107 protein-coding genes and 1 pseudogene (1 of these 108 cut by a window edge) are annotated in these 112,312 nt (G+C 73.0%); 54 read left to right on the top strand and 54 right to left on the bottom strand.

What is annotated here, in order from left to right; translation table 11 throughout:
• Nucleotides 1-102 carry the start of a helix-turn-helix transcriptional regulator gene (locus tag IEZ10_RS24610; protein ID WP_189248889.1) on the bottom strand. It extends 852 nt beyond the left edge of the window, so only the first 102 of its 954 coding nucleotides appear in the window; the start codon lies at nt 100-102; its stop codon lies off the left edge, out of view.
• 174 nt (nt 103-276) lie between these two features.
• Between IEZ10_RS24610 and IEZ10_RS24605 the strand changes: the two genes are divergently transcribed.
• The 4 genes from IEZ10_RS24605 to IEZ10_RS24590 all read left to right on the top strand — a co-directional run bounded on the left by IEZ10_RS24605 (nt 277) and on the right by IEZ10_RS24590 (nt 3,722).
• Entirely contained in the window at nt 277-1,365 is a 1,089-nt protein-coding gene (locus tag IEZ10_RS24605; protein ID WP_189248888.1) for a winged helix DNA-binding domain-containing protein, read from the top strand.
• 204 nt (nt 1,366-1,569) lie between these two features.
• Nucleotides 1,570-2,115: an anthrone oxygenase family protein gene (locus tag IEZ10_RS24600; protein ID WP_189248887.1), complete on the top strand. Its 546-nt coding sequence runs from the start codon at nt 1,570-1,572 to the stop codon at nt 2,113-2,115.
• 112 nt (nt 2,116-2,227) lie between these two features.
• On the top strand, nt 2,228-2,836 hold the full coding sequence (locus IEZ10_RS24595) for an NAD(P)-dependent oxidoreductase (protein WP_189248886.1): 609 nt from the start codon (nt 2,228-2,230) through the stop codon (nt 2,834-2,836).
• A gap of 346 nt (nt 2,837-3,182) precedes the next feature.
• Complete coding sequence (locus IEZ10_RS24590; RefSeq protein WP_229811604.1) at nt 3,183-3,722, top strand: DUF1062 domain-containing protein; 540 nt, start codon at nt 3,183-3,185, stop codon at nt 3,720-3,722.
• Between the two features lie 123 nt (nt 3,723-3,845).
• Here IEZ10_RS24590 and IEZ10_RS24585 read toward each other — a convergent pair whose 3' ends face one another.
• The 4 genes from IEZ10_RS24585 to IEZ10_RS24570 form a co-directional block, all read right to left on the bottom strand.
• The gene (locus IEZ10_RS24585; protein ID WP_189248884.1) at nt 3,846-4,829 is read right to left on the bottom strand and encodes a helix-turn-helix transcriptional regulator; all 984 of its coding nucleotides are present in this window, start codon (nt 4,827-4,829) and stop codon (nt 3,846-3,848) included.
• Between the two features lie 198 nt (nt 4,830-5,027).
• Complete coding sequence (locus IEZ10_RS24580; RefSeq protein WP_189248883.1) at nt 5,028-5,369, bottom strand: TraR/DksA family transcriptional regulator; 342 nt, start codon at nt 5,367-5,369, stop codon at nt 5,028-5,030.
• Between the two features lie 117 nt (nt 5,370-5,486).
• Nucleotides 5,487-6,431 (bottom strand): rod shape-determining protein, encoded by a 945-nt coding sequence (locus tag IEZ10_RS24575; RefSeq protein ID WP_189248882.1) that lies wholly within the window; start codon nt 6,429-6,431, stop codon nt 5,487-5,489.
• Between the two features lie 378 nt (nt 6,432-6,809).
• A complete protein-coding gene (locus tag IEZ10_RS24570; protein WP_189248881.1) occupies nt 6,810-7,199 on the bottom strand; it encodes a hypothetical protein in 390 nt (129 codons plus the stop codon).
• Between the two features lie 223 nt (nt 7,200-7,422).
• Between IEZ10_RS24570 and IEZ10_RS24565 the strand changes: the two genes are divergently transcribed.
• The 3 genes from IEZ10_RS24565 to IEZ10_RS24555 all read left to right on the top strand — a co-directional run bounded on the left by IEZ10_RS24565 (nt 7,423) and on the right by IEZ10_RS24555 (nt 10,970).
• The gene (locus IEZ10_RS24565) at nt 7,423-7,779 is read left to right on the top strand and encodes a hypothetical protein (RefSeq protein ID WP_189248880.1); all 357 of its coding nucleotides are present in this window, start codon (nt 7,423-7,425) and stop codon (nt 7,777-7,779) included.
• A gap of 34 nt (nt 7,780-7,813) precedes the next feature.
• Nucleotides 7,814-10,123 (top strand): protein translocase subunit SecD, encoded by a 2,310-nt coding sequence (gene secD / locus IEZ10_RS24560; protein WP_189248879.1) that lies wholly within the window; start codon nt 7,814-7,816, stop codon nt 10,121-10,123.
• 139 nt (nt 10,124-10,262) lie between these two features.
• Complete coding sequence (locus IEZ10_RS24555; RefSeq protein ID WP_189248878.1) at nt 10,263-10,970, top strand: RraA family protein; 708 nt, start codon at nt 10,263-10,265, stop codon at nt 10,968-10,970.
• 73 nt (nt 10,971-11,043) lie between these two features.
• Here the strand turns inward: IEZ10_RS24555 and IEZ10_RS24550 are convergent, their stop codons facing one another.
• Both IEZ10_RS24550 and IEZ10_RS24545 read right to left on the bottom strand, forming a co-directional pair.
• Entirely contained in the window at nt 11,044-11,397 is a 354-nt protein-coding gene (locus IEZ10_RS24550) for a hypothetical protein (protein WP_229811603.1), read from the bottom strand.
• A 163-nt stretch (nt 11,398-11,560) separates the two neighbouring features.
• Nucleotides 11,561-11,956 (bottom strand): cupin domain-containing protein, encoded by a 396-nt coding sequence (locus IEZ10_RS24545; protein ID WP_189248876.1) that lies wholly within the window; start codon nt 11,954-11,956, stop codon nt 11,561-11,563.
• A 52-nt stretch (nt 11,957-12,008) separates the two neighbouring features.
• Between IEZ10_RS24545 and IEZ10_RS24540 the strand changes: the two genes are divergently transcribed.
• Nucleotides 12,009-13,013 (top strand): GlxA family transcriptional regulator, encoded by a 1,005-nt coding sequence (locus IEZ10_RS24540; protein WP_189248875.1) that lies wholly within the window; start codon nt 12,009-12,011, stop codon nt 13,011-13,013.
• Between the two features lie 97 nt (nt 13,014-13,110).
• Here IEZ10_RS24540 and IEZ10_RS24535 read toward each other — a convergent pair whose 3' ends face one another.
• Genes IEZ10_RS24535 through IEZ10_RS24520 form a run of 4 tightly spaced genes read right to left on the bottom strand, consistent with a single transcriptional unit; the run spans nt 13,111 to nt 19,023 of the window.
• Nucleotides 13,111-15,483 carry a penicillin acylase family protein gene (locus tag IEZ10_RS24535; protein WP_229811602.1) on the bottom strand — a complete coding sequence of 791 codons (2,373 nt, stop codon included), beginning with the start codon at nt 15,481-15,483 and terminating at the stop codon, nt 13,111-13,113.
• 8 nt (nt 15,484-15,491) lie between these two features.
• Nucleotides 15,492-17,792, bottom strand: a complete 2,301-nt coding sequence (locus IEZ10_RS24530) for an FtsX-like permease family protein (protein ID WP_189248874.1) — start codon at nt 17,790-17,792, stop codon at nt 15,492-15,494.
• The gene (locus tag IEZ10_RS24525; protein WP_229811601.1) at nt 17,789-18,499 is read right to left on the bottom strand and encodes an ABC transporter ATP-binding protein; all 711 of its coding nucleotides are present in this window, start codon (nt 18,497-18,499) and stop codon (nt 17,789-17,791) included. The genes IEZ10_RS24530 and IEZ10_RS24525 overlap by 4 nt, the downstream gene beginning before the upstream one ends.
• The gene (locus IEZ10_RS24520; protein ID WP_189248873.1) at nt 18,496-19,023 is read right to left on the bottom strand and encodes a PadR family transcriptional regulator; all 528 of its coding nucleotides are present in this window, start codon (nt 19,021-19,023) and stop codon (nt 18,496-18,498) included. Before IEZ10_RS24520 ends, IEZ10_RS24525 begins: the two co-directional genes overlap by 4 nt.
• Nucleotides 19,024-19,160: 137 nt before the next feature.
• Here IEZ10_RS24520 and IEZ10_RS24515 point away from each other — a divergent pair, with 137 nt between their 5' ends.
• The 8 genes from IEZ10_RS24515 (at nt 19,161) to IEZ10_RS24480 (ending at nt 26,878) form a co-directional block, all read left to right on the top strand.
• Complete coding sequence (locus tag IEZ10_RS24515) at nt 19,161-19,694, top strand: PadR family transcriptional regulator (protein ID WP_189248872.1); 534 nt, start codon at nt 19,161-19,163, stop codon at nt 19,692-19,694.
• Nucleotides 19,691-20,431, top strand: coding sequence for an ABC transporter ATP-binding protein (locus tag IEZ10_RS24510; RefSeq protein WP_189248871.1), 741 nt, complete (start codon nt 19,691-19,693; stop codon nt 20,429-20,431). Before IEZ10_RS24515 ends, IEZ10_RS24510 begins: the two co-directional genes overlap by 4 nt.
• 5 nt (nt 20,432-20,436) lie before the next feature.
• Complete coding sequence (locus IEZ10_RS24505; RefSeq protein WP_189248870.1) at nt 20,437-22,224, top strand: ABC transporter permease; 1,788 nt, start codon at nt 20,437-20,439, stop codon at nt 22,222-22,224.
• 224 nt (nt 22,225-22,448) lie between these two features.
• Entirely contained in the window at nt 22,449-23,207 is a 759-nt protein-coding gene (locus tag IEZ10_RS24500) for a DeoR/GlpR family DNA-binding transcription regulator (protein ID WP_229811600.1), read from the top strand.
• A gap of 11 nt (nt 23,208-23,218) precedes the next feature.
• Entirely contained in the window at nt 23,219-24,529 is a 1,311-nt protein-coding gene (locus tag IEZ10_RS24495; RefSeq protein WP_189248869.1) for an MFS transporter, read from the top strand.
• Between the two features lie 266 nt (nt 24,530-24,795).
• On the top strand, nt 24,796-25,011 hold the full coding sequence (locus IEZ10_RS24490) for a hypothetical protein (RefSeq protein ID WP_189248868.1): 216 nt from the start codon (nt 24,796-24,798) through the stop codon (nt 25,009-25,011).
• The gene (locus IEZ10_RS24485) at nt 25,008-25,583 is read left to right on the top strand and encodes a TetR/AcrR family transcriptional regulator (RefSeq protein WP_189248867.1); all 576 of its coding nucleotides are present in this window, start codon (nt 25,008-25,010) and stop codon (nt 25,581-25,583) included. Before IEZ10_RS24490 ends, IEZ10_RS24485 begins: the two co-directional genes overlap by 4 nt.
• 50 nt (nt 25,584-25,633) lie before the next feature.
• Entirely contained in the window at nt 25,634-26,878 is a 1,245-nt protein-coding gene (locus IEZ10_RS24480) for an MFS transporter (protein ID WP_189248866.1), read from the top strand.
• A 69-nt stretch (nt 26,879-26,947) separates the two neighbouring features.
• On the opposite strand, the gene IEZ10_RS24475 is transcribed toward IEZ10_RS24480, so the two are convergent.
• The gene (locus IEZ10_RS24475; RefSeq protein WP_189248865.1) at nt 26,948-27,946 is read right to left on the bottom strand and encodes a LacI family DNA-binding transcriptional regulator; all 999 of its coding nucleotides are present in this window, start codon (nt 27,944-27,946) and stop codon (nt 26,948-26,950) included.
• A 137-nt stretch (nt 27,947-28,083) separates the two neighbouring features.
• Between IEZ10_RS24475 and IEZ10_RS24470 the strand changes: the two genes are divergently transcribed.
• The gene (locus IEZ10_RS24470) at nt 28,084-28,866 is read left to right on the top strand and encodes an SDR family NAD(P)-dependent oxidoreductase (protein ID WP_189248864.1); all 783 of its coding nucleotides are present in this window, start codon (nt 28,084-28,086) and stop codon (nt 28,864-28,866) included.
• Nucleotides 28,867-28,963: 97 nt separating this feature from the next.
• Here IEZ10_RS24470 and IEZ10_RS24465 read toward each other — a convergent pair whose 3' ends face one another.
• Nucleotides 28,964-29,941, bottom strand: coding sequence for a DUF418 domain-containing protein (locus IEZ10_RS24465; RefSeq protein ID WP_229811599.1), 978 nt, complete (start codon nt 29,939-29,941; stop codon nt 28,964-28,966).
• A gap of 643 nt (nt 29,942-30,584) precedes the next feature.
• Between IEZ10_RS24465 and IEZ10_RS24460 the strand changes: the two genes are divergently transcribed.
• Nucleotides 30,585-31,835, top strand: coding sequence for a methyltransferase (locus tag IEZ10_RS24460; protein ID WP_189248863.1), 1,251 nt, complete (start codon nt 30,585-30,587; stop codon nt 31,833-31,835).
• Between the two features lie 100 nt (nt 31,836-31,935).
• Here IEZ10_RS24460 and IEZ10_RS24455 read toward each other — a convergent pair whose 3' ends face one another.
• Nucleotides 31,936-32,700 (bottom strand): TSUP family transporter, encoded by a 765-nt coding sequence (locus IEZ10_RS24455; RefSeq protein WP_189248862.1) that lies wholly within the window; start codon nt 32,698-32,700, stop codon nt 31,936-31,938.
• Nucleotides 32,701-32,941: 241 nt separating this feature from the next.
• Here IEZ10_RS24455 and IEZ10_RS24450 point away from each other — a divergent pair, with 241 nt between their 5' ends.
• Nucleotides 32,942-34,330 (top strand): FAD-dependent oxidoreductase, encoded by a 1,389-nt coding sequence (locus IEZ10_RS24450; protein ID WP_189248861.1) that lies wholly within the window; start codon nt 32,942-32,944, stop codon nt 34,328-34,330.
• 78 nt (nt 34,331-34,408) lie between these two features.
• Here the strand turns inward: IEZ10_RS24450 and IEZ10_RS24445 are convergent, their stop codons facing one another.
• A complete protein-coding gene (locus tag IEZ10_RS24445; protein ID WP_189248860.1) occupies nt 34,409-35,236 on the bottom strand; it encodes an alpha/beta fold hydrolase in 828 nt (275 codons plus the stop codon).
• A gap of 489 nt (nt 35,237-35,725) precedes the next feature.
• Here IEZ10_RS24445 and IEZ10_RS24440 point away from each other — a divergent pair, with 489 nt between their 5' ends.
• The gene (locus IEZ10_RS24440) at nt 35,726-36,013 is read left to right on the top strand and encodes a Fe-S cluster assembly protein HesB (protein ID WP_229811598.1); all 288 of its coding nucleotides are present in this window, start codon (nt 35,726-35,728) and stop codon (nt 36,011-36,013) included.
• A gap of 129 nt (nt 36,014-36,142) precedes the next feature.
• On the opposite strand, the gene IEZ10_RS24435 is transcribed toward IEZ10_RS24440, so the two are convergent.
• Together IEZ10_RS24435 and IEZ10_RS24430 are read right to left on the bottom strand one after the other, a co-directional pair.
• Nucleotides 36,143-36,616 (bottom strand): hemerythrin domain-containing protein, encoded by a 474-nt coding sequence (locus tag IEZ10_RS24435; protein WP_189248858.1) that lies wholly within the window; start codon nt 36,614-36,616, stop codon nt 36,143-36,145.
• 71 nt (nt 36,617-36,687) lie between these two features.
• Nucleotides 36,688-37,869 carry a zinc-dependent alcohol dehydrogenase gene (locus IEZ10_RS24430; RefSeq protein ID WP_189248857.1) on the bottom strand — a complete coding sequence of 394 codons (1,182 nt, stop codon included), beginning with the start codon at nt 37,867-37,869 and terminating at the stop codon, nt 36,688-36,690.
• Nucleotides 37,870-38,331: 462 nt separating this feature from the next.
• Here IEZ10_RS24430 and IEZ10_RS24425 point away from each other — a divergent pair, with 462 nt between their 5' ends.
• On the top strand, nt 38,332-38,907 hold the full coding sequence (locus tag IEZ10_RS24425) for a hypothetical protein (RefSeq protein WP_189248856.1): 576 nt from the start codon (nt 38,332-38,334) through the stop codon (nt 38,905-38,907).
• 331 nt (nt 38,908-39,238) lie between these two features.
• Here the strand turns inward: IEZ10_RS24425 and IEZ10_RS24420 are convergent, their stop codons facing one another.
• The 22 genes from IEZ10_RS24420 to IEZ10_RS24315 form a co-directional block, all read right to left on the bottom strand.
• Nucleotides 39,239-39,952 (bottom strand): aspartate/glutamate racemase family protein, encoded by a 714-nt coding sequence (locus IEZ10_RS24420; protein WP_189248855.1) that lies wholly within the window; start codon nt 39,950-39,952, stop codon nt 39,239-39,241.
• On the bottom strand, nt 39,949-41,394 hold the full coding sequence (locus IEZ10_RS24415; protein WP_189248854.1) for an NAD(P)/FAD-dependent oxidoreductase: 1,446 nt from the start codon (nt 41,392-41,394) through the stop codon (nt 39,949-39,951). Before IEZ10_RS24415 ends, IEZ10_RS24420 begins: the two co-directional genes overlap by 4 nt.
• A 109-nt stretch (nt 41,395-41,503) precedes the next feature.
• Nucleotides 41,504-42,382, bottom strand: a complete 879-nt coding sequence (locus IEZ10_RS24410; RefSeq protein WP_189248853.1) for a family 3 encapsulin nanocompartment shell protein — start codon at nt 42,380-42,382, stop codon at nt 41,504-41,506.
• A gap of 188 nt (nt 42,383-42,570) precedes the next feature.
• A complete protein-coding gene (locus tag IEZ10_RS24405) occupies nt 42,571-43,401 on the bottom strand; it encodes a class I SAM-dependent methyltransferase (RefSeq protein ID WP_189248852.1) in 831 nt (276 codons plus the stop codon).
• Between the two features lie 233 nt (nt 43,402-43,634).
• Complete coding sequence (locus IEZ10_RS24400; protein ID WP_189248851.1) at nt 43,635-44,462, bottom strand: SDR family NAD(P)-dependent oxidoreductase; 828 nt, start codon at nt 44,460-44,462, stop codon at nt 43,635-43,637.
• Nucleotides 44,463-44,907: 445 nt separating this feature from the next.
• Nucleotides 44,908-45,897, bottom strand: coding sequence for a sulfotransferase (locus IEZ10_RS24395; protein ID WP_189248850.1), 990 nt, complete (start codon nt 45,895-45,897; stop codon nt 44,908-44,910).
• Nucleotides 45,898-45,912: 15 nt separating this feature from the next.
• Nucleotides 45,913-47,193 (bottom strand): MFS transporter, encoded by a 1,281-nt coding sequence (locus IEZ10_RS24390; protein WP_189248849.1) that lies wholly within the window; start codon nt 47,191-47,193, stop codon nt 45,913-45,915.
• The gene (locus tag IEZ10_RS24385; RefSeq protein ID WP_189248848.1) at nt 47,193-48,644 is read right to left on the bottom strand and encodes a DegT/DnrJ/EryC1/StrS family aminotransferase; all 1,452 of its coding nucleotides are present in this window, start codon (nt 48,642-48,644) and stop codon (nt 47,193-47,195) included. Before IEZ10_RS24385 ends, IEZ10_RS24390 begins: the two co-directional genes overlap by 1 nt.
• A gap of 397 nt (nt 48,645-49,041) precedes the next feature.
• A complete protein-coding gene (locus IEZ10_RS24380; RefSeq protein ID WP_189248847.1) occupies nt 49,042-50,073 on the bottom strand; it encodes a flavin-containing monooxygenase in 1,032 nt (343 codons plus the stop codon).
• A 49-nt stretch (nt 50,074-50,122) separates the two neighbouring features.
• The gene (locus tag IEZ10_RS24375) at nt 50,123-50,851 is read right to left on the bottom strand and encodes a helix-turn-helix transcriptional regulator (protein WP_189248846.1); all 729 of its coding nucleotides are present in this window, start codon (nt 50,849-50,851) and stop codon (nt 50,123-50,125) included.
• Complete coding sequence (locus IEZ10_RS24370) at nt 50,848-51,114, bottom strand: hypothetical protein (protein WP_189248845.1); 267 nt, start codon at nt 51,112-51,114, stop codon at nt 50,848-50,850. The genes IEZ10_RS24375 and IEZ10_RS24370 overlap by 4 nt, the downstream gene beginning before the upstream one ends.
• Nucleotides 51,111-51,587 carry an ArsR/SmtB family transcription factor gene (locus IEZ10_RS24365; protein WP_189248844.1) on the bottom strand — a complete coding sequence of 159 codons (477 nt, stop codon included), beginning with the start codon at nt 51,585-51,587 and terminating at the stop codon, nt 51,111-51,113. The genes IEZ10_RS24370 and IEZ10_RS24365 overlap by 4 nt, the downstream gene beginning before the upstream one ends.
• Nucleotides 51,588-51,850: 263 nt before the next feature.
• Nucleotides 51,851-52,588 carry an SDR family oxidoreductase gene (locus IEZ10_RS24360; protein ID WP_189248843.1) on the bottom strand — a complete coding sequence of 246 codons (738 nt, stop codon included), beginning with the start codon at nt 52,586-52,588 and terminating at the stop codon, nt 51,851-51,853.
• Nucleotides 52,589-52,725: 137 nt separating this feature from the next.
• Nucleotides 52,726-54,000 (bottom strand): C39 family peptidase, encoded by a 1,275-nt coding sequence (locus IEZ10_RS24355; protein WP_189248842.1) that lies wholly within the window; start codon nt 53,998-54,000, stop codon nt 52,726-52,728.
• A gap of 307 nt (nt 54,001-54,307) precedes the next feature.
• Nucleotides 54,308-54,559, bottom strand: coding sequence for a zinc ribbon domain-containing protein (locus IEZ10_RS24350; RefSeq protein ID WP_189248841.1), 252 nt, complete (start codon nt 54,557-54,559; stop codon nt 54,308-54,310).
• Between the two features lie 340 nt (nt 54,560-54,899).
• A complete protein-coding gene (locus IEZ10_RS24345) occupies nt 54,900-56,372 on the bottom strand; it encodes a PucR family transcriptional regulator (RefSeq protein ID WP_189248840.1) in 1,473 nt (490 codons plus the stop codon).
• Between the two features lie 43 nt (nt 56,373-56,415).
• A complete protein-coding gene (locus IEZ10_RS24340; protein WP_189248839.1) occupies nt 56,416-58,260 on the bottom strand; it encodes a nitrilase-related carbon-nitrogen hydrolase in 1,845 nt (614 codons plus the stop codon).
• 465 nt (nt 58,261-58,725) lie between these two features.
• Complete coding sequence (locus tag IEZ10_RS24335) at nt 58,726-59,826, bottom strand: alcohol dehydrogenase catalytic domain-containing protein (RefSeq protein WP_189248838.1); 1,101 nt, start codon at nt 59,824-59,826, stop codon at nt 58,726-58,728.
• Complete coding sequence (locus IEZ10_RS24330) at nt 59,826-61,286, bottom strand: purine-cytosine permease family protein (RefSeq protein ID WP_229811597.1); 1,461 nt, start codon at nt 61,284-61,286, stop codon at nt 59,826-59,828. The genes IEZ10_RS24335 and IEZ10_RS24330 overlap by 1 nt, the downstream gene beginning before the upstream one ends.
• Complete coding sequence (locus tag IEZ10_RS24325) at nt 61,271-61,438, bottom strand: hypothetical protein (RefSeq protein ID WP_189248837.1); 168 nt, start codon at nt 61,436-61,438, stop codon at nt 61,271-61,273. Before IEZ10_RS24325 ends, IEZ10_RS24330 begins: the two co-directional genes overlap by 16 nt.
• A 222-nt stretch (nt 61,439-61,660) precedes the next feature.
• Nucleotides 61,661-63,976, bottom strand: a complete 2,316-nt coding sequence (locus tag IEZ10_RS24320; RefSeq protein WP_189248836.1) for a phosphoketolase family protein — start codon at nt 63,974-63,976, stop codon at nt 61,661-61,663.
• A 313-nt stretch (nt 63,977-64,289) separates the two neighbouring features.
• Entirely contained in the window at nt 64,290-64,574 is a 285-nt protein-coding gene (locus IEZ10_RS24315; protein ID WP_189248835.1) for a DUF427 domain-containing protein, read from the bottom strand.
• 201 nt (nt 64,575-64,775) lie between these two features.
• On the opposite strand from IEZ10_RS24315, the gene IEZ10_RS24310 reads away from it, so the two are divergent.
• Nucleotides 64,776-65,825: an NAD-dependent epimerase/dehydratase family protein gene (locus tag IEZ10_RS24310; protein WP_189248834.1), complete on the top strand. Its 1,050-nt coding sequence runs from the start codon at nt 64,776-64,778 to the stop codon at nt 65,823-65,825.
• A gap of 141 nt (nt 65,826-65,966) precedes the next feature.
• Nucleotides 65,967-66,932 (top strand): DUF72 domain-containing protein, encoded by a 966-nt coding sequence (locus tag IEZ10_RS24305; protein ID WP_189248833.1) that lies wholly within the window; start codon nt 65,967-65,969, stop codon nt 66,930-66,932.
• Nucleotides 66,933-67,028: 96 nt separating this feature from the next.
• On the opposite strand, the gene IEZ10_RS24300 is transcribed toward IEZ10_RS24305, so the two are convergent.
• From IEZ10_RS24300 to IEZ10_RS24275, 6 genes are all read right to left on the bottom strand, one after another.
• Nucleotides 67,029-67,328, bottom strand: coding sequence for a WhiB family transcriptional regulator (locus IEZ10_RS24300; protein WP_189248832.1), 300 nt, complete (start codon nt 67,326-67,328; stop codon nt 67,029-67,031).
• Between the two features lie 149 nt (nt 67,329-67,477).
• Nucleotides 67,478-68,923 (bottom strand): DUF2254 family protein, encoded by a 1,446-nt coding sequence (locus IEZ10_RS24295; RefSeq protein WP_189248831.1) that lies wholly within the window; start codon nt 68,921-68,923, stop codon nt 67,478-67,480.
• A gap of 114 nt (nt 68,924-69,037) precedes the next feature.
• Nucleotides 69,038-70,702, bottom strand: a complete 1,665-nt coding sequence (locus IEZ10_RS24290) for a catalase (RefSeq protein ID WP_189248830.1) — start codon at nt 70,700-70,702, stop codon at nt 69,038-69,040.
• 167 nt (nt 70,703-70,869) lie between these two features.
• A complete protein-coding gene (locus tag IEZ10_RS24285; protein ID WP_189248829.1) occupies nt 70,870-71,262 on the bottom strand; it encodes a ChaB family protein in 393 nt (130 codons plus the stop codon).
• 87 nt (nt 71,263-71,349) lie between these two features.
• On the bottom strand, nt 71,350-72,480 hold the full coding sequence (locus IEZ10_RS24280) for a DNA topoisomerase IB (RefSeq protein WP_189248828.1): 1,131 nt from the start codon (nt 72,478-72,480) through the stop codon (nt 71,350-71,352).
• Nucleotides 72,481-72,990: 510 nt separating this feature from the next.
• Nucleotides 72,991-74,382 carry an NAD(P)-binding domain-containing protein gene (locus IEZ10_RS24275; protein WP_229811596.1) on the bottom strand — a complete coding sequence of 464 codons (1,392 nt, stop codon included), beginning with the start codon at nt 74,380-74,382 and terminating at the stop codon, nt 72,991-72,993.
• A gap of 217 nt (nt 74,383-74,599) precedes the next feature.
• Between IEZ10_RS24275 and IEZ10_RS24270 the strand changes: the two genes are divergently transcribed.
• A complete protein-coding gene (locus IEZ10_RS24270) occupies nt 74,600-74,959 on the top strand; it encodes an ArsR/SmtB family transcription factor (protein WP_189248827.1) in 360 nt (119 codons plus the stop codon).
• A gap of 232 nt (nt 74,960-75,191) precedes the next feature.
• Nucleotides 75,192-75,917, top strand: a complete 726-nt coding sequence (locus IEZ10_RS24265) for a sulfite exporter TauE/SafE family protein (protein ID WP_189248826.1) — start codon at nt 75,192-75,194, stop codon at nt 75,915-75,917.
• On the opposite strand, the gene IEZ10_RS24260 is transcribed toward IEZ10_RS24265, so the two are convergent.
• Entirely contained in the window at nt 75,895-76,044 is a 150-nt protein-coding gene (locus IEZ10_RS24260; protein ID WP_189248825.1) for a hypothetical protein, read from the bottom strand. The genes IEZ10_RS24265 and IEZ10_RS24260 overlap by 23 nt on opposite strands.
• Nucleotides 76,045-76,078: 34 nt before the next feature.
• Nucleotides 76,079-76,849, bottom strand: coding sequence for a hypothetical protein (locus IEZ10_RS24255; protein WP_189248824.1), 771 nt, complete (start codon nt 76,847-76,849; stop codon nt 76,079-76,081).
• Nucleotides 76,850-76,956: 107 nt separating this feature from the next.
• Here IEZ10_RS24255 and IEZ10_RS39170 point away from each other — a divergent pair.
• The 9 genes and pseudogenes from IEZ10_RS39170 to IEZ10_RS24215 form a co-directional block, all read left to right on the top strand.
• Nucleotides 76,957-77,049: pseudogene (locus IEZ10_RS39170) on the top strand (IS607 family transposase); the annotation flags it as partial.
• 309 nt (nt 77,050-77,358) lie between these two features.
• On the top strand, nt 77,359-78,363 hold the full coding sequence (locus IEZ10_RS24250) for an AAA family ATPase (protein WP_189248823.1): 1,005 nt from the start codon (nt 77,359-77,361) through the stop codon (nt 78,361-78,363).
• 290 nt (nt 78,364-78,653) lie between these two features.
• On the top strand, nt 78,654-79,673 hold the full coding sequence (locus tag IEZ10_RS24245; RefSeq protein WP_189248822.1) for a DUF58 domain-containing protein: 1,020 nt from the start codon (nt 78,654-78,656) through the stop codon (nt 79,671-79,673).
• Nucleotides 79,670-80,617, top strand: coding sequence for a VWA domain-containing protein (locus tag IEZ10_RS24240; protein ID WP_189248821.1), 948 nt, complete (start codon nt 79,670-79,672; stop codon nt 80,615-80,617). Before IEZ10_RS24245 ends, IEZ10_RS24240 begins: the two co-directional genes overlap by 4 nt.
• A gap of 116 nt (nt 80,618-80,733) precedes the next feature.
• Nucleotides 80,734-81,345, top strand: a complete 612-nt coding sequence (locus IEZ10_RS24235; protein ID WP_189248820.1) for a class I SAM-dependent methyltransferase — start codon at nt 80,734-80,736, stop codon at nt 81,343-81,345.
• A 121-nt stretch (nt 81,346-81,466) separates the two neighbouring features.
• Entirely contained in the window at nt 81,467-82,027 is a 561-nt protein-coding gene (locus tag IEZ10_RS24230; RefSeq protein WP_189248819.1) for a TrmH family RNA methyltransferase, read from the top strand.
• 253 nt (nt 82,028-82,280) lie between these two features.
• Complete coding sequence (locus IEZ10_RS24225) at nt 82,281-83,078, top strand: glycerophosphodiester phosphodiesterase family protein (protein ID WP_189248818.1); 798 nt, start codon at nt 82,281-82,283, stop codon at nt 83,076-83,078.
• Nucleotides 83,079-83,208: 130 nt separating this feature from the next.
• Nucleotides 83,209-84,570, top strand: coding sequence for an MFS transporter (locus IEZ10_RS24220; RefSeq protein ID WP_189248817.1), 1,362 nt, complete (start codon nt 83,209-83,211; stop codon nt 84,568-84,570).
• A gap of 145 nt (nt 84,571-84,715) precedes the next feature.
• On the top strand, nt 84,716-85,060 hold the full coding sequence (locus tag IEZ10_RS24215) for an RNA polymerase-binding protein RbpA (RefSeq protein WP_179828419.1): 345 nt from the start codon (nt 84,716-84,718) through the stop codon (nt 85,058-85,060).
• 87 nt (nt 85,061-85,147) lie between these two features.
• Here IEZ10_RS24215 and IEZ10_RS24210 read toward each other — a convergent pair whose 3' ends face one another.
• Entirely contained in the window at nt 85,148-85,624 is a 477-nt protein-coding gene (locus IEZ10_RS24210) for an NAD(P)-dependent oxidoreductase (protein ID WP_229811595.1), read from the bottom strand.
• Between IEZ10_RS24210 and IEZ10_RS24205 the strand changes: the two genes are divergently transcribed.
• From IEZ10_RS24205 to IEZ10_RS24190, 4 genes are all read left to right on the top strand, one after another.
• Complete coding sequence (locus tag IEZ10_RS24205) at nt 85,608-85,994, top strand: TetR-like C-terminal domain-containing protein (RefSeq protein WP_229811594.1); 387 nt, start codon at nt 85,608-85,610, stop codon at nt 85,992-85,994. The genes IEZ10_RS24210 and IEZ10_RS24205 overlap by 17 nt on opposite strands.
• A gap of 257 nt (nt 85,995-86,251) precedes the next feature.
• Nucleotides 86,252-87,067, top strand: coding sequence for an isocitrate lyase/PEP mutase family protein (locus IEZ10_RS24200; RefSeq protein ID WP_189248815.1), 816 nt, complete (start codon nt 86,252-86,254; stop codon nt 87,065-87,067).
• Between the two features lie 131 nt (nt 87,068-87,198).
• Entirely contained in the window at nt 87,199-87,861 is a 663-nt protein-coding gene (locus IEZ10_RS24195; RefSeq protein WP_189248814.1) for an NAD(P)H-binding protein, read from the top strand.
• 117 nt (nt 87,862-87,978) lie between these two features.
• Nucleotides 87,979-88,419 (top strand): type II toxin-antitoxin system PemK/MazF family toxin, encoded by a 441-nt coding sequence (locus IEZ10_RS24190; RefSeq protein ID WP_189248813.1) that lies wholly within the window; start codon nt 87,979-87,981, stop codon nt 88,417-88,419.
• A 137-nt stretch (nt 88,420-88,556) separates the two neighbouring features.
• Here the strand turns inward: IEZ10_RS24190 and IEZ10_RS24185 are convergent, their stop codons facing one another.
• Nucleotides 88,557-89,471 (bottom strand): NAD(P)/FAD-dependent oxidoreductase, encoded by a 915-nt coding sequence (locus IEZ10_RS24185; RefSeq protein WP_189248812.1) that lies wholly within the window; start codon nt 89,469-89,471, stop codon nt 88,557-88,559.
• A 394-nt stretch (nt 89,472-89,865) separates the two neighbouring features.
• Between IEZ10_RS24185 and IEZ10_RS24180 the strand changes: the two genes are divergently transcribed.
• The 13 genes from IEZ10_RS24180 to IEZ10_RS24120 all read left to right on the top strand — a co-directional run bounded on the left by IEZ10_RS24180 (nt 89,866) and on the right by IEZ10_RS24120 (nt 104,604).
• Nucleotides 89,866-90,621, top strand: a complete 756-nt coding sequence (locus tag IEZ10_RS24180; RefSeq protein ID WP_229811593.1) for a DUF3152 domain-containing protein — start codon at nt 89,866-89,868, stop codon at nt 90,619-90,621.
• A 135-nt stretch (nt 90,622-90,756) separates the two neighbouring features.
• Nucleotides 90,757-92,100, top strand: coding sequence for an NADP-specific glutamate dehydrogenase (gene gdhA / locus IEZ10_RS24175; RefSeq protein WP_189248810.1), 1,344 nt, complete (start codon nt 90,757-90,759; stop codon nt 92,098-92,100).
• Between the two features lie 412 nt (nt 92,101-92,512).
• A complete protein-coding gene (locus IEZ10_RS24170; protein ID WP_189248809.1) occupies nt 92,513-93,262 on the top strand; it encodes a CHAP domain-containing protein in 750 nt (249 codons plus the stop codon).
• A 9-nt stretch (nt 93,263-93,271) separates the two neighbouring features.
• Entirely contained in the window at nt 93,272-94,324 is a 1,053-nt protein-coding gene (locus tag IEZ10_RS24165; protein ID WP_189248808.1) for a YihY/virulence factor BrkB family protein, read from the top strand.
• A gap of 110 nt (nt 94,325-94,434) precedes the next feature.
• Nucleotides 94,435-95,346, top strand: a complete 912-nt coding sequence (locus IEZ10_RS24160; protein WP_179828398.1) for a LysR family transcriptional regulator — start codon at nt 94,435-94,437, stop codon at nt 95,344-95,346.
• A gap of 108 nt (nt 95,347-95,454) precedes the next feature.
• Nucleotides 95,455-96,414: a sugar-binding transcriptional regulator gene (locus IEZ10_RS24155; protein ID WP_189248807.1), complete on the top strand. Its 960-nt coding sequence runs from the start codon at nt 95,455-95,457 to the stop codon at nt 96,412-96,414.
• Between the two features lie 489 nt (nt 96,415-96,903).
• Nucleotides 96,904-97,998, top strand: a complete 1,095-nt coding sequence (locus IEZ10_RS24150) for an ABC transporter substrate-binding protein (protein ID WP_229811592.1) — start codon at nt 96,904-96,906, stop codon at nt 97,996-97,998.
• A 17-nt stretch (nt 97,999-98,015) separates the two neighbouring features.
• The gene (locus IEZ10_RS24145) at nt 98,016-98,804 is read left to right on the top strand and encodes an ATP-binding cassette domain-containing protein (RefSeq protein WP_229811591.1); all 789 of its coding nucleotides are present in this window, start codon (nt 98,016-98,018) and stop codon (nt 98,802-98,804) included.
• On the top strand, nt 98,801-100,036 hold the full coding sequence (locus tag IEZ10_RS24140) for a sugar ABC transporter permease (RefSeq protein WP_189248805.1): 1,236 nt from the start codon (nt 98,801-98,803) through the stop codon (nt 100,034-100,036). The genes IEZ10_RS24145 and IEZ10_RS24140 overlap by 4 nt, the downstream gene beginning before the upstream one ends.
• The gene (locus IEZ10_RS24135; RefSeq protein WP_189248804.1) at nt 100,036-101,523 is read left to right on the top strand and encodes an FGGY-family carbohydrate kinase; all 1,488 of its coding nucleotides are present in this window, start codon (nt 100,036-100,038) and stop codon (nt 101,521-101,523) included. Before IEZ10_RS24140 ends, IEZ10_RS24135 begins: the two co-directional genes overlap by 1 nt.
• Nucleotides 101,520-102,974 carry an FGGY-family carbohydrate kinase gene (locus IEZ10_RS24130; RefSeq protein ID WP_189248803.1) on the top strand — a complete coding sequence of 485 codons (1,455 nt, stop codon included), beginning with the start codon at nt 101,520-101,522 and terminating at the stop codon, nt 102,972-102,974. The genes IEZ10_RS24135 and IEZ10_RS24130 overlap by 4 nt, the downstream gene beginning before the upstream one ends.
• The gene (locus tag IEZ10_RS24125) at nt 102,971-103,585 is read left to right on the top strand and encodes a histidine phosphatase family protein (protein WP_189248802.1); all 615 of its coding nucleotides are present in this window, start codon (nt 102,971-102,973) and stop codon (nt 103,583-103,585) included. Before IEZ10_RS24130 ends, IEZ10_RS24125 begins: the two co-directional genes overlap by 4 nt.
• Complete coding sequence (locus tag IEZ10_RS24120) at nt 103,582-104,604, top strand: 2-hydroxyacid dehydrogenase (RefSeq protein WP_189248801.1); 1,023 nt, start codon at nt 103,582-103,584, stop codon at nt 104,602-104,604. The genes IEZ10_RS24125 and IEZ10_RS24120 overlap by 4 nt, the downstream gene beginning before the upstream one ends.
• A gap of 283 nt (nt 104,605-104,887) precedes the next feature.
• On the opposite strand, the gene IEZ10_RS24115 is transcribed toward IEZ10_RS24120, so the two are convergent.
• From IEZ10_RS24115 to IEZ10_RS24095, 5 genes are all read right to left on the bottom strand, one after another.
• On the bottom strand, nt 104,888-105,616 hold the full coding sequence (locus IEZ10_RS24115) for a serine hydrolase (protein WP_189248800.1): 729 nt from the start codon (nt 105,614-105,616) through the stop codon (nt 104,888-104,890).
• Between the two features lie 202 nt (nt 105,617-105,818).
• Entirely contained in the window at nt 105,819-107,423 is a 1,605-nt protein-coding gene (locus tag IEZ10_RS24110) for an N-acyl-D-amino-acid deacylase family protein (RefSeq protein WP_189248799.1), read from the bottom strand.
• Nucleotides 107,420-108,172, bottom strand: a complete 753-nt coding sequence (locus IEZ10_RS24105) for an amino acid ABC transporter ATP-binding protein (RefSeq protein ID WP_179828915.1) — start codon at nt 108,170-108,172, stop codon at nt 107,420-107,422. Before IEZ10_RS24105 ends, IEZ10_RS24110 begins: the two co-directional genes overlap by 4 nt.
• A 23-nt stretch (nt 108,173-108,195) precedes the next feature.
• Nucleotides 108,196-109,134 (bottom strand): ABC transporter permease subunit, encoded by a 939-nt coding sequence (locus tag IEZ10_RS24100; RefSeq protein WP_229811590.1) that lies wholly within the window; start codon nt 109,132-109,134, stop codon nt 108,196-108,198.
• A complete protein-coding gene (locus IEZ10_RS24095; RefSeq protein WP_229811589.1) occupies nt 109,125-110,006 on the bottom strand; it encodes an ABC transporter substrate-binding protein in 882 nt (293 codons plus the stop codon). The genes IEZ10_RS24100 and IEZ10_RS24095 overlap by 10 nt, the downstream gene beginning before the upstream one ends.
• Nucleotides 110,007-110,151: 145 nt before the next feature.
• On the opposite strand from IEZ10_RS24095, the gene lysA reads away from it, so the two are divergent.
• The 3 genes from lysA to IEZ10_RS24080 all read left to right on the top strand — a co-directional run.
• Entirely contained in the window at nt 110,152-111,432 is a 1,281-nt protein-coding gene (gene lysA / locus IEZ10_RS24090) for a diaminopimelate decarboxylase (RefSeq protein ID WP_229811588.1), read from the top strand.
• Nucleotides 111,433-111,720: 288 nt separating this feature from the next.
• On the top strand, nt 111,721-111,921 hold the full coding sequence (locus tag IEZ10_RS24085) for an MbtH family protein (RefSeq protein ID WP_189248796.1): 201 nt from the start codon (nt 111,721-111,723) through the stop codon (nt 111,919-111,921).
• A gap of 164 nt (nt 111,922-112,085) precedes the next feature.
• On the top strand, nt 112,086-112,312 hold a 227-nt coding region (locus tag IEZ10_RS24080; protein ID WP_229811587.1), incomplete at its 3' end, for an AMP-binding protein.

Below are 112,312 nucleotides of genomic sequence, written 5' to 3'. Positions count from 1 at the left end.
CGGACTGACCTCCAGCCGCTCGGCCAGCAACGCCCCCGGCCAGTCCCGGCGTGTCTGGAGCAGCGAGAGCAGGGCCAGCAGTCGCGCTGAGGTCTTCGGCATGGAATCCATCGTGCCGCAAGTAGCGGCCACATCCTGACCTCTACTCCTGCGACCGTTGTCCTCCACCGGGCGCCGCGCGGCGTCCCGAACCGACAGGAGCGATATGCCCGTCCCTCTCCCTCCGCGGCGAACATCGCGCGCGAACGGCCGGCGAGCGTGCGGCGGCCTGACCCGATGACCGTTCTCGGCATCCGGGCGCTCAACCGCGCGACGCTCGCCCGTCAGCTGCTGCTCGACCGCGCCGACCTGCCGGTCCTCGACGCCGTCGCGCACCTGTGCGGCCTGCAGGCGCAGGAACCGCAGGAGCCGTTCACCGGGCTCTGGTCACGGCTGCGCGGCTTCGACCCGGCGGTGCTGTCGGACCTGCTGATCCGGCGCGACGTGGTGCGCACCCACCTCATGCGCCGCACCGTCCACCTCCTCGCCGCCGGCGACGCCCTGGCCTGGCGGGCCCGCCACGACCTCATGCTGCGCCGGCGGGTGCTCGGAACCTACCGCCGCGAGCTCGCCGGGACGGACCTCGACGAGCTCGCGGCGGCGGGCCGGGCGGTGATGGCCGACGGAGAGCCGCGCTCGATGGGCGAGCTCGCGCGGGCGCTGGCCGGCCGCTGGCCGGAGCCGGGACACCGGGCGCTGGGCGAGATGCTGGTCGCCGCCCTCGTCCCGATGGCGCAACTGCCGCCGCGCGGGCTGTGGCGCACGAAGGCGGGGGTGCGCAACGTCCCGCTCTCCTCATGGCTGGGGCGGGAGATCGACCCACCGCCCGCGGACGGCACCGATCCGGTGGGTGAGACGCTGGTACGGCGTTATCTCACCGCGTTCGGCCCCGCCGCCGTGGCCGACCTGCGCGCCTGGTGCGGCCTGGCCGGACTGCCGGCCGCGGTGGCCGCGATCCGCGGGGAACTGGTCTCCTTCCGCGACGAGCGGGGACGGGAACTGCTCGACCTCCCCGACGCGCCACGCCCCGACCCGGACACGCCCGCCCCGGTACGGTTCCTGCCGGCGTTCGACAACACGATCCTCGGTTACCACGACCGCGGCCGCATCATCGACGACACCGACCGCGGCCTGTCGGTCGCCGGTGCCCGCATGGCCCTGGTCGACGGCCGCGTCGCCGCGACCTGGACCGTCGAGGACGGCACTGTGATCGTCACCCCGCTGCGTTCCCTCTCCCGCGCCGACCGCGACGCGGTGGCCGAGGAGGGCCGGGCGCTGGCGTCGTTCCTGTCCGACGGCGACAGTGACCGCGTACGGCTCACGTGATCAGCGGGGAGGGCCCGGCGTCGCCGTTCGCCGGCGGGATCCCTTCCGGTGGACCGGCACCCGATCGCCGGGAGGCGTACCGCGGACTACCCCCGGCGTCGTACGGCGTCGCGGCCCGGCCTGCCACCGGCTCCGGCGGGAGTAGGGCGGATGACTCCGCGGGCGGGACGCCGCCGGACCCCGGCCGGACGACGATTACCGGTCATGAGAACCCCAGCCAGGTACATCCACGGGGCGGCGTTGCTGGCCACCGGGCTGCTCGCGGGCGCGTTCGGATACGGCGCGGCCAACGTGATCCCCACGTTCGGGGCCGTTCCGCTGGATGTGCGCCTGACCTTCCACACCACGATGATGAAGGTCAACGAGCCGGTCATGCAGAGCGCGATGGCGCTGGCCATCCTCACCACCTTCGGCCTGGCGATCACCGGCCGCGGCCGGACCCGCCGGACGGCGCTCGGCGCCGGCGCGCTGACGCTGACCTCACTGCTGATCACCGTGTTCGGCAACATCCCGCTGCACGCGCGTTTCCGGAAATGGGCCGCCGGCCCGATCCCGGAGGACTACGCCCAGGTCTTCCAGCGATGGGAGCTGTTCCACACCCTGCGCACCCTGACCGCGCTGGCCGCTTTCATGCTGACCATCCTGATCGTCACCGTCGCCGGCCGGCCCGCAGGAACACCCGCGAGCCGGGCATCCGGCTCCACGAGACGCTCGTCGACGCCGACCGGGCCGACGCCCGCCGCACCATGACCGCCCTGACCGTAAAGGACAAGACCTTGCGAATCGAGGTCCGCCAGTTCGCCCGGCTCACCCCCGGCGGGCGGGTTCACCGCGTCGGCTCGATCACCCGGACGGTGGAGCCGTGAACCTCACCCTCATCGGCTCCACCGGCCGCACCGGCCGCCACGTCCTCACCGAGGCGTTGCGCCGCGGCCACCGGGTCACCGCCTTCACCCGCGACGCCGCCGCCCTGCAAGCACGACCGCACGCCGTCGTCGAAGGAGACGGCCGCGACCCGGAGAAAATGCGCGCGGCCGTGGCGGGCGCGGACGCGGTGATCTCCATCATCAACGGTGGCGACGGCCGCGACCCGCACCGCGCGGCCCAGGCCACCCGCACCGTCATCCAGGCCATGACCGGGACCGGGGTCCGGCGGCTGATCGCCACCACCCCCTACCCGATCGTCGCCCGCAAGCCCTACCTGCTCATGTGGCTGCTGCACCGCCTGCTGGCCACCCCCTACGCCGACGCCCGCGACCTGGAACGGGCCGTGAGCACCAGCGACCTGGACTGGACCATCGTCCGGCTGACCCGGCTCACCGACCGGTCCGCCACCGGAGCGGTCGCGATCCGCCGCGGACCACTCGCCAAGCCGCGCGCCCTGACCCGGGCCGACGTGGCGAGCACCCTGCTGGACATCGCCGAGGAGGGGCGTCTGAGCGGCATGGCCGTCAACGTCCACGGACGCTGATCGCCTCACCCCGCCGGACCACGCGACGGGGCCCGGAGCGTCCGGCTGCGGACTCGCCGGGGTGAGCTCGAACGGGCGGGGACCACCGCCGCCGGAAAACCGTTTGAGCCCTCTCTCCGCGTTCCCGTAGGGTGCCTGCGGCCCCGTCACAGTGAGGAACAGAGGACAGAACCGCGTGACCCCGCCTGCTCTTTAGACCTGACACCTTCTTCCGCTCACCTTCAAGCCGACGCTCTCGCCGGCTCCGCCGGGCTGCCCTCGTGCGCCCGGTCATACAGCGTTTGAGGCCGCGCGTAATCGGCCTCGTGTCAGGTCTAGAGAGATCATGTCTTCACAACCTCATATCGTGCTGCCCTGGGTCGTCCGCCGGACCAGGCTGCCTCTGCTGTCGTTGCGGTGCGTGGACTGCCGGTCGGAGTCGGCCACCACCGGCGAGGGCAGGTTCCGCGTCAACGCCAACGGCAAGCTGCTGGACGTGTGGCTGCTGGTCCGCTGCGTGTCCTGCGACCGGACGAGCAAGCTCACCGTGCACGATCGGGCGCCGGTCAGATCCTTCGATCCGGCCGAGCTCGACGGCTACCACGCCAACGATCCGGAGCTGGTGGCCGAAAGGCTGCTGGATCCGCTGCTCGCCCGGCACAACCGCTTCACCCTGGACTGGAAGGGGGCCTGGCGGCTGGACGCCCCGCCGGCACGGCCCGGCGAGGCGTGGCCGGTCCGGGTGGAGGTCGCCTTCGCGGATCCGGTGCCGGTGCGCCCGGAGCGGCTCATCGCGCACGGGCTCGGCCTCAGCAGGAACGAGGTCCTGCGCCGGATCAAGTGCGACGTTCCGCTGCACCGCCCGACGAGCACCGGATTCGCCTTCACCGTGATGGCCGGGGACTAGCGGGGATGTAGCCGCGACGCGCGATCCCCCGAACGTCCGCGCGGAACACATCTCGTCCGGCGGCGGCTCCGGCGGCACGGAGCCGCCGCGCCGGTCACGGCCGTGACCGGCGCGGGCGACCGGTCAACCGCCCGCCTCGCCGTACAGGGTGACGAGCGCGGCGGCCGTCTCGGCCATCAGGGCCCGCAGCTCCGGCGGCTCCAGCACCTCGATGTCGGTGCCCAGGCGCAGCAGCAGCCAGCGGGCGTGCCGGACCGACTCGATCGGCAGGCGCACCACCGCCCAGCCGCGCTCGTCCGGCTCGCCCGCGCCGGCCAGCGCGATGTCCGCGGCGTCGTCGCCGACGGTGTAGCGCAGCAGGCCCTCGACGCCCGGCGCGACCCGCACCACCGCCTCGGCGGTGTACATCCGGCGGCGGAAGTCGGCGGCGTAGCGCTCCCAGTAGGCGGCCAGGTCGAACCCGGCGGGCCGTTCGAACCGCCCGCCGAGCACCTCGGCGCTGACGATCCGCGACACCCGGTAGGTGCGCGGCTCTCCCCCGCCGACGGCGGCCACCATGTACCACGACCCGCCCTTGAGGACCAGCCCGTACGGCTCGGCCACCCGCTCGACGTCGCGCGGCCCCCAGCGGCGGTAGGTCATCCGCAGCGGCCGCTGGTCCCACACCGCCTCGGAGACCTCCGTCAGAAAGGGCGCCTCGTCGGCGCCGCGGTACCAGCCGGGCACGTCCAGGTGGAAACGCTCACGCATCCGGGTGGCGTGCGAGCGCGGCTCCGGCGGCAGCGCCGCCAGCAGCTTCAGCTCGGCGTTGGCGGCCACCTCCCCCAGCCCCAGCTGGGTGGCGGGCCCGGGCAGCGCGGCCAGGAACAGCGAGGACGCCTCCTCGGCGGTCAGGCCGTTGAGGCGGGTGCGGTAGCCGTCCAGCAGCCGGTAGCCGCCGGCCGGGCCGCGGTCGGAGTACACCGGCACCCCGGCCGACGACAGCGCCTCCACGTCCCGGTAGACGGTGCGGACCGACACCTCCAGCTCCCGGGCCAGTTCGGTGGCCGTCATCCGTCCCCGGGTCTGCAGAAGCAGCAGCAGTGACAGCAGACGGCTCGCGCGCATGGGCCCCATTGTCCCGCAGCCGCCCCGTGCGGGCCGCCCGGATCCGGCCCGGGCCGCCCCGCGCGACCCGGCCGGGCGCCCGCACGGCATGTACGGCGGGCGCGGGGCACGACCGTGCTGATCCGTCCCGGCGGCCGGGTCGGATCGCCGCGCCGCCGGGTGGGGGCCGCCCCTCACGGCCCCCACCCGGCCCGCACGCTAGGCGGCCTCGTGCAGGCGCTGGCAGGCGACGCAGTAGCGGGCCAGCGGCCGGATCTTGAGCCGCTCGAACGGGATGCCCGCCTCGCAGTGGGCGCAGCGGCCGTAGGCGCCGTCCTCCAGCCGCTCCAGGGCCCGGGTGATCTCGGCGACGGCGCGGTCGGCGGCGGTCATGGACACCACCAGCTCCTGCCAGGTGCCGTCGGCGCCGGTGCCGTCCTGCGCCTCGGCCTGCAGGCCGACCAGCTGGCGGGTGCGCCGCTCCAGCTGCTCCTGCAGGTCCTCGCGGAGCGCCTGCAGCTGGATGCCGCTGAGGTGGGGCTTCGGGCGGATGTCGGTCATGGTACGGATTCCTTCCTGGTGACAACAGGCACCGAAGCGGCCCAACTGCCGCAGACGGTGATGATCGGGGTGAAGAGGCTCAGGAGCCGTGGAGGGTGACGACGGGCACCGAGGCCGTCAGCGGCCGCGGACGGTGGTCCGGGCCGCCGGAACCGGCTGCGGACACAGGCTCACCAGGCCGCGGATCGTGGCGTGCTCGGGTTCGGGCGCCGCGCCGACCGGCACCCGCAGCGCGGCGCGCAGGCGCTCCAGCAGCCGTTCCTGCCGGGCGCCTCCGCCGGTGACGACCAGGCCGGCCGAGCGCAGGCGGCCGGGCAGCCGGCGCAGCAGACCGGCCGTCATGTCGACGACGCCGTCCAGCGCGTAGAGCGGCAGGCCGGTGCCGGTCGTGGCGCTCAGCTGGAGGACGGCGGCGTCGGTGATGACACCGCCTTCGATGACGACGGCCTCGACGAGACCCGCCCCCACGTCCAGCAGCAGGCACGGCCGGGGACCGGTGACGTCCAGCCCGGCGCCGACGGCCGCGGCCAGCGGCCCCTCCACCAGCGTGGCCTCGCATCCGGCGACCTCGGCGACCGCGGCGCTGACCGCCCGCCGGTCGTCCGGCGTCGCCGCCACCGGCACGCCGGTCAGCACCCGCTCCGGCGGCCAGGCGCCCGACCAGCGGGCCTCCAGCAGTACCAGCCGGACCAGCCGCAGGTAGGCCGCCGGGTCGGCGACCACGCCGTGCCGGACGGGCCGCACCGGGCCCGGGACGCCGGACGGCCGGCCGACGACCGCCGACGGCCGGTCGGCGATGGCGCACCCGCCCGACGACACCGACCGGGTGCGCGCGGTGCCCACGTCGAGCGCCACGAAGCCCCGGCGTGCGGGGGGCTCACCGGGGGCGTCGCCGGTGAGCACCGGGGTGCGGGCGTCCGCCGGTTCCCGGCCCGCCTCCGCGCGGGACCGCGGAACGGCGGTGGCGAGCCGGTCGTGCGGCAGCCCGCGCCCCTCCTCCGGCCGGGCCGGGGGCTGTTCGCGGTGCTGCGGATGGATGTGGGCTGATCTGACATCGGCCATGGCGGTGATCGCTCCTAGCGTGTGCCCGAAAGCAGGCTCACCCCGCTCACGGGCGGGGGCCACGGCGGCGTCTCGGCCCCGCGGCAGGCGGCGAGGGAGCCCGGCGCGCGCTGCGCCGGGTCCCCGCGGCGTGAGCGGCCGAAGACACCGGATGAACGAAAGGCGGCGGCCAGGTCCCGTCCCGTGGCTCTCCGCCGCGCCGCGCGCCGGCCGTACGGCGCCCCGCAGGGCAAGGACGGCGAAGGCGGCGTAGGCGGCGAAGGCGCAACCCCGGACGTGTCCCGCGGGCGCGGCCTCAGGGCAGAGCCCGCGGCTGACGGCGGCCTCGACCGGCGGAACCGGTCCGGGCGGCCGCGGCGGAGAGCCGCGGGACGGGACCTAGATCGAGGAAACCCGGGCCGGCGGGCTGCGCGACCCCGCGATGCGGTGCGCGAACTGCTGCGGATCACGGATCAGGTCCGCGTCCGGGCCCGGCGACGGCAGCAGCGCCAGGTGAGCGGCGTCCTGCTGCCGCTCGCCGCGCGACGGCCACAGCGACAGGACGTGGTGCTCACGGGCTCCGGCGGCCTGCGGCGGCAGACCCGGGGGCGCGTCGTCCCACGTGCCCGCGCCCCACGCCGGGCCGGACGACAGCCCCGCCCGGTGGGCGGGCTCCCCGCCGTTCCAGGCGCCGGGCGAGCCGGCCAGCAGCAGGGACAGCAGAACCAGGCCCATCACGGCGACGGCCGCGACGGACCCGCCCGCTGTGCTGCGCCGTGACCTGGTCATGAGGCCGACCATAGCCCAGACGATGCGAAAAGGCATGTCCATTCGTTTCGGCTCCGTTCCGGCGTGCGCCGCGGGGGTGCGGGCGGGCACGGTTCGCCGAATCCTCCTGCCCGAGGAGGCCGCCGAGTGGACCGCGGGTGCGGGCGGGCACGCGCCGGGGTACGGTGGCCGCGACACCCCCCTTTTTTCTTTCCGTTTTTCTTTCCGTCGGCCAGGAGGAGACGTGCGCAGCAGACTGCCCGCCGTCCTGCTCCTGTTGCTGTCGGCGTTCGTTCTCCTGCCGCCTCCCGGCGACGCCCACCGGTCCGCCGACGCGGCGCCGGTGGCCTGGTGGAGCGGCCCGGCCCTCCATGCCGCGGCGGATCCGGCCCTCCACGCCGGGGCGGACCCGGTTCTGCCGCGCCTGCACCCCGCCCGCGGCACACCCGCCCCGCCGGCGTGGCCCGCCGTCCTGCCGCCCATCTGGGAACCGGGCGGCACCCTACGGCCGGCCGGCATCGCGGCCGGCCCCGCTCCGGCGGCGCCACGGCCGCGCCCGCGCCGGGCCCCGGCCCGCGCACCGCCCTCCACGACGCGCTGACGTCTCTTTTCCCCGACAGCCCGTGGAGGCTTCCATGTCACGTGCGCCCCTGTGGCGCGCGGTGGCGGCGTTCGTCATCGTCGCCATCGCCGTATTACTCACCGTAACCAAATCGCCACGCCTGGGCCTGGACCTGCGTGGCGGCACCCAGCTGGTCTTCGAGACCCGGGACTCCCCCACCGCCAAGGCCGACGCCGAGGCCACCGACCGCGCCCTGGACGTGCTGCGCCGCCGCGCCGACGCGCTCGGCGTGGTCGATCCCACCCTGGTCCGCTCCGGCGAGCGGCGGATCATCGTCGAACTGCCCGGCGTGCTCGACCCGCGCCAGGCCGCCCAGGTCATCGGCAGGACGGCGCAGCTCACCTTCCACCCGGTGCTCGGCCAGGCCGACCCCGACCCCAGCGCCGACCCCAGCGCCAGCCCCAGCCCCAGCACCGACCCCGGCTCCGGGACGGCCGGTGCGGCCGGGGACGGGCAGGTCCTGGCCGACGAGTCCGGGCGGCGGCTGCGGCTCGGCCCCGCCACGATCACCGGGGACGGGGTGAGCGACGCCGCCGCCCGCAACGACCTCCAGCAGGGACCGGCCTGGTTCGTCACCGTCGACTTCCGCGACGCCGCCGCCTGGCAGCGGCTGACCGGTCAGGCCGCCTGCCACGACCCGGGCGACGACCGGCGCCGGGTCGCGATCGTGCTGGACAAGGAGATCATCTCCTCACCCCAGGTCGACACGTCCGTGCCCTGCCGTACCGGCATCCCGGGCGGGTCCACCCAGATCACCGGCTCCTTCACCCACCAGCAGGCGCAGGACCTGGCGGTGCTCATCAAGGGCGGTGCCCTGCCCGTCCCCCTCGCCCTGATCGAGCAGCGCACCGTCGGCCCCACCCTCGGCGCCGAGGCCATCGAGGCCAGCGCCGAAGCGGCCGTCGCCGGCGTCCTGCTCACCGCGCTGTTCATCGTCACCATCTACCGGCTGTCCGGGCTGCTGGCCGCCATCGCGCTCGTCACCTACGGCCTCATCTCCTACGCCGCGCTGCTGGCGTTCGGCGCGACGCTCACGCTGCCCGGCCTGGCCGGATTCGTGCTGGCCATCGGCATGGCGGTGGACGCCAACGTGCTGGTGTTCGAACGGGCCCGCGAGGAGTACGCCCGCGCGCCGGGACGCGGCCTGCGCGCGGCTCTGAACGCGGGGTTCAAAAACGCCTGGAGCGCCATCGCCGACTCCAACATCACCACGCTGCTGGCCGCCGGGCTGCTGTTCTGGCTGGCCTCCGGGCCGGTGCGCGGTTTCGGCGTCACCCTGGCCATCGGCGTGCTGGCCTCGCTGATCTCGGCGATGCTCATCACCCGCGTCCTGGCCCACCCGATCATCGGCAGGGTCGGCCCCCGGCTGTCAGGGCTGGCCACGCAGGGCCGGGTTCGGACCTGGATCACCCGCCGCGAACCGCGCCTCATGACCCGCGGCAGACTCTGGCTGGCCCTGGCCGCCACCGCTTTGGTCCTCGCCGTCACCGGACCGCTCCTGCACGGCCTGAACCTCGGCATCGAGTTCACCGGCGGCCGGCTCGTCGAGTTCACCTCTGCCGCACCGGTGAGCACCGAGACGGCCCGGCGGGCCGTGGCCGAGGCCGGGCATCCGGCGGCGGTCGTGCACGCCTCCGGCACCACGATCTCCGTACGCACCGGCCAGATCAGCGCCGACGACGTGGCCGGAATCGAGCAGGCGCTGGACCGCGACGCCGGCGAGGTGACCAAGCAGCGCGACGAGCTCATCGGTCCCAGCCTGGGCGAGGAACTGCGCCGCAACGCGGTCATCGCGCTCGCCGTGGCGCTGGCGGCCCAGCTGCTGTACCTGGCGGTCAGGTTCCGCTGGACGTTCGGCACCGCCGCCGTCATCGCCCTCGCCGTGGACACCGCCGCGGTCGTCGGCACCTTCGCCTGGCTGGGCAAACCCGTCGACGGGGTCTTCCTGGCCGCCATGCTCACCGTCGTCGGCTACTCCATCAACGACAAGGTGGTGGTCTTCGACCGGGTGCGGGAACTGTGGCAGGCGCGGCGAGGGGACCGCTTCGCCGACGTCGTCAACTCCGCGATCCTGCAGACCGTCCCGCGTACGGTCAACACCGGGCTCGGCGCCCTGTTCATCCTCGTCGCGCTGGCCGTCTTCGGCGGCGACACCCTGCGTGACTTCGCCATCGCGCTCATCATCGGCATCGTGGTCGGCACGGCGTCCTCGTCGTTCGTGGCCGGCCCGCTGGCGATCGAGCTCGAACGGTTCAGCAGGCAGCCGCCGCCCGAGGCGCCCCGGCCGCGCGCCCGCCGGGAGGGCACCGGAGCCGTGGTGTAGGGAGGGAGGCCCGAAACGGCCGGGGGCCGGGCTCGTTGATCCCGGCCCCCGGCCGTGCCAGTCTCGATGGTGACGGCAAGGCGAGCGGGGGACGCCGTGGCAGGCGATGGCGCGGCGGGCGGCGAAAGGGAGCACGGCCATGGACCACCACGAACTTCACAAGCGGTTCACCGCTCTGACCACCGCCCACCTGGCGGACGCCTGCATCCGCGCCCGCGTTCCGGTGCGGTGCGCGCCCGCGGCCCTGCGCGCCGTGACGCCCGGCGACCGCCTGGCCGGGCGGGTGGCCCCCGCCCGGCACGCCGGCAGCGTCGACGTCTTCCTGGAGGCGTTCGAACGGGCCGCGCCCGGCGACGTGCTGGTGGCCGACAACGGCGGCCGCCTCGACGAGGCGTGCGTCGGCGACCTGGTGGTCCTGGAGGCACAGGCCGCCGGGCTGGCCGGGATCGTGGTCTGGGGGCTGCACCGCGACACCGCCGACATCCACCGGATCGGGCTGCCCGTCTTCAGCCTGGGAGCCCTGCCCACCGGCCCGCTGCGCCTGGACGAACGCCCCCCGGGCGCCCTCGCGTCGGCGGACGTGGGCGAGTGGACGGTGGGCCCCGGCGACCTGGTGCTGGGCGACGACGACGGCGTGCTCTTCATCCCCGGCGACCGCGCCGGGGAACTCCTCACCCTCGCCGAGGCGATCCGCGACACCGAGCGGCGCCAGGCCGATCGGATCCGCGGCGGCGACACCCTGCGCGAACAGGTGCGCTTCGGCGCCTTCCTCGCCGGGCGGCGGCAGAACCCCTCGCTGACCTTCCGCGACCACCTGCGGGCCGTGGGCGGCGCCATCGAGGAGTGACCGCACCGCCCCGGCGCCGCCGCCGGCTGCCTGACGCCCCGGCCCCGCCACGTCGAACCGACGCGGCCCTCCGCTAGCGCAGCCAGCGCAGGGCCGCGTCGGCGCAGTCCTCGGGGCCGCTGTTGAAGGCGATGGCCGCGCCGGGCGCGTGCCGCCGGACCAGGTTGACCACCCTCTCGAAGAACTCGAGCAGCGGCTCGTGCTTGCGGATGCCGCCCCCGATCACCACGCAGGCGTGGTCTTCGCGGGTCAGCGCCTCCACGATCGCCCCTTCGGGGTCGTCGTCGAGTGCCACCAGGCACCAGTCGGCCTCGATGCCGTGATCGTCGAAACGGGCCCGGCCGCGTGCCATCGCCGCCTGGATCGGCTCGGGGTCCCAGCCCTGGATCCTGGCGGGGTCGAGACCGATCACCAGTACTCGTGCCACTGCCACGCCTCCTGCCTCTCGCGGAACGTTTCCGTACCGGCGCGATGATCTCAGGTGGCGCCGCCCGGGGCCGTCCACATCGCCGATCTTCTCGTCGGTCTCCTCTCCGATCTTCTCGTCGGTCTCCTCGTCGGTCTCCTCGTCGGTCTCCTCGTCGGTCTCCTCAGAGGTCGAGCGCGTGTCCCGTCGTCGCGTCGATGTGGTCGGGGATCTCGGCGTGGCGGTCGCCGACCGTCGGTGTCCCGGTGGGCTCGAACATGAGGATCGCGGCCGAGACGGGAGCGGACGGCCTGTGCTCCACACCTCTGGGGACGGTGAACACCGCCCCCCGGGGGAGCCGGACCGTGCGCTCTCCGCCGGGCTCGCGCAGGGAGATGTACAGTTCCCCGTCGAGCACCAGGAAGAACTCGTCGGTGTCGTCGTGGACGTGCCAGATGTGCTCGCCCTCGACCTTGGCGACGCGTACGTCGTAGTCGTTGACGCGCGTGACGACGCGGGGGCTCCACAGAGCGTCGAAGGAGGCCAGAGCCTTGTCGAGGGTGATGGGTTCGTTGCTCACGAGTGCATCCTGGCCCATCGGGCACGATCGGCGGGAGTGCTAGGAATAGCACATGGCGCAAGAATCCTCGCATATCGCTCATGCGGCGGTCCCGCACCGGGTCGTCGTGATCGTGGACGAGAACTCCAACCCCTTCGAGCTGGGCTGCGCGACCGAGGTCTTCGGCCTGCGCAGGCCCGAGCTCGGGCGCGATCTCTACGACTTCCGCCTGTGCTCCCCTGAGCCGCGCACGCCGATGCGGGACGGGTTCTTCACGCTCACGGGCGTCGCCGGCCTGGAGGCGGCCGAATCGGCGGATACGCTGATCGTTCCCAACCGTCCCGACGTCGAGGTGCCCCGCCGCGCCGCAGTGCTCGATGCGATCCGGCGGGCGCATGCGCGCGGCGCCCGCCTGGTCGGCTTCTGCAGCGGCGCCTTCACCCTGGCCGAGGCCGGGGTCCTCGACGGGCGCCGGGCCACCGCGCACTGGCAGTGGGCGGATTCCTTCCGGGCCCGTTTCCCTTCCGTCCGGCTCGAAACGGACGTGTTGTTCGTGGACGACGGTGACATCCTCACCGCCGCGGGGAGCGCGGCCGCGCTGGACCTGGGCCTGCACATCGTCCGCCGCGACCATGGCGCGGAGGTCGCCAACTCCGTGAGCCGGCGGCTCGTCTTCGCCGCGCACCGCGACGGCGGGCAGCGGCAGTTCGTGGAGCGGCCCGTTCCCGATGTGCCGGATGAGTCCCTGGCGCCTGTCCTCGCCTGGGCCCAGGAGCATCTGGACGCCCCGCTCACGGTGTCCGGCCTCGCAGCACGCGCCTCGGTCAGCCCGGCGACACTGCATCGCCGCTTCCGGGCACAGCTGGGCACCACGCCGCTGGCGTGGCTCACCGTGGAACGGCTCGCACTGGCGTGCCGGCTGATCGAGCGGGGCGAGTCGCACCTCGAGACGGTCGCGCGGCGCAGCGGGCTGGGCACCGGCGCCAATCTGCGCGCGCTGATGCGCCGCAAGATCGGGCTCACCCCATTGGAGTACCGGCACCGATTCGGCCCGGGGCCAGGCCGGGGACCGGCCTGACCTCGCAGCCGGCCCGGCCCGCGAGGCCCTGGTGGCCCTGTGACCGCCCGCGCCCGCCGGACGGCTCCCCGGGGAGACCGTCCGGCGGGCGCGCCGGTCACCGCAGCGACGTCGTCGTCAGGTGCGGGTACGCCCTGATCTCGGCCTCGGTGAACCGCTCCGTCACCCACCCGCCGCGGGAGAACAGCTCGGTCTGGTCGGCGTGGTGCGGCGAGGCCGCGCCGGCCGACAGCGAGTACGTCAGCACGGTGCGGGTGCGCGGCCCGGCCGGGGTCAGCTCCACAGCCATCATGAAGCTGGAACCGGTGTTGACGTCCGGATAGCGGCCCGCCTCGCTGAGCGGGCCGCCGGTGCGGATCCGGTCGAAGCAGCCCTCTCCCTCGGTGCAGCCCGGCACCGGGACGCCGCCGTAGCGCTGGGCCTGCCCCGGCGTGAGCGTCAGCGGCAGCTCATTGGCGGTGAAGAACCGCACGGCGTCGGCCAGCGAGCTCTGCACCGCCGGGTTGGCGATGTCGAGCCCGCGCGGCGTGGTGAGCGGCTGCTCGGGGTCGAACGGCACCTTCCACCAGCTCTCCGGCGGGACGACCTCGCCGTCCGGTCGTCTGTGCGGGCCGTTCAGGTTCATGAAGAACTCGCGCCACAGGATCGCGCCGCGGCTGCCGAGGCGGGCCCGTCCGTCCCAGGCCGCCAGTGTGGCGCAGGCCCGCCGCACGTCGACCTTCTCGCCGCCGCTCGCGGTCATGACCGGCTTGGCCCGGCACAGCGCGCGCAGGTCCGCACGGAGCAGTTCGGCGCTCAGGTTGCGCTTGCCGGTGGCGGTCCGCTGGAGGGTGTCGAGCGTGAAGCCGGGGGCGCCGAGCCCGTCGCCACCGGACAGCCGCCGGGCGACCATGTCGAGGCCGACCCGGGTGCGCAGGTCCCGTTCGGTGCGGGTGTCGCCGTAGACGCGGGGGTAGCCGGTGAGCGGCGCCTTCGGGTTGGTCAGCCAGGGGCCGGCGTTGGCGTTGGTCACGTAGTCGGCGCGGCTCAGCCGGGGCTGGGCGGCGGGGCCGAAGACGCCCGGCTCGATCGCGTCGGCGTCCCTGCCCCACAGGCAGGCCGACGTGGAGCCGTCCAGGATGAGCGGCTCGGGGTCGTCGCCGACATGGCAGCGTTTCGCCTGCTCGTCGGTGACGTGCGGGACGACCGAGGCGTCGGCGAAGTACGCCGTGCCGCCGGCGTCCGTGGCGAGCGTGTAGACGAAGGGCATGCCCTGGTAGGTGTCCTGGGCGCGGCGCAGCGCGGCCACGTCGCGGGCCGCGCCCATGGCCAGCCACTCGTCGGCGAAGCGCAGGTTGGCGACGTTGGCGTCGGCCAGGGCGACCGCCGTCTTCTCCGTCCAGTCCATGGCCAGCACCGGGCCGTACCGGGAGGTGTAGAGGGTGGTGGTGACGGGGTTGATCGCGCCACCGGCGTCCCGGACGGTGACCGTCACCTCCTGCCGGCCCATCGGCTCGGGCCGGCCGTCCACCAGGTACGTGGTGCGCTGGCCCGGCACCAGCTTGAGCCGGTACAGGGTGAACCGCTGGGCGTGGGAGACGGTGTGCGTCCAGGCCAGGGTGGCGTTGTGGCCGATCTGCACCACGGGCGTGCCGTACAGGCTGCCGCCCGACACGTCGAGCACACCCGGGATGGTCAGGTGGACCTGGTAGAAGCGGCGGCTGCCGTTCCACGGGAAGTGAGGGTCGGCCAGCAGCATGCCGTGGCCGTCGCGGGTGGCCTCGCGCCCGATGGCGAAGGCGTTGCTGCCGGGAGGGGCCGCCGTCTTCGCCGGGACCTTCTTCTCCGGTTTCTCCGGCTCCTTGCCGCCCCCCTCACCCGCCTGCCCGGAGGCGGCGATGGCCTCCTTGAACGATGAGCCGCTTCCCAGGCGGCCGAGGTCGAGGAGGTTCGTCCACACGTCGGTGGCGGTGATGGGGCCGACCCACTCCTTGCCCCGGCAGGCCGGGTCGGGCAGCCTGTCCACACCGGTGTCGCTCAGGTAGCGGTTGAACCCGGCGACGTAGCCGTCCACGAGCGCGCGCAGTTCGGCGCCGGGGCCGTGCGGCGCGGGGCGGGCGAGCACCCGGCGCAGCACGCCCGACGCCTGGACGCTCTTGTAGTACACGTCGCTGGCCAGGTTGGAGACCGGGTCCACGGCGTCGTCCGACATCGCCTCGGCGCCGAAATGGCGCGACCGCTCACCGCGCAGGGTCAGCACCCACGAGGCCATGACGCACAGGTTGTCCTGCGCGAAGGCGTAACCGTAGCCGTAGCCGAGGCCGCCGTGGTCTTTCGCCGAGATGTGCGGGATGCCGTACTCGGTGCGCCTGATGTCGGCGCTGTAGCGGCCCCCGGCGGCGCTCGCCGGCGCGGGCGCCGCCACGAGGAGCGAGGCGGCCAGCGCGGCGGTGAGCGGCGCGGCCACCCGCCGGACGTACTTCATGATCATCAATGGTCCTATTCGAAACGGGCGCCCTCGGGCGCGGTCACGCGCCTGAGCAGCGGCAGGCCGGCGAGGATCACCAGCAGCGCGGCCAGCAGCCCGCCGCCGACGGTCAGGAAGTAGGCGGGGCCGGGCAGCGCCGCCGGCGCACTCTTGATCCTCAGCTGGTCGATCAGCGGTTCGGCCACACCGAGGCCCGCGCCCGCCGCCACCAGGGCGGCCAGCACCACGGGAGCGGCCGTCTCCAGCAGCACCACCTTCGACAGGGTCCGGGTCGGCGTGCCGCACAACCGCAGCAGCGTGAACGGCTGCCTGCGCTCCACCACGCCTCCGACGACCGCCACCAGCAGGCCGCAGCCCGCCACCAGCAGGGTCAGCGCGACGATGGCCAGCGCCACGCGTTCCACCTGGTCCAGCAGCACCGCGCGGGCCTGGGCGACCTCGGCGAACGTCAGCGGCGTCTCGGCGCTGCCGGAGCCGGCGACGTACGGGGTGAGCAGCGTGCGGATCCGCTCGCGGACGGCCGGGTCGTCCGCGCGGACCAGCACCGCCGCCAGGGACAGGCGAGCCGGGGCGGCCTGGCCGGCGGCTTGGTCGGCGGCCGGGCTGGAGGGGTCCACGATCGGCAGGTTGCGGTCGACGGAGAGCATGTTGTCGCTGGTCAGCAGACGGTTGAAGTCGGCCGTCACCGCGCGGGCGCCCGGGGCGCAGCGGCCGAGCGCCGGGAAGGCGGTCAGGGCGTCGCACGCGACCACGTGCCCGAGCATGAAGTCGGGCCGGCAGCCGGGGCCCGGGTCGCACGGCGGGGGCCCGTCGGGCGGGGCCGGCTGCCCGACCCTGCGGTAGATCGGCAGCACGGTGACACCGGGGCGGGAGCGGAGCTCGGCGAGCAGTTCGTCCGCCGTGCCGGGCGGCAGCGGCCGGCCCGGGGCGGCGTCGGCGTACCCGAACGACGTCCGCAGGACCTCGCCCAGCGTGCCGCCGCCCGCCGCCGCCTGCCCCGAGACGACGGCGGGGACGATGCCGGCGACGGCCGTGCCGATGAAGACCGCCAGCACGATCCCGTTCACCGACCGGAAGGCCCCCTTCGGGTCGGCCGCCAGCCGCTGCGCGGCCAGCAGCGTCGCCGCGCCACGGGTCAGGCGGGCGGCCAGCCGCGCGACCAGCATCGTCAGCCACGGCCCGGCCACCATGAGACCGACCATGATCAGCACCAGGCCGACGTCGAGGAGCAGTGCGTCCGGCTCCCTGCCGCCGCCCGCGAACACCGGGCCGGCGAACAACCCCAGCCCCGCCAGCAGCGGCAGAACCCGCCACCACCCCGGGGCGGAGGCCCGCACCTTGCGCGCGGCGCCGAGCGGGGTGATCCGTACCCGGCGCAGCGACCACAGGGCGGCACCCGCCGCGGCGAGCGGCACGCCCACGACCACGGCGGCGTACTGCGGCGGGGTGGGCGCGACCACGTCGGGAAAGAAACGCGAGCCGGTGACGGAGACGCCGGCCAGCGCGGGCCGCACCGCCTGGAAGACCGCGATGCCGGCGAGCGCGCCCAGCAACGCGCCGAGCGCCGCGTCCACCGAGGCGATCACGTTGACCTGCCGCGCGGTGGCGCCCGCCAGCCTGATCGCGGCGAAGCGCGCCTCGCGGCGGGCGGCGGCCAGGCGCGTGGCGGTGCCGATGAGGACGATCAGCGGGACGATCAGGCCGATGGCGGCGATGCCGAAGCCGTGCTCGTACAGGGCCGTGGTGTCGTCCGCGGCCGGGGCGACGGCGACGGCGTCCACGGCCACCGTGCCCGCCATGCCGGCCAGCGCGTCGGGACTCTGGCCGACGACGACGACCAGGTCGTCGGGGCCGGACAGCGCCGCCCGCCCGATGAGGCCGGCGCGCGCGCCGGGGAAGCGGTCGGCGAGCTGCTCACGCGGCACGGCGTCCATCAGCTCGGCGAGCGCGGGCGAGACGTAGTGGCGCCCCGCCCCGGGCAGCGCGGAGAGACCGGGAACGCCCGGGGCGGGCGTCCGTGCGTCGAGGACGGCGACGTCGAGCCGCTTGATCGGGCGGCCGGCGTAGGAGTCGAGGCGGTGGTTCCACAGCACCGCGCCGGGGGTGGCGCCCAGCGCCCAGCCCGCCGGCGCGGAGCCGGTCGTGCACTCCCAGCACGGCCGGTCCGCGGTGGTCCGGAAGGCGTTGAACAGCGCCACCGTCGACAGCAGCACCGTCACCCCCGCCGCGACGGCGGCGGCGACGAGCACCAGCCGGACGACCGCCTCCCGGCCGCCGCGCAGCGACAGCCGCAGACCCAGCCACAGCGTCATCGGAGGACCTCGCCGGCGTAGGGGTCGGTGACCCTGCCGTCGCGCACCATGACCTCCCGGTCGGCGCAGGCGGCGACGCGGGCGTCGTGGGTCACCACGATCACCGTCGTGCCCTCCTGACGGGCCAGGCCGACGAGCAGCTCCATGACCTTCTCACCGGTGAGCGAGTCGAGCGCGCCGGTCGGCTCGTCCGCGAAGATCACCTTGGGTCCCGTCACCAGCGCCCTGGCGACGGCCACCCGCTGCGCCTGCCCGCCGGACAGCTCGCCGGTGCGCCGCCCGGCCAGGTCCTCCAGCTCCAGCCGCCGCAGCCAGTCGCCCGCCCGCCGGTAGGCCTGCCTGCGCCCGGTCCTGCCGAGCAGCAGCGGCAGGGCGACGTTGTCGGCCGCCGTGAGCTCCGGCACCAGCTGGCCGAACTGGAAGACGAAGCCGAACGCGGTACGGCGCAACTCCGACCGCCGGGCGTCGCCCAGGGTGTCCAGCCGCCGCCCGTCGAACCAGACCTCACCCGCGTCGGGGGTGAAGATGCCGGCCAGGCAGTGCAGCAGCGTGGACTTGCCGGAGCCGCTCGGACCCATGATCGCCAGGACCTCTCCCGCCGTCACCGACAGGCTCGCCTCACGCAACGCCGGCGTCCGGCCGTAGGAGCGCTCGACGGAACGGGCCTCCAGCAGCGGGCCCGCCATGGGAAGCGCGTCGATGGTCATGCGCGGCGCACCGTCTCCGCCAGCGCGCCCAGCCGGGCCGTGGTCACGTCGATCCAGCGCAGGTCGGCCTCCAGATGGAACAGGGCGTGGTCGGCCAGCAGGGCGTCCACGAGGGCGCCGTCGCGTTTGATCTCCGACAGCTCACGCATGCGCCGCATGTGCGTGGCGCGCTGGACGTCGAGGAAGCGCTGCGCGTCGCGGCCCAGCATCAGCGCCAGCACGACCTTCGTGAACAGCACCGTCTGCAGGAACGGCTCGGCCGCCGCCGGCTCGGCCAGCCACGCCTCCACCTCCTGCCTGCCCAGCGGGGTGATGGCGTAGCGCTTGCGGTCGGGCCCGTCGCCGGGCTCGCTCGGGCCGGCCGCGACCTTGCCGTCCCTGGCCAGACGGCCGAGCGTCGAATAGACCTGCCCGAAGGGAAGCGGCTTGCCCTTGCCGAAGTAGGTGTCGTAGTCGCGCTTCAGGTCGTATCCGTAGCTGGGCTCACGGTCCAGGAGGCCCAGCAGGGTCAAGGGGACTGTCATGACGATCACTATATACCGAGGGTATATACGCGAAGCATAACGTGACACGCGACCCTCACTGGAGACCGGGACCATCGCGGCGCTTTGACACCTCGTACGGCTAACCGCTATCTATTGGCTAACCGTTAGGGGGTGGAATGCAGGACGCGGTGCTGGCGATGCTCGCCAAAGAACCGGCACACGGGTACCACCTGCGCGCCCGGCTGCGGCAGAGCCTCGGCCCGCTGGGCGAGTCGATGAACCCCGGTCAGATCTACGTGACCCTGGCCCGGCTGGAAAAAGCCGGGCTCGTGCTCTGCGAACGGGCCGACGGCCTGCCCGAGAAGCCGGAACGCAAGGTCTACGCGCTGACGCCCGCCGGACAGCAACGGGTGACCGCCTGGCTGGCCGAGGTCGGCTGGCCGAAACCGGACCTGGCGGAGTTCCACCTCAAGCTCGCCGCCGCCGCCGCGGCCCGGCTCGCCGACCCGGTCGAACTCGTCGCGGCCCAGCGCCGCGAGCTGCTGCGCCGCCTGCGCGAGGCGCAGCAGGCGGCACTGGCCGAGCCTGCGGGATCGGGCGCCGCCCTGCTGCTGGAAGGGGTCATGCTGCGGCTGCAGGCGGACCTGCGCTGGCTGGACGCCTGCGAACGGGCCTGGTCCAGGCGCAACGACGAAATCGAGGACGCATGAACGTGTCAGATGCCGCGGTCCGGGTCCGCGGCCTGGTGAAGACGCACGGCCGGGGGCAGAGCCGGGTCCGCGCGGTGGACGAGGTCGACCTGGAAGTGCCCCGCGGACAGACGCTGGCCGTGATGGGGCCCAGCGGCTGCGGGAAATCCACCCTGCTGCACCTGCTCGGCGGCCTGGAACGGCCCACCGGCGGAGAGGTGTGGGTGGCCGGGCGGCGCATCGACACCCTGAGCGAGCGGGCCCTGGCACGCATGCGGCGCCGGTCGGTGGGGTTCGTCTTCCAGGCCTTCCATCTGGTGGAGGAGCTGTCGGCGGCCGAGAACGTGGAGCTGCCCGCACTGCTGGCCGGCCGTTCACGCCGCCAGGCCAGGCGGCGCGCGAACCTGCTGCTGGAACGGGTCGGGCTCGCCGCGCGCGCCCGGCACCTGCCGTCGCAACTGTCCGGCGGGCAGCGCCAGCGGGTCGCCGTCGCCCGCGCCCTCGCCAACGACCCCCTGGTCGTCCTGGCCGACGAACCCACCGGCAACCTCGACACCACGGCGAGCCTCGACATGCTGAGAATCTTCGAGGACCTGCGCGCCGCCGGGCAGACCCTCATCATCGTCACACACGACGAACGGGTCGCGGCCACCGCCGACCGACTGGTCTCGATGCGCGACGGGATGTTCGTCGACGACACCCGCCTGGCCGGCACCGGCGCCGGGCGGCTCGGCGGCCTTATCGGACTGGAAGGCTGAACGTCATGGGCCCCACCGTGCTCGTCGTGCGCCTGGCACTGGCCGACATGCGCCGGCACAAGATCCAGGCCGCGATGCTCCTGCTCGCCGTGACCGTGGCCACCGCCACGATGACCCTGGGCCTGTCCCTGCGCGGCGTGAACGACGCGCTGTACGAGCAGACCCGCGCGGCCACCGCCGGACCGGACCTGGTGGCGCTCTCCGGCGAGACGGGCCCCGCCGCGACCTCGGCCCTGGCCTCGCTGGCCGACGATCCCGAGGTGACCGCCCACCACGGCCCCTACCGCATCGTCTACGCCGACCTCACCACGCGCGACTCCACCTCCTCCCCCGTGGTGGTGCACGGCTTCGCCGAGACACCCGGCGCGCTCAACCGGCCCCTGGTGACCTCAGGCCACTGGGTACGCCCCGGCGGCACCGTCCTCGAACGCGGCTTCGCCACCGCCCTGGGCGCCGGCGTCGGCGACCACGTCACCATCGCCGGCCGTTCCTACCCCGTCGTCGGGATCGCCGTCACCGCCGCCACCTCCATCTACCCCTGGGCGGCACAGATCGGCCCGTACGGCGGCCCCAGCGACTACACCGGCCTGGCCTGGATGACCCGAGCGGACGCCCGCGCACTGGCGTCGTCCCGGGACCTCCCGGTGACCACGGCCCTGGACCTCAAGCTGCGCGACCCCGACGCCACCGGGGCCTTCATCGACGCCCACCGCGCCTCCACCCTCAGGATGAACCTCCGCTCCTGGCAGTCCACGGCCGAGCAGGACATGGTCATCCTCAGGAACACCCAGCCGATCCTGGTCATCGGCAGCTGGCTGCTCGGATTCCTGGCCGTCACCGGAGTGGCCGCGCTGGCCGCGGGACGCGCCGTCGAGCAGACACGCCGGGCCGGACTGCTCAAGGCCGTCGGCGCCACCCCGGGCCTGATCGCCACCGTCCTGCTCACCGAGTACCTGGCGCTGGCGCTGATCGGCGACGCGCTGGGACTGGTGATCGCCCGCCTGACGGTGCCCGCCGCCGCCAGCCCCACCGCCAGCCGGATCGGCGCCGCCGGGCTGACCGGCCCCACCGTCGCCGCGGCGACCGTCCTCGCCGTGGCGGTGGCGGTGCTGTCCACCCTGCGTCCCACGCTGCGGGCCATGCGCACCGCGACCGTCACGGCGCTGACCACCACCGCGCACCAGCCCCGCCACCGCCCCCGGCTCACCGCGCTGTCCGCGCTGCTGCCCACACCGCTGCTGCTCGGGCTGCGGCTCACCGCCCGCCGGCCGGGCCGCGCCGTACTGCAGGCATGCTCCACCGCCACCACGGTGACCGCGATCGTCGCCCTGCTGACCCTCCACGCCCAGCCGGAGAGAGGCTACGGACTGGACGGCTCCTCCGTCCTGCCCAACCTGCGCGGCGAACACGACCGCGGACTGATGCTCGCCGTCACCGCCCTGCTCATCGCACTCGCCGTCGTCAACACCCTCACCTTCACCTGGACCACCGCCATGGAGGCCCGGGCGAACATGGCCATCGCCCGCACGCTCGGCGCCACCCCGGGACAGATCACCGCGGGACTGTCCCTCGCCCAACTCCTGCCCGCACTGCTCGGCGCCGCCATCGGCACCCCCCTGGGCGCCGGCCTGCTCTCGCTCCTCGCCGCCCCCAACGCCGTGGAGCCCCCCTCCTCCCGGCTGCTCGCCGCCGCGCTCGCGACCGTCCTGGCGACGGCCGCGCTCACCGCCCTGCCCGCACGGCTGGCGGCCCGCGTGCCCGTCGCACAGACCCTCAGCGCCGAAACGGCCTGACCGGCCCGGTCCGGCGGCCACCGGCGTTCCCGGGGTGTACGACCGGCGGCGAGCAGCCGAGCCCGAGCCGGACGAGGATCGGGCGGTTCCCCGGGAACGGGGGCGCCAGGAGAGGGGACGCCAGGAGAGGAGCGCTTCCAGAACCCGCCCTCCCCGGCTCACCGGACGGCCGGGCCCACCCCGTCGGCTTGCCAATCGAACACACCGCATGTTCAAATGAACTCGTGGAGAGTTCAGATCGTCTGCGCGCCATCATGTCCGAGTTGCGCGCCAAGGACAGCGTCTCGGTGGCGGAACTGGCCGTCGCCCACGCGGTCTCGGAAATGACCATCCGCCGCGACCTGGACGAACTCGCCCAGCAAGGAGTCGTCAGACGCGTCCGCGGCGGCGCCATCAGCCTCCTGCTCCGCGGAGAGGAACCCCCCTTCGGCGTACGCGAACGCGAGGCGACCGACATCAAACGCCGCATCGCCGCCGAAGTCGCCACCCTGCTCGCCGACGGCGAGGCCGTCCTGCTCGACGGCGGCACCACCACCCTGGAAGTCGCCCGCGCGATCCGCGACCGCCGCCTGACCGTCCTGCCCCTCTCCCTGCAGTCCGCCGACGAACTCGCCACCGCACCCCGCATCCGCCTCGTCCTCCCCGGCGGCGAGGTACGCCCCGGCGAACTCAACTTCTCCGGCCCCCTCACCGAGACCTCCATCCGATCCCTGCGCTTCGACACCGCGATCATCGGCTGCTGCGGCCTGTCCGCCGAACACGGCCTGACCGCCCACGACCTGTCCGACGTCGCCGTCAAACGAGCCGCCATCGACTCCACCCGACGCGTCATCGTCGCCACCGACTCCGGCAAGTTCACCCGCACCGCCTTCGGCGCCGTCTGCCCGCTCGACCGCCTCGACATCGTCATCACCGACACCGCCATCCCCCCGGGCGAACACGACGCCCTCACCGCCGCCGGCGTCACCGTCCGCACCGTCTGACCGGAGCACCCATGCACGTCACCACCCCCAACAGGACGGTCCTCACCCGCGCCCGGATCGCGGTCTACCTGCTCTTCACGCTGGCGGGCATCGCCATCGGCACCTGGACGGCACGCATCCCCTCCATCAAGGAAGGACTCGACCTCAGCGACGGCCGCCTCAGCCTCGGGCTCCTCGGCATCGCGGCAGGGGCCATCACCGGCATGCAGGTGGTGGGCCGCCTGATCGACCGCCACGGCAGCGCCACCGTCATGATCCCCATGGCCTTCGCCCAGGGCGTCGTCCTCATCCTGCCCGCCCACGCCCCCGGCCTCACCGCGCTCGCCGCGACACTGTTCGCCTTCGGCCTGGTCCACGGCACCCTCGACGTGGCCATGAACGCCAACGCCGTCGAGGTCGAGCAAGCCGCGAACCGCCCCCTCATGTCGTCCTTCCACGCGGCGTTCAGCATCGGCGGCTTCCTCGGCGCCACCGCCGGCGGCCTGCTCGCCCAGGCCGGGCTCACCCCCGCCGCCACCTTCACCGCCACCGCCGCCGTCCTCACCCTCATGGCACTGTGGGCCGCCCGCTGGGCCCTCCCCCGCTCCGCCGCGCCTTCCGGACACCCCGCCGGGCCCGCACCCGCCGAGCTCCCCGGAACCGCCGGCCCCGCCGCGCGGACCACCCCGGAGACCACCGCCACCACCGCGGCCGCCGCGGAAACCACCCCGGCGACCGCCACAGAGGCCACCCCGGAAAGCGGCGAGAGCGCCACCTCCGCGAAAGGCACCGCCCACAGCGTGCTCGCCCTGGGCGTGCTCGCCATCTGCTGCATGATCGGAGAGGGCGCCGCCGCCGACTGGAGCTCCGTCTACCTCCGCGACAGCCTCGGCAGCTCGGCGGGATTCGCCGCGGCCGCCTACGCCGCCTTCTCCGTCATGATGACCGCCGGCCGCCTCGCCGGAGACCGGCTGACGGCCCGGTTCGGCGCGGTGGCGCTGGTACGCGGCTGCGGCGCGCTCGCCGCGACCGGACTCGGCGCCGGCCTGCTGGCCGGCAACCAGGTCATCGCGGTCCTCGGATTCGCCTGTTTCGGCGCGGGCCTGTCGTGCATCATCCCCCAGGTGTTCTCCGCCGCCGGCCGCCGCGACCCGGCCCGCGCCGGCCAGGCCCTCGCCCGGGTGGCCAGCCTGGGATACGCGGGCTTCCTGGCCGGCCCCATCCTGATCGGCGGGCTCGCCGAGGTCATCGGCCTTCCTCTCGCGCTGGCCGTTCCCGCGTTGCTTGCTGGCTTTGTTGCTCTCAGCGCCGTTTTTCTCCGGACACCTTCCTTTACAAAGTAGATCATTTAAGTGAATCGGAACCATCGTGCCCACGGCGCCGGCGTCTCAGCGGCCATCGCCGACGCCGGTCGCTGAGAACCGGAGCTCAGCCGCGAGAAGCCGATCCGGTTCCCCGCCGTGACGGCGGCCGCCGATCTCATCGAGTTCCACCCCGCACGGCAAACGTCCCAGGTGAGCCGAGGAGTCCTTCGGCATCGGGCGGAAGGGGGGCCGGGATCAGCCGCGACGCGCACACATGCCGGTGCACGATGTGTACACTCGTACATATGATGCCCGAGGCGGATGACCGTTCGATGCGTGACCGGATGCTCACCGGTGACCGGCGCCTCCCCGACGACCCGGGACCGGCCACGCACCTGACGCGCACGGCGGACCCCACGGGGGCGTTCAACGCGACCTCAGCCCGCGACCCGCGGGCGGACGTCGTGACCACGGGCGATCCGGCTCGGGTGGTCCGCGCCATCGGACCGGACCCGGCATGAGCGACGCCACCCCACCGCGGCCACCCGCCGCGAGGCGGTCCCGCCGGCACGACCCGGGCCGGCGGGACCGGCTGATCGACGCCGCACTGACCGTGATCGCCGAACGCGGCGTGGCCGCCACGACGCACCGGGAGATCGCCCGTGTCGCCGATGTGCCGCTGGGCTCGATGACCTACCACTTCACCTCGCTGGAAGAGGTGCTCGCCGAGGCGTTCACCCGGCACGCCGAGTCGGTGGCCCGCGTCTTCGACGAACGGCTCAGCGCCGCGCCCGACCGAGAGGCGGCGATCGAAGCCGTCATCGCGCTGGTGGCCGACGACCTGCTCGGTTCGCGGCACGATCTCGTCCTCTCCGTGGAGTTGTACGTCGCCGCGGCGCGCAACCCGACCCTGCGCGCCGTCACCCAGGCCTGGATGACGCGCAGCCGCCATGCCCTGGAGCGCCACTTCGACGCCACCACCGCCCGCGAACTGGACGCGCTCATCGAAGGTCTCGTGCTGCACAGCGCCCTGTCCACCGACCCGATGACGCCCGAACAGATCCGCCACGCCGTCCACCGCTTCCTGCGCTGACCCCTCCCCGCTCCCCCGCACGCACCTGTTTCACCGTGATCGGAAACCCGATGCCCCCTGCCGTCCCTTCCGCCGCGCCCACCCGCCGGGTGTTCCTGGCCCGCGCCGCCGTCGCGGCGCTGTTCCTCACCAACGGCGCCGTCTTCTTCAACATCGTCCCGCGCTACCCGCAGATCAAGGCCGACCTCGGCGTCAGCAACGCCGTCTTCGGCACCGCGGTGGCCGGCTACTCGATCGGCGCACTGCTGGCCGGGCTGCTCGCCGGTGCCGCGATCCGCCGCTTCGGCTCCGCCCGCGTGGCGGCCTTCGGCATCGTCATCACCGCCCTCGCGACCCTGGCCATCCCGTTCGTGCCGACCTGGGTCGCCTTCGGCGGCGCGCTGTTCGTCGTGGGCGCACTCGACGCGATCGTGGACGTCGCGCAGAACGCCCACGGCCTGCGCGTGCAACGGCTCTACCGGCGTTCCATCCTCAACTCGCTGCACGGCGTATGGAGCATCGGCGCCGTCCTGGGCGGCCTGATGGGCTCGGCCGCCGCCGGCCTCCGCCTGCCCCTGACGATCCATCTCGGCATCTCCGCGACCCTGTTCAGCCTCGTGGCCGTCGTCGCCTACCGCTTCCTGCTGCCGGGCCCGGAAGACGCCGAGCGCTCCGCCGAAGCCCGGGATCCGGCCCCGGCCGACGACCACGCGGCCGCCCCGCCCGCCCGGCGCGCGGGCCGGCGCTCGTTCACCGGCCCGGCGGTGCGGATGCTCGCCGTACTCGGCGTGCTGGCCGCGTGCGGTGCGCTGGTCGAGGACGCCGGTGCGTCCTGGGGCGCCCTCTTCCTCACCGGTCTGCACGCCGACGCCGCCACCGCCGGCCTGGCCGTCGTGGTCTTCCAGACCGCCATGACCATCGGCCGCCTGTCCGGCGACCGCGTGGTGGACCGCTTCGGGCAACGCGCGGTGGCCCGCGCGGGAGGCGTCCTGGCCGCCGCCGGCATGGGCGCGGCGCTGGCCGTACCGTCCATCCCGGCCGCGCTGGCCGGCTTCACCCTCGCCGGGCTCGGCTTCGCCACCCTCGTCCCGGCCGCCATGCACACCGCCGACGAGCTGCCCGGCCTGCCGCCGGGCACCGGCCTGACCATCGTCAGCTGGCTTCTGCGTGGCGGATTCCTGCTGTCCCCGCTGCTCGTCGGAGCCGTCGCCGACCTCCTCAGCCTGCGCGCCGGCCTGCTGTCGGTCGTCCTGGCCGGCCTCGTCACCATCGTCCTCGCCCGCGTCCTGGCCGACCGTACGCACACCTCGGCCTGAACACCGGACCGGCCACAGAGACGCCGTCCGCGGGCACCTGAGGCGGCGAGGCGGCGTTCCCCGCGAAGGTCATGTCGTCGCGCGGACGACCAACTCCAGCCCGAGAGCCGTCTCCCGGGCCGCGGTGCGGTGGCCCAGTTGCTGGATGAGACGTTCCATGGCGGCGTGGCCGGACTCCTCCAGTGGCTGGCGGACGGTGGTGAGGCCCAGGATCTCGGCCACCTCGCCGTCGTCGAAGCCGACCACGGCGACGTCCCCGGGCACATCCAGGCCGAGATCGCGGGCCGCCCGCAGGACGGCGGCGGCGAGGACGTCGTCGGAGGCGAACACCGCCGTCGGGTGATCCTCGCGGGACAGCAGCTCCCGGGCCGCGGCCACGGCCTCCCCGGCCCGATGGCGGACCAGGCGCACAGCACCGTCGCCGAGATCGCGACCGGCTTCGGCGAGCGCGGCGCGGTATCCGCCGAGCCTGAGCCACGACGGCGAGACGTAGCGGTCGGATCGCCGGGCCTCACCGAGAAAGCCGAACCGGCGGTGGCCGCGGCCGAGCAGATGCCCGGCGGCCAGGCGGCCACCGGCGTCGTCGTCGGTGAAGACCGAGTCGAAACCGGGATGGCGCACGTCGATCAGAACGGCGGGCAGCCGCAGGGCGGTGAGCCGGTCGGCCACGGTGCCGTCCAGGGGAAGGCTGACCACGATGAGGCCGTCCAGCCGACCGGTGACGGGCAGGCTCGACAGCAGCGGAGAGGTGCTTTCGACGGCTGACTCCTGGTCGAACAGGACGACTTCCAGCGGCCCGTCACCGGCGGCGCGCAGGACGCCTCTGAGACGGCGGGCCACGGACGGGTAGGAGGTGTAGGGCGCGATCACGCCGATGCGGCCGACGCCGCGGCGCGCCCTGGCGACGGCGTCCGGTTTGGGAGTGAAGCCGAGCTCGTCCACGGTGGCCAGCACCTTGCGGCGGGTCCGCTCACTCACGCTGCCGGGCGAGTTGAGGACCCGGGACACCGTCGAGATGCTGACGCCCGCCCGAGCAGCCACGTCGTAGATGGTGGCCTGGCCGCTCATGTCGTCCTCCTGACGTCCGATCCTCAGGGGATCCTATCCTGGAAGTGCTTTCATAGAAGCACTTGACATGAGAAGGAGAATCTCGTTCCCTGGGAAGGGCGGTCCGCGAGGTGGAGAAACGCCGACCAAGGAGGGACATGAACCGCTCGTATGTGGTGACGGGCGCGGGCCGGGGAATCGGCCGTGCGGTGACCGAGCGGCTGGCCACCACCGGCGGCACGGTCGTGGCGATCGAGCAGGACCCCGTGGCCCTGGCATGGACGGGGGCACATCCACTCCGCGAGCGGCTGATCGGCCTGGCGGGCGACGCCGCCGACGAGCGCGTCGCGCAACGGGCCGCCGACGCCGCGGAGGCCGCGGCGCCGCTGGCGGGCTGGGTCAACAACGCCGCCGTCTTCCGGGACGCCTCGGTGCACTCGGCCACCACCCGGCAGATCCTGGACCTGATCATGGCGAACCTGAATGCCGCCGTGACCGGCTGCGCCACCGCGATCCGCCGTTTCCTCGCCGCCGCGACGCCCGGCGCGATCGTCAACGTCTCCTCCCACCAGGCGCGCCAGGCGGTCCCGGGCTCGCTGCCGTACGCGACCGCCAAGGCGGCCATCGAGGGGATGACCCGGGCGCTGGCGGTCGAGTACGGCCCATGCGGCATCCGCGTGAACGCGGTGGCGCCCGGGTCGGTGCGCACCGAGCGCTACACCGGCTTCCTGGCGTCCCAGGGGCCGGAGGCCGCGGCCCGCGCCGAGGAACAGATGGCCGCCGTGCATCCGCTGGGCCGCGTCGCCGAGGTGGACGAGGTCGCCGCCGCCGTCGCCTACCTGCTGTCACCGGAAGCCGGCTTCATCACCGGCACCACCGTCCCGGTCGACGGTGGCCGGGCGGTCCTGGCCCACGATCCGGAGGCGAGAAGCCCCCGATGACCGGTGACGACGCTCTCCGGAACGCGGCGCGGCGCGGCGCGCGCCGCGCCGCGCCGCGAGGGCGTGAAGGCGAGGCGGACGATGAGGAGGACGGCGGTCAGGTGGCGCGGCGCAGGGGCGGGCGGCCGGCCCAGGTGACCCAGCGCCAGAGCCACTCGACCGGCCCCTGGCGGTACCGCCGCAGCCACAGCACGGACCACAGCCACTGCACGGCGAGGATGACGCCGGCGATCGTCACCACCGTCGCCTCCGACCAGCGGTCCGGCACTCCCCCGAGGACGCGGGCGGCGACCAGCACGAGGACCGTGGCGGTCAGGTAGTTCGTCAGCGCCATCCGGCCCAGCGGCGCGAAGACCGCCCCCAGCGCCGGACGGAGCGGCGTCCGCATCAGCACCAGCAGAACGCAGACGTACACCCCGGCGACCAGCAGCCCGGCGGTGGACATCGCCAGGCCGAAGCCGGGGTCGTACGGGTCCAGCCCGCTCTGCCACCACAGCGCGGGCGCCGCCCCCACCGCCAGGACCAGGCCCAGCACGGCCGGCCCCCGCGCGGACCGCTCGACCCCGTCGATCACCCCGTACCGGGTCAGCGCCGAGCCCAGCAGGAACAGGCCCGGGACCAGCGTGTTCCAGCCCCCGGTGGCCAGCAGCGACACCGCGAGGAGCACGGCCGCCAGGCACGCCACGGCCCACCGCGGCAGCCAGGTCGAGGGCAGCAGCACCAGCAGGCCGACGACGGCGTAGATGGTCAGGACGTCCCCCTTCCACAGCAGCAGGAAGTGCACCAGGCCGATCGCGAGCAGCGCCAGGAGGCGGCGCGCCAGGACCAGCCGCGGCCGGGCGGCGCGGGCCGTCGCCGACTCCAGCAGCAGCGAGAACCCCACACCGAACAGCAGGGAGAAGATGGGGAAGAAACGCTGGTCGACGAACAGCCCCGGCCACACGGCCGCGTCCCCCTCCGGGACGGGCACGGCGGGTGTGAGGGCGTCCCCGACGTGGGCTATCGGTTTGACGTTGGCCAGCAGGATCCCGCACAGCGCGAACCCGCGCACGACGTCGAGCGCGGCGATCCGCACCCGGCCGGACCCGGCCGGGCGGTCGCCGGGGTCCGGCGTTCGCGACGAGACCCGCCCGGGACGCGGGTTTCCGGGGCTGAGCGGGTTTCCGGGACCGGGCGGGCTTCCAGGACCGGGCGGGCTTCCAGGACCGGGCGGGCTTCCAGGACCGGGCGGGTTTCGGGGGCTGAGCGGGCTTCCAGGGCTGGGGGGAAGATCTTCGTACGGCATGGGCCCATCGTGCGGGTCCGGCCCGCCGCCGGCATGGGCCGAAAGCACGATCCGCACCGCGCGCGGCCGTACTTTCGGCCGGTTCCCCGCCCACCCGGGGGAGATCCCACCGCCCGGGGCTCGTGGCCGCCGCGCGACGAGGACTCCGCCGAGGAGCGACGGGCCGCGACGGGCGGGGAGCCGGACCCTCCCCGCCCCACGGACCGGTTTGCCCGCGGGGAAAGGTCTGTGCGAACCTCTTATGTCATCTCTCCGAAAGGGCTGATCGTGACACTCGGCATGGTTCTCGGCGACTTCCCCGCTCGCGCTTCGACGCGGGAGCGGTAGCCCCACCTGCCCTGACACCCGCCCGTGCGCCGGCACGGGCCGTTTCTCCCGCTCCTCGTCGAAGTGCTCTTCGTGCCCCTGCACGTTCGATCACGAGGAGTACGTGGTGTCCACGATCCGCTGGACCGAGACGAACGCCCCCCGTTCCGCCCACTGGCATTCCGAGAGCGCGACCCCGCCTCCCCGCCGGATCATCGGCGCCGACGACCGGATGAAAGCCGACACCGCCTACCGTCTGGCCTGCGAAGACACCGGTCTGCTGTGGCGGGGTGACTTCCACGAAGCACGACGGCTGCTGCAGGCGATGCGCCGCCGCATCGACCGGAAACCTCCCCGGCGAGGTGACAGCCCGGCGGAGTCCTTCCACCTGCACCGCCGTGCCCGCGGCCACCGTGCCCGCGTGCTGGGCCGCCTCCTCGTCCTGCTGGAGGACGACCACCGCCTGAACCTGCGCAGAGCCCCCGATGTGCGCCGAGCCTGCATCGAAGCGTACGGTCCGCCGTCCGGGCCGATGGCTGTCTCACTCACCGAACTGCTGGGCGTGATCGGAGCGCATCAGTGGCGCACGAAGGGCGTGGAGGTGCCGGCCCTCAGCGCTCGCATCCACCCGCACTACGGCGTGTTCTCCCCCGTCAGGGGCGAGTACGTCGACCTCGTCGCGCAGGCGCCGCTCCCCCCGCCGGCGGATCCTCGCGCGGGCCGCCGCACCGCGTTCGACCTCGGCACGGGAACGGGAGTGCTCGCGGCCGTCCTGGCCCGCCGGGGAGTCGACCACGTCGTGGCCACGGACATCAGCCCGCGTGCTCTGGCCTGCGCACGAGACAACGTCCGCCGGCTACGCCTCACCGGGCGCATCGACGTCGTGGGCCCCGGCCTCTTCCCCGAGGGGCGCGCGGACCTCGTCGTCTGCAACCCGCCCTGGATTCCGGCCCGGCCCACCTCCGCCGTGGAGCAAGGCGTCTACGACCCGGGCGGCAGCATGCTCCGCGGCTTCCTGGCCGCGCTCACCGCGCATCTCGAACCGGGAGGTGAGGGATGGCTCATCCTGTCGGACCTGGCCGAGCGCCTCGGGCTCAGGACACGCGGCGAACTGCTGGCCGGCATCGAGGCGGCGGGCCTGCACGTGGTGGACAGGATCGACACCAGGCCGCGGCACCCACGAGCGAGGGACGCCGCCGATCCCCTCCACGCCGCCCGGGCCGCGGAGGTCACCTCGCTGTGGCGTCTCGCGGGCGGACGACGTTCGGCATCGGCCGTCACCGGGAGCGAGCCGGCCCCGGCATCGCCTCCGGATGAGGACGGAAGCGCTTCCGCGCGTTCTCCGGCTTCCCGTGCCGGGACCTCGTCATCGGCGTGACCGCGCTTTTCCCGGCCTCGCCCGCCCAGGTGAGGCCGGGCTTTTCGTCGTGACCGCGGGTTTCAGCCGACCAACCGGCTTTACGATGTAGATCAGGACATCAGGCGAAGAACTGCTCGTAGCCGAGTTTCGCCACCATCGCGCACACCACGCACAGCAGTACGGCCCGCACGAACCCCGAGCCGCGGCGCAGCGCCATCCGCGCCCCGACCTGGGCCCCGGCGATGTTGCAGACGGCCATCCCCAGCCCCAGCGACCACAGCACGTGCCCCTGGGAGGCGAAGACGATCAGAGCCCCGACGTTGGTGCAGGAGTTGATGATCTTCGAGTGCGCCGAGCCGTGCACGAAGTCCATACCGAGGATCGTGGTGAAGGCGATGATCAGGAAGGTCCCGGTACCGGGCCCGAGGATGCCGTCGTAGAAGGCGATCGCCACGCCGGTGACCGCGGTCGCGGCCAGCACCCTGGCCCGGGTGCGCAGGTGCGGGTGGGGATGGGCGCCGAACGCCGGGCGGAGGGTGACGAACAGCGCCACGCACAGCAGAGCCGCCATCACCAGCGGGGTGAGCGCGTCCTTGGAGATCGACGCCGCCGACGCCGCGCCGAGACCGGCGAACACGACCGCGGCCAGCCCGGCGGGCACCACCACCCGGCGGTCGATCTTCGTGGTGCGGGCGTAGGCGACCGCCGCCGACGAGGTGCCGAAGACGGCGGCGAGCTTGTTCGTGGCCAGCGCCTGGACCGGAGAGACGCCGGCGACGAGCAGCGCGGGCAGCTGCAGCAGCCCTCCCCCGCCGACCACGGCGTCGATCCACCCCGCCCCGGCCGCGGCCGCCAGCAACAGGACGATCTCCACCGCGCCCATCCTGAAATCCCCCGAACCATCCGTTATCCACCGTCAGCTCGGCAGAGCGTACCGAACACCGTCCCCCGCGCGGAGGACGCGTTCCCCTCCAGGCGGAAGGGCGGGCGGCCACCGTACGGGACGGCCGCCCGGAGCCGGGCGTGCGCGGCCGGCTCCGGACCCCGATGCCGTTTGGGACGGGCGGGCGGAGGAACTCCTTTCCCAGCGGCACACACTGACGGCTTGCGAGACGGGCGGGATCATGGCGGAACGGCTGGTGGTGATCGGCGGCGACGCCGCGGGGATGAGCGCGGCCTCCCAGGCGCGGGACCGGCGCGGCCCTGACGACCTGCGGATCGTGGCGCTGGAGAAGGGCTTCCACGCCTCCTACTCCGCCTGCGGCATCCCCTACCTCGTGGGCGGCGAAGTGGGCGGCGTCGAGGACCTCATCGTCCGGCGGCCCGAGGCCTTCCGTGACGAGCAGGCCATCGACCTGCGCCTGCGCAGCGAGGTCACCGAGATCGACCTGGACCGCCGGGCGGTGGCCGTGCGCGACCACGAGGAGGGCCGCGACTACTGGGAGCCGTTCGACCAGCTCGTCGTCGCCACCGGCGCCCTGCCCAACCGCCCCGGCCTGCCAGGCGCCGACGCCGCCGGCGTGTACGGCGTGCAGACGCTGGACGACGGCGCCGCGCTGCTGCGGGCCGTCGAGGCTGACGGGGCGGAGCGCCCGCGCGCCGCCACGGTGGTCGGCGGCGGCTACATCGGCCTGGAGATGGCCGAGGCCCTGGTCCGCCGGGGCCTTTCGGTGACGCTCGTCGAGGCCGGTGAGCAGCCGATGGGCACGCTCGACCCCGACATGGGCGCCCTGATCGCCGACGCCCTGCGCCGGCTGGGGGTCGAGGTGCTCCTCGGCGAGGGCGTGACGGGCTTCTCCGCCTCCGGCGGCCGGGTGGACGCGGTGTGCGTCGGGGACCGGAGCGTACGGGCCGACCTGGTCGTGCTGGGCCTCGGGGCCCGCCCGAACACCGCGCTGGCCGAGGCCGCGGGCATCCCGGTGGGCGAGACCTCCGGGATCCGGACCGACCGGCGAATGCGCACCCCGGTCGAGGGCGTGTGGGCGGCCGGCGACTGCGTCGAGACCTTCCACCTGGTCTCCCGCCGGCCGGTGGCGATCGCGCTGGGCACCCACGCCAACAAGCAGGGCCGCGCGGTCGGCATCAACATCGGGGGCGGGTACGCGAGCTTCCCCGGGGTGGTGGGGACCGCGGTGTCCAAGATCTGCGAGTACGAGGTGGCCCGCACCGGCCTGAACGAGGCCGAGGCCGCCGCGGCGGGGTTCGAGTTCGTCACCGAGACCGTGGCCTCCACCACGCGCGCCCACTACTACCCCGGTGCGCGGGAGATGCGGACGAAGATGATCGCCGACCGCCGGACCGGCCGGCTGCTGGGTGCCCAGATCGTCGGGCAGGAGGGCGCGGCCAAGCGGATCGACACCCTGGCGCTGGCCGTATGGCACGGGATGACCGTGGAGGAGATGACCGGCCTGGACCTGGCCTACGCTCCCCCGTTCGCCCCGGTGTGGGACCCCGTGCTGATCACCGCGCGCAGGACGGCCGAGCACCTCGAACGCCTCCGCACCGGCGGCTGAGCGGGCCAGCACGCCCGGAGCCGGGGCCGGGGGCCGGGCGGATCGGCGGCGTGTCCGGCCCGGAACGGATCCCGCCGTTCAGGCGCGCAGGAACTCGAGCAGGTCGGCGTTGAACCGCTCCTTCTGGCCCGGCACCATCGCGATGCCGTGCGAGCCGCCCTGATACACCCTGTAAACGTTGTCCGGAATGATCCTGGATGACTTCTCCCCGGCCGCCGCGATCGGCACGACCTGGTCGTCGTCACCGTGGACGATCAGCGTGGGGATGTCGAACTTCCCGAGGTCCTCGGTGAAGTCGGTGGCCGAGAAGGCGTCCACGCAGGCCACCCCGGCTTCGATGTTCTGGGCCATGGCCATCAGCCAGAAGGCGTCCTTGTTGCCCTGCGTCACCTTGCTGCCCGGCCGGTTGGCACCGAAGAAGACCTCGGCGGTGTCCTTCCAGAACTGCGAGCGCTCGGCGAGGATGCCGCTCTTCAGACCGTCGAACACCTCCTGCGGCGTTCCCTCGGGATTGCCGTCGGTCCTGAGCATGAGCGGTGGGACCGCGGACAGGAGCACGGCCTTGCGAAGCCGGGACGTGCCGTGCCGGCCGATGTAGCGGGCCAGTTCCCCACCGCCCATGGAGTGCCCCACAAGGGTGACGTCGTGCAGGTCCAGGCTTTCGATGAGGTCTCTGAGGTCGTCGGCGAAGGTGTCGAAGTCGTAGCCGCCCGCGGGATGGCTGGAGCGGCCGTGGCCGCGCCGGTCGTGCGCGATCACCCGGAACCCGTTGTCCTTGACCAGCTTCAGCTGGTCCTGCCAGGCATCGGCGTTCAGCGGCCAGCCGTGGATGAAGACGACGGGCGGGCCGCCGCCCCAGTCGTAGAAGAAGATCTGCGTGTCGTCGCGGGTGGTCGCGTAAGGCATCGTGGAGCGCTCCGAAAGGACCGGTGGTCGTACCGAATGAGGAATGGGTGACGGCCGGTTCCGCGCATCCGGCCGGTCGGAGGTCGGCCCGCCGGTCGGATGTGTGTCTCCCGGGTCACTCACCTCGGTCGATACCGCGGCCATGATGCGCCTAAGGCCATGAGCCGGTCTGCCGTTCTTTGCCTGCGCGCTGTGTTCATGGCGACGCTGCGCGTCGCGGCTCGGGGGCTCTTGGTCCGGTGCCTTCCCTCGTCACTCCGTCGCTCCGCTCCTCCGCTCCTCAGTCCAGACACCGGCGCCCCCTCACGGGCTCCCTCGGTCCAGACGCCGGCGTCCTCTTCCGGCGTTCATCGTGGGGGCGCCGGGCGCCTGGGGGCGGGTGCGGACGGCGCCGGAGGGAAATCCCCTCGCTCAGGTGTCGGCTCCGCCGGAAGCGGGCAAGGGCGGAGAATCCAGCCTTAATTCGGACAAGGAGTAACAATGCTCACAATGACCGACACTGCCGCGCAGGTGATCCGGAATCTCAGCTCGCAGGTGGGGGGCTCGGAGGACACCGGGGTCCGCATCTCCTCGCAGAGCGACGGCACGGACTCGCTGCTGCTGTCGATCGTCGAAGGGCCGCAGTCCGAGGACAAGGTAGTCGAGACGGACGGAGCGCACATCTTCCTGGATCCCAAGGCGGCGGACCTGCTCGACGACAAATCCCTCGACGCCGACGTCGACGAGGGTGGAGGGGTGACCTTCACGATCACCGAACAGATTCCCCGGCAGGCCTGACGGCCTTTCGGGAAGCGGGCCCCGGCCTCGGGATGAGGCCGGGGCCCGCGTTGTATCGGGCGCCCTGACGGGCGCTTCGGGGGGCGTTCCCACTGTGTTCCGGCGGCGCCCCGCCGCGCCGCCGGCGCCCTACTGGCGGGCGCTGGCCAGCGCGAGCGGGTCGGACGGGGCCTCCGCCTTGGCCTTCTCCATCCGCTCGCCGAGCTCCTGGAGCCTGTTACGCCCCAGGGCCTCGCGGACCTGGGGGAACCAGTCCTCTTCCTCCTCCTTGACATGGTGGCGCACGTTCTCGATGAGGACGGTCACCTTGGCGTCGAACCGCTCGTCCTTGGGGTCCATCCCCTTCAGCTCCGACAGCAGCCAGGCCACGACGTGGTGCTCCTCCACGCTCTCCAGGACGTGGTCGGAGGTGTCGGGCACCTCGGCACGCGCCTCCGGGTAGAAGATCGCCTCCTCGATGTAGGCGTGCTCGCACAGCTCCTGGGAGATCTTCTCGACGATCTCCTGCTTCTTCTTGTAGGCGGTCTCGCCCGCCTGCTCGAACTCCTTGAACAGCTTCTCGACCGTCTTGTGGTCGTCCTTCAGCAGCACGATGGCGTCCATGGCCTCATCTCCTTCGGATACCGGGTCGCGGGGACCCGCCTGTTCGGGGGACGTCTTCTCTCGGGGGGTCGTCAGGGGGTCAGGAGGACCTTGATGGCCCCGTCCTGCTTCTTCTGGAAGATCTCGTAGCCGTGCGGGGCCTCCGCCAGCGGCAGCCGGTGTGTCGCCAGGTCCATGACGCCCAGCGGGTCGGAGTCGTCGGTCACCAGCGGCATCAGGTCGTCGATCCAGCGCTTGACGTGCGCCTGGCCCATGCGCAGGGTGATGCCCTTGTCGAACATCTTCAGCATCGGCATCGGGTCGGCCGCGCCGCCGTAGACGCCGGAGATCGAGATCGTGCCGCAACGCCGTACCGTGTCGATGGCCTGGTACAGGGCGGCCAGCCGGTCCACGCCGGCGTTGGTCATCAGGGGGGCGGCGACCGCGTCGGGCAGGAGCCCGGTGATGGTTTGGGCCACCTTGGCGACCGGGGAGCCGTGCGCCTCCATGCCGACCGCGTCGATGACGGAGTCGGTGCCCCGTCCGCCGGTCAGCTCGCGGACCGCCTCCGGCACGTTCGGGGTCGCGGAGGAGTCCAGGATCTCCACACCGTGCCGGCGGGCCATCTCCAGCCGCTCGGGCACGCCGTCGACGCCGATCACCCGGTATCCCAGGTGCTTGGCGATCCGGGCGGACATCTGCCCGATCGGGCCCAGGCCGAAGATCGTGACGCTACCGCCGTCAGGGATGCAGGCGTAGTCCACCGCCTGCCAGGAGGTGGGCAGGACGTCGGAGAGGTAGACGAACCGCTCGTCCGGCGGCCCGTCAGGCACCTTGATCGGCCCGAAGTGGGCCTGCGGGACCCGGAGGTACTCGGCCTGTCCCCCGGGGACCTGGCCGTACAGCTTGGTGTAACCGAGCAGCGCGGCCCCGGTGCCGTACTCGCGCACCTGCGTGGTCTCGCACTGGGCGTACAGCTTCATCTCGCACATCCGGCAATGGCCACAGGAGATGTTGAACGGGATGACGACCCGGTCGCCGGGCTTGATGTGCGTGACCTCCGCGCCGACCTCCTCCACGACGCCCATCGGCTCGTGCCCGAGGATGTCCCCCGGCCCGAGGAACGGCCCCAGCACCTCGTACAGGTGGAGGTCGGAGCCGCAGATCGCGGTCGTGGTGACCTTGATGATCGCGTCGGTAGGCTCCTTGATCATCGGGTCCGGGACGTCCTCGACACGTACGTCTCGCTTACCGTGCCAGGTAAGGGCCTTCATCGCTCTCCTCCTATCAGGACGCCGGACGGCGTGTCTCATCCACGCCTGAGCTGCGACGACGTCCCCCTTACCCACTGAACCGCCCTCAAACGAGAACCCGCGAGGGAGGACACCGGATCTGAGCCCCCGAGTCGTGACGCGCAGCGTCGCGATGAGCCCTCCCAGAACCGGCGCATCCCCCGCTCATTTCGGTCGTCTTTTATTCCGTTTTCCATTCGCACTAATCAGGGAGTGGGCGTGGAGGGTAATTCGTGCGGCGGATCAACGCTCCCCCGGAAGAAGGACGACCCGGCGGCCCGGCGGCGGCCACCATGAAATCGCTATCGCCTGCAGCGGTTCTTCCCTCCGCGTGCAGGTTTCGCACGGATGGGGTCGGCGGACCATCGGCCCAATAGCCGGTTCGTGTCGCCGCCGCATGCGTACCAAATACCTGGGACGACGCCCGAAAGGAAATCGAAGAACGTGAAGATGCGCAAGAAGGCCCTGCTCGCCACGACCGCCACGGCGGCCCTGGCCACCCTCGCCCTGGTGCCGGCGGCTCCCGCCACCGCCGCGAGTTACACGGTCGAGGTCCAGCTCCAGACCACCAGCACCGTGAAGGAATCCGCCGGGGTCACCTTCACCTGCCCCGCCAACCAGGTCATGACCGGCCGTTCGCACTCCGGAGATGAGAACGGCTACACGAAGTACTCCTGCAGCCGGATCCTCATCAACGGCGAGCAGGTGACGGTGGAGTCCCGGAGCTGGAGCTCCAACCAGAAGGAGAGCAGCTCGAACTACGAGACCACCGACAACCGGGTCATCACCGGCCGGTGGCACAGCGGGAACGAGAACGGCTACACGAACTACGAGTCGGGCGCGCTGTGGTGGCAGGGCAGGCAGCTGCGGCTCGTCCCCGGTCCGTGGACCTCGAACCTGCGTGAGAGCAGCCACTCCGTGTCGGCGAGCCCCTACCACGTCATGATCGGCCGGAAGCACTCCGGAGACGAGAACGGCTACACGAACTACCGGTTCGCCTCGGTCACGGTCGACGGCTGAGCCCTCCTACCTCCACTCACCCGGCACCGCCCCGGGCGAAGGCTCTTCCGCCGCTGAAGCCTTCGCCCCGGGCGGCCATCGAAAAGTCATGGGCGGCTGAGCCCGGCACCGCGCCTCGCACCGCCGGACGAGCCGGTGGTCTGCACGCCCGGGTCCTGGCGCGAGAGTCAGGGCCCGGGTTCACCACAGCTCAGAGGCTACTTCGCCGGAACTTCCCCATTGCCGCCGGAAGCTCCGGCGGTCCCTGGGGCGCGGGAGCCGGCTTTCCGGTCTCCGCACACCGCAGAGCAAGGACCCCGAGCCGCGCCGCGCAGCGTCGCAATGAACATCGTCAATACGGCCGGCGGGTCAGACTCAGGTGCACCATCTCGGTGAGCGTCACGATGTCGAAGACCGGCACGCCGGTCCGCTCCTGGATCGCGTGCGCGAACGGCACCAGGTCGGTGCACTCGATGACGACCGCCCCCATGTCGGGGTTGTCGCGTGCGAGCCGTACGGCCTGGCCCAGCACCTCGCGTTCCAGGCGGCCGGCGTCCAGTTCCACGCGCCGGCCTTCGAGCATGACCTCGCGGAACTCGGGTTCCTCCTCCATCCCGGCGACGCAGACCGGCACGTCCTCGGCTCCGACCGCCTCCAGGTGCCGCCGGGTCAGCGCCGTCTTCTTCGCCACCAGCAGCCCCACCTTCCGGCCGGGGCGGAGCATGCGGTGGACCATCGGCAGCTGGATCAGGCTGGAGGCGTAGAGGGGGACGCCGACCGCGCCGGCCAGTTCCCGCTGGAAGAGGACGAGGAAGCCGCAGGCGCCGGTGATCGCCGCCGCGCCCTCCGCCTCCAGTTCCCGCGCCGCGTCGACGAACGGGTCGAGCAGCCGGGGGTCGCCCATGCTCACCACGCGCTCCGGTGTCGCACCCCGCACCACCTTGTAGATCACCGGGAAGCCGAAGGTGACCGGGTTCCTGATGTGCCCGGGGATCTTGGTGAACGAGGTCTCCAGGCACAGCACGCCTATCGGCGCCTCGCCGCCCGTCTTCTCCTCACCGGTCATGGCCACCGCCTTCCTCCGTCTCGTCCGCGCCGCCGGGCCGTACGGCCGCCGTAGCGGCCCGGGTGGAACGGCGCGGGGTCCATGTCGGGTGGCTCGCCGGCGAGGAGCTGGGCGAGCAGCCTGCCCCCGGACGGCGCCAGGCCCATGCCGATGTGGCCGTGACCGCAGGCCAGCCAGAGGCCGCGGTACGCCCCGGCCCGTCCGATGAGGGGGAGGCTGTCGGGGGTGCAGGGTCGCAGGCCGCTCCAGGTCTCGATGATCGGGGTGGTCTCCATCCCGGGGAGGTAGGACCGGACGGTCCGCAGGATGCCCGCCACACGCCGCCGGGATACCGCGGGATCCATGCCGGCCAGCTCCAGCGTCCCGCCGAGGCGCAGCCGGTCGCCGAGCGGTGTGATCGCGACCTTGCCCTCCCCCAGCAGGACCGGGTGCCGCGGCGCGTTGCCCGGCGCCTTGACCGTGACGGTGTAGCCCTTGGCGGGCTGGAGGGGGAGCCGCAGTCCCAGGCGGCGGACGCACTCCGCCGACCAGGCGCCGGCGGCGACGACCGTCTCGGCGGGCGAGAGGTCTCCGCGCGTCGTCCGTACCCGCCGGACCGCGCCGCCCGCGGTCTCGAAGCCGACGACCTCGGTCTCCTCCAGGATCTCGACTCCCATGTCCCGCAGCGTCCGGGCGAATGCACGGAGGAACTCCGGGACGCGCAGGTAGGCGCCCTCCTCGTTGTACAGCGCGCCGCGGACGTCGAACTCGACGCCCGGTTCGAGCGCTCGCAGCTCGTCCGGGTCGAGGACGCGCAACGGCACGCCTCGGGCGACCGCCCGGGGTACGGAGCGGCGTCCCTTCTCGAACCCCTCGGCCGTGTTGAACGCCAGCAGCATGCCGCCCTCGGCGAAGGCGGAGGCGAGACCGTTCCGAGCGGCCGCTCCGCCCGGGCCGGGCGGGCCGGTCGGCGCGCACAGTTCGCGCAGCATCGCCAGGCTGCGTCTCTTCATGTCGGCCAGCACCCGGAAGGCGGCGTCGGCGGTGCGTTCGTCACAGGCGCGGCGGAAGTGCCACAGCCAGCGCGCCAGCTCGGGGTCCCAGCGCGGCCGGACGAAGAACGGGCTCTCCGGGTCGAGCAGCCAGCGCAGCCCCTGGGCCGGCACGCCGGGCTCGGCGAGGGGCGCCGCGCCCTGCGTGCCGACGAAGCCGGTGTTGCCGTGCGAGCAGGACTGCGGGCCGCCGACCGGCCCGCTTTCCACCACGGTGACCCGGGCACCGCCGAGCCGGAGGTGGTAGGCGCAGAACAGGCCGGCGATGCCGCCGCCGATGACGAGGACGTCCGGGTCGTGCCGCGCGGGAGCCCCGTCGAAGGCGTCGAGGCCGCCGGAATCGCCGTGGTCACCACGGTGACCGGAGCCGCCGTGGGCACCACGGTGACCGGAGCCGCCGAGGGCGTCCATACCGTCATGGGCGTCAGCGCCGTCGGAAGCACCGGAAGCGTCAGGGACATCGGGGGCGTCGGAGGCGTCGGGGGCGTCGGGGGAAGGCATCGCCGGCGTTCACCGTCCTTCACAGGCTCACGACGAAGAAGTTGGTCGGGAGGTTGACCACGACGCGCTCGTGGATCTGGGCCATGAGCGCGAGGCCTCCCGGCTCGGCGAAGGTCCCCGGGGGCGGCTCGGCGAAACGGATCACCGAGCGGCCGGCGTCGAACAGCAGGGCGCCGTGCCCGAAGTCCCCGACGAGGGCGGTGCCCGGCTCGACCAGGCGGGTCCGCACGATGAAGACACCGTTCCGTTCGATGTCGTCCATCAGGCTGCCCTCGCCCATGAAGGCGTAGTAGTCGGCGGGGTTGATGATGAGGCCGTCGGCCGTGCCCCCCATCTGCTCCACCTCGTTGCACGCCGCCAGGATCGTGGAGGCGAACGGCCCCCTGGAGGTCATGCGGGCGATCTGCGGCATGTTCAGCAGGCCGCCGGCGCCGCGGATGATCGTGTCGTTCTCGGCGGTGGACAGGCGGACGATGAGCCGGTAGTTGATGAAGGACTCGAAGGTCTCGATGTCCTCCCACAGATCCGGCGGGACCTGGACCCAGGCGGTGGTGGGCAGCAGCTCGGGTACGGGTGAGCGGTGGAAGCGGTTGGCCGCCTCCCGCCGGAGGTCGGCCTCGTGGACCTGCGGAGCGCCGGGGTCCGGGAGACTCTCGTGCCAGTAGTAGCGCCGGGGGTCCCTGGAGAGGTCGACGACCTTGATCATGTTGCGCGCCGGGTAGCGCGGCTTGCGCCGGGAACTCGTCAGCGAGTCGGTGATCGTCACGTCGTACTCGACGACGGCGTCGGTCCCCTTGGCCGCGCAGGCCTCGGCGAAGATCCGTCCCGGGGACATCTCGGTCCTGCGCTGGGCGACGACCTCGGCCATCGTGCGCTTCATGGTGTCTGTCGGCTGCATGGCGTCCTCACTGTCGCGGTGCTGGTCACGGTCGATGTGCCGGTCTGCGGTCGACCACGGCCCGTTCCGGCCGATCGCGGTCGATCACGGCCCGCCACGGCCGGTGATGGCCGACGCGGTCGGCGCGGTCGGCGCGGTCGGCGCGGTCGGCGCGGTCGGCGCGGTCGGCGCGGTCGATGTCGGCACGGTCAGCGTCTGCGGGCGACGAAGACCCCCCAGCCGAACTCCCCCCGGTCGATGGCCGCCTGGATCTCACCGCAGGACTCGGCGAAGGCGAGCATCCAGTCGCGCGCCGCGGCGTCCGGCGTCGTCTCGGCCCGCTCACGCGCGGTCTTCCCCAGCACCCGGTAGGTCTGCCTGATGTGATCTTCGAGGTTGCGGGCGAGGAGGATCTCGAACCCGGCGTCCTCCAGGGCCCGCTGGTAACCGACGAGCGAGTAGCCGCCGCTCCACCGCACCCGGTCGTAGACGTGCTTGCGGGCGCGTTCACCGATGTCCTCCCTGGGCTGGAGGAAGTCGGAGAAGGCGAAGGTCCCGCCGGGCTGCAGGACGCGGTTGATCTCCGCGTGGCTGCGCGGTTTGTCCGGCACCAGGAAGAGCGCGTCCTGGCTGACGACATGGGTGAAGGAACCGTCCTCGTACGGCATGCGCGTCGCCGAGCCGTGCCGGAAGGCGATGCCGGGACGGTCCCCGGCCAGCTTCCTGGCGAACGCGACGCGCTCGGCGCTCAGGTCGAGCCCCTCCCCGCGGCAGCCGTACCGATCGGCGAGGTGGATCAGGAAGTTGCCGCAGCCGCAGCCCACGTCGAGCACATGGGAGGTCTCATCGATCCCGGCCTCGGCCGCCATGATGTCGGAGGTCCGTTCGGCGGCCGCGCGGTAGTCCTCATCGGCGTCGCCGGTGAAGTACCCCGTGTGCAGGACACCCTCGCTGTCCCAGAAGGTGAGGTAGGTCTGCGTGGTCTGGTCGAAGAAGTCCCCGACGTCCTTCTCGGTGTAGACATGACTGGTCAGCGACATCATGTGCTCCTTGTCTCCGTGGTGTCTCGTGTCCCCCGTCCGGCGGCGTCCCGTACGAGGATCCCGGTCGGATGCCTCGCACGGGACGTCTCCGGGACGCCTCGCGTCGATCAGGGGTTCAATGGCGATCGAAGATCCGTGGCGGTCAGGGGAGCCCCGGCCCCAAGGGGATCCCCTCGCGACAGGAGTCCGATGGCGGCCAGGGGTCGTGGCGGTCGGTCGTCCGATGGCGGTCAGGTGTAGGTGTTCTCCCCCGCGCCCGACAGGTGCGGCAACTCCGGCCCCACGACGGCGGCGCCGCCGTCGATCAGGTGCACCGCGCCGGTGACGAAGGACGCCCGCTCCCCGGCGAGGAAGGCCACCACCGCGGCGATCTCCTCGGGGCGGGCCAGGCGGCCGACGGCGTTGTGGTGGCCCATGGCGCGCAGCCGCTCCTCCACGTCGCCGCCCGCAGCCAGCCGGGCCGCGGCCCGCTCCATCGGCGGGGTACGGGCCCCGCCGGGAGCCAGCACGTTGACGGTGATGCCATCGCGCCCGACCTCCGCGGCGAGCGCCTGGGCGAAACGCACCAGGGCCGCGCGGGTCACGCCCGAGAGCGCCAGTGGCGGGATGGGGACGCTCGCCGTCTCCGAGGCCACGAACAGCAGCCGGCCCCATCCGGCGGCCCTCAGGTACGGCAGCGCCGCGAGGGCGAGATCCACCGCGGGCAGCAGCACCTTGCCGACGGCCGCCTCGTAGTCACCCGTCGCGAAACGCGAGGCCGGGCCGATCGGGGGGCTGCCGCCGCTGACGAGGACGATGTGCAGGGCTCCGAGGTCGGCGGCCACCTCGTCCACCCAGCGGCGCGCCGCCTGCCCGTCGGTGATGTCCACGCTCCGGACATGGACGTGGCCGGACGCCACCTCCTTGACGGCGCGCTCGGCCTCCCGGAGCCGGTCGGGGTCGCGGGCACCGATCGCGACGTGCGCGCCCTCCCTGGCCAGCTCCCTGGCGGCGGCGAGGCCGAGCCCGCTGGAACCGCCGGCGACGAGCGCGACCTTGTTCGCAAGGCCCAGGTCCAATCGTGATCCTCTCTGTGTTCACTGCGACGTTGTTCTCATTACGACGCTGCGCGTCGCAGCTCGGGGCTGTGCTGATGGCGACACTTCGTGTCGCGGCTCGGGGGCTGGTGACCGCTGACTTCCCTCGTCGATCACTCGCTGCGCTCACTCTCTCCTCAGTCCAGTCAGCGGCGCCCCCTCACGGGCCCATGGCGACGCTGCGCGTCGCGGCTCGGGGGCTCAAGCCCGGCGTCTTCCCTCGTCACTCCGTCGCTCCGCTCCTGCGTTCCTCGGTCCAGACACCGGCGCCCCCTCGCTGTGTTCATGGCGACGCTGCGCGTCGCGGCTCGGGGGCTCAGACCCGGCGTCTTCCCTCGTCACTCCGTCGCTCCGCTCCTGCGTTCCTCAGTCCAGACACCGGCGCCCCCTCACGGGTCCAGACACCGGCGCCCCCTCGCGGGTCCGATCAGTGGCGCCCCCTGGCGGCGTTCTTCGGGCCGGGCGCCGGCGTGCCTCGTGGGGTGCCGGTGGCCGGGGCGTCGCCGTGCCGGTAGCCGTAATGCCGTAGGAGCGGCCACGACAGCGCCGTCGCCGCCAGCCTGGCCGTGGCAGGCAGGCCCGTCCGCCAGGCGTCGTCCCGGTCCCGGATGACGGTCACGCCGGTGCGGAAGCGGTCGGGGTTGCCGGTGACCGTGTGGTTGGGGCGCAGCTCGACGGCCCGGTCCCGCACCGGGTTGCCGGCCGGGTCGGCGCCGCAGAGCCGCAGGAGTGTCTCGACGGTCCCCGCCGGGTCGGCGGCGAAGTCCTCGTAGCGCAGGAGGAGCGACCGCTCCGGGTGGCGCCGGGTGATGGCCCGGGAGGCCAGGTTGAAGCCGTCCCAGTAGGCGGTGCTCTTCGCCGCGGACATGGCGTAGACGTACTCCTTGGGCCGGCGCCAGGAGTGGGCCACCGCCCGGGGGTCCCGTACGAGGTGGACGTAGTACGGCCGCACCCCGTCGAGGTGGGGCAGCAGGGCGGCCTCGCCGGGGATCTTCGTGGTGTCCACGATCACCCGCGCTCCGGTTCGCTCGGCGATGGCGTGGTAGGTCCGGGTCATCAGGGCGGCGTGCTCGCGGATGTCGTCGCGGTACGGCCCGCGGCCGAGCACGCGCCAGGTGTGCCGAGTCCGAACGCAGGAGAGCTGGCGGCGGACGACGGCGGCGGCGTGCTCGTGCGCCGTCATCCCGGCCGGGCGGACGGTCTCCAGGATCTCCGACCAGATCGGGCAGCGGGTCAGCGTCTCGCCGCAGCCGCACAGGTTGTTGGCGCCTTTGCCGACGCTGTTCCTCCACAGGAAGTGCAGCTCACCCACGTGGAAGAACCCCGGGATCTCGTTGAGGACGTTGCCGATGATGGTGCTGCCGTTGCGGCACCATCCGGTGATGCACAGGATCGTGAGGGGCGACGGTGTGTCCATGGGGGCTCCCTGGCTTCAGCCGATGGTCGCCGGCCGTACGGCCGGCCTGCGGACACGGAGCGCCACGGCCACGGCCGCCACGGCGCAGGCGGCGCCGGCGACGAACACGGCCGGGTAGCCGAATCCCGTCGCCACCGCTCCGATCAGCGGGCCCCAGAGGGCGAGGCCCAGGTCCCAGAAGGAGGTGTAGGCGCCGATCGCCGCCCCCTGCTCGGCGGGGTCGGCCAGGTCCATCACCATCAGGGCGAGCGAGGGGTGCAGCAGCGAGAACCCCACCCCTGTGATCACGCTGCCGATCAGGGCGACCGGCAGGTTCGGGGCCACCGCGACGACCAGCAGGCCGGCGGCCTCGCCGACGCCGCACCAGACCGCGACCCGGCGCGGCCCGAGCCGGTCCGGCAGGTGGCCGATGAACAGCCTCGTGCCGGCGTAGACGGCGCTGAAGCAGCTGAGCACGGCGACTCCGGAGTCGATGCCGCGGGCCCTCAGGTGCAGGACGACGAAGGCCGCGAGACCGGCGTACCCTGCGGCGGCCAGGGCCAGCGCCGTTCCGGGCAGCAGTGCCGGGCGCACCAGCAGGCGGTGCCCGCTCCCCCGCCGCCCGCCGCCCGCCGGGCCGGCGCCCCGTTTCCCGTCACCGGAAGTCCCGTCACCGGAGGCTCCGTCGGCGGAGACCCCACCGGAAACCGTGCCGCCGGAAACCTCGCCGGACCGCCCGGCGCGGGCGTGCACCGGGGACGCGCTGATCAGCAGGAGGCCGACGAGCGCGGCCGCGCCGCTGAAGGCCCACACCGCGCCGTAACCGAGCGGCAGCATCACCGCCCCGAGGAAGGTGCCCGCGGAGATGCCGCCCCACATGCTCACGCCGTACAGGCCGATGAGCTGGCCGCGGCGCTCGTGCGGGGCGAGCGCCACGGTCCAGACGGCGCCCGCGGTGAACAGCGCCGCCTCCCCCACGCCGAGCAGCAGGCGCAGCGGGACGAGCCCGGCCACGCCGAACGGCAGGAAGTACAGGACGCCGCCCACCGCGATGATCAGCGCGCCCGCCAGCATGACGAGGCGGTGGCCGTGGCGGTCGGCCAGGTGACCCGCGACGGGCCGAACCAGCAGCGCGGTGAACGCGGTGGCCATGACCACCAGGCCGACCGCGACGTCGGGGGCGCCGTAGCGTTCCCGGACGAAGCCCGGCAGCACCGGGATCACCGCGCTGAGGCCCACGTATCCGCAGAAGAGCCCGCCGAAGACCCCGACGAGGGCGAGGCGGGGGATCCCGCTTCCCGTGGTCTGTACGCTCATCACCGCCGCCCGGCCCGCGCGACGCCGGCCGTGTCGCCGCCCGGTACGGCACTCGCCCCCGCGGGCGGCACGGTGTCCGGCACGGGCAGCGGTCCCGCCGTTCCCGCTGTTTCTACGGCCGGTACGGCGAGCGCCTCCGGCGGGGGGCCGGCGGCCGGGCGGGCGGCCTCCGCGACCTTGCGGACCGCGCGGATGAGCTGGTCGCAGTCGTCCGGCGACAGGCTGGACGACAGCGGGACGTCGACCGCCTCCCGCAGGTGACGCGTCGTGGCCGGCAGCAGCGCCCTGACCTGCTCGGCGGTCAGGCCGCCGAACATGAACCGCCAGTTCCAGAAGACGCGGACGTTGACGTCCTCGTCGGAGCCGAGGTTGCGCGCGTCGATGCCCTCGTGGCGCAGCGCGCGGGCGAACCATTCGGCGTCCCCGCCCGGGACCCGGAAGATGAACGCCTCGCCGAGGTAGGCGCCGGGGGCGACCGGCTGCCGGATCTCGATCCCCGGGACGCCGGCCAGTGCCGCGGCCACGTAGGAGTAGTTGGCGCGGAAGCGTTCCAGGCGGACCGGCAGCCGTTCCAGCTCGGAGCGGAGCAGCGCCGCGCGGATCTCGTCCATCCGGAAGCTGAGCAGAGGCAGGTCCAGATCGGTGCCGATCGGCGGGTCGCCGTCCGGGAAGTGCCGGCGGAAGCGGCCCTCGTAGGCGCCCGAGAGGACGACGGCGCGGGCGAACAGCACGCTGTCGTCGGTGACCAGGAATCCGCCCTCGCCACAGTTGAGCGACTTGTCGGACTGGGTGCTGAAGGCCCCCGCGAGGCCGAAGGTGCCGAGCTTGCGGCCCCGCAGTTCGGCGCCCAGGGCCGGCACGGCGTCCTCGATGACCGGCACGCCCATTTCGGCGGCGAAACGCGCCAGCGCCTCCATGTCGGCGGCGAAGCCGCGCATGTGGACCACCAGGATCGCCTTGATCTCCGGCGTCCAGCGGCGGCGGAGGTCGTCGAGGTCCATGTGCAGGTTCTCGTCCACCTCCACCAGCAGGGGCGTGCATCCGGCGAGCACGATGGCGCTGGGGGTGGCGACGAAGGTGAAGCCGGGGCAGGCGACGAGCGAGCCCGGCGGGATGCCCGCCGCCATGATCGCGAGCGCGAGCGCGGCGGTGCCGCTGGACACGGCCAGCGCGTGCCTGCTGCCGAAGTAGCGGCGCAGTTCCTCCTCGAGCGCGCCGCACTCGGTTTCGTGCTGGGCGCGATGGTCGTAGCGGAAGTAGAGGTGGCTGCGGACGGCGCGCATCGCCGCCTCCTCGTCCTCGGGATGGACGAAGACGGCTCCCTTGTCGTAGGTGGGCCACGGTGCGCGCCGGACGGGGCTGCCGCCGTACAGGGCCAGCCGCGTGTCCTCGGTCTGCCCGGTCCGTGCCTGCGGCCGGACCGGTATCGAACTCTCTCCTGTGCCGTCCACCGTCGAGCTCCTCGTCGTCGGCTGTCGGTTTCCGTCGTTGACGGTGCGCGGGCACGCGGCCGCCACCCCGGGCGGGGCCGTGGTCGCGTACCGGTGACCTTTTTGTGAAGGCGGTAGAAGGCGGGGAAGTCCCGGGGGCCGCGAGACGGCCGTCCCGGTGGCACCGTCCGGCGGGGCCGGCGGGCCGGGGGTTTCCTAGGGGGCAGATGAGATTTTTTGAATGTTCTCTAAATACATTAGGGGTGTCAATGAGAACTAATGGCCGGTATTGGACAGACAAAAATAGTCATATCCACATATTTACCTTTTGGCGCTTACGTCACTTCAACACCATGGGTTTCCATACGGCACACACGTCACACCGGCGGCGCGGCGGCATCCCGACCACCCGTGCAGGTCACCCGCGTGGTGCGGAGCGGGTCGTATACGTCGCGGAGACCAGGGCGGCGTCTTCGCCCACCCAGCCAAGCAGGGCGGACCCGCGACTGCGTTGAAAGGGCAGCCCGACATAGGTCAGACCAGGTATCGGGCTGATCCCGGCCGAGTGGATGGGCAGCCCGCCGGCCAAAGCGCCGGGTATGCGGATCCAGCTGTAGTCGGCGTGGTAGCCCGTCGCCCAGATCACCGCGGTCGGGGCGATGGTTTCCCCGGAGGCGGTGCGCAGCAACGGGCCATCGGCGGCGGCGATGCGCCCGACGATGCGCACGCCCATCCGGAGCAGGCCTCGGGGGCCGAGTCCGATCAGGGGATCGCGGTTGCGGACGCGGCGGCCGAGCCAGCTGGTGACGGGCGCGCGGATCAGGCCGAGTGTCTGGAGCCAGGTGAAGAGGTCGGTGCCGAGGACACGCTGGGGCAAGACCGGTTGCCGGGCGCCGAGGGCGAGGGTGACCGGGCGGGTCGCGGCGAGCTCGGCGGCGATTTGCACGCCGGAGTTGCCGCCGCCGACGACCAGGACGTGGCCGTCGGGCAGTTGTGCGGGGTTGCGGTAGTCGGCGCTGTGCAGCGAGACGACTTCGGGTGGGAGCGGCAGGTCGGGGATGCGAGGCCGCTGGAACGGGCCGGTGGCGACCACGACACCGTCGCCGGTGTGGACGCCGTTGTCGGTCACGGCCTCGAAGCCTGCGCGGCGGCCGAGGCGCAGCAGGGACACGGTGGTGTCGAGCTGGACCGGCAGCTCGAAACGGGCCGCGTACGCCTGCAGGTAGTCGGCCACCTCGTCCTTGCCCGGGTAGCGGTCCGCGCCGGGGAAGGGCATGCCGGGCAGCGCGCTCAGGCGGGCGGAGGTGAACAGGCGCAGGGAGTCCCACCGGCGCCGCCAGGATTCGCCCAGCCGTGCGTGGGCCTCCAGCAAGAGAACGTCGTGCCCGGTCAAGCGCAGCGCGCGGCCCGCCGCGAGGCCCGCCTGACCGGCGCCAATCACGAGAATCATAAGAACCAAGCCTGGCCGCCGCGGCGGTGGCCTGGCTTGAACGAACCTGCTACGTCAGCCATCGCACGCCGGCTGCCAGGCTGGAGGGCGCCTGACCCATCATCCGGCGAACCACCCTGGTCAGATGGGCTGCGTCGGCGAATCCCGCCGTGTGTGCGGCCTCGGTGAGCGTCGCGCCTTCCGACAGGGAGGACAGCGCCGCCCGCAGCCGCATCCACAGCACGTACGGCCGGAACGGCAGGCCGAGCTCGCTGGTGAACAGGTGGGACAGCCTGCTTTCTGACAGGTGCACGGCGCGTGCGATCTCGGCGAGCCGGATGCGCGCGGGCAGCGTGGCCGCGATGACCTCAGTGGCATGAATCAGCGCGGGATGGCGGGGGCCCGGCGTGGCCGCCCCGGCCAGGTGGTCGACGAGCGCCTGCAGGGTGGGCTGGTCGCGGCCGGCGGGAACCTCCAGACGGACGCGCCAGCCGGCCGACGACGACACGTGGTCCCGGTCCAGCACGGGCCAGGCATGGGCCGGGTCGATGAGAGCCAGCAGGCCGTCGGCCGTGCCCTGCACGACGGCATGGGGAGTGTTCGCCGGGATGAGCGCGGCCGTCATGGTGTGCTCGGCGCCGTCGGCGCCCCGGAGAACGAACCCGTCGCCGATCAGGAGCTGCACGGCGTGATGGGCGTGCATGCCGACTGTGCCGATCTGCCCGCCGTAGTAGAAGCGACCAGGCGTGATCGCCGCCCAGCCGCGCCATCGAGCCGCCGGTCGGAGAGGATCCGTCACGGGCACCACCGGGAGATCACGGCAACGGCGTGCGGCACGTCACGATGGTTCTGCCGACCGGGCGAGCAGCGGTCGTCGGCACAGCCGCCGGCCTCGGAAGCCGTGCTGCCGGGCACCGGGCCACCGGACAGGGTGGTGGCAGGCGCGGCGCGGCAGGCGTCCCCGCCCCAGGCGTCGCGACCTTCCTTGGCCGCGACCGGCGGCCGGATGCGGCGCCGCAGTACGGTGCGCCGGTCCGGGGCGGGCAGGTTGAGCGTGGTCACGACGCCGTCTTCCCTTCGATCTCGCCTGCCTGCCGGTCGAGGTGTTCCAGGTCGTGATCGAGTTCGGCCCGCAGCGCGCCGCGCGCGTCGGCCGCGCCGTGAGTGGTGCCGTGCCGGGTGCCGTGGACGGGGCAGAGCACCACGGCGTGGCCGGTGGCGGCCAGCAGATGCTCGGCCGAGGCGAGCAGGTCCATCAGCTCGGGGCGGGTCAGGGAGTAGAAGGACTGGCGGCCTTCGGCGCGGTGGTCGACCAGGCCGCAGTCGCGCAGGCAGGCCAGGTGCTTGGAGACCGTGGACTGGGCCAGGCCGAGCTCGCCGACCAGGTCGACCACCCGGGCCTCGCCGCGCGCGAGCCGGGCCACGATGCGCAGCCGGTTCTCATCGGCCAGGGAGTGGAACAGGGCCGCCGCCGGGGAGATGCCGGCGGCGATGTCGGCGCTGACGCAGCGGCCGGCATCATCGTCAATCGCCATATGGCGATGATATTCCTGCCTCGGCATGCCATGGCAGGAATAGGCGACGCCCGACCAGACTACCGAGGGCGGGTACGCGGACGTCCGCGCTGAGCACGTGCCGATCTTCTCGCTGGTGTGCGGGCGAGCCGGGCGAGTTCGGGCACCGCCAGGGCGTCGGTCCGGCGAGCATCTCCATGACGAGGCCGTGTTCAGTGAGGTGGCCGGTCAGGACGGTGAGCTCGCCGGCGTCGCAGCCGAGCCGCTTCCTCCGCTGGGAGTGGTCAACGCTTGCTGAGACCGCCGTCGACGGCGTACTGGCTCGCGGTGACATAGGTGGAATCGTCGGAGAGCAGGAACAGCGCCACGGCTGCCGCCTCCTCCGGCTTGCCGACCCGGGCAAGCGGCACGCGGCCGATGACATCGGCTTCGAAGGTCTGACGAACCTCCTCGCTCATGAAGCTTCGAAAACCGGTGTCGATCGCCCCCGGGACGAGTACGTTCACGCGTATGCTGCGCGGCGCCAACGCGCTCGCCCAGCCACGGGCCACCGCTACGAGCGCGCCCTTGGTGGCGGCATAAACGCTGGCCACGGCGGCACCCTCATAGGTCGAGGTAGAGGAGGTGACCACAACCGACGCGCCCGGATTGAGGTGCTCGGACAGCCGCGCCAGTTGTAGCACCGGGCCGCGGACGTTGGTGTTCATCATCCGGTCGAAGAAATCGGCGTCGACCTCTTCCACCGGGGACGTCCTGGCGTAGCCGGCGTTCAGCCACAATCCGTCGAGGCCCCCTTCCTTCGCCACGGTGGCCGCGAGTTCTTCGGCGCCATCGGACGCGCCAGCGTCGTTGTCCAGGATCAGCGCCGTCGGCAGCATCTCTCGCGCGTCGGCGATCCGCTGCGGAGTCGTGCCGGTGAGGATGAGCCGGCCACCCTCCTCGGCGATCCGCCGGGCACCCGCAAGGCCGATACCACTGGTGCCGCCGGTGATGAGGATGCGCTTGCCAGTAAACCTCGTCATGAATTCCCCCGATGCTCCCATTGTTCTCAGCAGCCGGCACTACCCCGTACCGGCCTTGGAAATCGTTGGGAGGCCGGGTGGCGGGTGCCCGGGAATCCGCGGGGCTCACCGCGCGGATTCCCGGGTGGAGGGTCCTCTCACCAGTTGGCGGGCAGACCCGGCACGGTGGCGGGCAGGGCCTGACCCGGCGGGTGGATGACGTAGACGATGCCGCCGCTGCTGGTGCTGCGCTGCCAGACATTCTCGAAGTCGCCCCGGGGATATACGTGGCGCACCGCGTCGTCGCTCGGTGAGGCGGGGTCGTTGGCGATCACGTCGCCGGTGGCGGTGAACCCGACGATCACCATGATGTGGCCGTCGGTGCCGTAGCCGGCACCGGGCAGCTCGTTCTCCTTGAACGACTGGGAGGTGATCACCGGGATTCCCGCGGCGATGAAGCGCTCCAGTTCGGTCAGCGACCGCAGCCGGGTGACGAAGCCCTCCATCCCGTACCGCCCGGCGTAGGCGGTGTTGAACGGCCAGTTGCCCGCCCCCTCGTAGGCGTGGTCGTAGGTGTGGCGGGCGGCGTGGTCGACCTCGGGGTCGGGGTCGGACGGGTCCACCCAGGAGGTGTCCTCCTTGCTGGGCCAGGCGCCCCAGTAGCCGAGCACCATCGTGGTGGAGGTCGGGCTGCACCACGCCTGGCCGCCGCCGTCCCACTCGGGGTAGTGGCCCTTGTGGACGTTCTGGGAACGGCGCGGCACCTTCAGCTCGATGCCCCACGCCCGGCCACCGGGACTGGCCGCCACGCGCTTGCGCTCGGGGACGGCCGAGGCCATAGCGCCCAGGCTCCGTACGACAGGCGTCACGGTGGAGCCGGGCGTGCGGTGCAGCGTGACGCGCAGCTGGTAGGCGGTGATCGGCCGGCCCGACGCGGCGACGAAGGTGTCGACCGAGACGGTGCCGTCGGCGTCGCCCTGGCCGGGGACCGAGGTGCGGCGGATGTCACCCTCGCCGTAGGCCCAGCGGCCCATGACGTACCACTTGCTCAGTCCGGCGGCGTTGCGGCCGCGCATCTCGACCTGCACCCAGCTCCCGGCCGGGGTGTCGGCGGTCCAGGACGCGACCAGCTCGGTCGCGGCGAAGCCGACCTGCCGTTCAGGGCCGGTCCAGCGGGCGTACTCCCAGGTACGGGTGCCCAGGGCGTCGGTGTAGGAGGTGGTTCCGGCGGCGGAGGCGAAGGCCAGGGTGTTGCCGGCCGTCACACCCTCGGCGACACCGGCGGGAAAGGAGGCCCGTTGGTAGACGACGTCGGTCTGGGCGGGCGGCGGCTTGGTCACGGCCGCGGCGGGCTCCACCGCGGAGACGGTGAGGGCCGCGGACGACACGACGGTGGACAGGAACGCGGAGAGGAACACGGTCAGCACGCGCATGGGCTCACCTTGCCTGGGGGTTCTCGACCCCGCAGACGGTAAGTCCCCGCACCGCCCCGCGCATCGGGAACTTTACGTATCCAAGCCACCGGAAAACCCCCGAGGGGGTGCCGACGTCTGGACCGAGGAGACCGCGAGGGGCGCCGGTGTCTGGACTGAGGAGCGGAGGAGCGGAGCGACGGAGCGACGAGGGAAGACACCGGGTCTGAGCCCCGAGCCGCGACACGCAGCGTCGCCATCAGCACAGCCCCGAGCCGCGACGCGCAGCGTCGCCATCAACACAGCGTCGTCATGAACACAGCGGATATCAGCGCAGGGGCACCCCGACGCCCCGACGAAGGCGGTCCATTTCGTCCCGGGAGACGTCGTAGGCCGCCCCGCAGTAGGTGCACTGCATCATGTAGCTCTTCCGCACCGGGAAGATCGGAATGAAGAACAGGCTGAACTTCGTCACCCGCTTCACCAGCGCCTGAGCCGCGGTGTTGCCGCAGTTACGGCAGACGAGAGTGACCATGCCAAGCCGCTGGATCGCGGTACGAAGACCGAAGATGAACAACATCACCCGCTCCTACCCGCCCCAGCCCGACTTCCACGTCGAACCCGCAAGGGGGCGCCGTTGTCTGGACCGGGGAACGCCGCGAGGGGGCGCCGGTGTCTGGACTGAGGAGAGAGCGAGCGCAGCGAGCGAACGACGAGGGAAGACACCGGACCGAGAGCCCCCGAGCCGCGACGCGCAGCGTCGCCATGAACACAGCGAGGGGGCGCCGGTGTCTGGACTGAGGAGAGAGCGAGCGCAGCGAGCGAACGACGAGGGAAGACACCGGACCGAGAGCCCCCGAGCCGCGACGCGCCAGCGTCGCCATTAACACAGCGTCGCCATGAACACAGAGACACCGGACTCAAGCCCCCGAGCCGCGACGCGCCAGCGTCGCCATGAGAAGAGAGAGGGCGAGACGGTCGGTGGGCGAGTCGAGGTCCAGGCCGGTCAGTTTCGCCAGGCGGCGCAGCCGGGCGCGCAGCGTCTCGCGGTGCACGCCGGCCGCGGCCGCGGCGGGGTCCCAGTGGTGGTTGGCCTCGACCCATGCCCGGGCGGCGGCGATCAGCGTCTCGCCGTCGGCCGTCTCGGTCACGGGTGCGAGCAGCGCGGCCGTGAACCGCTCCGCCTCGGGTGAGGCCAGCAGCCGGTCCAGCTCCATCACGGGCGTGTCGGCGTAGCGCACCGCCGGCCGGTCCGGGCCGGTCAGCTCGGCGGCCAGGCCGGACTCGCGGATGCCGGCCGGGACTTCGTCGAGCGGCCTGGGCGCGGCGATCCCAGCGCGGGCGCCGCCGAGCAGGGGCTCCAGCCGTTCCTCGGTGAATCCCGGGATGACGAGCACGACCGTGCCGACCCGGCCGTCGCCGGCCGCCCAGCCGCCGGCCGCCACGATCCGCTCGGCGGCACGGCGGTGGCCGGAGCCGGCCAGCGTGACGGCTGCGAACTCCTCGGGCAGCGGCAGGTCGGCCGCGGCGGCCACCCGCGCGGCCGAGCGGGCGTCGCCCTCGGCCAGCAGCCCGGCGATCGTCCGGCGCAGTTCGCGTTCGCCGCCCCGGTCGAGCACGGTGAGCAGGGCGGCGGCGGTACCGACGATCCCGGCGGCCCACATGGGCCGTTCGCCGACCGAGAGCGCGCCGACGCAGAGTGTGCCGCGCCGCTCGCGGGCCGGGCCCAGCGGGACCGCGGTCACCGGTACGCCGTCCAGCTCGACCTGGAGGATGTGCCGTCCGGATCGGTCGCCCTGGCGGGCCAGTCCGGTGAGCGCCTCGGCGGCGGGGCCCGCACCGGCGGGCGCGCGCAGCGCCACGGCGTGTCCGGCGTCCAGTACGGCGACCCAGCCGTGCATTTCCCGCGCCAGCCGGTCGGCCACGGCCTGCCGTCCGGCGTATCCGGCCTCGGCGAGCTGCTGCTGCACCTTCCTGGCCTGTTCGGCCTCGCGCCGCGCCTCTGCGGCGTTCAGGTCGGCCACGGCCCGGTCCACCGCGACGAACGGCGTGCGGCGCGGGACCTCGATCAGCGTCAGCCGGTGGCGGCGGGTGGCGTGGACGACTTCGGCGGGGACCTCGGTGAACCAGGGGTCGAGGCCGAAGCCGACGGCGCGGGCCCCGGCTTCGGCGAGCCGGGTCGCCCACCGTTCGGCCGCCGCGGCGGGGTCGTCCTGGTCGCGCAGCCACATGCCGCTGGTCAGCAGTAGTTCGGCTCCGTCGAGCCAGGGTGTGGGGTCGGGCTGTTCGGACACCGCCACCCAGCGCACCGGCTGGTCGAGCCCTTCGTGGCCCAGGACCACCCGCAGTCCGAGGCGGGCGTTGGCCAGCAGCCGCCGGATCGTCACCGCCATGGCTTTCCACCGTCCTCCGCGCGGCCGCCGGGGCGGCCGCCGGTCAGCGGGGCCGTCGCAGCATCTCCGCACCGAACAGGTCGGTCCGGCGCCGTGCCAGCTGCGGTTTCACCGCGCACGCCTCCCCCGCGCCGTCCGTGCCCCGCACCGCGCATCGCAGCTTCGTCCAGCCTATCCCCGTGCTCAGCGCCTCCTTTCGGGGCACCGTGACGTGGTCGGGGCCGAAGACGCCGCCGGGTGTCGTGCCGGCGTTGGCCAGGGCGATCCAGACGTGGGAGTCGCCGGCGCGCAGCCGGGCGGGGTGGGCGAAGGCGGGCTCGGGACCGCGCAGCGTGGCCGGGTTAAGCGGCACCCGGGTGCCGGGGAAGGGCACCGGGTAAGGCCAGTCCACCGCGGCGGGCACCGCGAGGACGTCGGCGCCGAGCACCGCGAGCGCCCGCGAGGGTTCGAAGGGTTCCAGCTCCTCCCCCGCCAGCAGCCCGAGCGATCCCCACGGCCGGGTGACGACCGTCGGAGGCTCTTCGCCGGGTTCGGCCCAGGCGGCGTGCGCGCCCAGGTGGGTGACGTGGCGGCGGGCGGCTTCACCGCCGGGGGTGACGAGCGTGACCGCGTACCGGACCGGACCCCGCCGGCCGTCCGCACCGTCCGAGCTCTCCGCGCTCTCCGCGCTTCCGGCGCCGCTCCCGTCGTCACCGGGTACGGCCAGCGCGGTCACCGCGTCGCAGCGGTGCCGTTCGCACCAGGCGCGCAGTTCCTCCAGCACGGCCCGGGCCCGGCCCGGGTCGGGGACGCCGCCGGTCAGATGGAAGGCGGGCAGCACGGCGAGGTCGGTGCCTTCGGGCGGGGCGGGCAGGTCACCGGCGGGCCCGGCCAGTACGGCGACGCCCACGGACGCCCCGTCCCCGGGCGCGATCCCGGCCTCGGCCGCGTCCCTGTTCCCCGTCGCGCCCTCAGGAACGGTCCCAGTCTCCGCTCCGCCGCCGGGCAGGGGCAGGCCGCCGGGCGGCGTGGTCAGCGCCTCGCGCTCGGCGCGCGGCCAGGCGGTCGAGCGGGCCAGCAGGCCGTACTCCGCGGGACGCCGGGCGGCCAGCCGCCGGTGGCGCGCGGTGGCCGCGGCGGTCAGGTCGAGGGTGGCGGTGACGAACCCGGGGCCGTCGTCCAGGGCGGCGGCAACGGCGCCGGTGTGGTCGAGCACGCAGCTTCCGCCGCTGAACTGGAAGGAGTTGCCGGCGAGGGTCTCGGCTCCGGCCTGGTCGGCGGCTACCAGCGGCAGGCCGTTCTCCCAGGCGCGCAGCCGCCAGGTGGCGCTGGGGCCGGGCTCGGCCACCCAGGCGGTGGGCAGCGCGATCCAGTCGGCGCCGCGCAGGGCGGCGTACCGGGCCGGCTCGGGATAGTCGACGTCGGCGCAGATCAGCGGCGTGACACGGCCCGCGGGGGTGTCCCACACCGGCGGCGGCAGGTGGCCGTCCACCGCCCACAGGGGGTCGGCGACGAACGCCTGCGTCTTGCGGTAGGAGCCGACCGGCCCGCCCGGGCCGATGAGCACGCACGTGTTGTGCAGGGTGCCCAGCTCGGGGTCGAGTTCGGGCATGCCGAGCACGATCCAGGCGCCGGTGGTACGGCACAGCCGGGTGAGCCGGCGCACCGACGGCCCGTCCACGGGCTCGGCGAAGGGCCGTACGTGCTCCTCGGAGGACCACAGGTAGCCGGTCAGGGCCATCTCGGGGGTCACGACCACCCGCGCACCGGCCGCGGCGGCCGCCGCGGCGAGGTCCTCGATCGCCTCCAGGTTGGCGGCGACGTCGCCGTGCGCCGATTGGAGCTGGACGGCTCCGACGGTGACCGCGCCGGGCGCGCCGGACCTGGGCGGGGTGGTGATCGCGGTCATGGTCTCCGATCCTCCGGTCGGTCGAGGGATTGTGTTCATTGCGACGCTGCGCGTCGCGGCTCGGGGGCTCTCGGTCCGGCGTCTTCCCTCGTCACTCCGTCGCTCCGCTCCTGCGCTCCTCAGTCCAGACACCGGCGCCCCCTCACTGTGTTCACTGCGACGCTGCGCGTCGCGGCTCGGGGGCTCAAGCCCGGCGTCTTCCCTCGTCACTCCGTCGCTGCGCTCCTGCGTTCCTCAGTCCAGACACCGGCGCCCCCTCACTGTGTTCACTGCGACGCTGCGCGTCGCGGCTCGGGGGCTCAGACCCGGCGCCTTCCCTCGTCACTCCGTCGCTGCGCTCCTGCGTTCCTCAGTCCAGACACCGGCGCCCCTCGCGGGGGCCGGAGGAGGGACGCCCGCCGCGGGGTGGCCGGCCGGACGGGGGAGCATCCGGTCCGCGCCGCCCCGCGGCGGGCGGGAGTGGCGTCAGTCGAAGACGATGACGCTGCGGGTGCGGGTGCCGTCGCGCATCGCGTCGAACGCCTCGTTCACCTCGTCGAGCCGGACGCGGTGCGAGATGAGCGAGTCCAGCGGCAGCTTACCCGCGAGGTAGAGCTCGGCCAGCCGGGGGAAGTCCAGGCTCGGCACGGCTCCGCCGTAGTTGGAGCCGATGAGGGTCTTGCCCGCCTCGGCCAGTTCCAGCACGTCGATGCCGGCCTTGGTGCCCTCGGGCGGCAGACCGACGAGGACCCCGACGCCGCCGGGCGCCAGCAGCGACGGCAGCGTCTCGATGGTCTCGACGCGGCCGATCACCTCGAAGGCGTAGTCGGCGCCGCCGCCGGTCAGCTCGGCCACCTGGGCGGCGACGTCGTCACCGGCGCGCAGGGTGTGGGTGGCGCCGAACGAGCGGGCGGCGGCCAGCTTCTCCTCGGCGGTGTCCACCGCGATGATCGGGTGGGCCCCGGCGAGCGCCAGGCCCATGATCACCGCCAGGCCCACGCCGCCGCAGCCGACGACGACGGCCGAGGAGCCGGCGGGGACCCTGGCGTTGTTGACGACCGCGCCGACGCCGGTGGTGATCGAGCAGCCGATGAGGCTGGCGACGTCGAACGGCACGTCGGAGGGGATGCGGACCGCGGCCGACTCGGGCACGACGGTGTACTCGCTCATCGTGCCCACGGCGAGGTAGGGGTAGACGACGTCGTCGCCGTCACGCAGCCGGGTGGTGCCGTCGGGCAGCAGGCACTCGGGCGCCCGGGTGCCGGTGCACGCCCACGCCTTGCCGGCCGCGCAGGCGCGGCAACGGCGGCAGGGGTAGTACCACGACAGGATGACGCTGTCGCCGGGGGCCAGGCCGGTGACGCCCTCGCCGACCGCCTCCACGGTGCCGGCGCCCTCGTGACCCATCACCGTCGGGGAGGGCAGGTTCCACTCGCCGTCGAGGACGTGCCGGTCGGAGCCGCACACGCCGGAGGCGCCGAGCCGTACCAGGACCTCACCGGGGCCCGGGTCGGCCACCTGGATCTCCTTGATCTCCAGGCGGTTGCCGCGGCCGTCGTGCACGGCCGCCATGGCGGTTCTGGGCATCAGGACTCCTTCTGCGTGGTGACGGGGACCGCTCCGGCGACGGCCGGGGCGAGGTGCCGGCGGTTGAGCGTGCGGCTGAGGACGACGTGCGCGACCGCGGCGACGACCACGGCGGGCACCGAGGCGGTGAGCCAGTTGAAGGCGGGCAGCGTGTCGAGGGTCTGCGGGTTGTACAGCACCACGTAGGCGACGGCGCCCAGCGCGGTGGAGATCAGCCCGGACAGGTTGAACCCGCCGGTGAAGTGGTACGGGCTGGCGGCGCGGTGCGCGTACAGACCGCGCAGGTCCAGCCGCTGGCGGCGCACCACGAAGTAGTCGGCGATGACCGTGCCGCAGATCGCCGCGAGGAAGGCGCCGCTCCAGGTGACGAACACCAGGAACCGGTCGTACAGCAGGTTCGGCCAGAAGCTGATGATCGCCGGGAGGAGGAAGAAGCCTCCGGTGAGCCATTCCCAGCGGAATCTCGCCAGCAGTTCGCCGCCGGCCTGCCGCAACGCGAGGCAGGTCGAGTAGACGATGGAGGTGAGGCTGGTGAGGTTGGCGAAGGCGATGAACAGCAGCGCCAGCATGCCGAGCCATTTGCCGCCGAGGGGGACCATCCACACGGTGGGGTCGGGGTCGCCGAGGGTCAGCGCGGCCGCCATGCCCACGACCTGGGCCACGATCGTCGCGCCGAACAGGCCGATGAAGCCCGGCCACAGGGCGCTGCGCGGGCGGTCGGTGAGGCGGGCCAGGCTGCCCATGACCGGCCACCACGACAGGCCGACGCCGAGGTTGAACTCGACGGCGAGGGCGAAGTTCAGCCCCTCGCTGGGGAACGGGTTCAGCGGCTTGGCCGCCAGCAGGTCGTTCCACGAGGTCTTGGTGAGCACCAGCACGATCATGCCGACGGTCAACAGGGCCAGGCCGGGCGAGACGATGCGGTTGAGGAACCGCATCGTCAGCGGGCCCTTGGCCAGGACGATCCAGGCGATCGCCAGCGCGATGAGGGCCAGGATGGTCACCGGCAGCGCGTTGGGGCCGATGTCGGTGCCGAACACCTGGTTGGAGACCTGCGTGGTGGCCCGCCCGAACATCACGCCGAGCAGCGCCGACCAGCCCATCTCGGTGAAGAGCACGACGGTGAACACCAGGACGGCGACCCCGCCGAACCCGAACACGCTGCGCAACAGGGTGTACTGCTCCACGCCGTAGCGCTGGCTGGAGACGACGCTGCCCAGCAGCATCACGGCGACGCCGATGGCGTTGCCGATGATCATCGCCGCCAGGCCCTTCTGGAAGCCCACCAGCGCGGCCGTGGAGCCGCCGACGAGGAACGCCCACGTCGCGATGGCCAGGCCGACGTTCACCCAGGTGAAGTCGGTGAAGTTCCAGACCCGCTCGCTGCGCAGCACGGGCAGCGAGCCGAAGGTCGCCTCCTTGGCGACGTCTTCGCCGGCCGACATCACGCCATCACCCACCCGGCGACCGTGAGGGCCACGACGATGGCGGCCAGCAGCCACAGGTCGGCCGCGGCGAGGGGCGCGTGCGCCGGGTCGCCCGACTCGTCGCGTTCGAGGGTGACGAGCCGCCTGTCCAGCTCGGCCCGCAACGCGGAGTCCTTCACATCCATACGGTTAACCTCCAAGAACGGTCGCCCGACGGCGCCGGTCGTCTCCCGCGGACCGGCCGCGTGTGACGCGGAACTCATCCGGCGGTTAACTCACCGTAAAAGGAGGTTCCGGAAGGTGTTCCCGCTGTATTTCCGCTGTTCGGACGGCGTTGATGGCGGATTTACCGTACGGCGGGGCCACCGGGGGGCGGTCCGGAGCGACCGTCCCCGGCGGCCGGCGGGTCAGTAGGGCCAGACCCAGTCGCGGATGTCGGCGGGGTCCTCGCCGTACTCGCGGGTGTGGGCGCGGGCGCGCAGGCGCTCGTCGGCCATCCGCTGGCGCAGGTGGGCGGCGGTGGCGCCGAGCCCGGGCACCCGGTCGATGACGTCCATGACCAGGTGGTAGCGGTCGATGTCGTTGAGCATCGCCATGTCGAAGGGCGTGGTGGTGGTGCCCTCCTCCTTGTAGCCCCGCACGTGGATGTTGTCGTGGCCGTTGCGGCGGTAGGTGAGCCGGTGGATCGACAGCGGGTAGCCGTGGAAGTTGAAGATGATCGGCCTGTCGGTGGTGAACAGCGTGTCGAACTCGGTGTCGGACATGCCGTGCGGGTGCTCCGACTCCGGCTGCAGCCGCATCAGGTCCACGACGTTGATCACCCGTACCCGCAGCTCGGGCAGGTGCTCGCGCAGCAGCGCGGCGGCGGCCAGGGTCTCCAGCGTCGGCACGTCCCCGGCGCAGGCCAGGACCACGTCGGGCTCGGAGCCGTCGTCGGTGGAGGCCCACTCCAGGATGCCCAGCCCCCGGGTGCAGTGCGCGATCGCCTCCTCCATGGTGAACAGGTCCAGCACCGGCTGCTTGCCCGCCACGACGAGGTTGACGTAGTCGCGCGAGCGCAGGCAGTGGTCGGCGACCGACAGCAGGGTGTTGGCGTCCGGCGGCAGGTAGATCCGCACCACCGAGGGCTTCTTGTTCATCACCACGTCGAGGAAACCGGGGTCCTGGTGGCTGAAGCCGTTGTGGTCCTGGCGCCAGACGTGCGACGACAGCAGGTAGTTCAGCGAGGCGACCGGCCGCCGCCAGGGGATCTTCTGCGACGACTCCAGCCACTTGGCATGCTGGTTGAACATCGAGTCGACGATGTGGATGAACGCCTCGTAGCAGTTGAACAGCCCGTGCCGGCCGGTCAGCAGGTAGCCCTCCAGCCAGCCCTGGCACAGGTGCTCGCTGAGCACCTCCATCACCCGGCCGTCGGGACCGAGGTTCTCGTCGGTGTCGAGGATCCGGGCGTCCCAGGCCCGGTCGGTGACCTCGAAGACGGCCGACAGCCGGTTGGAGGCGGTCTCGTCCGGCCCCATCAGCCGGAAGTCGGCGGGGTTGGCGGCGATGACCTCGCGCAGCAGGCCGCCCAGCACGCGGGTCGGCTCGGTGAGCTGCGTCGCCGGGGACTTCACCATGACGGCGTGGTCGCGGAAGTCGGGCAGCATGAGCGGGCGCAACAGCTCGCCGCCGTTGGCGTGCGGGTTGGCGCTCATCCGGAGCGGTCCGGCGGGCACCGTCTCCAGCACCTCCGGCACGGGCCGCCCGTCGGCGTCGAACAGTTCCCCGGGCCGGTAGGAGCGCATCCACTCCTCCAGGGCCCGCAGGTGTTCGGGGTTGTCGCGCACCCCGGTCAGCGGCACCTGGTGGGAACGCCAGGTGCCCTCGACCGGCAGGCCGTCCACCTCGCGTGGGCCCGTCCAGCCCTTCGGGGTGCGCAGGATGATCATCGGGAGCCGGGTGGCGCGGCCCTCCTTGTACTCGGTGATCTCGTCGAAGGCCCGGTCCAGGGTCTCGGCCATCAGCGGGTGCATGGCGGCCGGGTCGTCGCCGGCGACGACGTGCGGGCGGTAGCCGTACCCCTCCATGAGCTTGACGAGCTCTTCCTCGGGGATGCGGGACAGGATCGTCGGGTTGGCGATCTTGTAGCCGTTGAGGTGGAGGATCGGCAGGACGGCGCCGTCCCGGGCGGGGTTGAGGAACTTGTTGGAGTGCCAGCTCGCGGCCAGCGGGCCGGTCTCGGCCTCGCCGTCGCCGATCACGCAGGCCACCACGAGGCCGGGGTTGTCGAAGGCCGCGCCGAAGGCGTGGGCCAGCGAGTAGCCCAGTTCGCCGCCCTCGTTGATGGAGCCGGGCACCTCGGGGGCGACGTGGCTCGGGATGCCGCCGGGAAAGGAGAACTGCCGGAACAGCCGCCGCATCCCCTCGGCGTCCTGCCGGATGTGGGGGTACTTCTCGGTGTAGGTGCCCTCCAGCCAGGCGTGCGCGACCGCCGCCGGGCCGCCGTGCCCTGGGCCGACGATGTAGATCATGTCCTGGTCGCGCTCGGTGATGATCCGGTTGAGGTGGGCGAAGCAGAAGTTCAGCCCCGGTGTGGTGCCCCAGTGGCCCAGCAGCCGGGGCTTGATGTCCTCGGGCCGGAGCGGTTCGGACAGCAGCGGGTTGCCGAGCAGGTAGATCTGCCCGACCGACAGGTAGTTGGCCGCCCGCCAGTAGGCATCGACATGAGCGAATGCATCCATACACCGACAGTTCCTCAGCGGCGGGTTTCAAACCCTCACCCGTCCCGGTTCCCCCGCGCGGGAGGACCGCCCCGGCGCGCGGCGGGGCCGGGGCGGCAGGTGCCCAGGGGCCGGTCAGGGCCCGGAAACGGACCCTGGAGAACGGATGCGCGGGGCCGTACGGCCCGCGGGCCGGTCACGGCCGGGAGAACGAACCCGGAGAACGAACACCCGGGACCGTACGGCCCACGGGCCGGTCATGGCCCGGAGAACGAACACCCGGGACCGTACGGCCCGCGAGCCGGTCACGGCCCGGGAACCGGACGCCCGGGCCTCAGTCGGTGACCTCCACGCCTCTCCAGAAGGCCACCCGGTCCTTGATCTGGGCCGCCTCGGGCTTGGGCTCGGCGTAGAACCAGGCCGCGTCGGGGTTCTGCTTTCCGTCCACCTCCAGCGTGTAGTAGTTCGCCGTGCCCTTCCAGGGGCAGACCGTGGTCGTCTCCGACGGCCTCAGGTACTGCGGGAACACCGACTCGATCGGGAAGTAGTGGTTGCCCTCCACGATCCGGGTGTCGTCGCTCCGCGCGATGATCTCGCCGTTCCACCGTGCTGTCGCCATGCTCCCAGGCTGGCACATCCCCGCCCGGAGATCCCGCGCCACCCTCCCCCAGCCGGGAAGCACCGCCCCTCCGATCGGAAAGCACCACCCGCCCGCCGCGTGCCGGGGCTCCGCGCGGCGAGGCTCTGCCGTCCTGCCGCATACGGCAAAGCCATCACCCGGTACGGGTTCGACCGCACAGGCCAGGGCATTCCCGTACATATGCGCGTAGTAGTCGTCGGCGCCACCGGGAACGTGGGCACCAGCACGGTGTCCGCCCTGGCGGCCGATCCCGAAGTCACATCCATCGTCGGCCTGGCCCGGAGGATCCCGGACTGGAGTCCCGACAAGACGACATGGCGTTCGGTGGACGTCTCCACCGGCGACCTGGACACGCACCTGGCGGGAGCGGACGCCGTGGTGCACCTGGCGTGGCTGTTCCAGCCGACCCGGGACCCGGTGACGACCTGGCGGTCCAACGTGCTGGGCAGCATCCGGGTGTTCGAGGCGGCCGCCCGGCAGAAGGTCCCCGCCCTGGTCTACTCCTCCTCGGTGGGCGCCTACTCCCCCGGCCCGAAGAACCGGCCGGTCGGCGAGGACTGGCCCACCAACGGCTGGCCCGGCGCCGCCTACGGCCGGGAGAAGGCCTACGTGGAGCGGGTGCTCGACATCTTCGAACGGGACCATCCCGGCACCCGGGTGGTGCGGATGCGGCCGGGCTTCGTCTTCAAGCGGGAGGCGGCGACCGAGCAGCGGCGGCTGTTCGGCGGGCCGTTCATCCCCCAGCGGCTCGTACGGCCCGGCCTGATCCCCTTCGTCCCGGACAACCCGGGCCTGAGGTTCCAGGCGGTGCACGGCGAGGACGCCGGTGAGGCGTTCCGGCTCGCGGTCACCCGGCCGGTTTCCGGGGCCTTCAACCTCGCCGCCGAACCGGTCGTCGAGCCGTCGACGCTGGCCGAGCTGCTGGGCGCCCGGCTGCTGCCGGTGCCCGACTGGGTGCTCAGGGGGACCGCGGCGGCCGCCTGGTACGCGCGGCTGATCCCCGCCTCACCCGCCCTGGTGGACATGGTGCTGAAGATGCCGATCATGGACGTCACCAGGGCCCGCGCCGAGCTGGGCTGGCAGCCCCGCCACACGGCGGTCGACGCGCTGCGGGAGCTGTTCGAGGGCCTGCGGGGCGTCGAGGGCATGGCGACGCCGCCGCTGTCGGCGGAGACCGGCGGCCCGGCGCGGACCGGCGAGCTGAGCACCGGGGTCGGCAAGCGGCCGTGACCGCGGCGTCCCGTCCTCGCCGGACGGCCCGGCCCGGTGTCCCGGGCGCCGGGCCGGCCGCCGCGGCCGTGGTGGGGGAAGGCGTCCGATGGGGCCGCCGCGACGGGTGACGGAGCCGCGCCGCGGGGCAGGGATGCGGGCATGACGACACCGCCCTCCTTCCCGCACGCCGCCCCGCCGCCCGCCGCCCGGCGGTCCGGGCCGGGCCGGATCCTGGTCGGCACGGCCTCCTGGACCGACCGGTCGCTGCTGGAGTCGGGCTGGTATCCCGCGGACGTCTCCACCCCGGCCGAGCGGCTGGCCTACTACGCCTCGCAGTTCCCGATCGTCGAGGTGGACGCCACCTACTACCACCCGCCCGCCCAGCGCACGGTGGAGGCCTGGCGGGACCGGACGCCGCCGGACTTCACCTTCAACATCAAGGCGTTCTCGCTGCTGACCGACCACCCCACCCCGCCCCGGTCCCTCTACGCCGACCTGCGCGACCGCGTCGGTACGGCCAAGCACAACCTCTACCTGCGCGACGTCGGCCCGGAGATCACCGAGGAGGTCTGGCAGCGGTTCCTGTCGGCGCTGGCGCCGCTGCAGGAGGCGGGCAAGCTGGGGGCGGTCCTGTTCCAGTTCCCTCCGTGGTTCGCCATCGGGGCGGCCCAGCGGCGCTACATCCTCGACTGCGTACGGCGCTGCCGTCCGATGCGCGTCTGCGTGGAGTTCCGCAACCGGACCTGGATGGAGCCGGAGCGCAACCGCGAGGAGACCCTGGAGTTCCTCGCCTCGCACGAGATCCCCTACGTCTGCGTCGACATGCCCCAGGGACATCCGTCGTCGGTCCCGCCGGTGCTGGCCGTGACCGCCGGCGACCTGGCGGTGGTCCGCCTGCACGGCCACTCCGACCGGTGGGCGGGCGGGACGAAGGAGGAGCGCTTCGCCTACCTGTACTCCGAGGAGGAGCTGGCGCGGTGGGCGGAGAACGTCCGGCTGCTGTCCGCCGAGGCCGCCGCCACTCACGTGTTCTTCAACAACTACTGGGGTGACGGCTCGCAGCGCAACGCGGCACGGCTGGCCGAACTCACCGGCCCGGACGTGTCACGCGGCGGGACGGCCTGAGGGAGCCCGGCCCGGAGTGCGGAGGGTCTCGTCCGTGAGGCGGGGACGGCGGAGGGCGATCCCGCCGGGGGCGGCGGACCGGCCCGGGGGCGCGGGTCAGCTCCGGGCGGCCGCCCCGGCCTCCGCCCTGGCCTTACGGCGCACCACCGCCATGAGCGCCCTGCGCTCGTCAGGGGTGGTGCCGCCCCAGACCCCGTACATCTGCTGGGTGTTCAGGGCGTAGTCCAGGCAGCGCCGCTTGACCGGGCAGCGGTTGCAGACGGCTTTGGCCTGCTCGCACTGTTCCCGGCCGGGGCCTTCGAAAGAGACGGGGAAGAAGAGCTCCGGGTCCTCCTCCAGGCACAGGGAACTGCGGGACCAGTGGATGATGGGCACGACGTTGCCCTGTCCAGACATAGGCGATCCAATGAAGGTGAAAGGCGTGATGATTCGCAACTTGGCTTCTGGCTCGCGTGCCCACAGGAGATACATTCATACCTTTTAAGGCGAAAAATCGCGTTACTTTGCCAGCTGTTTCCCTGCCCCGCCGCTCACGCCCCGCCTCCTCAGCGGAACCGGAAGGACAGCGGGCCGGTCGGAGTCGAGTCGTCGAGGGAGTCGAGCATGTCGTCCTCCTCCCCCAGGCCGCTCTCCCTGGCCAGGCGCGGGCCCATCTCCCGCACCTCGTCGGCCAGGTCCTCCCGGCCGATCGCGTCCAGCGTGGCCCGCAGCTTGGCCAGGCCGTGCCCCATCTCCACACTCGCCACGTGCGACAGCGTCGCGGGCAGCGCCCGTTGCAGGCTCCTGACCGCCACGTCGCGGTCCCGGCCCTCCAGCTGCGGCAGGATGTCGGCGAGGGTGGACAGCGCCGCGGCGCACGTCTGGTGCTGCCGGGAGGAGGTGCTGACCACCACCAGGTCCACCAGCGCGGTGACGATCCGCCGCTGCGCCACGTCCTCGTAGACCACCGGCAGCGGCCCGCCGTACAGCTCGGCGTCGGGCACGCCCGCCGCCGCCCACCGGGCCGACAGGTCGCGCAGGGCCCCGATCGCCGCCACCGCCACGTCGGGGTTCTGCCGGGTGGAGTTGGCGGCCCAGGCGACGTGGCCGAGCTGCTCGACGGCGTGGTCGGGGTCGACGCCGGCGTTACGGGACCGGTCGATCATGACGCAGGACAGGACGTTGTCGGCGACGTGGGCACGGCGACCGGCGTCCCCGCCCCGGATGTGGGCGACGAGGTCTCCGTAGGCGAGCAGGTCGCCGATCCGCACCCGGAACTCCACCTCGATCTCCTCCCCGGTGCCGCGCAGCAGGTCCTGCAGGCGGGCCGTGCTGATGTCGATCACGTACCCCGTCTCGCGGGTGGTCACCGGGGTCGGCTCGCCGTCCAGCGTCCGCCTGCGGCGGGAGCGCGCCACCAGCGGCATCTGGCGCAGCCTGGCCCGGATGGCGAGGTCCTGGATCGAACGCACCACGGAGGTGGGCCGCATCTGGTCGATCACGCCGTAGCCCATGAACACCAGCAGGACCAGCGCCCCGGCGGCCAGCACGACCGCCAGCATCGCCCCCACCCCGATCCACTCCGGGCGCGAGACGGCCATCACGAGATAGGTGAAGGTCGCGCAGCCCGCGAAGTAGCCGAAGTACGCCTGGTTGGCCCTGCGCCGCAGGAACTGGTCGAAGACCACCGGCGCGACCGAGGTGGACGTGTGGGAGATCGCCACCAGCAGCGCCGACAGCGTGAGCGTGGTCACCGTCACCAGACCCGAGGCGATCACGCTCAGCATCCTGAGCAGGTTGGCGTGCGGGAACAGCCGGAGGAAGAGGTCGTGCACGGCCCCATGCGACCTCGACAGGGCGATGTCGGCGAAGACGGACACCGCGGCCAGCCCGACGAATCCGAGCACCATCAGCAGCGGTGTGAACAGGAACTCCGTCGCCGACAGCCGCCAGCGGACCCGCAGGTCCTGGGCGGGCGGCACGAACCTCTGGAGGTGGGGGGCTTCGGGCACCGGAACCAACTGCCCCGGCGCGATGGCGGCAAACGCCGTGGAACCCCGCGGAACCCGCGAAACCCGGCGCCCGGACTCCGCGTCCGGGCGCCGAATCCGGCGGCCGTCAGGCCGTCAGGCCGTCTCGGCCATCCGCGCCCGCTCGTTGGGCACGCCGTGCGTCATCTTCAGGCCGCTCACGTCACGCGGCCCGTTCTTGCCCAGGTTGGACAGCCGCTCCAGCTCCTCCTCGCTCAGGTCCTGGGTGGCCAGCGGCTCCAGGTGGGCGACGTCCTCCGGCCCGATGCCCAGCCCCTCGCCGACGCGCAGACCCAGGTCGTCGTCGACCATCAGGAAGTGCCAGACCATGCGCTCCTGGATGGGACGCTCGGCCTGCGACAGCATGGTGACGAAGTTCAGCACCAGGTCGTCGCGCTCCCACTGCTCCATCAGCGCGTAGCGCTGACCGGCCTGGGCGTAGTCGTTGGTCCGCGGGATGCGCTTGCGGGTCAGCCGCCCGGAGACGACCGGCCCCTGCTCGTCGCGGGTCGGGTACTGCGCCTCACGCAGCCCGCCGGTGATGGACGGCTCGTAGTTGACGTGCGGGTTCTCCCCCTCGCCGTCGACGTAGTAGGTCATCTGGCCGTCGCGCTGGTTGGTCCGCACCTTGGCGTTCTTCGCCTGGTTCACCGGCAGCTGCAGGTAGTTCGGCCCCACCCGGTAGCGCTGGGTGTCGCTGTAGGAGAACGTCCGGCCGACCAGCATCTTGTCGTCGGAGAAGTCGAGCCCGTCGACCAGCACGCCGGTGCCGAAGGAGATCTGCTCGTTCTCGGCGAAGTTGTTCCGCACACTGCGGTTGAGGACCATCCGGCCGACCGGCAGCGCCGGGAACTCGTTCTCCGGCCAGACCTTGGTGTCGTCCAGCGGGTCGAAGTCCAGCTCGGGATGCTCGTCGTCCGACATGATCTGCACCAGCAGCTCCCACTCGGGGAACTCACCGCGGTCGATGGAGTCGCGCAGGTCCTTGGTGGCGTGGCCCAGTTCCTTGGCCTGCACGGCCGCCGCGTCCGCCGCCGTCATGCTCCGCACGCCCTGCTTGGGCATCCAGTGGTACTTCACCAGGTGCGTCACACCCTCGGCGTTGACCCACCTGTAGGTGTTGACCCCGAAGCCCTGCATGTGCCGGTAGTCGGCCGGGATGCCCCGCGGGCTGAACAGGTTCACCAGCATGTGCATGCACTCCGGCGTCTGCGACATGAAGTCGAAGATCCGGTTGGGCTCCTGCCGGAACGTCACCGGGTCCGGCTTGAGCGCGTGGATCACGTCGGGGAACTTGATGGCGTCCCGGATGAAGAAGACGGCCAGGTTGTTGCCGACGAGGTCCCAGTTGCCGTCCTCGGTGTAGAACTTCACCGCGAACCCGCGCGGGTCGCGCGCAGCCTCCGAGGAGTCGCGGCCGCCGATCACCGTGGAGAAACGCACGGCGACGTCGGTGCGCTTGCCCTCCTCCTGGAAGAGCTTCGCCCTGGTGAACCGGCTGATCGGCTCGTCACCCAGCTTGCCGTACGCCTCGAAGAAGCCGTAGGCGACCGTCCCCCGGGCGTGCACCACCCGCTCCGGGATCCGCTCCCGGTCGAAGTGGCTGATCTTCTCCAGGAACTGGTAGTTCTCCAGGGTCGCCGGGCCCCGCGCGCCGATCGTGCGCTGGTTCTGGTTGTCATAGACCGGGTGTCCCTGCCGATTCGTCAGCGTCGGACGCTCGTCACCCGGCTGCGACCCCATGCTCGACACGTCCGTCATGACGTCATTCCCTTCCGTGTCGCGATCACTTCGGCGTACCGAGCCTGTCGGCACACGGAGTCCCCATATCCGGCGGTGTGTGATTTATAGCGGGGAAGGAAAAGAATCTCCTCAACATGGAGACCCGCGTGAACGACACGCGGCCGTCACGCGGGCATCCGGTTCCCTCAGCGGGACTTCGCCGTGGCCTTCCGGTTGGCCTTCTTGATCGCGTCCACCAGCTCCTCCTTGCTCATCGAGGAGCGGCCGGGCACGTCCAGGCGCTTGGCGACCTCGTACAGGTGCTGCTTGGACGCCTTGGCGTCGACCCCCTCGGCGGTCTTGCCGCGCTTGGGAGTGCTCTTGGCCGCCTGGGAGTCGGAGGGCCCCTTGCGGGACTTCTCCTCCCAGTGGTCGCCGACCTTCTCGAAGGAGTGCTTCAGCGCCGCGAACGCCGTACGATGCGCCCGCTCCCCCTCACCGTAGGTCTCCACCGCCGAGTCATGGGCCTTGCTCCAGGTCTCCTGCGCCTTCTTGGGAGAACGCTGGATGGTGGACGGCATTTCCTTCCGTGCCGGCATCGAGATCACCTCTCTCCCTCGTTCACCGGCTCCCTGCCCGCGTCACCGCCTTTCATGCGGCCCCCGCGCTCATACGGCCCTCATATGTCATGCGGCCCTCGGCTTTGACGTGGCCTCGTCCTTCACGCGGTTCCGGGTTCTGACACGGCCCTCGGTTTTCACACGGCCCCCGCGCCGGCCGCCCCCGCGCCGCGCCTTCCTGCGGGAGCCCTCCCGGGCCGAGTCCCGCAGCAGGGAGATCACCGCCTGCTCCACGCCGCCGTGCGTGGCCAGCTGCCCGAAGGCTGCGTCCGCGCCGAGCTTTCCGAGCGCCGGCCCGACGGTCCGGCCCCTCTCGTACGCCTCGATGACACGCGGGTCGATGTAGGAGGCGCGGGCGACGGCCGGGGTGTTGCCCAGGTAACCCGCCACCTCGTTCACCACCCGGCTGATCGCCCGCCTCCGGCCGGTCCTGGACCGGGCGCGGGCGGAAACCGCCAGGCCCACGGCGGCCAGGACCGTCCCGTGCCAGGTACGGAAGTCCTTGGCCGACACCTCGGTCTCCAGCGTCTCACGCAGGTAGGCGTTGATGTCGTCGCTGCGCACATCCACCCAGCGGGAACCGTCCTGGTAGCGCAGCAGCTCCCCCTCCTCCGCGGCCCGGTGCAGGGCGGTGACCACCTTGCACACGTCCGCGTCCATGATCTCCACCTCCCGCTGCTTGCCGCCCTTGGCCGGGTAGGAGCAGACGACGCGACCCGCCGAGCAGGCGACGTGCTCCATCCGGAGCGTGGCCAGCCCGAACGACTCGTACGCCTCCCCACCGACCCGGAAGAAGCCGATGTCGAGCATCCGGGCCGCGGCCGCCAGCACCCGCTCACGCGTCAACCCCCGCTGCCCCAGGTGCTCGGCCACCCGCTCACGGAACGTGGGCAGCCGCTCGGCCATCTCCAGCACCCGGTCGAACTTCAGCCGGTCCTGCTCCCTGCGCCAGTCGTCGTGGTAGCGATACTGGCGGCGCCCGGCGGTGTCGGTGCCCACCGCCTGGATGTGCCCGTCGGGCCATCGGCAGATCCACACGTCGGTCCAGGCGGGCGGAAGCACCAGCGCCCGGATCCGGTCGAGGGCACGGCGGTCGCGCACGGGCCTGCCGTCGGAATAGTGGTAGCTGAACCCGCGACCCCTGCGCCGCCGTACGATGCCTGGTTCCGCGGGATTGCTCTGGCGAAGTTCGGTCACGGCGGTTTCCCTACCCTGCTCATGGCGACGCTAGCGCGTCGCGGCTCGGGGGTTGTGTTCATGGCGACGCTGCGCGTCGCGGCTCGGGGGCTCTTGATCCGGCGTCTTCCCTCGTCACTCCGTCGCTCCGCTCCTCCGCTCCTCAGTCCAGACACCGGCGCCCCCTCGCGGGCTCATTGCGACGCTGGCGCGTCGCGGCTCGGGGGCTGGAACCCGGCGTCTTCCCTCGTCACTCCGTCGCTGCGCTCCTGCGCTCCTCGGTCCAGACACCGGCGCCCCCTCACTGTGTTCACAGCGACGCTGCGCGTCGCGGCTCGGGGGCTGAAGCCCGGCGTCTTCCCTCGTCACTCCGTCGCTGCGCTCCTGCGCTCCTCAGTCCAGACACCGGCGCCCCCTCACTGTGTTCACAGCGACGCTGCGCGTCGCGGCTCGGGGGCTGGAACCCGGCGTCTTCCCTCGTCACTCCGTCGCTGCGCTCCTGCGCTCCTCAGTCCAGACACCGGCGCCCCCTCACGGGCTCATTGCGACGCTGCGCGTCGCGGCTCGGGGGCTGGAGCGGCCGGAGGCGGGAGCGCCGATACCGATCTGCAGCGTGGCCGGGGTCCCGCAGCAGCCGCCGGAGGCCTGTGCCGCGTCGGGCTGGTCGAACAGGCCGGAGCCGCCGCACACCCCGGTCTCGGGTAGGACGAGTTCGACGCGTTCGGCGGCCTCACGGTCACCGGCCAGGGCGGCGGCGATGGAGCGGGTCTGCTCGTATCCGGTCATGGCCAGGAATGTCGGGGCGCGGCCGTAGGACTTCATGCCGACCAGGTAGACGCCCCGCTCGGGGTGGGACAGCTCATTGACTCCGTGCGGGTAGACGGTGCCGCAGGAGTGCACGTTGGGGTCGATCAGCGGCGCCAGCGCGAGGGGGGCCTGCAGGCGCTCGTCCAGGCCGAGGCGGATCTCGCTCAGGAACGACAGGTCGGGGCGGAAGCCGGTCAGCACGATCACCTCATCGACCGGCTCGGTGGCCCGGCCGTCGTCGGCGACGAGGACCAGGCTCTCGCCGTCCCGCTGTACGGCGGCGGTGCGAAAGCCCGTGACCGCGGCGGCGTGACCGGCCTCGACGGCGGCCTTGGCGGCGAGGCCGAGGGCGCCGCGGGCGGGAAGCTGGTCGGCATCGCCCCCGCCGAAGGTGGCCGCGCCGATGCCGCGTCGCAGGATCCAGAGAGCGTGCGTGCCCGGCTCCTGCTCGGCGAGGTCCGCCAGGGCGGCCAGCGCGGTGAAGGCCGAGGCCCCGGAGCCGACCACCGCGGTGCGCCGCCCGGCATATCGGGCGCGTACGGCGGGGTCGCGCAGGTCCGGGACGCGGTAGGAGATGCGGTCGGCCGCGGCTTTCTCCCCGAGCGCGGGCAGTCCGTCGCCGCCGAGCGGGTTCGGGGTGGTCCAGGTGCCGGAGGCGTCGATGACGGCGCGGGCTCCGATGCGCTCCTCGCGGCCGTCGGCGGTGCGTACGTGCACGGTGAAGGGCTGCTCGTCGCGGCCGGAGTCGACCACGCGGTCACGCCCGGCCCTGGCCACGCCGGTGACGGTGGTGGTGTAGCGGACCTTGTCGCCGAGGGCGTCGGCGAGCGGCTGCAGGTACTGCTCGGCCCAGCCCCCGCCGGTCGGGTAGGCCGCGCCGTCGGGACGGATCCAGCCGGTCGGGGCGAGCAGCTTCTCGGCGGCGGGGTCGACGACCTCGCTCCAGGGGGAGAACAACCGCACGTGCGACCACTGGCGGACGGCTGATGCGGCGGCGGGGCCGGCCTCCAGCACCAGCGGGTCGAGGCCACGATCGACCAGGTGGGCGGCGGCGGCCAGGCCGATGGGACCGGCTCCGATCACGACAACGGGCGGCTTCGCGGCGGGCGTGGTCACGGCGTCTCCTCTGATTCGACATTCATCTATGAGTTGCGCGGCCAGCATGGCACCTGATTCGATAAGCGTCAACATAGACATTCATCGATATGGGGAAGGGTTCGGCCATGGAGCAAGGCAAGGTCGCGGTGATCGGAGGCGGCCGGTCCAGGCCGGCCACGGCGTACCGCACCGGCCGGCTCTCGCAGCCTGGTTCGATGTGTGTCAAAATAGATGCATGTCGAATGCGCGGACGCTGCCGGTGCTGGAGCTTGAGGCGGTGGTGCCGTGCTGCCCGCCACTGACCGAACGCACGCTCACCGCCCAAGAGGCCGAGCGGACGGCGGCGATGTTCAAGGCGCTCGGCGACCCGGTGCGGCTGCGCCTGTTCTCGGCGGTGGCCTCCGCTCCCGGCGGCGAGGCGTGCGTGTGCGACATCTCCGACGTCGGGGTGTCCCAGCCGACCGTCTCCCACCACCTGAAGAAGCTGAAGGAGGCCGGCCTGCTGGCCTCCGAGCGGCGGGGCACCTGGGTGTACTACCGGGTCGAGCCGAGCGTGCTGGCCGGGATGGGCCGGCTGCTGACCGGCCCCGCCTGAAAGGCCCGCACCGGCCGGGCTCGTACGGACAGGAGCCGTCCCGGACTTACCGGGGCGGCCCGTCTTCGGGTGCCGTCAGCGAACGTGCCACCGGCCCGAATATGGATGGTTCGCGAGAGCGACGCCGGATGGTGCCTGGTTGGCACAGGCTGATGTGGGGGCCCGGACAGGACGCACTCCCCCGGCACGGGCTCCCCTGGGGAAAGATCGGCCTGTGGCCTTCCACGCGTCCATGACCACCCTCACGTCATTACTGATCGCTTCGAGTGCGGCATTCGCCCTGGCCCTGCTGTCGGCGGTGGCCGGGTTCGGCGGCGGTGTGCTGCTGCTGCCGGTGTTCACCGCGCTGTTCGGGCTGCGCTTCGCCGTCCCGATGCTCACCCTCACCCAGCTGTCCAGTAACGCCGGCCGGGTCTGGCTCAACCGTCACCATCTCAACCGGCGCCTGATCGGCTGGTTCGCCCTGGGCGCGGTCCCCTCCGCCCTGGCCGGCGGGCTGTTCCTCGCGCACGCCCCGCTCGCCCCCCTCAAACGCGCCCTGGGGGTGTTCCTGATCGGCGTGGTGATCTGGCGGCGGCTGCGCCCCGCGCCGCGCAAGCCCGGAGATCACGCCTTCATCGCCGTCGGCGCCGCCTCCGGGCTCGGCTCCGCTCTGCTGGGCTCGGTCGGCCCGCTGACCGCCCCGTTCTTCCTCGCCTACGGCCTGACCCGGGCCGCCTACATCGGCACCGAGGCCACCGCCGCCCTCACCATGCACCTGACCAAGCTCGCCGCCTACGGCGCCGGAGACCTGCTCACCGGCACGGTCCTGCTCTACGGCATCGTCCTGACCCCCGTCACGCTCGCCGGAGCCTGGACCGGCAAGAAGATCGTCGACCGCATCAGCGACCGCGTCTTCGTCCACCTGGTCGAAGCCGGACTGATCATTGCAGGAGTCATGTTCCTGATCGGGCTCTGACGTACCGTGTCCTTCGCCGGGCAGCGGGGGCGAACCCGCGGCGCCAGGCGAGGAAGACGTGGACCAGCGCCACCAGGACGGCGGCGGCCTCGCGGTCGCCGCAGGCCAGGCCCTTCCAGGCGATCATCATGGCGATGCGGCTCGAACCCGGCCGGGACCGGTCAGATGGGGGCGCCGTCGTCCTCGTCGCCCTCCCGCGGGCCCGGGGTCCCCGTACCGCTCTGCGAGGGGGACGGCGACGGCGACACGGTGGGCCGGTTGGGGTCCGGGGTGCCCGGGACCGGCGGCGGGGTCGGCACGAACACCGTCGCCGGCAGCGGCCTGCGCGGCGTCTGCGCCTCGCCCTCGGCCCGCAGCAGCAGCCAAGCCATCACCGCCGTCATCACCAGCAGGACGGTCAGCACCACCCCGGCCACGACCACCGACCGGCGGGGCTCGGTGGGCGGCGGGGCGGGCTTCGGCGGGCCGGGGAGCGCGGGCACGCGGTCGCTCACCCAGTAGGGCGCGAAGTCCGGGCCGTGCCGCTCGCCGATCAGCATGCCGCGCACCAGCACCGGCTCCAGGAACCGCTCGGCGCCCGCCCGGGACGGCTCGTACGGCGTGGCCACCCACGGTGCGCTCCCGCCGTTCATCCCGAGCACCGGCGGCGCGTCGGCGGCGAGCGCGGTCCTGCCCCTGGTGGCCCTGGCCACCCACCCCCGCACGACCGAACGGCCGGACGCGGCCTCGCGGATCGCGGCGACGAACCGGTCACGGGCCGCCGGGTCCAGCGCCGCCCCCCGGGTCAGCACCGCGACCGAGACCGCCCGGCCGTCGGGGGCCTGCCCGAGGTAGACGAGCCCGGCCGGCCCCGCCCACAGGCGGGCTCGAAGGACGAAGGGCCCGAGATGGGGCGGATCACCGTACTGGAGCGGACTGGCCACGACTGCCATGAAAGCACACGCCCGCCGCCGCACGCGGCCCGCGCGGGCCACGGCGCCGAGCCGTACGCGGGCCCCGGAGACTGACAACTGTTGGGTAATTCATCAGCCACTCTCAGGACATCACCGGGGCACTGGCATCGATGTGTGCGCGTCTGCACGGGCGGCGAGCGGCGAAGAACCGGGCCGCCCGCGCGGTGGCCGCGGTAGCTGGTACCGGAGTGGCCGGAGACCAGGGCACCGCCCCGGCGGTATCGAAGCCTCGCAGAGCCGACCGTAAGACCCGTGCGACCCGCCCCCGCCGCAAGGCGGAAGCGGGGCGGGCAAGTGGCGCAATCCTGCCGCAGCAGCGGCAGACGGAAGCGAGAGACCGTACTCAAGCCCAAGCCCTCACGCTTTGGTGATGTGACGGACCTTCCGCGCAGAAACGCCCGGAATACTGAGAGCCGCCCAGGCTCTGAGCAACGGAAATACCCCCGCCCAGCCGTGCGGCGCGGGTTTTCATTTGGTGGAATGTCACCATGACCGTCGCCGAAGAACTGCCGCGCGAGATCGACACCGGACTGCTGCGCGAGGCCCTCGCCGAGGTGCGGCGGGTCATCGTGGGTCAAGATCACATGGTGGAGCGGCTGCTGGTCGCGCTCCTCGCCCGCGGGCACTGCCTGCTGGAGGGCGTGCCGGGCGTCGCCAAGACCCTGGCCGCCTCGACGCTGGCCACCGTGGTGGGCGGTGACTTCGCGCGCATCCAGTTCACCCCGGACCTGGTGCCCAGCGACATCGTCGGGACGCGCGTCTACCACCCCTCACGGGAGTCCTTCGACGTCGAGCTCGGCCCGGTGTTCGTCAACTTCCTGCTCGCCGACGAGATCAACCGCGCCCCCGCCAAGGTGCAGTCCGCGCTGCTGGAGGTCATGGCCGAGCGGCAGGTCACCCTCGCCGGCCGGACGCATCCCCTGCCGCGGCCCTTCATCGTGCTCGCCACCCAGAACCCCATCGAGTCGGAGGGCGTCTACCAGCTCCCGGAGGTCCAGCGCGACCGGTTCCTCTTCAAGATCCGCGTCTCCCATCCCAGCGCCCAGGAGGAGCTGGAGATCCTGCACCGCATGAGCGTCGCCCCGCCCGCCCCCAAGGCGGTGCTGGACCCCGGGCGGCTGACGGGGCTGCAGGCCATGGCAGACCGGGTCTCGGTGCACCAGCTCGTCGCCGACTACGTCGTCCGGCTGGTCATGGCCACCCGCTCACCCGCCGAGTACGGCCTGGCCGACCTGGCGGAGAGCGTCGAGGTCGGCGTCAGCCCCCGCGCCACCCTCGGCCTGGTCGCCGCCGGACGCGGCCTGGCCCTGCTCCGGGGCCGCGACTACCTGCTGCCCGACGACATCCGCGACGTGGCCGTGGACGTGATGTCCCACCGGCTGATGCTCACCTTCGACGCCCTCGCCGACGGCGTGGACCCCGACGACGTCGTCAGACGCATCCTCGCCGCCGTCCCCCCGCCCCTGGTCGTCTGGAACCAGCCCGCCCGATGACCCGAGAAACCAAGGTCATGACCACCGAGGTGAGGGACCCGCCATCCGGACCCAGGAACGGGAAAGCCCGCGAGGGGGCGCCGGTGTCTGGACTGAGGAACGCAGGAGCGGAGCGACGAAGTGACGAGGGAAGACACCGGGCTCCAGCCCCCGAGCCGCGACGCGCAGCGTCGCAATGAACACAGCGAGGGGGCGCCGGTGTCTGGACTGAGGAGAGAGCGAGCGCAGCGAGTGAACGACGAGGGAAGACGCCGGGCAAGAGCCCCCGAGCCGCGACGCGCAGCGTCGCAATGAACACAGAAGACACCGGGCTCCAGCCCCCGAGCCGCGACGCGCAGCGTCGCAATGAGCACAGCCCCCGAGCCGCGACGCGCAGCGTCGCCTTGAGCAGGCTGGAGTTGACGATCGTCCGCCGGTTGGACGGGCTGCTGCACGGTTCCTACGAGGGGCTCATCCCGGGTCCGGGCAGCGAGTCCGGTGACAGCCGCGTCTACGTCCCCGGCGAGGACGACATCCGTCGCATGGACTGGGCGGTGACCGCCCGCACGGGCGTCCCGCACGTGCGGGATCTGATCGCCGACCGGGAGCTGGAGACCTGGGCGCTGGCCGATCTGTCGCCCAGCATGGACTTCGGCACCGCCGCCATGGAGAAACGCGACCTCGTGGTCGCCGCGATCGGCGCGATCGGCTTCCTGGCCGGGCGGATCGGCGACCGCTTCGGCGCCTACGTCCTGCACGACGAGCACATCCACCGGATGCCCGCCAGGGGCGGCCGTCCCGCCCTCTACGGGCTGCTGCACTCCCTGGCGGAGGCCCCCCGGGGCCGCCCCGTCGCCGACGCCCCCGACCTCGCCGAGGCGGTCGAGGTGCTCGCCTCGGTACGGCGCCGCCGCGGGCTGCGGGTGATCGTCTCCGACTTCCTGGGCGCCGAGCCCGTCCTCGATCCGCGTGTGGAGCCGCCCTGGGAGCGGCCGATGCGCCGGCTGGCCGCCCGCCACCAGGTGCTGGCCGTCGAGGTGATCGACCCGCGTGAGCTGGAGCTGCCCGGGGTGGGGCTGGTGAGCCTCGTCGACCCCGAGACCGGGCGCACCCGTGAGGTCCGGCTCACCGGCAGGCTGCGGGCGGCCTACGCCGAGGCGGCCGCCGCCCAGCGCGCGGCGACCCGCGCGACGCTGCGCCGCTGCGGAGTGGCGCACCTGGTGCTGCGGACCGACCGCGACTGGATCTTCGACATCGCCCAGTTCGTCCTGCGGCAGCGGCGCACGGCGCACCTGGCGCACCGGCATCCGACGTCAGGAGTGGCACGGTGACCTTCCTCTCCCCGGCCTGGCTGTGGCTGTTCGCCGCGCTGGCGCTGGTCGTGGCGGGCTACGTCGCCGCCCAGTTCGCCCGCCGGCGTCACGCGGTGCGCTTCACCAACCTGCCGCTGCTGGCGCTGGTGGCGCCGGCCGGGCCCGGCTGGCGCCGGCACGTCGCCCCCACGCTGTTCCTGCTGATGATGTCCCTGCTGGTCCTGGGCGCGGCCCGGCCGGCCGACTCGGTGCGGGTCCCGCGCGACCGCGCCACCATCATCATCGCGCTGGACGTCTCGCTGTCGATGGAGGCGGGTGACGTCGCACCCAGCCGGATCACCGCCGCCAAGCAGGCCGCGCAGAAGTTCGTCAGGGACCTGCCCGAGCGGTTCAACGTCGGGGTGGTCGCCTTCGCCCGCTCCGCCTCGGTCGTGGTCTCCCCCACCACCGACCACCAGGCGGTCAACACCTCCATCGGCAACCTCGGCACCCGGGCCGGAACCGCGATCGGGGAGGCGGTGTTCAACTCGCTCGACGCCGTCCGCTCCTTCGACCAGCAGGCGGTCACCGACCCGCCGCCCGCCGCGATCGTGCTGCTGTCCGACGGCGACAACACCTCCGGCCGTACGGTGGCCGAGGCGGTCGAGGCGGCGGCCACCGCCCGGGTGCCGGTGTCCACGATCGCCTACGGCACGCAGGACGGCACCGTCACGATCGACGGCCGCGACGTCAACGTCCCGGTGAACAAGGCGACCCTGCAGAGCCTGGCGGAGGGCACCGGCGGCCGCGCCTACGAGGCGGAGTCGGGCAGCCAGCTCCGGGAGGTCTACGAGCAGATCGGCACCTCGCTCGGCTACCAGACGGTCGAGCAGGAGGTCACCCAGTGGTTCGTGGTGGCGGCGGCGCTGACCGGCATGGCGGTCGCCGCGGCCTCGATGCTGCTGGGCACGCGGCTGCCCTGACCCGGCCGCCTCCCGGCCGTGGCCGGTCCCCGCCCCGGGCGCCGGGCGGCCGGCCGGCGGGCCCCGGGGACGCGGCCGCCCCGGCGCGGTCCCGGGCGTTGGTAACGTTCTACGACGTGGCACATTACTTCGAGGAGCGTCCCGAGACCGCCAGCCGTCCCGGCTCGGTCACGCTCGTGCTCCCCGACCTTCACCTGAGGCTGGAGACCGACAGCGGGGTCTTCTCCCCCGAACGGGTCGACCAGGGCACCCGGATCCTGCTGGAGACCGTGCCGCCTCCCCCGGCCGAGGGCGACCTGCTGGATCTCGGCTGCGGCTACGGCCCGATCGCCCTGACCATGGCCTCCCGCGCGCCCGCCGCGACCGTCTGGGCCGTCGACGTCAACCGCAGGTCCGTCGACCTGTGCGCCAGGAACGCGCAGAGCGCGGGCCTTGACAAAGTGAGGTCAGTGCATGTCGACGAGGTCCCGCCGGAGGTGCGGTTCCGGGCCATCTGGTCCAACCCCGCCATCCGCATCGGCAAGGCCGCGATGCACGAGATGCTGACCCGCTGGCTGTCGCGGCTCACCCCCGACGGCGTCGCCCACCTCGTGGTCCAGAAGCACCTGGGGTCCGACTCTCTGCAGCGCTGGCTGAACGAGCAGGGCTGGCCCGCCACCCGCGCGGCCTCCCGCTCCTCCTACCGGGTCCTCAGGGTCGGGGCCCGCCCCGCGGACCGGAACGGCTGAGACCGCCCCGGCGGGGCCCTGCCTCCCCCGGGCGCCGGCCGTACGGCCCGGTGACGAACGACCCCGGCGAGCCGCGGCGCGCCCGGGTGAACCACGACGAACGAGGAACGGTGAACGAACGATGACCGCGAACCCGCGCAGGCAGCTGCGGCAGACGGACGTCAAGCGGCTCAACCGCACCTGGCGCAGGCACACCGAGGGGAGGCTCGCCCTGATCGTGGAGTCGGTGACCGGCCCGTTCAACATCGGCTCGATCTTCCGTACGGCCGCGGCCTTCGGGGTGGAGCACGTCTGGCTGGCGGGCAACGCCACTCCCCCGACCAACCCCAAGGCGCAGAAGACCGCGCTGGGCACCGACCGCCTGGTGGCGTGGGACGAGCCGGTCCCCGTCCTTTCGGCCGTGCGGACCGCGAAGGACGACGGCTTCACCGTGATCGCGGTCGAACTGACCGGGGACGCGGTGCCGCTGCACGAGGCGAAGCTCGACGGCGACGTGTGCCTGGTGGTGGGCAGCGAGGACCACGGCTGCTCCCCGGCGCTGCTGGAGGCCGCCGACGGCGTCTGCTACATCCCGCAGGTCGGCCGGGTGGGCTCGTTCAACGTGGGGGTGGCCACCGCGATCGCGGTGGCCGAGGCCCGCCGCCAGGAGTGGGCCGCGAAGGGCCTGCCCGCCGGGAGCTGAGGCCCGCTCCCGGCGCGGCGCGCCAGGGAACCGCGGTCCCCTGGCGGAGGAAGCCGGCTCCCGCGGCGTCCGGCTCCTGCGGCGTCCGGCTCCCGCGGCGTCCGGCGCCGCGGGCACGCGGCCGCGGGCGCCCGCCGTTCGCACCGGGGTCACCGCGAACGTTCACCGCCCGCCGTTCTTCACCGGGGTCACCGCGAACGTTCACCGCCCGCCCCGGTGACGCGCCCCGCCCTCAGGCGGCATACTCCTGCACGTGCAGCGCCGTTACGCCTTCCTCGACCATCCCGGCCCGCTCGCCTTCGCCCACCGGGGCGGGGCGGCCGAGGGCCGGGAGAACAGCCACGCCGCGTTCGCCCGCGCCGTGGAGCTCGGCTACACCTACCTGGAGACCGACGCCCACGCGACCGCCGACGGGGTGCTGCTGGCCTTCCACGACCACACCCTCGACCGGGTGACCGACCGGCGCGGCCGGATCTCCGATCTGCCCTACCGGGTGGTCCGGCAGGCGCGGATCGGCGGGGCCGAGGAGATCCCGCTGCTTGAGGACCTGCTGGGCTCCTGGCCCGGGGCGCGGTTCAACATCGACGTCAAGGAGACCTCGTCCATCGGGCCGCTGGCCCGGGTGATCAGGCGGACCAACGCCTACGACCGGGTCTGCGTCACCTCCTTCTCGGAGGAGCGGCTGGCCCGGGCCCGCGCCGCGATCGGCCGCGACGTGTGCTCCTCGCTCGGCCCGCTCGGCGTGATGTCGCTGCGCGCCGCCTCCTCCACCACCCGCTACGGCCGGCTGCTGGCCCGCCTGGCCCGCGCCGGGGTGCCGTGCGCCCAGGTCCCGCTGGGCTTCCGCGGCCTGCGGGTCACCACGCCCGCCCTGATCCGCACCGCGCACGCCCTGGGCATGCAGATCCACGTGTGGACCATCAACGACACCGGCGTGATGGACCGCCTGCTCGATCTCGGCGTGGACGGCGTGATGACCGACAACATCTCCGGCCTGCGCCGGGTGCTGGAGGAACGCGGCCAGTGGTACCCGGCGGGCCTGCCCGTCTGAACACCCCGGCCACCCGTCCGAACGGCCCGCCGCCCACCCGAAAGTCCCGGCCACCCGTCTGAACGGCCCGGCCTCCACGGCCTTCCCGATCTTCCAGTTCCAGCCTCCCCCCAGTGAACCGAGGACCGTCATGACCGCCGAAAAGGTCACCGAGGACCTTTCCCCGTCCCCGAACCGCCTGCGCGAGCAACGCGGCTGGTACTTCTATGACTGGGCGAACTCCGCCTTCCCCACCACGGTCCTGACCGTCTTCCTGGGCCCGTACCTGACGACGATCGCCGAGACCGCCGCCGCAGGCCGGCCGTACGTGGACGTGCTCTGGTTCGACGTGCGGCCCAGCGCCTACTACTCCTTCGTGGTGGGTTTCTCGGCCATTCTGCAGATCTTCCTGATGCCCGTCGCCGGGGCCCTCGCCGACCACACGGGCCGCAAGCGGGAGATCATGGGCCTGTTCGCCTATCTCGGCGCCGGGGCCACCGTCTGCTTCTGGTTCCTGTCCGGCGACCGCTACCTGCTGGGCGGCGCGCTGTTCGTGATGGCCAGCGTCTCGTTCTCGGCGGCGTTCGTCGTCTACAACTCGTTCCTGCCGGAGATCGCCGCGCCGGACGAGCGCGACCGGGTCTCGGCCATGGGCTGGGGTTTCGGCTACCTCGGCGGCGGCCTGCTGCTCGCCGTCCATCTGGGCCTGTTCCTCTACCACGACGCCTTCCACGTGGCGGAGGGCGACGCCGTACGGCTGGCGCTGGCGTCGGCGGGCCTGTGGTGGGGCGGGTTCACGGTCATCCCGATGCTGCGGCTGCGCAACCGGCGCGCGCTCGCCCGGGGCTCCGAGAGCGTGGGCCGGGCCGTCACCGGCACCTTCCGCCAGCTCGGCCGCACGATCGTGGAGCTGCGCCGCTACCCGCTGTCGCTGGCGTTCCTGGTGGCCTATCTGATCTACAACGACGGCGTGCAGACCGTCATCTCCTTCTCGGCCACCTACGCCGACAAGGAGCTCGGGCTGAGCCAGACCGTGCGGATCGGGGCGATCCTGATGGTGCAGTTCGTCGCCTTCGGCGGCGCGCTGCTGCTCGGCCGGCTGGCCGCCTCCTACGGCGCCAAGCGCGTCGTGCTGGGCGCGCTGGTCGCCTGGACCGGCGTGGTGGCCGTGGCCTACTTCCTGCCCAAGGGGGCGGCCCTGCCGTTCTTCGCGCTCGGCTTCGCCATCGCGATCGTGATGGGCGGTACGCAGGCCCTGTCGCGGTCGCTGTTCTCGCACGTGATCCCGGCGGGCAAGGAGGCGGAGTACTACAGCCTGTACGAGATCAGCGACAAGGGCTCGACGTTCCTCGGGTCGTTCACCCTGGGCCTGGCGCTGCAGCTCACCGACAGCTACCGGCTCGGCATCGTCTCGCTGGTCATTTTCTTCGTGGTGGGTTTCGTTCTGCTCGCCGCGGTGAACCTGCCCCGGGCGATCCGCGCGGCGGGCAACCAGGTGCCCGAACGCCTCTGAGACGTCTTCCCAAAAGCGCATCGCAGACCCGGCAAGGAACGCGCGATTGGATCTCCCCATGTGTGGGAATCCACACACGGTATCAAGCGTTGTACGCCGTGGGAGACAAACCCCTCACGACGGGGCCCTCAGGAGGCATTGAGACATGGGCGAGCGTGCGCTACGCGGTACCCGACTCGGGGCGACCAGCTACGAGAACGACCGCAACACCGATCTGGCTCCGCGCCAGGAGGTGTCCTACATTTGCCCGAAGGGCCATCGGTTCGACGTCCCGCTCGCCGCCGAGGCCGAGATCCCGGCGACGTGGGAGTGCCGCATGTGCGGCGCGAACGCCCTGCGGGTGGACGGTGAGCTCCCGGAGGCCAAGAAGGCCAAGCCACCGCGGACGCACTGGGACATGCTGCTGGAGCGTCGCACGATCGAGGACCTTGAGGAGGTGCTCAACGAGCGCCTGGCGATCCTGCGCGCCCAACGCCGCAAGAGCGCCTGATCCGACGACCTGACGCGAGACCCCCGGCCCACGGCGAGGGCGCCGGGGGTCTCGTGCTGTCCGGACGGGGCGGTGGGTCCGACCGGTTCAGTAGCCGATGGTGAAGCGCCGCTGGACGAAGCGGGGTAGTTCCGCCTCGTCGATGAGTGCGACGGCGGCGTCCTCGGAGGAGATGCGGCTGCGTCCGGCGGCGTCGAGGACCGGCTGGTCTCCCCCGATCCGGAACCGTCCGGTGCGTCGGCCGGGGGCGATCTCCTCGGCCGGGCTGAAGTAGGTCCAGAGCCGGTTGGAGGTGCGCAGGACGTTCAGGGCGTCCCGATGCCCGCGCACGGCGGCGGCGTACTCCCTCGGCAGTCCCACCCGGTCGAGGCTCTCGTGCAGGAGCTCGTCGGAGTCCGCCCGTACGAGGCCGGGCTCGATCTCCAGGCTGCCGGCGCCGCCGATCACGATCAGCCGGGTCCGGGGGTGGCTCTCCAGCGCCTTGAGAAGCGCTCGGGCGGCGGTGGCGTAGACCGTGGGATCGGCGACCGAACGCGACACGGTGTCGGTGAAGTTCCGCCTCATCTACGGCGACCCGGTGCCCGGCTACCAGGCACCCGAGGGCGGCGCCGCCCCGGACGCCGCGCACCGGGTCTGCACGGGCATCGCCGCCCTCGCCGACGCCGCCTGGCCGCACACCGGACGTCTTCACGCGCGCAGCGACTTCCAGTGGTCCGACTTCGACGCCGGGCTGCTCGGCAAGGTCCGTCCGGCGTTCCCCGAACTGCCTCCGGCCGGCGTGGCACTCGCGCTGCGCATCTGGGGCCACCTGCACGGCCTGGTGTCGCTGGAGATCTACGGGCACCTGCGCACCCAGACGGTCAACCCCGACAAGCTCTTCCACGAAGAACTGACCCAGCTCGTCCGGTCACTGGGCATCGAACCCGAGGAGTGACGGCCCTCAGCACCTCCGGAGTCGTTCGCGGCCCCGGGGACCCGCGACCGGGGCACCGCGTTCACCACGCGACCGTGGCCGCCTCCCCCGGCGAGCACTCGGTGGACGCCGGCCACGGACGGATGCCGGCCCCGGTTCCTCCCGGTGGGACGACCGTACGGGCGGGCGGTGGCGGGACGACGCGCGGGGAATGGCCCGGTCCGGTGACGTGGAATCGGCTCTGGGGCCCGGCCTCTCCGGTCCTCTAGGGTCGGATCATGACCATCGCCGAGGACACGACGAACGACCGGCCCTCCCCCGGCGGGGCCGCGGCGCTGCGCGCGCTGCACGTGCCGGGGGATCCCCTGGTGCTGCCCAACGTCTGGGACGCCGCCTCGGCCCGGATCGTGGAGGCGGCGGGCTTCCCGGCCGTCGCCACCGGCAGCGCCGCGGTCGCCCCGGCGCTCGGGTACGACGACGGGGAGGCGGCCCCGGCCGCGGAGATGCTGGCCGCGATCGCCCGGATCGTCCGCGCGGTGGCCGTCCCGGTCACCGCCGACCTGGAGCGCGGCTACGGCCTGGCGCCCGCGGAACTGGTGGAACGGCTCGCCGCGACCGGCGCCGCCGGCTGCAACCTGGAGGACTCCGACCCGCGCACCGGCGAGATGATCGACGCCGCCGAGCAGGCGGCCTTCCTCGCGGCCGTCCGCTCCGCCGCCTCCGCCGCGGGCGTGGACCTGGTGATCAACGCGCGGGTCGACGTCCACCACCACGGCTCCGGCTCCCCCGCCGAACGACTCGCCGAGGCCGTACGGCGGGGCCGCGAGTACCTGGCGGCCGGCGCCGACTGCGTCTACCCGATCTTCGTCTCCGAGCCCGCCGACATCGGCGCGCTGGCCGAGGGGGTCGGCGGCCCGATCAACATCCTGTTCCGCCCCGGCACGCCGTCACTGGCCGAGCTGGCCGGGCTCGGGGTCGCCCGCGTCAGCTACGGCCCCGGCCTGCACCGGGCCGCGCAGGAGCACACCGCGCGACTGGTCACGGCGATCCGGGAGGGCCGCAGCCCCTACGAGCCGGGGTCCCCGGACCGCTGACGGCCGGAGCCCTCCCGCGCGGCCACGTCGTGGTGGACGGGCGTCACCGCCTGCGCCCCGGCGGGCGGTGACAGGCGCGTCCTGCGGGGTACGACGAGCCGTATTTCCGCGACGTGTCAGAGGAGGATCATATGCGTACGGTCATCGCCGGTGGCCACGGGAAGATCGGGCTGCGGCTGGGGCGGCTGCTCGCCGGGCGGGGGGACGAGGTCGTCAGCCTGATCCGCGATCCGGCGCAGGAGGACGACGTCCGCGGGACCGGGGCCGAGCCCGTCGTGTGCGACCTGGAGAAGGCGGGGGTGGAGGAGGTGGCCGCCCTCCTCGCCGGGGCGGACGCCGCGGTGTTCGCCGCCGGGGCCGGGGCGGGCAGCGGCGTGCCGCGCAAGGACACCGTCGACCGCGCGGCCGCGGTCCTGCTGGCCGAGGCGGCCGAGCGCGCCGGGGTCCGCCGCCTCGTCCAGATCTCCTCGATGGGGGCCGGGCAGCCGCCCCAGCCGGGCAGCGACGAGGTCTGGGCGGCGTACATCGACGCGAAGACCGCCGCCGAGAACGACCTGCAGGGCCGCCGCGACCTCGACTGGACGATCCTGCGTCCCGGGACGCTGACCGACGATCCCGGAACCGGGCGCGTCACGCTGTCGCACCCGCCGGTGCCGCCCGGGCGGGTGTCCCGCGACGACGTCGCCGCGGTCATCGTGGAGCTGCTCGACACCCCTGGCCCCCACCGGCACATCGTGGAACTCGTCGGCGGCGACGTCCCCGTCGCCGACGCCGTCCGCGGCCTGGCCTCCTGACCGCCCGCCGGGACCGGCTGACGGTCACGTCCAGGCGGGTCCGGGCGGTCCGGCCGGACGCCCTGATCACTCCGCCCCCGGCGGGTCCGCCGGGGGCGGGGTCGTTAGGATGTCCGGATGCGTGATCTCGGTGAGGACCCGCGGCCGGCCCGGGGGGCGGTCCGCGAGGTCTACGGCGTGGACCGGACGGCGACCCTCGACTACTCCCCCGACCTGGACGGCCTGGCCGACCCGGGCGAGATCGTGTGGGCCTGGGTCCCCTACGAGGAGGACCCTGACCGGGGCAAGGACCGGCCGCTGCTGGTCGTCGGCCGCCACCGGCGCCGCCTGCTGGCGATGATGCTGTCCAGCCACGGCGACGACGACCCCCGCGAGTGGCTGGAGCTGGGCGCGGGTTCCTGGGACCGTGACGGCCGGGTCTCCTACCTGCGGCTGGACCGCGTCTTCGCGCTTGGGGAGGACGACATCCGCCGCGAGGGGGCGGTCCTCGACCCGGCCCGTTTCGCCCGCGTCGCCGCCGCCCTCGGCAGGATCCACGGCTGGTCCGTCGCCCGCTGACGGCCGGTCGCCCCGCCGGCCGGGACCGGGGCGTCGCGGCCGGATGACCCCGGACCGGGGCGTCGCGGCCGTGCCTCGCGGTCTTCCGGAAGTCCGGGACGCGGGCGGTGCGCGGTTCGCGTCCCGGCCGGAACCGGTCAGGGGGCCTCGGCGGGCTCCACCGCCCAGGCGCCGCAGGCGTCGGAGATCATCGTGAAGGCGGCGGCCGACCCGGCGGCGGCCGACCCGATCGCGGCCTGCGACTCGGTGATGAGGTCCCCGGCGGCGTACAGGCCGGGCACGTCGGTGCGGTGGGACTCGTCGGTCTTGACGTAGCCGTCGCCGCCGACCACCAGGCCCAGCCGCTCGGCCAGGCGCGTGACCAGCGGGACGGGCCGCTGGCCGGGCTGCCACAGCAGGGTCTGCCGCTCGACGAGCGTGCCGTCCTCCAGCTCGACCGCGTGCAGCCTGCCGCCGGTGTGGTGGAGCCGGCGGATCCTTCCCTCGACGACCCTCGTCCCAGGGACCGGTTCGGGCAGGGTGCCGTCGGCCAGGACGATCACGTCGGGGCTCCAGGCGGAGAAGCCGGCGACGGCCGTCCTGGCGAAGGCGGGGTCGGAGGTGACCACGCCCCAGGTGCGGCCCTGGTTCTCCCAGCCGACGCAGAACGGGCAGTGGATGACCGTCCTGCCCCAGCACTCGCCGAACCCCTCCACCTCGGGGTGGACGTCGATCACCCCGGCGGCGAGGAGAACCTGGTGCGCCCACAGCGGGCCGCGGCGGTCCGACAGGACGGTGAAGCCCCCATCGGGGTCGGGGATCACGTCGGTCGCGGTGGTCTCGTACATGTCGGCCATGCCGTACCGCGCCAGGTCGGCCCAGGCGCGGCGGCGGTACTCGTCGGGGCTGAGGCCGTCGAGGCCGACGATGCCGTGCACCCCCCTGGAGGGGGCGTTGCGCGGCGGCCGTCTGGTCTCCAGGACCGCCACCCGGCGCACCGAGCGGCTCAGCGTCATGGCCGCCGTCAGCCCGGCCGGCCCACCGCCGATGATCGCCGCGTCGTAGTGCTGCACGGCGTGCTCCTTTCCGCCGGATCCGCCGGCTCGGATCCGCCGTCCCCCGGTCCGCCGCCTCCGCCGCGGGCTCGTCTGCGACCCGCGGGGCGGGGACCCGCTTCCATGACCGTCTGCCTGGCAGTACCCCGGAACCCTGGCAGTACCCCGGAACCGGGCCGGGACACCGGGGACCGGCGCGCCGCCGGGAGGCGGGACGGACCGGGAGGCGGGAGCGGCTCGCCCGGCGGGCGGAAGGCGGGGACGGGCGCCCGGCGGGGAGTCCCCGGGCGCCCGCGTGGGCGGGAGTCCCCTGGCGCCCGCGTGGGCCTCCCGGCTGATCGCTGACGGCGGGAGGTAATAAGGTTTACGGCCTATGTCCAGGAAGGTACAATTTTATGACCGCAAACCTTTTGTGGGCTTTCTCGCCCTCAGTATTTCGGCGACGCTGCTGGCCGGCGGCGCCACCCTGCTGAGCGGTCGCCTCGAACCGGTCCCGGACACACCCGCCACGCCCGAGGCCCTGCCGCGGGTGCCGGTGACCCCCACCCCGCCCCCCACGCCGACGGCCTCGCCGCGGTCGTCCCCCGGAACGGACCGTCCCTTCCTCCTGGCCAACGGTCGCCGGCAGCCGCAGCGGATGAAGGTGCCGGCCTCGGCGGGCGGCCGCTACGCCGTCGTGGGCGGCGGGGCCGAGCCGCCGGCGGGTGGCAAGGGGCGAGTGGTCCGCTACATCGTCGAGGTCGAGCGCGGCCTGCCGTTCGACGGGCGGGAGTTCGCCGAGGCCGTGCACCGGACGCTGAACGACCCGCGGAGCTGGGGGTTCCGGTTCAAGCGCGTGGCGCGCGGGCCGGTGGAGATCCGGGTGTCGCTGTCCAGCCCCGCGATGACCGACCGGCAGTGCCTGCCGATGATCACCAACGGCATGCTGTCCTGCTGGAACGGCAGGCGCGCGGTGATCAACGCCATGCGGTGGAACCAGGGCGTGCGCGGTTACAAGGGCGACGTCGCCACCTACCGGGAGTACGTCATCAATCACGAGGTGGGCCACGGCCTCGGCCACGGCCACACGCCGTGCCCCGGGCGCGGCCGGCGGGCCCCGGTGATGCTCCAGCAGACCAAGTCGCTGTACGGCTGCCGCCCGAACGCCTGGCCCTCCCCGGGCCGCTGACCTGCCTTCGGCGCCTGGCCGGCCGTCCCCCGGGCACCCCCCTCGGGGCGGCCGGCCTCTGAAGATCCGCGGATCCGCGTCGCCTACTCTTGGCAGAGATCACTGTGATCGCTGTCAATAACGAGGGGGCGAGCGATGCTGCACGAAAGACTGGCGTCGATCTACGATAACGTTCTGAGCCGCAACCCGGGTGAGATCGAGTTCCACCAGGCCGTTCGCGAGGTGCTGGAGAGCATTGGACCGGTTCTCGCCAAGCATCCCGAATACGCCGAATCCAAGATCATCGAGCGCATCTGTGAGCCGGAGCGCCAGATCATCTTCCGTGTGCCGTGGGAGGACGACCGGGGCGAGGTGCAGATCAACCGGGGTTTCCGGGTGGAGTTCAACAGCGCGCTGGGCCCCTACAAGGGCGGCCTGCGTTTCCACCCCTCGGTCTACCTCGGCATCGTGAAGTTCCTCGGCTTCGAGCAGATATTCAAGAACGCGCTGACCGGCCTGCCCATCGGCGGCGGCAAGGGGGGTTCCGACTTCGACCCCAAGGGCCGCTCCGCGCGCGAGGTGATGCGTTTCTGCCAGAGCTTCATGACCGAGCTCTACCGCCACATCGGCGAGTACACCGACGTCCCGGCCGGTGACATCGGGGTCGGGCAGCGCGAGGTCGGCTACCTGTTCGGCCAGTACAAGCGGATCACCAACCGCTACGAGTCGGGGGTGATCACCGGCAAGGGGCTCAGCTACGGCGGCGCGCAGGTGCGGACCGAGGCGACCGGCTACGGCTGCGCGTTCTTCGTGGAGGAGATGCTGAAGGCGCGCGGCACGTCGTTCGACGGCCGGCGCGTCGTGGTGTCCGGGGCCGGCAACGTCGCCCTCTACACGATCGAGAAGGTCCAGCAGCTCGGCGGCGTGGTGGTCGCCTGCTCGGACTCCTCCGGGTACGTCCTCGACGAGAAGGGCATCGACCTCGGGCTGCTCAAGCAGGTCAAGGAGGTCGAGCGCCGGCGGCTGGACGTCTACGCCGAGCGCCGCGGCGACGGGGTGTCCTTCGTCTCCGGCCGTTCCGTGTGGGAGGTGCCGTGCGAGGTGGCGATGCCTTCGGCCACCCAGAACGAGATCACCGGGCGCGACGCCGAGACTCTGGTGCGGGGCGGCTGCGTCGCGGTGGGCGAGGGCGCCAACATGCCCACCGCCCCGGAGGGGATCCGGGTCTTCCAGGAGGCGGGGGTGGCGTTCGGTCCCGGCAAGGCGGCCAACGCGGGCGGCGTGGCCACCAGCGCGCTGGAGATGCAGCAGAACGCCAGCCGCGACTCCTGGACCTTCGAGTTCTCCGAGCAGCGCCTGCGGGAGATCATGTGTGACATCCACGCCCGCTGCCTGGAGACCGCCGACGAGTACGGCATGCCGGGCGACTACGTGGCCGGGGCCAACATCGGCGGGTTCAAGCAGGTCGCGGACGCGATGCTGTCGCTCGGCCTGATCTGAGGCCGCGCCCGCCCCGCGCGGTACCTCCCGGATCGGGGCCTCCCGGCTCGGGAGGATCCCGCCGGGCCGGTGTCCGGTCCGGGCGGTCCCGCCGGGCAGCGGTCTCCCGGTCCGGGCGCCGGTCTCCCGGTCCGGGTGGTCCTGCCGGGCCGGGTGGTCCTGCCGGGCCGGGCAGCGGTCTCCCGGTCCTGGCCGGCCCCGGCTGGACCGAGCCCTCCGGGCGGGCATGACAGGCCGGGAACGCCGGCCGTTCCCGTTATTCGGCGGTTCCGACAGCAAAGCGCCGGACAAATCCCCCTTTTATCGAAAAAGGCCATCTTCTTCGCGTCGCACGGAATACAGTCCGGATTGTCGGACGGCGCCCACCCTTCGCGGAAGGGCGGAGGACACGCGGACGGGGTGGCTGACGGCCTTGGATCCGATCGGTGACGCACTGCTGAAGGCCATGGCGCCGGAGCTCGGGTACCGCCAGCGGGACGGGCAGCCCACCGTGTTCGGCCTGTGGTACTCGGCCAACGTCGCCCGGGACGCCGAGTACGAGAAGGCCCCCTGGTGCGACATGTTCATCGCCTGGGCCGCGGCGAAGGCCGGCGTCGCCGACTACGTCGGCCGGTTCGCCTGGACCCCCTCCCACGCCCGCTGGTTCACCACGCACGGCGCGTGGTCGCGCACGCCCGAGCCCGGGGCGCTGGTCTTCTTCGACTGGTCCGGCGGCGGGGACATCGGCGGCATCGACCACGTGGGCGTGGTCGAGAGCGTGGACGGTGGAACGATCCACACGATCGAGGCGAACGTCGACGGCTCCCGGCTGAAGCGCAAGACCCGCGACGAGAGCAAGGTCGTCGGCTACGGCCTGCCGCGCAAGGTCAGGGAGAGCCTGGCGGGCGCGCCCCCGGCCGAAGGGGCGCCGGTCCCCTCCGGGGTCACCCGGATCGAGGTGCGCCCGGCCCCCGGCCCCGGCGCGCCCGCTCTGGCCTTCGGCACGGGGCCGTACGGCGTGCCGGCGGAGACGGTGCCGGTCGCCGGGCTGCTGGCCGTACTGCTCGTCGCGACGTTCCTGCTGACCAGGCGGCGGCCCCGCCCCGGGGCGGGCCGGCACCGCAGGAGGGGCCGCCGGCCGGACGGGGTGCCGGAGGGCGGTAGAGCGGCGGGCGCCGGGTAGTGTCCCGCCATGACGGTCACGGGATTCGCCGGGCGGATGGCGGCGTTCTGGACGCGGGCCCGCCGCCGCAACGGCTGGCTGGACCATCTGGTGCGCGCCGGGGTGCGGTACGACCAGGCCGACGGCGGGCGGCTGTCGGCCGCGCTCACCTACTACTCGTTCTTCGCGGTGTTCGCGCTCGGGCTGCTGGGGTTCTCGATCATCGGGCACGTGCTGGACGACCCGAAGGTCATCGCCACGGTGCAGGTCTTCCTGAGTGAGAACTTCCCCCGTCTGGACGTGGCGGCGCTGCGCGACGCCCGGGGCACGGCCGGGGCGATCGCCCTGGTTGGCCTGCCGCTGACCGGTCTGTTCTGGGTGGACAGCATGCGCTCGGCGATCCGGGCGATCTGGCGGCTGGAGGAGTACCCGGGCGCCTACCTCCTGCGCCAGGTGATCGACCTGGGCGTGCTGGCCGGGCTGGGGCTGCTGCTGTCGGTCTCCCTCGCGGTGTCCTTCGCCGCCGAGTCGCTGCTGAACTGGGTGTTCCTGCACACCGTGGGCGTCACCGACGACGCGACGAGATGGCTGCTGTCGGCGGTCTCGTTCGTGCTCGGCCTGGCGGTGAACACGCTGCTGGCCGCCGCCCTGCTCACCGTGACGCCCCGGCTGCGGCTGCCGCTCGGCCGGGTGCTGGGGCCCGCGCTGTTCGCCACCGCCGGGCTGGAGATCCTCAAGACCATCGGCCAGTTCTACCTGGAGACCACCGCGGCCAACCCCGCCTACCAGGTCGTGGCGGGCGCCGTCGGGATGCTGGCCTTCCTCAAGATCCTCAACCAGATCATCCTGTTCGCCGCCGCGCTGTGCGCCACCGGCACCGGCGGGCGGGTCATCGACCTGGCGGCCCGAACGGAACGGCCCCAGCAGCCCCAGCAGCCCCAGCAGCCCCAGCAGCCTGAACAAGCTGAACAGGCCGAACAGGCTGAACGGCCCGAGTACTCCGGGCATCCGGAGCGCCCCGGGAACCCCGGGCATCCGGAGCGCTCCGAGCGCCCGGCCGTGACCTCCGTCCCGGACGCCTGACCGGCCCCTCACCCGGCCGTGACCTCCGTCCCGGACGCCTGACCGGCCCCTCACCGGCCGGGGACCGTACCGACTCCCTCATATGGTGACAATTACCCCATACTGGGGCGGTGTTGAGCAGTCACCGCCTCCGGGTCCTGCTGGAGGTCTTCCGTACGGGGAGCATCGCCGGTGCCGCGCGCGTCCTGCGACTCTCGCCGTCGGCCGTCTCCCACCAGCTGTCCCGGCTGGAGGAGGAGGCCGGGGTGGGCCTGGTCGAGCGGGGCGCCCAGAGCCTGCGGCTGACCGCGGCGGGCCGGCGGCTGGCGACCCGCGCCCAGGAGGTGCTCGACATCATCGAGGCCGCCGAGAAGGACCTGCTGGCGCAGGCCAGGGCCGACGCCGGGCAGCTGCGGATCGGGTTCTTCGCCTCGGCGGGGTACCGGCTGCTGCCGCTGGCGCTGTCGGCCTTCACCGCCCGCCACCCGGCCGTGGAGCTGGACCTGGTGCTCGGCCAGCCCCACGAGCTGATGCCCGACCTGGAGCGCGGCGCGCTCGACGTGCTGGTGGTCTTCGAGCACGCGCTCGACCCGTGGAAGCCCCCGGAGGGGGTCGAGGTCACCCACCTGTTCGACGAGCCGCAGCTGCTGGTCGTGCCGCCCGGTCACCCCGCGGGCAGATCGCAGCGGGTACGGCTCGCCGACCTGGCCGGGGAGCCGTGGATCACCACCTACGGCACCGGCACCCCGGTCTCGGTGCTGGAGCGGGCCAGCGCACTGGAGGGCTTCAGCCCGATGATCCGCTGCCGCAGCGACCACTACGAGGTCACGCTCGGGCTGGTGCGGGCCGGGCTCGGAGTGGCGCTGGTGCCCAGCCTCGGCGCGCGGGGCGCCCCCGGCGTCCAGGTGTGCCGGCTGGACGGGCCCCGGCTCTACCGCAGGATCGGCGCGGCGGCCCGCCCGACCAACCCCAACCCGGCGCTGCGCTCCTTCATCGACTACCTGCGCGACGCCTCGGCCCGGCTCCGCAACGCGTCGCACTGATCACCGGGCCGCGCCGGGGATCGCTAGCCTTTCCCTCGGAGGGCGCGCAGGTATAGTCAACGCTCATCCGTTCAGCACATATGTTCAGAGCATAGGGAGAGCCCGCCCATGAACGCCGCCGACGCCGCACCGGAGGCACAGGCCCGGTTCCCCCAGGAGCTGATGTACGCGGCGGCGTCGCAGTACTACCTTGAGGACGCCACCCAGGCCGACATCGCCAAACGGCTGGGCGTCAGCCGGGCCACGGTGAGCCGGCTGCTGACCGAGGCGCGCCGGCACGGCATCGTGGAGATCCGGGTGCACCGGCCGGCGACGCTGGAGGAGGGTCCGCTGGCCGCCGAGGTGGCCGCCGCGCTGGGCCTGCGGCGCGTCTTCCTGGTGCCCAGGGTCGGCGGCCCTGCACTGGGCCCGTGGCTGGCCCCGGGCCTGGCCAGGGCGCTGGCCGCGGCGGGCCTGGAGTCCGGCGACGTGCTGCTCGTCTCCTCCGGCAGCACGGTCTACGAGTGCGCGCGGGAGAGCCTGGGGCGGTTCCCCGGCGTCACGATCGCCCCGGCCGTGGGCGGCCAGGAGGACCCGCAGCCCTGGTTCCAGACGAACGAGACCACCCGCCTGCTGGCCGAGCGCATCGGGGGCGTGCCCAGCTACCTGTACGCGCCCGCCCAGCCGGGTCCCGAGCTGTTCTACTCCCTGCAGCACGAGCCGTCGGTGCGCAAGGTCATGGACCTGTGGGCGCACGCCAGGTGCGCGATCGTCGGCGTCGGCTCGCCGCCGCTGACGCGCCAGGTCGTGCCCGCCTTCGTGCCCCGCCACGCCGACGGCCTGCGCGACGCCGTCGGCGACGTGTGCTCGCGCTTCTACGACCGCGACGGCGGGCCCGTCGGCTACCCGGGCAGCGAGCGGCTGGTGGCGACCAGCCTGGAGCAGTTGCGCCGCATCCCCGTCTCGATCGCGGTGGCGGTCGGCCCGGAGAAGGTCCTGTCGATCGTCGCCGGGGCCAGGGGCGGCTACTTCAACCAGCTCGTCACCGACGCCCTGACCGCGGAGAGCCTGCTGTCGGCGACCCGCTGACGAGAGGCGGCCCCTGACGGGAAGAGCCCCGGCGGAAGGGGCCCTGACAGAAGGGCCCCTGACGGAAGGGGACGTCCGCCCGCGGCCCGCCGTACGACGCCGTCCGCCGCACCGCCCGCCGCGCCGCTCGCCGCCCGCAGTACCGCACCGCCCGCTGCGCCGCCCGCCGTACCACCCGCCGCACCGCACCGCCTGCCGTACGGCGCCGTCCGTCGCCGGGCCCGCTGACGGACGGTGACGCCCCCGCTCGCCCGGCGGGCCGCCCGCGCACGCCCCATCCCCGGGAAGGGATCCCCGGCCACCACGCGCGTATGAACACCAGGTCACGGGCCTGGAAAATCCCTGAACACTTTTGCTGGACAAATATTCCGGACACGCGCTAGCGTGTTCGGCCACGGCGCATCACCGCGTGTAGCGGACCGTGCCCGACCTCGGGGGACCGCGTAGCAGATCCGCTCCGCGAGGACACAGCAAGCAAGGGAAGAATCCGTGAAGAAAGCTCATATGCGGACATCGGCGTTCGCCGCGGTGGCGGTCATCGCAGGCGCGGCACTCACCGCCTGTGCTTCCGGCTCCACCGGAGCGGACGGCGGCACCGGCGGCAGCGGCGGCGGGAGCGCGGAGAACGCCAAGGTGGCCTTCCTCATGCCCGACCTCGCCTCCACCCGGTACGAGCTGGCCGACAAGCCGCTGTTCGAGGCGAAGATGAAGCAGCTGTGCCCGAGCTGCACGGTCATCTACCAGAACGCCGACTCCGACGCCTCCAAGCAGCAGCAGCAGGCCAACTCGGCGCTGGCCCAGGGCGTCAAGGCCATCGTGATCGACCCCGTCGACTCCGCCGCCGCCGCGACCATCGTCAAGTCGGCGCAGGCGCAGAACGTGCCGGTCATCGCCTACGACCGGCCGATCCCCACCACCCCGGCCGACTACTACGTCTCGTTCGACAACGAGAAGATCGGCTCGATGATCGGCCAGTCCCTGGTCGACCACCTCAAGAAGGAGAACGCCGAGGGCGGGATCCTCCAGGTCAACGGCTCCCCGACGGACGCCGCCGCCGGCCTGATCAAGAAGGGCATCCACAGCGCGGTCGACCCCAGCGGCTTCAAGCTGCTGGCCGAGTACGACACCCCCGACTGGTCGCCGGAGAAGGCCCAGGGCTGGGTCAGCGGCCAGATCACCAAGTTCCGCGACCAGATCGCGGGCGTGGTGGCGGCCAACGACGGCACCGGAGGCGGCTCGATCGCCGCGTTCAAGGCGGCGGACGTGAAGGTGCCGCCGGTCACCGGCAACGACGCCGAGTCGGCCGCCGCCCAGCGCATCATCTCCGGCGACCAGTACAACACGATCTCCAAGCCCATCAAGACCGTGGCCGAGGCCGCGGCCGACGTGGCCTACCGGTTCGTGCGGGGAGAGAAGCCCGCGGGCAAGACCACCCTCTACGACACTCCCTCGGAGCTGTTCACCCCCACGGTCGTGACCAGGGAGAACATCAACGAGGTGCTGTTCCAGAGCGGAATCATGAAGGCGTCCGAGGTGTGCACGGGTGAGTACGCCAAGGGATGCGCCGAGCTCGGCATCAAGTAGATCTCGAGGAGCCCCCTTTGTCCGCCACCCAGCAAAAAGACAGCGTCCTGTCCCTGCGCGGGATCAACAAGACCTTCGGTGCGGTCGCCGCGCTCACCGACATCGACCTCGATGTGGCGGCGGGTCAGGTCGTGGCCGTCGTCGGCGACAACGGCGCCGGCAAGTCGACGCTGGTCAAGGTCCTGTCGGGCGTGCACTCGCCGGACTCCGGCACGATCACCTTCGACTCGAAGACGGTCGACATCCCGAGTCCGGCGGCCGCTCACCGGCTCGGCATCGCCACCGTCTTCCAGGACCTCGCGCTGTGCGAGAACCTCAACGTGATCCAGAACCTCTTCCTCGGTCAGGAGCTCCGTCCGCTCCGGCTGAACGAGGTGGCGATGGAGACGCGCTCGTGGGAGCTGCTCCGCCAGCTCTCGGCGAAGATCCCCAGCGTGCGGGTGCCGGTGGCGTCGCTGTCGGGCGGCCAGCGGCAGACCGTCGCGATCGCCAGGTCGCTGCTCGGCGACCCGAAGATCATCATTCTCGACGAGCCGACCGCCGCCCTGGGCGTCGCGCAGACGGCCGAGGTGCTCAACCTGGTCGAACGGCTCCGGGAGAACGGTCTGGGCGTCATCATGATCAGCCACAACATGGCGGACGTGAAGGCGGTCGCCGACACCGTGGCCGTGCTGCGGCTGGGCCGTAACAACGGGGTGTTCGACGTGAACGACGTCTCGGTCGAGGACATCATCGCCGCCATCACCGGCGCCACCGACAACGTGGTGTCGCAGCGCCGGGCGCGCCGCAAGGAGGGGCTCTCATGACCACCACGCTCGCCACCGACCGCCAGGACGAGCGGCTGCAGAGCCGCGAGGGGCTGCGCGGCGCGATCACCGACGTGATCGAGCGGGCCCGCGGCGGCGACCTCGGCGTGATCCCCGTCGTGGTCGGGCTCGTCGTGATCTGGGCCGTGCTGCAGGTCCTCAACCCGGTCTTCCTGTCCAGCACCAACCTGGTCAACCTCACGCTGGAGTCGGCCGCGGTCGGCGTCATCGCGCTCGGCATCGTGTGCGTGCTGCTGGTCGGGGAGATCGACCTGTCGGTCGGTTCGGTCAGCGGCCTGTCCGGCGCGGTGCTGGCGGTGCTGTTCGTCGACAAGGGGCTGCCGGTCTGGGCGGCCATCCTGGCGGCGGTCGCGCTGAGCGCGGCGATCGGCTGGGTGTACGCCCAGCTGTTCAACCGCTTCGGCGTGCCGAGCTTCGTCATCACGCTGGCCGGGTTGCTGGCCTTCCTCGGCCTGCAGCTGTACGTGCTGGGCACCAAGGGGTCGATCAACCTGCCGTTCGACTCGGCCCTGGTGAACTTCGCGCAGCTGGCCTTCGTGCCGCAGTGGCTGTCGTACACCTTCGCGGTCGTCGCCGCGGCCGGGCTGTTCGCCAGCGGCCACCTCCACGCCCGGGAGCGCCGCCGGGCGGGCCTTTCGGCCAGGACCACCTCCATGCTGGCCGTACGGAGCATCGCGCTGCTGGCGGTGCTGACGTTCGTGGTCTGGTATCTCGGGCAGACCCGCGGCGTCGGCTGGATGTTCGTCCTGTTCGTCGCGATGGTGCTGGTCATGCACTACCTGCTGTCGCGCACCAAGTGGGGCAGGTCGGTCTACGCCGTCGGCGGCAACGTGGAGGCCGCGCGACGGGCCGGCATCAACGTCCGGGCCGTCTACACCTCGGTGTTCATGCTCTGCTCCTCCTTCGCCGCGGTGGGCGGCATCCTCGCCGCCGCCCGGCTGGCCGCCGCCAACCAGAGCAGCGGCGCCGGCGACGTGAACCTCAACGCCATCGCCGCCGCCGTGATCGGCGGGACGAGCCTGTTCGGCGGGCGAGGCACCGCGTTCGGCGCGCTGCTCGGCATGATCGTCATCCAGTCGATCTCCAGCGGCCTGACGCTGCTGAACCTCGACTCCTCCATCCGGTTCGTGGTGACGGGCGTGGTGCTGCTGCTGGCCGTGGTCGTCGACTCGATCGCGCGCAAGTCGCGGACCTCCCACGGGCGGGCCTGATGGCGGCGATCTGCGTCGACGCCGGAACCACGGTGGTCAAGGCGGTCGGCTACGACGAGGCGGGGGCGGAGGTCGCGGTCGCCCGGCAGGAGACCGGCGTGTCCCGCCCCGCGCCCGGCCACGCCGAGCAGGACATGAACACGGTCTGGGCGGCGGTCGCGCGCACGGTGCGCGCGGTCGCCGACCGGCTCGCCGGCGCCTCGGCCGGGACCGTCGACTTCGTCGCGGTCACCGCCCAGGGCGACGGCGCCTGGCTGGTCGGCCCCGACGGTGAGCCGACCGGCCCGGCGATCCTGTGGAACGACGGCCGGGCCACGGCCGCGGTGGACGCCTGGAACCGCTCCGGCGTGGCCGGGCGCGCCTTCCGCGTCAACGGCTCCGCCGCCGCCTCGGGGCTGCCGCACGCCATCCTCACCTGGCTGCGGGAGCACGACCCCGAGCGGCTGGAACGCTCCGCGGCCCTGCTGACCTGCGGCGGATGGATCTTCTCCCGGCTGACCGGGGAGGTCGCCGCGGACGAGTCCGACGCCTCGGCGCCGTTCATGGACCTGCGCGCCCGTGCCTACTCCCCCGAGCTGATGGCGCTGTTCGGCCTGGAGTGGGCCGCGCGGCTGCTGCCCGAGCCGCGCGGCGACGCGCACCGCGTCGCCGCGCTCACCGCCTCCGCCGCCGCGTCGCTGGGCCTGCCCGCCGGTACCCCGGTCGTGATGGCCCCCTACGACATCGTCTCCACCGCCGTCGGGGCGGGCGCGGTGGGCGACGGCCGGGCGTGCAGCATCCTGGGCACCACGCTGTGCACCGAGACCATCGTCGCCGAACCCGGCCTCGACGGCCCCGCCGTGGGCATCACGATCGCGGCCCCCGGCGGCTACCTGCGGGCCTTCCCCACCTTCGCCGGGGTCGAGGTGATCAACTGGGTCTGCCGCCTGCTCGGGCTGCCCGGACCGGCCGCCCTCGGCGAGCTGGCCGCGGCGAGCCCGCCGGGCGCGGGCGGGCTGGCGTTCCTGCCCTACCTGTCCCCCGCCGGGGAGCGGGCGCCGTTCTGCGACCCGTTCGCCCGGGGCTCCTTCCTCGGCATGTCGTTCGACCACGACCGCGAGCACATCGCCCGCGCCGTGTTCGAGGGCCTCACGTTCGTCGTCCGCGACTGCCTGGACGCCTTCGGCCCCGCCGTGCGGGAGCTGCGGGTGTGCGGCGGCGGCTCGGCGAGCGACCTGTGGCTGCGGATGATCGCCGACGTCACCGGCCTGCCGGTGCTCCGGCCGGCCGACGCCGAGGTCGGAGCCCGCGGCGCCTTCCTCGTCGGCCTGACCGCGACGGGCGCCGCCACCGATCTCGAAGAGGCGGCCGGGCGCCACGTGCGGCTGCGCGACGCCGTACGGCCGCGGCCCGGCGCCTACGAGACCTTCTACCGGGACTTCCTCGCGCTGCGTGAGACCGCCGCCCGGTCCTGGCCGCTGCTCGCCGAGACGAGGAGCCGCTCATGAGCGTGTGGATCGGCATAGACCTGGGCACGCAGAGTGTGCGCGTGATGGCCGTCACCGGTGACGGCCGGGTGCTCGGCGCGGCGAGCAGGCCGCTGACCAGCCGCCGCGACGGCCCCCGGCACGAGCAGGACCCCGAGCAGTGGTGGGAGCGGCTGGCCGCCGCCGCCCGCGAGGCGCTGCGCGACGTGCCGCCCGGTCCCGTCGGCGGCGTGGCCGTGGACGCCACCTCCGGCACGATCCTGCTCACCGGCGACGACGGCCGGCCCCTCACCCCCGGGCTGATGTACGACGACCGGCGGGCGGCCGGCGAGGTCGAGCGGGTCAACGAGGCCGGCGCGCACGTGTGGGACCGGCTCGGCTACCGCCGCATGCAGGCCAACTGGGCGCTGCCCAAGCTGCTGTGGCTGCTGCGCGACGCCCCGGCCGGGGCGCGCCTGGCGCACCAGAACGACTTCGTCAACCGCCGCCTGACGGGCCGGCCGGTCGCCACCGACCTGAGCAACGCGCTGAAGACGGGCGTGGACCTGATCGACGAGCGCTGGCCGTCGGACGTCCTGGACGCCCTCGGCGTCCCCGCCTCCGTGCTGCCCGGCGTGGTACGGCCCGGCACCGTGCTCGGCGAGGTCTGCGCCGGGGCCGCCGAGGCCACCGGCATCCCGGCGGGCACGCCGGTGGTCGCCGGGACGACCGACGGGTGCGCGGCGCAGCTCGGCGCGGGCGCCCTCACGCCCGGGAGCTGGAACTCGGTGATGGGCACCACGCTGGTGCTCAAGGGCGTCACCCGGGAGCTGGTCCACGACCCGCTGGGCGTCGTCTACTCCCACCGCGCCCCGGACGGCTCGTGGCTGCCGGGCGGCGCGTCCAGCACCGGCGCGGGCGTGCTGGCCCGCGACCTGGCCGGGCGTGACCTCGACGCCCTCAGCCGCCTGGCCGCCGGGCGCTTCGGATCCGGCGGCTCCTCCGCCGACCCGTCCGCCACCGTCTACCCGCTGGTCTCCCGGGGTGAGCGGTTCCCGTTCGCCGCGCCGGAGGCGGAGGGCTTCACCCTCGGCCACGTCGGCGACGACGTCGACCGCTACGCCGCGATCCTGCGCGGCGCCGCCTACATCGAGCGGCTCTGCTTCGACTACCTCGACCTGCTCGGCGCTCCGGTGGACGGCGAGATCGTGCTGACCGGCGGCGCGACCCGCAGCGCCTACTGGAACCGGGTCAGGGCCGCCGTGCTGGGACGGCCGGTGACCCTGCGGGAGAACGCCGAGCCCGCGCTCGGCATGGCCGTCCTCGCCGCCGGGCCCGCCTCGGCGGCGCGGATGGTCCGCACCCGCGAGGTCGTCGAACCCGGCGGCGAGGACCTGCGCGAGCACTACCTGCGGTTCGTCGCCGAACTGGAGGACCGCGGCTGGCTGCCCCCGGAGGCCGCCGCCCACGCCCGGAGAAGGAGCACCCGATGACCCGGCTCGTACTGGCCCGCCACGGCGAGACCGTCTGGCACGCCGAGAACCGCTACGCCGGCGTCACCGACGTCGAACTGACCCCGCGCGGCCACGAGCAGGCCGGACGGCTGGCCGCCTGGTCCGCCGCGGCCGGGCTCGCCGCCGTCTGGACGTCCACGCTGAGCCGGGCCCGGATCACCGCCGAGGCGAGCGCCCGCGCGGCGGACGTCGAGCCGCGGGTGGACGCCCGGCTGTGCGAGCTCGACTTCGGCCGGGGCGAGGGGCTGACCTCCGCCGAGATGCACGAGCGGTTCCCCGAGGCCCGCGCCGCCTTCGAGGCCGATCCCGCCGCCCATCCGCTGCCCGGGGGCGAGGACCCCGGGCGGGCCGCCGCCCGGTTCACCGCCGCCCTGCGCGACATCACCGCCGCCCACCCCGGCGGGCGGGTGCTGGTGGTGGCCCACACGACCGTCATCAGGCTCGCGCTGTGCGGGCTCATCGGGGTGCCGCTCGGTTCCTACCGGCGGCTCTTCCCGCGCCTGGACAACTGCGCCGTCACCGAGCTGCGCCTCGACGACGGGCAGGTCGCGATCCTGCAGTTCAACTCTCCGATTGGAGCCGTTCGTTGACCATCCGAATCCTCGCCGCCGGTGACCACTTCGTGCGCAGCGACCTCCTGGTGGACGCGCTCAGGCAGGTGGTCCCCGGTGACGCCGACATCCGCGAGCTGACCCTGCCGTGGCCGGTCGTGCCGTTCGGCCGGGTGGGCGAGGTCGACGAGGCGTCCGACGTGGAGGAGGAGCTGATCGAGGCGCTGCGCGGCGTGGAGGTCTGCGTGACCCAGATGGCCCCGCTGACCGAGCGTGTCCTCGCCGCCTGCCCCGACCTGAAGCTGTTCTGCGTCAGCCGGGGCGGCCCGGTCAACGCCAACCTCCAGGCCGCCACCGAGGCCGGGGTGACCGTCACGTTCGCGCCCGGCCGCAACGCGGTCGCCACCGCCGAGCACACGCTGGCCATGCTCCTGGCCGCCACCCGGCGTATCCCGCAGACCAACGCCGACCTCGCCCGGGGCGTGTGGCGGGGCGACTACTACATGTACGACCACGTGGGCCCGGAGCTGGAGGGCGGCACGGTCGGCCTGGTCGGCTACGGCGCGATCGGCAGCCGGGTGGCCCGCATGCTGGAGGGGTTCGGCGCCGAGGTTCTGGTGTACGACCCCTACGTCACCGGCGTCCCCGGCCAGGTGGGGCTGGAGGAGCTGCTGAGCCGTTCCCGCTTCGTGTCCCTGCACGCCCGGGTCACCCCGGAGACCACCGGCATGATCGACGCGAAGCGGATCGCGCTGATGCCCGCCGGGTCGGTGCTGGTCAACTGCGCCCGGGGCGCGCTGCTCGACTACGACGCCCTGTGCGACGCCCTGGACTCGGGTCACCTGTTCGGCGCCGCGGTGGACGTTTTCCCCACCGAGCCCATCCCCGAGGGGTCCCGCCTGCTCACCACGCCCAACCTGGTGATGACCCCGCACCTGGCGGGGGCCAGCAAGGAGACGGCGGCCAAGGCGGCGCGGATCGTCGCCGAGGACGTGGCCCGCTACCTGCGCGGCGAGCCGGTCGCCCACCACGCCAACCCCGCCCTCGCCGCCTCCTGAACCGCCGTCCCCGGGGGCCGTTCCCGGCGTGCCGGGTTCCTGAGGAACCGGCGCACCGGACTCCCGGGGCGGTACGGCGGGCGCACCCGCCCGCGCCCGCCGGCTCGTGAGAACGCCCGGATCCCCGCGACGGGGATCCGGGCGTTCGGGCTTTCCCGGTGGGGCCTCGGGAGAGGGGAGCCTCAGGAGGCTTTCCCGGTGGAGCCTTGGAAGAGGAGCTTCAGGAGGCTTCCCCGGTGAGACCTCAGGGGGGTGAGCCTCAGGAGGTTTCCCCGGTGGAGCCTCAGGAGGTGAGGCCCGCCAGGCGGGCGATGGCCAGGCCCGCCCGGCGGGCGCTCCGCACCAGGGCGTGCTCGCTCCCGGCGGGCCCGTTGGCCACCACGGCGTAGCCGATCCGCCGCTCCGGGCCGATCATGACGCCCACGTCGGCGCGCACGCCGGTGTCGGTGCCGGTCTTGTTGGCCACCCAGACCATCCCGCGCGGGGGCGCGGCGGGGATCTCGCGGTCCTCGGGCTCGTGCGGCAGCAGCGCGGGCACCAGGCTCCGGTCGGTGTTGTGCGCCATCCAGCGCAGCATGGTCCGGCTCCACTCCTCCGCGCCGTCGAGCCGGGCGGCGAACCGGGCCAGCTCGCCGGCCGTGCCGAGGGCGAAGGCCGGCGGATGCGACGGCAGCCGGGGCTCGCGGATCCGGTCCAGGACGCGGGTGCGCGTGAGGCCCAGCCCGGCGGCGACCTCGGCGACCCGGTCCAGGCCGATCCGGCGCAGCAGCGCGTTGGTGGCGGTGTTGTCGCTCACCGAGGCGACCAGCACCGCGAGATCCCCGACCGGCCAGCGGTCGCCGGACAGCGCGCCCATCAGGCCGGAGCCGCCGCAGCGGTCATCGGGGCGGATCTCCACGGTCTCGGCCTCCTCCAGCGCGCCGCCGGCGATGTCCCGGGCCGCGGCGGCCAGCAGCAGCAGCTTGCCGGTGCTGGCCAGGACCAACTCGGCGTCCTCGTGGCGGGAGATCATGCCGGGCACGGAAACCGCGACCGTGCCGGGACCGTCCAGACCGTCCAGACCGTCCGGATCCCGTGGATCCCGCGGATCGCCCGGAGCGTCCGGTCCCGCCGGGCCCTCCCGGTTCGCCGGGCCGTCCGGCGTGCCGTACTCGGTCATCGTCCCGTCCCCTCCGTCGTCCGCCGTACGGTGCCCGTACCGCCGTGACCGGTTGTCATACCGCCAGCACCGCCCCGGGCCCGGCGCCGGTCCCGGCGCCGTCGCGGACCACCGTCTCACCGGCGACGAGCACCGAGTGGACGCCCGCCGGCGGCAGCAGCGGGTCGGCGAAGGTGGCGCCGTCGGCGACCGTGCCGGGGTCGAAGACGACCAGGTCGGCGTGGGCGCCATCGGCGATCACGCCGCGCCCGGCCAGCCCGAACCGCTTCGCCGCCATGCCGGTCATCTTGTGCACCGCCGTGGGCAGGTCGAGCAGGCCCAGCTCCCGGACGTAGCGGCCCAGCACCCGCGGGAACGTCCCCGCCCAGCGCGGGTGAGGCCGGCCGCCCGGCTTGGGCACCCCGTCGGAGCCGATCATCGAGTACGGCGCCGCCAGCACCCGCCGCACGTCATCCTCGATCATCGAGTGGCTGATGATGGTGACCTCGCCCTGTTCGGCCACGAGAAGGGCGGCGGCCACGTCGAGGGGGTCCTCGCCGCGGGCGGCGGCCAGCTCGGCGATCGTGTGCCCCTCCGTCTCGGGGTGGCGGGGCGCGCAGGCGACCGAGATGCGGTCCCACCCGCCGTTGCCCACGGTGTTCTCCCAGCCGTGCACGCCCTCGGCGATGGCCCTGCGCATCAGGTCACGCTGGCCGGGGTCGGCCAGGCGCACCGTGAGCGCGGCGACCCCTCCCTCGGAGGCCCAGGGCGGGAGCATCGCGGCCAGCGCCGTGCTTCCCGCAGTATAGGGATAGACGTCGCAGGTGACGTCCATCCCTCCGGCGCGCAGCGCGGCGATCCTGGGCAGGGTCCGCTCGGTCCTCCCCCAGGCGTACTTCCCGGCGGTCTTGTGGTGGGAGACGTGCAGCGCCGCGCCGCTGCCGCGGGCGATCTCCACGGCCTCCTCCAGCGCCTCCTCCACCCGGGACATCTCGTCGCGCAGGTGGGTGACGTACGGCTTGCCGTGCCGGGCGGCGACGGCCGCGAGCGCGGTCACCTCGCCGGTGCCGGCGTAGGTGCCGGGGGTGTAGATGAGGCCGGTGGACAGGCCGGCGGCGCCCGCCGCCAGCGCCCGGTCCAGCAGCGCGCACATGGTCTCCAGCTCGGCGGCGGTGGCGGGCCGGTCCACCGGCCCCATCACCCCCGAGCGCAGCGTGCCGTGCCCGACCAGCGAGGCCAGGTGGTTGGCGCGGGGCACGGCGGCGTGCGCGGCGGCGAACTCGGCGAAGCCCTCGTACATCCCGACGTCGCCGCCGAAGGAGACGCGGGTCTCGGCGCGCATCGCGGTCAGCCGTTCCGGCAGCGCGGGAAAGAGGCTGGAGCCGCAGTTGCCGCAGATCTCGACGGTGACGCCCTGCAGCACGGAGGCGCCGGCCAGGTCGCGGCCCGTCTCGCCGCCGATCAGGGTGACGCCGTCGGAGTGGGTGTGCACGTCGATGAACCCGGGCGCGACGGCCAGGCCGGTGACGTCGCGCACCTCCCGGGCTCCGGCGCGGGAGCCGGGCGGCAGGACGGTGAGGCGGCCGGCGCGGACGCCGACGTCGGCGTGCCGGGCCGCGTCGGGACCGTCGGTGCCGTCGATCACCAGGCCGCCGGTCAGCAGCAGGTCGAGGCCGCTCAAAGCACCTGCCCCAGGAAGGCGCGGAAGCGCTCGTGGCGGGGGGCGGCGAGCACTTCGCGGGGGTTGCCGCGCTCGACGACCACTCCCCCGTCGATGAAGATCAGGTCGTCGCCGACCTCGCGGGCGAAGCCCATCTCGTGGGTCACCACCATCATGGTCATGCCGCTGGCGGCCAGGTCGCGCATGACGGCGAGGACTTCCTGGACCAGCTCGGGGTCGAGGGCGCTGGTCGGCTCGTCGAAGAGCATCAGCTTGGGGTCCATGGCCAGGCTGCGGGCGATCGCCACGCGCTGCTGCTGGCCGCCGGAGAGCTGGGCCGGGTAGTGGCCGGCGCGGTCGGCCAGGCCGACGCGTTCCAGCAGCTCCATCGCCCGGGTGCGGGCCTTGTCCTTGGGGACGCCCCTGACCACGACGGGGCCCTCCATGACGTTCTCCAGCGCGGTGCGGTGCGGGAACAGGTGGAAGCGCTGGAAGACCATGCCGATGTCCTGCTTCTGGCGGGACAGGGCGGCGGGGCTGAGGTGGTGCAGCCGACCGTCGCGCTCGGCGTAGCCGATGAGGTCGCCGTCGACCCAGATGCGGCCGGAGTCGATGGTCTCCAGGCGGTTGACGCAGCGCAGCAGCGTCGACTTGCCGGACCCGGAGGGGCCGACGACGCAGACCACGCCGCCCACGGGCACGTCCAGGCTGATGCCCTTGAGCACCTCGACCGCGCCGAAGCACTTGCGTACCGAGCTGATCCGCACCATGGGCCGGGTCCCGGTTCCGGTCGTCACGCGTTCCCCCTGCCGAACGGCCGCAGGTTGCGGCGGATCCTGGCCGGCAGCGCGTGGTGACCGCGCTCGAAGCGCTTCTCGAGGAAGTGCTGGCCGACGCTCGCGATGGTGGTGAGCACCATGTACCAGATGGAGGCCACGATCAGCATCGCGATGACCTCGAAGTTGCCCAGGTAGATGCGCTGGGAGACGGTGAGCAGCTCTGCTCCGGCGATGACCGAGACCATCGAGGTGGTCTTGAGCATCGAGATGAACTGGTTGCCAGTGGGCGGGACGATCACCCGCATCGCCTGGGGCAGCACGACCCGGCGCAGCACCTGCCGGTGCGACATGCCGAGCGACTCGGCCGCCTCGCGCTGGCCGGGGTCCACCGAGCGGATGCCCGCCCGGACGATCTCGGCCATGTAGGCGCCCTCGTTGATGCCGAGGCCGAGCAGGGCCGCGGTGAAGGGCGTGATCAGCTCGTTGGCCTGCCACTGGAACAGCTTGGGGCCGTCGAAGGGGACGCCGATGCCGAAGGTGGGGAAGACCAGGCCGATGTTGAACCAGAAGATGAGCTGGACCAGCAGCGGGGTGCCGCGGAAGAACCAGGTGTACAGGGCCGAGGCGCCCCGCAGGACGGCGCTGCCGGACAGCTGCATCACCGCGGCGAGGACGCCCAGGGCCAGGCCGATGGCCATCGACAGCACGGTGAGCTGGATGGTGACCCACAGGCCGCCCAGGACCCGGCCGTCACCGAGGTAGGCGACGATGACGTCCCAGTGCAGGTTCTCGTTGACGATGATCGTGTAGGCGAGCCAGACCAGGACGAACCCGGCGACGAGCGCCGCGATCCACCGGCCGGGCCGGGGCGGGCGGATCGCGTCGATGGGCAGGTCCGGCTCCTGGGCGGCGGCGGAGGTCCCGGGCGCCCCGGGGGTCTTGGTCACTTCCACGGCTTGGTGTTCACCATGACCTCGGGGACGGCGTTGGCGGCCACGCCGTACTTCTCCAGGATCTGCCGGTAACCGCCGTCGGCGATCAGCTCCTGCATGGCCTTGGCCACGGCGTCGCGCAGGCCGGTGTTGCGCCGGTCGATCGCGATGCCCCAGGGGCCGGCGTCGTACTGCTCGGACAGCACGTCGTACTTGCCGGTCTCCTTGGCGTACATCGCCGCGACGGGCGAGTCGACGATGGTCGCGACGGCCCGGCCGGAGTCGATGCTCAGCAGGCCGGTGGGGGCGTCCTCGCTCTGGATGATCTTCATCTTGTCGGCGCACTTGTCATCCTGGCGCTGGCCGATGGCGAGGTTGGAGCTGCCCTTGGCCAGCACGACGGACCGGCCGCACAGGTCCTCAAGGGTCTTGATGCCCTCGGGGTTGCCCTTCTTGACCATGATGGCGCCGCCGGCGTTGAAGTAGTCGACGAAGTCGACGGCCGCGCGGCGCTCCTCGGTGTCGCTCATCGAGGACATGGCGATGTCCCAGTTGCTCGCCTGCAGGCCGGGGACGAGGCCGTCGAAGGCGGCGTTGGTCACCTTGGCCTTGAGCCCGAGCTTGGCGGCGATGGCGGCGGCCAGGTCGGGGTCGACGCCGATGAGCTCCTGGGTGCCCTCCTTGTACATCTCCATGGGCGGGTAGCCCTCCGAGGTCGCCATCCGGAGTTCGCCGGTCTTGCGCACCGACTCGGGCACCAGGTCCTTGGCGGACTTGCCGGCCGCCGCGGCGGCGCCGCTCGTGTCGCTCCCCGACGACGAGCGCCCGCAGCCGCCGGCGAGTGCCGAGACGACCAGCGCGGCAGCAACGACTGAATACAGGCGCTTTGTCACGGAACCTCCTGCTTTGCGAATAGTGCAGCTCATCGTGCCGACGGTGGATAACGACCCGAACACACCTGAATGCTTGCGAGTCTGAGCCCCGAAATATTCGATGCTCCGCCCGTACGGCGACCGCCCGGCCCTACCGTCGTCACCCATGAGCCTGGTGATCGAGAACGGCTGGCCGCGCACCGCGGAGTGGACCGGCGGGGAGCTGCGCCTCGGCGGGATCGGCGTGCGCGACCTGGCCGCCGAGTTCGGCACGCCCGCCTACGTCATCGACGAGGAGGAGTTCCTCGCCCGCTGCGCGCTGTGGCGCGACGCCCTCCCCGACGGGGAGGTGCACTACGGCGGCAAGGCGTTCCTCTGCCCGCAGGTGGTGCGCTGGCTGGACACCGCCGGGCTCTGCCTCGACGTGTGCACCGGAGGCGAGCTGGCCGTCGCCATGGCCGGGGGCATGGACCCGGCGCGGGTGGTCTTCCACGGCAACAACAAGTCCGTCGCCGAGCTGCGCCGCGCCGTCGCCTGGGGCGTCGGCTGCGTGGTCGTGGACTCCTTCACCGAGATCGAACGGCTCGCCGCCCTGGCCGCCGAGGCCGGGACGCGCCAGCGCGTGATGATCCGGGTCACCCCGGGCGTCACGGCCCACACCCACGAGTTCATCGCCACCGGCGGCGACGACTCGAAGTTCGGCTTCTCACTGAACGCCGGCCTGGCCGCCGAGGCGGTCCGCCGCGTCCTGGCGGAGGACTCGCTGGAGCTGGCCGGCCTGCACTCCCACATCGGCTCGCAGATCACCGACCTCGGCGGCTTCACCCTGGCCGCCGGCCGGATGGCCGCCTTCCTCACCGCCTGCGAGGACGAGCACGGCGTGACGATCCCCAAGCTGGACCTGGGCGGCGGCCTGGGCATCGTGCACCGGCCGGGCGACCCGGTGCCGCCGAGCCCCGCCGAGGTGGTCGCCGCGCTGCGCGCGGCCGTGCCCTCCCGGGTACGGCTCGCCGTCGAGCCCGGCCGCTCCATCGCCGGGCCCACCGCCGTCGCCCTCTACGAGGTCGGCACCGTCAAGGACATCCCCGGCGTGCGGACCTACGTCAGCGTGGACGGCGGGATGAGCGACAACCCGCGCCCGGCGATGTACGGCGCCGCCTACACCGCGGTCCTGGCCTCCCGCGCCTCGGACGCCCCGGAGCGGCCGGTCACCGTGGTCGGCAGGCACTGCGAGAGCGGCGACGTGCTCGTCCGCGACCTGCCGCTGCCGGCCGACGTGCGGCCGGGCGACCTGCTGGCGATCCCCGCCTCGGGCGCCTACCAGCGGTCGATGGCCAGCAACTACAACCACGTGACCAGGCCGCCGGTGGTGGCGGTGCGCGACGGGGCGGCGCGGGTGATCGTGCGCCGCGAGACCGAGGAGGACCTGCTCCGGCTCTACGTCTGACCTGGGGCCCGGGCCGGGGTCCGGCGCGTGCGGGCAGGCGGCGAGGCGCGGCCGGTCATCGTTCTTCTCCCCCGTCTTCTGCCGGTGATCCCCGGCATAGCGGGATCTTGTGGTGTTTCTCCGGTGCTGTCAAGGGTTGACAGCACCGCGGTCTCGAACGGCATACTCCGGATTCGCACTATTCAATACAGGACGGGTGTGTCCGGCCATCGGCGGGCCCCGCGTGGTACCACTGCGTCCGATCACCCGGATGGCACGGACGACCACACCTGACGGCACGGAGTTCACATGAGCAACCCGTTCGAAGAAGAAAACGGCCGCTACCTCGTCCTGGTGAACGGCGAGGGACAGCACTCCCTCTGGCCGGTTTCCATCGACGTCCCGGGCGGCTGGGAGGTCGCGCACGGCGAGGACAGCCGGCAGGGCTGCCTCGACTTCATCAACGCGCACTGGACCGATATGCGGCCGCGCAGCCTTTCCGGGTCCTGAGTCGGCGGGACCCGCACGTCCGCCCGGCACCTCGCCGGTTTTCCTGCTTTTCGCGGTTTTTCCGGAGCGCGGAACCACGGTCCGTGCTCCCGGCCCGCGCCTCCCGGGCCACGAGATGTCCTCCTCCCCGCAGGTTCACCGCCATGCTCCAAACTGGAGGTTTCGTGAAATCCCCCTCTTTATCGAACAATCTTGCTGAAATCTTCGAGGCGCGGGTGGCGGCCGACCCGGACGCCGAGGCGGTGGTCTGCGGCGAGGTCCGCCTGACCGCGGCCGAGCTCAACGGACGGGCCAACGCCCTGGCCCGCCGCCTGACCGCCGCCGGCGTCGGACCCGAGACCCCCGTACTGGCCCTGCTGCAACGCTCCGCCGACGTCGTCGTCACCATGCT

Origin of the sequence: Streptosporangium pseudovulgare (assembly GCF_014648055.1) — a bacterium.
Taxonomy (GTDB): Bacteria; Actinomycetota; Actinomycetes; order Streptosporangiales; family Streptosporangiaceae; genus Streptosporangium; species Streptosporangium pseudovulgare.
This window is presented reverse-complemented; position numbering and strand designations above follow the sequence as displayed.

What these genes read in the sequence shown, in the direction of transcription:
- IEZ10_RS24360 (WP_189248843.1), bottom strand. Translation starts at nt 52,588, where the DNA reads ATGACGAGGTTTACTGGCAAGCGCATCCTCATCACCGGCGGCACCAGT.
- IEZ10_RS24395 (WP_189248850.1), bottom strand. Translation starts at nt 45,897, where the DNA reads ATGGACACACCGTCGCCCCTCACGATCCTGTGCATCACCGGATGGTGC.
- IEZ10_RS24365 (WP_189248844.1), bottom strand. Translation starts at nt 51,587, where the DNA reads ATGGCGATTGACGATGATGCCGGCCGCTGCGTCAGCGCCGACATCGCC.
- IEZ10_RS24270 (WP_189248827.1), top strand. Translation starts at nt 74,600, where the DNA reads ATGTCGAATGCGCGGACGCTGCCGGTGCTGGAGCTTGAGGCGGTGGTG.
- IEZ10_RS24210 (WP_229811595.1), bottom strand. Translation starts at nt 85,624, where the DNA reads ATGAGGCGGAACTTCACCGACACCGTGTCGCGTTCGGTCGCCGATCCC.
- IEZ10_RS24305 (WP_189248833.1), top strand. Translation starts at nt 65,967, where the DNA reads ATGACGACACCGCCCTCCTTCCCGCACGCCGCCCCGCCGCCCGCCGCC.
- IEZ10_RS24480 (WP_189248866.1), top strand. Translation starts at nt 25,634, where the DNA reads ATGCCCCCTGCCGTCCCTTCCGCCGCGCCCACCCGCCGGGTGTTCCTG.
- IEZ10_RS24115 (WP_189248800.1), bottom strand. Translation starts at nt 105,616, where the DNA reads ATGATCTCCCGCCACGAGGACGCCGAGTTGGTCCTGGCCAGCACCGGC.
- IEZ10_RS24555 (WP_189248878.1), top strand. Translation starts at nt 10,263, where the DNA reads ATGGACCACCACGAACTTCACAAGCGGTTCACCGCTCTGACCACCGCC.
- IEZ10_RS24390 (WP_189248849.1), bottom strand. Translation starts at nt 47,193, where the DNA reads ATGAGCGTACAGACCACGGGAAGCGGGATCCCCCGCCTCGCCCTCGTC.
- IEZ10_RS24495 (WP_189248869.1), top strand. Translation starts at nt 23,219, where the DNA reads ATGCACGTCACCACCCCCAACAGGACGGTCCTCACCCGCGCCCGGATC.
- IEZ10_RS24285 (WP_189248829.1), bottom strand. Translation starts at nt 71,262, where the DNA reads ATGCCGGCACGGAAGGAAATGCCGTCCACCATCCAGCGTTCTCCCAAG.
- IEZ10_RS24350 (WP_189248841.1), bottom strand. Translation starts at nt 54,559, where the DNA reads ATGTTGTTCATCTTCGGTCTTCGTACCGCGATCCAGCGGCTTGGCATG.
- IEZ10_RS24290 (WP_189248830.1), bottom strand. Translation starts at nt 70,702, where the DNA reads ATGACGGACGTGTCGAGCATGGGGTCGCAGCCGGGTGACGAGCGTCCG.
- IEZ10_RS24250 (WP_189248823.1), top strand. Translation starts at nt 77,359, where the DNA reads ATGACCGTCGCCGAAGAACTGCCGCGCGAGATCGACACCGGACTGCTG.
- IEZ10_RS24265 (WP_189248826.1), top strand. Translation starts at nt 75,192, where the DNA reads ATGACCACCCTCACGTCATTACTGATCGCTTCGAGTGCGGCATTCGCC.
- IEZ10_RS24420 (WP_189248855.1), bottom strand. Translation starts at nt 39,952, where the DNA reads ATGACCGGTGAGGAGAAGACGGGCGGCGAGGCGCCGATAGGCGTGCTG.
- IEZ10_RS24575 (WP_189248882.1), bottom strand. Translation starts at nt 6,431, where the DNA reads ATGGCCGATGTCAGATCAGCCCACATCCATCCGCAGCACCGCGAACAG.
- IEZ10_RS24195 (WP_189248814.1), top strand. Translation starts at nt 87,199, where the DNA reads ATGCGTACGGTCATCGCCGGTGGCCACGGGAAGATCGGGCTGCGGCTG.
- IEZ10_RS24605 (WP_189248888.1), top strand. Translation starts at nt 277, where the DNA reads ATGACCGTTCTCGGCATCCGGGCGCTCAACCGCGCGACGCTCGCCCGT.
- IEZ10_RS24220 (WP_189248817.1), top strand. Translation starts at nt 83,209, where the DNA reads ATGACCGCCGAAAAGGTCACCGAGGACCTTTCCCCGTCCCCGAACCGC.
- IEZ10_RS24165 (WP_189248808.1), top strand. Translation starts at nt 93,272, where the DNA reads ATGACGGTCACGGGATTCGCCGGGCGGATGGCGGCGTTCTGGACGCGG.
- IEZ10_RS24435 (WP_189248858.1), bottom strand. Translation starts at nt 36,616, where the DNA reads ATGGACGCCATCGTGCTGCTGAAGGACGACCACAAGACGGTCGAGAAG.
- IEZ10_RS24515 (WP_189248872.1), top strand. Translation starts at nt 19,161, where the DNA reads ATGCAGGACGCGGTGCTGGCGATGCTCGCCAAAGAACCGGCACACGGG.
- IEZ10_RS24520 (WP_189248873.1), bottom strand. Translation starts at nt 19,023, where the DNA reads ATGACAGTCCCCTTGACCCTGCTGGGCCTCCTGGACCGTGAGCCCAGC.
- IEZ10_RS24230 (WP_189248819.1), top strand. Translation starts at nt 81,467, where the DNA reads ATGACCGCGAACCCGCGCAGGCAGCTGCGGCAGACGGACGTCAAGCGG.
- gdhA (WP_189248810.1), top strand. Translation starts at nt 90,757, where the DNA reads ATGCTGCACGAAAGACTGGCGTCGATCTACGATAACGTTCTGAGCCGC.
- IEZ10_RS24580 (WP_189248883.1), bottom strand. Translation starts at nt 5,369, where the DNA reads ATGACCGACATCCGCCCGAAGCCCCACCTCAGCGGCATCCAGCTGCAG.
- IEZ10_RS24355 (WP_189248842.1), bottom strand. Translation starts at nt 54,000, where the DNA reads ATGCGCGTGCTGACCGTGTTCCTCTCCGCGTTCCTGTCCACCGTCGTG.
- IEZ10_RS24335 (WP_189248838.1), bottom strand. Translation starts at nt 59,826, where the DNA reads ATGCCCAGAACCGCCATGGCGGCCGTGCACGACGGCCGCGGCAACCGC.
- IEZ10_RS24600 (WP_189248887.1), top strand. Translation starts at nt 1,570, where the DNA reads ATGAGAACCCCAGCCAGGTACATCCACGGGGCGGCGTTGCTGGCCACC.
- IEZ10_RS24200 (WP_189248815.1), top strand. Translation starts at nt 86,252, where the DNA reads ATGACCATCGCCGAGGACACGACGAACGACCGGCCCTCCCCCGGCGGG.
- IEZ10_RS24105 (WP_179828915.1), bottom strand. Translation starts at nt 108,172, where the DNA reads ATGGTGCGGATCAGCTCGGTACGCAAGTGCTTCGGCGCGGTCGAGGTG.
- IEZ10_RS24320 (WP_189248836.1), bottom strand. Translation starts at nt 63,976, where the DNA reads ATGGATGCATTCGCTCATGTCGATGCCTACTGGCGGGCGGCCAACTAC.
- IEZ10_RS24155 (WP_189248807.1), top strand. Translation starts at nt 95,455, where the DNA reads ATGAACGCCGCCGACGCCGCACCGGAGGCACAGGCCCGGTTCCCCCAG.
- IEZ10_RS24380 (WP_189248847.1), bottom strand. Translation starts at nt 50,073, where the DNA reads ATGATTCTCGTGATTGGCGCCGGTCAGGCGGGCCTCGCGGCGGGCCGC.
- IEZ10_RS24450 (WP_189248861.1), top strand. Translation starts at nt 32,942, where the DNA reads ATGGCGGAACGGCTGGTGGTGATCGGCGGCGACGCCGCGGGGATGAGC.
- IEZ10_RS24430 (WP_189248857.1), bottom strand. Translation starts at nt 37,869, where the DNA reads ATGAAGGCCCTTACCTGGCACGGTAAGCGAGACGTACGTGTCGAGGAC.
- lysA (WP_229811588.1), top strand. Translation starts at nt 110,152, where the DNA reads ATGAGCCTGGTGATCGAGAACGGCTGGCCGCGCACCGCGGAGTGGACC.
- IEZ10_RS24315 (WP_189248835.1), bottom strand. Translation starts at nt 64,574, where the DNA reads ATGGCGACAGCACGGTGGAACGGCGAGATCATCGCGCGGAGCGACGAC.
- IEZ10_RS24485 (WP_189248867.1), top strand. Translation starts at nt 25,008, where the DNA reads ATGAGCGACGCCACCCCACCGCGGCCACCCGCCGCGAGGCGGTCCCGC.
- IEZ10_RS24540 (WP_189248875.1), top strand. Translation starts at nt 12,009, where the DNA reads ATGGCGCAAGAATCCTCGCATATCGCTCATGCGGCGGTCCCGCACCGG.
- IEZ10_RS24475 (WP_189248865.1), bottom strand. Translation starts at nt 27,946, where the DNA reads ATGAGCGGCCAGGCCACCATCTACGACGTGGCTGCTCGGGCGGGCGTC.
- IEZ10_RS24190 (WP_189248813.1), top strand. Translation starts at nt 87,979, where the DNA reads ATGCGTGATCTCGGTGAGGACCCGCGGCCGGCCCGGGGGGCGGTCCGC.
- IEZ10_RS24140 (WP_189248805.1), top strand. Translation starts at nt 98,801, where the DNA reads ATGACCACCACGCTCGCCACCGACCGCCAGGACGAGCGGCTGCAGAGC.
- IEZ10_RS24535 (WP_229811602.1), bottom strand. Translation starts at nt 15,483, where the DNA reads ATGATCATGAAGTACGTCCGGCGGGTGGCCGCGCCGCTCACCGCCGCG.
- IEZ10_RS24570 (WP_189248881.1), bottom strand. Translation starts at nt 7,199, where the DNA reads ATGACCAGGTCACGGCGCAGCACAGCGGGCGGGTCCGTCGCGGCCGTC.
- IEZ10_RS24455 (WP_189248862.1), bottom strand. Translation starts at nt 32,700, where the DNA reads ATGGGCGCGGTGGAGATCGTCCTGTTGCTGGCGGCCGCGGCCGGGGCG.
- IEZ10_RS24525 (WP_229811601.1), bottom strand. Translation starts at nt 18,499, where the DNA reads ATGACCATCGACGCGCTTCCCATGGCGGGCCCGCTGCTGGAGGCCCGT.
- secD (WP_189248879.1), top strand. Translation starts at nt 7,814, where the DNA reads ATGTCACGTGCGCCCCTGTGGCGCGCGGTGGCGGCGTTCGTCATCGTC.
- IEZ10_RS24245 (WP_189248822.1), top strand. Translation starts at nt 78,654, where the DNA reads ATGAACACAGAAGACACCGGGCTCCAGCCCCCGAGCCGCGACGCGCAG.
- IEZ10_RS24300 (WP_189248832.1), bottom strand. Translation starts at nt 67,328, where the DNA reads ATGTCTGGACAGGGCAACGTCGTGCCCATCATCCACTGGTCCCGCAGT.
- IEZ10_RS24445 (WP_189248860.1), bottom strand. Translation starts at nt 35,236, where the DNA reads ATGCCTTACGCGACCACCCGCGACGACACGCAGATCTTCTTCTACGAC.
- IEZ10_RS24215 (WP_179828419.1), top strand. Translation starts at nt 84,716, where the DNA reads ATGGGCGAGCGTGCGCTACGCGGTACCCGACTCGGGGCGACCAGCTAC.
- IEZ10_RS24135 (WP_189248804.1), top strand. Translation starts at nt 100,036, where the DNA reads ATGGCGGCGATCTGCGTCGACGCCGGAACCACGGTGGTCAAGGCGGTC.
- IEZ10_RS24125 (WP_189248802.1), top strand. Translation starts at nt 102,971, where the DNA reads ATGACCCGGCTCGTACTGGCCCGCCACGGCGAGACCGTCTGGCACGCC.
- IEZ10_RS24510 (WP_189248871.1), top strand. Translation starts at nt 19,691, where the DNA reads ATGAACGTGTCAGATGCCGCGGTCCGGGTCCGCGGCCTGGTGAAGACG.
- IEZ10_RS24130 (WP_189248803.1), top strand. Translation starts at nt 101,520, where the DNA reads ATGAGCGTGTGGATCGGCATAGACCTGGGCACGCAGAGTGTGCGCGTG.
- IEZ10_RS24340 (WP_189248839.1), bottom strand. Translation starts at nt 58,260, where the DNA reads ATGACCGCGATCACCACCCCGCCCAGGTCCGGCGCGCCCGGCGCGGTC.
- IEZ10_RS24255 (WP_189248824.1), bottom strand. Translation starts at nt 76,849, where the DNA reads ATGGCAGTCGTGGCCAGTCCGCTCCAGTACGGTGATCCGCCCCATCTC.
- IEZ10_RS24585 (WP_189248884.1), bottom strand. Translation starts at nt 4,829, where the DNA reads ATGCGCGCGAGCCGTCTGCTGTCACTGCTGCTGCTTCTGCAGACCCGG.
- IEZ10_RS24440 (WP_229811598.1), top strand. Translation starts at nt 35,726, where the DNA reads ATGACCGACACTGCCGCGCAGGTGATCCGGAATCTCAGCTCGCAGGTG.
- IEZ10_RS24085 (WP_189248796.1), top strand. Translation starts at nt 111,721, where the DNA reads ATGAGCAACCCGTTCGAAGAAGAAAACGGCCGCTACCTCGTCCTGGTG.
- IEZ10_RS24470 (WP_189248864.1), top strand. Translation starts at nt 28,084, where the DNA reads ATGAACCGCTCGTATGTGGTGACGGGCGCGGGCCGGGGAATCGGCCGT.
- IEZ10_RS24345 (WP_189248840.1), bottom strand. Translation starts at nt 56,372, where the DNA reads ATGGCGGTGACGATCCGGCGGCTGCTGGCCAACGCCCGCCTCGGACTG.
- IEZ10_RS24405 (WP_189248852.1), bottom strand. Translation starts at nt 43,401, where the DNA reads ATGTCGCTGACCAGTCATGTCTACACCGAGAAGGACGTCGGGGACTTC.
- IEZ10_RS24505 (WP_189248870.1), top strand. Translation starts at nt 20,437, where the DNA reads ATGGGCCCCACCGTGCTCGTCGTGCGCCTGGCACTGGCCGACATGCGC.
- IEZ10_RS24410 (WP_189248853.1), bottom strand. Translation starts at nt 42,382, where the DNA reads ATGCAGCCGACAGACACCATGAAGCGCACGATGGCCGAGGTCGTCGCC.
- IEZ10_RS24490 (WP_189248868.1), top strand. Translation starts at nt 24,796, where the DNA reads ATGATGCCCGAGGCGGATGACCGTTCGATGCGTGACCGGATGCTCACC.
- IEZ10_RS24530 (WP_189248874.1), bottom strand. Translation starts at nt 17,792, where the DNA reads ATGACGCTGTGGCTGGGTCTGCGGCTGTCGCTGCGCGGCGGCCGGGAG.
- IEZ10_RS24260 (WP_189248825.1), bottom strand. Translation starts at nt 76,044, where the DNA reads ATGATCGCCTGGAAGGGCCTGGCCTGCGGCGACCGCGAGGCCGCCGCC.
- IEZ10_RS24415 (WP_189248854.1), bottom strand. Translation starts at nt 41,394, where the DNA reads ATGGACGCCCTCGGCGGCTCCGGTCACCGTGGTGCCCACGGCGGCTCC.
- IEZ10_RS24310 (WP_189248834.1), top strand. Translation starts at nt 64,776, where the DNA reads ATGCGCGTAGTAGTCGTCGGCGCCACCGGGAACGTGGGCACCAGCACG.
- IEZ10_RS24325 (WP_189248837.1), bottom strand. Translation starts at nt 61,438, where the DNA reads ATGGATGTGAAGGACTCCGCGTTGCGGGCCGAGCTGGACAGGCGGCTC.